Source organism: Hyphomonadaceae bacterium ML37 (assembly GCA_027627685.1).
GTDB lineage: Bacteria > Pseudomonadota > Alphaproteobacteria > Caulobacterales > Maricaulaceae > Oceanicaulis.
This window is the reverse complement of record CP091241.1, coordinates 222,320-333,134: the sequence shown is the minus strand read 5'-3', so window position 1 is coordinate 333,134 and position 110,815 is coordinate 222,320. Positions and strand designations below refer to the sequence as shown.

Annotated in this window: 112 protein-coding genes and 1 other RNA gene (2 of these 113 cut by a window edge); 59 read left to right on the top strand and 54 right to left on the bottom strand. The window is 67.3% G+C overall.

Going from position 1 to position 110,815, the window contains the following annotated elements; genetic code table 11:
- Positions 1-208 carry the end of a hypothetical protein gene (locus L2D01_01730; GenBank protein ID WBQ10506.1) on the top strand. It extends 824 nt beyond the left edge of the window, so only the last 208 of its 1,032 coding nucleotides appear in the window; its start codon lies beyond the left edge, outside the window; it ends in the stop codon at positions 206-208.
- Positions 209-223: 15 nt separating this feature from the next.
- Here L2D01_01730 and L2D01_01725 read toward each other — a convergent pair whose 3' ends face one another.
- Positions 224-751, bottom strand: coding sequence for a hypothetical protein (locus L2D01_01725; protein ID WBQ10505.1), 528 nt, complete (start codon positions 749-751; stop codon positions 224-226).
- Between the two features lie 162 nt (positions 752-913).
- Between L2D01_01725 and L2D01_01720 the strand changes: the two genes are divergently transcribed.
- Positions 914-1,495 (top strand): sigma-70 family RNA polymerase sigma factor, encoded by a 582-nt coding sequence (locus tag L2D01_01720; protein ID WBQ10504.1) that lies wholly within the window; start codon positions 914-916, stop codon positions 1,493-1,495.
- A 115-nt stretch (positions 1,496-1,610) separates the two neighbouring features.
- Positions 1,611-2,303, top strand: coding sequence for a ChrR family anti-sigma-E factor (locus L2D01_01715; protein WBQ10503.1), 693 nt, complete (start codon positions 1,611-1,613; stop codon positions 2,301-2,303).
- A 9-nt stretch (positions 2,304-2,312) separates the two neighbouring features.
- On the opposite strand, the gene L2D01_01710 is transcribed toward L2D01_01715, so the two are convergent.
- From L2D01_01710 to L2D01_01700, 3 genes are all read right to left on the bottom strand, one after another.
- The gene (locus L2D01_01710) at positions 2,313-3,065 is read right to left on the bottom strand and encodes a DUF1223 domain-containing protein (GenBank protein ID WBQ10502.1); all 753 of its coding nucleotides are present in this window, start codon (positions 3,063-3,065) and stop codon (positions 2,313-2,315) included.
- Positions 3,066-3,141: 76 nt separating this feature from the next.
- Entirely contained in the window at positions 3,142-3,975 is an 834-nt protein-coding gene (locus tag L2D01_01705) for a hypothetical protein (protein ID WBQ10501.1), read from the bottom strand.
- A gap of 39 nt (positions 3,976-4,014) precedes the next feature.
- Positions 4,015-4,731: a septation protein IspZ gene (locus L2D01_01700; protein WBQ10500.1), complete on the bottom strand. Its 717-nt coding sequence runs from the start codon at positions 4,729-4,731 to the stop codon at positions 4,015-4,017.
- A 147-nt stretch (positions 4,732-4,878) separates the two neighbouring features.
- On the opposite strand from L2D01_01700, the gene L2D01_01695 reads away from it, so the two are divergent.
- Positions 4,879-6,186, top strand: coding sequence for a DEAD/DEAH box helicase (locus L2D01_01695; GenBank protein WBQ10499.1), 1,308 nt, complete (start codon positions 4,879-4,881; stop codon positions 6,184-6,186).
- Positions 6,187-6,189: 3 nt separating this feature from the next.
- Here L2D01_01695 and L2D01_01690 read toward each other — a convergent pair whose 3' ends face one another.
- Entirely contained in the window at positions 6,190-6,984 is a 795-nt protein-coding gene (locus L2D01_01690; protein WBQ10498.1) for an SDR family NAD(P)-dependent oxidoreductase, read from the bottom strand.
- A 111-nt stretch (positions 6,985-7,095) separates the two neighbouring features.
- Positions 7,096-7,395, bottom strand: a complete 300-nt coding sequence (locus L2D01_01685) for a hypothetical protein (GenBank protein ID WBQ10497.1) — start codon at positions 7,393-7,395, stop codon at positions 7,096-7,098.
- A 270-nt stretch (positions 7,396-7,665) separates the two neighbouring features.
- Here L2D01_01685 and L2D01_01680 point away from each other — a divergent pair, with 270 nt between their 5' ends.
- Positions 7,666-7,878, top strand: a complete 213-nt coding sequence (locus L2D01_01680) for a cold-shock protein (protein ID WBQ10496.1) — start codon at positions 7,666-7,668, stop codon at positions 7,876-7,878.
- An 89-nt stretch (positions 7,879-7,967) separates the two neighbouring features.
- On the top strand, positions 7,968-8,399 hold the full coding sequence (locus L2D01_01675; protein WBQ10495.1) for a hypothetical protein: 432 nt from the start codon (positions 7,968-7,970) through the stop codon (positions 8,397-8,399).
- 153 nt (positions 8,400-8,552) lie between these two features.
- Here the strand turns inward: L2D01_01675 and acnA are convergent, their stop codons facing one another.
- Positions 8,553-11,231: an aconitate hydratase AcnA gene (acnA, locus tag L2D01_01670; GenBank protein ID WBQ10494.1), complete on the bottom strand. Its 2,679-nt coding sequence runs from the start codon at positions 11,229-11,231 to the stop codon at positions 8,553-8,555.
- Positions 11,232-11,513: 282 nt separating this feature from the next.
- Between acnA and L2D01_01665 the strand changes: the two genes are divergently transcribed.
- The 3 genes from L2D01_01665 to L2D01_01655 are packed head-to-tail and all read left to right on the top strand — an operon-like array spanning position 11,514 to position 14,018.
- Positions 11,514-12,689, top strand: coding sequence for a hypothetical protein (locus L2D01_01665; GenBank protein ID WBQ10493.1), 1,176 nt, complete (start codon positions 11,514-11,516; stop codon positions 12,687-12,689).
- 43 nt (positions 12,690-12,732) lie between these two features.
- Complete coding sequence (gene ccmA / locus L2D01_01660; GenBank protein ID WBQ10492.1) at positions 12,733-13,356, top strand: heme ABC exporter ATP-binding protein CcmA; 624 nt, start codon at positions 12,733-12,735, stop codon at positions 13,354-13,356.
- On the top strand, positions 13,353-14,018 hold the full coding sequence (locus L2D01_01655; protein WBQ10491.1) for a heme exporter protein CcmB: 666 nt from the start codon (positions 13,353-13,355) through the stop codon (positions 14,016-14,018). The genes ccmA and L2D01_01655 overlap by 4 nt, the downstream gene beginning before the upstream one ends.
- A 7-nt stretch (positions 14,019-14,025) precedes the next feature.
- Here L2D01_01655 and L2D01_01650 read toward each other — a convergent pair whose 3' ends face one another.
- Complete coding sequence (locus L2D01_01650; GenBank protein ID WBQ10490.1) at positions 14,026-14,457, bottom strand: hypothetical protein; 432 nt, start codon at positions 14,455-14,457, stop codon at positions 14,026-14,028.
- A 231-nt stretch (positions 14,458-14,688) separates the two neighbouring features.
- On the opposite strand from L2D01_01650, the gene L2D01_01645 reads away from it, so the two are divergent.
- Positions 14,689-15,006, top strand: a complete 318-nt coding sequence (locus L2D01_01645) for a hypothetical protein (GenBank protein ID WBQ10489.1) — start codon at positions 14,689-14,691, stop codon at positions 15,004-15,006.
- 250 nt (positions 15,007-15,256) lie between these two features.
- Here the strand turns inward: L2D01_01645 and hutH are convergent, their stop codons facing one another.
- From hutH to hutI, 4 genes are read right to left on the bottom strand one after another with little or no spacing between them, the layout of a single operon-like run.
- Positions 15,257-16,783 carry a histidine ammonia-lyase gene (hutH, locus tag L2D01_01640; protein ID WBQ10488.1) on the bottom strand — a complete coding sequence of 509 codons (1,527 nt, stop codon included), beginning with the start codon at positions 16,781-16,783 and terminating at the stop codon, positions 15,257-15,259.
- Positions 16,783-18,450, bottom strand: coding sequence for a urocanate hydratase (locus tag L2D01_01635; GenBank protein WBQ10487.1), 1,668 nt, complete (start codon positions 18,448-18,450; stop codon positions 16,783-16,785). The genes hutH and L2D01_01635 overlap by 1 nt, the downstream gene beginning before the upstream one ends.
- Positions 18,447-19,175: a UTRA domain-containing protein gene (locus tag L2D01_01630; GenBank protein ID WBQ10486.1), complete on the bottom strand. Its 729-nt coding sequence runs from the start codon at positions 19,173-19,175 to the stop codon at positions 18,447-18,449. The genes L2D01_01635 and L2D01_01630 overlap by 4 nt, the downstream gene beginning before the upstream one ends.
- Positions 19,172-20,395, bottom strand: a complete 1,224-nt coding sequence (gene hutI / locus L2D01_01625; GenBank protein WBQ10485.1) for an imidazolonepropionase — start codon at positions 20,393-20,395, stop codon at positions 19,172-19,174. Before hutI ends, L2D01_01630 begins: the two co-directional genes overlap by 4 nt.
- An 86-nt stretch (positions 20,396-20,481) precedes the next feature.
- Between hutI and L2D01_01620 the strand changes: the two genes are divergently transcribed.
- A complete protein-coding gene (locus L2D01_01620) occupies positions 20,482-21,399 on the top strand; it encodes an agmatinase family protein (protein WBQ10484.1) in 918 nt (305 codons plus the stop codon).
- Here L2D01_01620 and L2D01_01615 read toward each other — a convergent pair.
- A complete protein-coding gene (locus L2D01_01615) occupies positions 21,396-22,259 on the bottom strand; it encodes an SDR family oxidoreductase (protein WBQ10483.1) in 864 nt (287 codons plus the stop codon). The two genes, L2D01_01620 and L2D01_01615, sit on opposite strands and share 4 nt — an antisense overlap.
- A gap of 224 nt (positions 22,260-22,483) precedes the next feature.
- Here L2D01_01615 and sdhC point away from each other — a divergent pair, with 224 nt between their 5' ends.
- The 11 genes from sdhC to L2D01_01560 all read left to right on the top strand — a co-directional run bounded on the left by sdhC (position 22,484) and on the right by L2D01_01560 (position 34,249).
- Positions 22,484-22,888 carry a succinate dehydrogenase, cytochrome b556 subunit gene (gene sdhC, locus L2D01_01610; protein ID WBQ10482.1) on the top strand — a complete coding sequence of 135 codons (405 nt, stop codon included), beginning with the start codon at positions 22,484-22,486 and terminating at the stop codon, positions 22,886-22,888.
- Positions 22,888-23,265: a succinate dehydrogenase, hydrophobic membrane anchor protein gene (gene sdhD / locus L2D01_01605; GenBank protein ID WBQ10481.1), complete on the top strand. Its 378-nt coding sequence runs from the start codon at positions 22,888-22,890 to the stop codon at positions 23,263-23,265. Before sdhC ends, sdhD begins: the two co-directional genes overlap by 1 nt.
- 13 nt (positions 23,266-23,278) lie before the next feature.
- Positions 23,279-25,069, top strand: coding sequence for a succinate dehydrogenase flavoprotein subunit (sdhA, locus tag L2D01_01600; GenBank protein ID WBQ10480.1), 1,791 nt, complete (start codon positions 23,279-23,281; stop codon positions 25,067-25,069).
- A gap of 61 nt (positions 25,070-25,130) precedes the next feature.
- Positions 25,131-25,355, top strand: coding sequence for a hypothetical protein (locus L2D01_01595; GenBank protein ID WBQ10479.1), 225 nt, complete (start codon positions 25,131-25,133; stop codon positions 25,353-25,355).
- Positions 25,356-25,385: 30 nt separating this feature from the next.
- On the top strand, positions 25,386-26,171 hold the full coding sequence (locus L2D01_01590; protein ID WBQ10478.1) for a succinate dehydrogenase iron-sulfur subunit: 786 nt from the start codon (positions 25,386-25,388) through the stop codon (positions 26,169-26,171).
- A 71-nt stretch (positions 26,172-26,242) separates the two neighbouring features.
- Positions 26,243-27,625 carry a cell envelope integrity protein CreD gene (locus tag L2D01_01585; GenBank protein ID WBQ10477.1) on the top strand — a complete coding sequence of 461 codons (1,383 nt, stop codon included), beginning with the start codon at positions 26,243-26,245 and terminating at the stop codon, positions 27,623-27,625.
- Positions 27,626-27,685: 60 nt separating this feature from the next.
- Entirely contained in the window at positions 27,686-30,097 is a 2,412-nt protein-coding gene (locus tag L2D01_01580) for a DNA translocase FtsK (protein ID WBQ10476.1), read from the top strand.
- A 63-nt stretch (positions 30,098-30,160) separates the two neighbouring features.
- Positions 30,161-30,484, top strand: a complete 324-nt coding sequence (locus L2D01_01575) for a hypothetical protein (protein WBQ10475.1) — start codon at positions 30,161-30,163, stop codon at positions 30,482-30,484.
- An 84-nt stretch (positions 30,485-30,568) separates the two neighbouring features.
- A complete protein-coding gene (gene rarD / locus L2D01_01570) occupies positions 30,569-31,510 on the top strand; it encodes an EamA family transporter RarD (GenBank protein ID WBQ10474.1) in 942 nt (313 codons plus the stop codon).
- Positions 31,507-32,472, top strand: coding sequence for an alpha/beta hydrolase (locus L2D01_01565; GenBank protein WBQ10473.1), 966 nt, complete (start codon positions 31,507-31,509; stop codon positions 32,470-32,472). The genes rarD and L2D01_01565 overlap by 4 nt, the downstream gene beginning before the upstream one ends.
- Positions 32,473-32,575: 103 nt before the next feature.
- The gene (locus L2D01_01560) at positions 32,576-34,249 is read left to right on the top strand and encodes an AbgT family transporter (protein ID WBQ10472.1); all 1,674 of its coding nucleotides are present in this window, start codon (positions 32,576-32,578) and stop codon (positions 34,247-34,249) included.
- A 77-nt stretch (positions 34,250-34,326) separates the two neighbouring features.
- Here the strand turns inward: L2D01_01560 and metK are convergent, their stop codons facing one another.
- From metK to rimP, 14 genes are all read right to left on the bottom strand, one after another.
- Entirely contained in the window at positions 34,327-35,499 is a 1,173-nt protein-coding gene (gene metK, locus L2D01_01555; protein ID WBQ10471.1) for a methionine adenosyltransferase, read from the bottom strand.
- Positions 35,500-35,609: 110 nt separating this feature from the next.
- Positions 35,610-36,047 carry a helix-turn-helix domain-containing protein gene (locus L2D01_01550; GenBank protein WBQ10470.1) on the bottom strand — a complete coding sequence of 146 codons (438 nt, stop codon included), beginning with the start codon at positions 36,045-36,047 and terminating at the stop codon, positions 35,610-35,612.
- A 52-nt stretch (positions 36,048-36,099) separates the two neighbouring features.
- The gene (lnt, locus tag L2D01_01545) at positions 36,100-37,737 is read right to left on the bottom strand and encodes an apolipoprotein N-acyltransferase (protein WBQ10469.1); all 1,638 of its coding nucleotides are present in this window, start codon (positions 37,735-37,737) and stop codon (positions 36,100-36,102) included.
- Positions 37,734-38,663: a hemolysin family protein gene (locus L2D01_01540; GenBank protein WBQ10468.1), complete on the bottom strand. Its 930-nt coding sequence runs from the start codon at positions 38,661-38,663 to the stop codon at positions 37,734-37,736. Before L2D01_01540 ends, lnt begins: the two co-directional genes overlap by 4 nt.
- Entirely contained in the window at positions 38,660-39,118 is a 459-nt protein-coding gene (ybeY, locus tag L2D01_01535; GenBank protein WBQ10467.1) for an rRNA maturation RNase YbeY, read from the bottom strand. The genes L2D01_01540 and ybeY overlap by 4 nt, the downstream gene beginning before the upstream one ends.
- On the bottom strand, positions 39,115-40,107 hold the full coding sequence (locus L2D01_01530) for a PhoH family protein (protein WBQ10466.1): 993 nt from the start codon (positions 40,105-40,107) through the stop codon (positions 39,115-39,117). The genes ybeY and L2D01_01530 overlap by 4 nt, the downstream gene beginning before the upstream one ends.
- A gap of 41 nt (positions 40,108-40,148) precedes the next feature.
- The gene (miaB, locus tag L2D01_01525) at positions 40,149-41,549 is read right to left on the bottom strand and encodes a tRNA (N6-isopentenyl adenosine(37)-C2)-methylthiotransferase MiaB (protein ID WBQ10465.1); all 1,401 of its coding nucleotides are present in this window, start codon (positions 41,547-41,549) and stop codon (positions 40,149-40,151) included.
- Positions 41,550-41,683: 134 nt separating this feature from the next.
- The gene (locus tag L2D01_01520; protein ID WBQ10464.1) at positions 41,684-42,100 is read right to left on the bottom strand and encodes a transcriptional repressor; all 417 of its coding nucleotides are present in this window, start codon (positions 42,098-42,100) and stop codon (positions 41,684-41,686) included.
- 98 nt (positions 42,101-42,198) lie between these two features.
- Positions 42,199-42,636 carry a GNAT family N-acetyltransferase gene (locus L2D01_01515; GenBank protein ID WBQ10463.1) on the bottom strand — a complete coding sequence of 146 codons (438 nt, stop codon included), beginning with the start codon at positions 42,634-42,636 and terminating at the stop codon, positions 42,199-42,201.
- Positions 42,633-43,271 carry a tRNA (adenosine(37)-N6)-threonylcarbamoyltransferase complex dimerization subunit type 1 TsaB gene (gene tsaB, locus L2D01_01510; GenBank protein ID WBQ10462.1) on the bottom strand — a complete coding sequence of 213 codons (639 nt, stop codon included), beginning with the start codon at positions 43,269-43,271 and terminating at the stop codon, positions 42,633-42,635. The genes L2D01_01515 and tsaB overlap by 4 nt, the downstream gene beginning before the upstream one ends.
- A gap of 33 nt (positions 43,272-43,304) precedes the next feature.
- Positions 43,305-45,908 (bottom strand): translation initiation factor IF-2, encoded by a 2,604-nt coding sequence (gene infB / locus L2D01_01505; protein ID WBQ10461.1) that lies wholly within the window; start codon positions 45,906-45,908, stop codon positions 43,305-43,307.
- Between the two features lie 162 nt (positions 45,909-46,070).
- On the bottom strand, positions 46,071-46,700 hold the full coding sequence (locus L2D01_01500; GenBank protein WBQ10460.1) for an RNA-binding protein: 630 nt from the start codon (positions 46,698-46,700) through the stop codon (positions 46,071-46,073).
- Complete coding sequence (gene nusA / locus L2D01_01495) at positions 46,697-48,463, bottom strand: transcription termination factor NusA (protein WBQ10459.1); 1,767 nt, start codon at positions 48,461-48,463, stop codon at positions 46,697-46,699. Before nusA ends, L2D01_01500 begins: the two co-directional genes overlap by 4 nt.
- 20 nt (positions 48,464-48,483) lie before the next feature.
- On the bottom strand, positions 48,484-49,071 hold the full coding sequence (gene rimP, locus L2D01_01490) for a ribosome maturation factor RimP (protein WBQ10458.1): 588 nt from the start codon (positions 49,069-49,071) through the stop codon (positions 48,484-48,486).
- 190 nt (positions 49,072-49,261) lie between these two features.
- Between rimP and L2D01_01485 the strand changes: the two genes are divergently transcribed.
- Positions 49,262-49,909 carry a hypothetical protein gene (locus tag L2D01_01485; GenBank protein ID WBQ10457.1) on the top strand — a complete coding sequence of 216 codons (648 nt, stop codon included), beginning with the start codon at positions 49,262-49,264 and terminating at the stop codon, positions 49,907-49,909.
- On the opposite strand, the gene trmB is transcribed toward L2D01_01485, so the two are convergent.
- A complete protein-coding gene (gene trmB / locus L2D01_01480; protein ID WBQ10456.1) occupies positions 49,906-50,601 on the bottom strand; it encodes a tRNA (guanosine(46)-N7)-methyltransferase TrmB in 696 nt (231 codons plus the stop codon). The two genes, L2D01_01485 and trmB, sit on opposite strands and share 4 nt — an antisense overlap.
- Before the next feature lie 90 nt (positions 50,602-50,691).
- On the opposite strand from trmB, the gene L2D01_01475 reads away from it, so the two are divergent.
- Positions 50,692-51,561 carry a 1-acyl-sn-glycerol-3-phosphate acyltransferase gene (locus L2D01_01475; GenBank protein ID WBQ10455.1) on the top strand — a complete coding sequence of 290 codons (870 nt, stop codon included), beginning with the start codon at positions 50,692-50,694 and terminating at the stop codon, positions 51,559-51,561.
- On the opposite strand, the gene L2D01_01470 is transcribed toward L2D01_01475, so the two are convergent.
- Complete coding sequence (locus L2D01_01470) at positions 51,558-52,559, bottom strand: DUF481 domain-containing protein (protein ID WBQ10454.1); 1,002 nt, start codon at positions 52,557-52,559, stop codon at positions 51,558-51,560. The two genes, L2D01_01475 and L2D01_01470, sit on opposite strands and share 4 nt — an antisense overlap.
- Before the next feature lie 88 nt (positions 52,560-52,647).
- On the opposite strand from L2D01_01470, the gene L2D01_01465 reads away from it, so the two are divergent.
- Positions 52,648-53,352: a lysoplasmalogenase gene (locus tag L2D01_01465; protein WBQ10453.1), complete on the top strand. Its 705-nt coding sequence runs from the start codon at positions 52,648-52,650 to the stop codon at positions 53,350-53,352.
- 15 nt (positions 53,353-53,367) lie between these two features.
- On the opposite strand, the gene L2D01_01460 is transcribed toward L2D01_01465, so the two are convergent.
- From L2D01_01460 to rpoH, 3 genes are all read right to left on the bottom strand, one after another.
- Positions 53,368-53,682, bottom strand: a complete 315-nt coding sequence (locus L2D01_01460; GenBank protein ID WBQ10452.1) for a transcriptional regulator — start codon at positions 53,680-53,682, stop codon at positions 53,368-53,370.
- Positions 53,683-53,717: 35 nt separating this feature from the next.
- Positions 53,718-54,080 carry a type II toxin-antitoxin system RelE/ParE family toxin gene (locus L2D01_01455; protein ID WBQ10451.1) on the bottom strand — a complete coding sequence of 121 codons (363 nt, stop codon included), beginning with the start codon at positions 54,078-54,080 and terminating at the stop codon, positions 53,718-53,720.
- Between the two features lie 156 nt (positions 54,081-54,236).
- On the bottom strand, positions 54,237-55,124 hold the full coding sequence (gene rpoH, locus L2D01_01450; protein WBQ10450.1) for an RNA polymerase sigma factor RpoH: 888 nt from the start codon (positions 55,122-55,124) through the stop codon (positions 54,237-54,239).
- A gap of 220 nt (positions 55,125-55,344) precedes the next feature.
- Between rpoH and L2D01_01445 the strand changes: the two genes are divergently transcribed.
- Positions 55,345-55,863 carry a GNAT family N-acetyltransferase gene (locus L2D01_01445; protein ID WBQ10449.1) on the top strand — a complete coding sequence of 173 codons (519 nt, stop codon included), beginning with the start codon at positions 55,345-55,347 and terminating at the stop codon, positions 55,861-55,863.
- Here the strand turns inward: L2D01_01445 and dapF are convergent.
- The gene (dapF, locus tag L2D01_01440) at positions 55,860-56,699 is read right to left on the bottom strand and encodes a diaminopimelate epimerase (protein ID WBQ10448.1); all 840 of its coding nucleotides are present in this window, start codon (positions 56,697-56,699) and stop codon (positions 55,860-55,862) included. The two genes, L2D01_01445 and dapF, sit on opposite strands and share 4 nt — an antisense overlap.
- A gap of 135 nt (positions 56,700-56,834) precedes the next feature.
- Between dapF and L2D01_01435 the strand changes: the two genes are divergently transcribed.
- The 3 genes from L2D01_01435 to L2D01_01425 all read left to right on the top strand — a co-directional run bounded on the left by L2D01_01435 (position 56,835) and on the right by L2D01_01425 (position 60,790).
- On the top strand, positions 56,835-59,036 hold the full coding sequence (locus tag L2D01_01435) for a prolyl oligopeptidase family serine peptidase (protein ID WBQ10447.1): 2,202 nt from the start codon (positions 56,835-56,837) through the stop codon (positions 59,034-59,036).
- Between the two features lie 126 nt (positions 59,037-59,162).
- Positions 59,163-59,858 (top strand): DUF484 family protein, encoded by a 696-nt coding sequence (locus tag L2D01_01430; protein ID WBQ10446.1) that lies wholly within the window; start codon positions 59,163-59,165, stop codon positions 59,856-59,858.
- Complete coding sequence (locus L2D01_01425) at positions 59,843-60,790, top strand: tyrosine recombinase XerC (GenBank protein WBQ10445.1); 948 nt, start codon at positions 59,843-59,845, stop codon at positions 60,788-60,790. Before L2D01_01430 ends, L2D01_01425 begins: the two co-directional genes overlap by 16 nt.
- Before the next feature lie 59 nt (positions 60,791-60,849).
- Here L2D01_01425 and L2D01_01420 read toward each other — a convergent pair whose 3' ends face one another.
- Both L2D01_01420 and L2D01_01415 read right to left on the bottom strand, forming a co-directional pair.
- A complete protein-coding gene (locus tag L2D01_01420; GenBank protein WBQ10444.1) occupies positions 60,850-61,062 on the bottom strand; it encodes a hypothetical protein in 213 nt (70 codons plus the stop codon).
- 260 nt (positions 61,063-61,322) lie between these two features.
- On the bottom strand, positions 61,323-62,198 hold the full coding sequence (locus L2D01_01415; protein WBQ10443.1) for a glycerophosphodiester phosphodiesterase: 876 nt from the start codon (positions 62,196-62,198) through the stop codon (positions 61,323-61,325).
- A 129-nt stretch (positions 62,199-62,327) separates the two neighbouring features.
- Here L2D01_01415 and L2D01_01410 point away from each other — a divergent pair, with 129 nt between their 5' ends.
- The 4 genes from L2D01_01410 (at position 62,328) to L2D01_01395 (ending at position 65,867) form a co-directional block, all read left to right on the top strand.
- On the top strand, positions 62,328-63,173 hold the full coding sequence (locus L2D01_01410; GenBank protein ID WBQ10442.1) for a PIG-L family deacetylase: 846 nt from the start codon (positions 62,328-62,330) through the stop codon (positions 63,171-63,173).
- A gap of 20 nt (positions 63,174-63,193) precedes the next feature.
- The gene (locus L2D01_01405) at positions 63,194-63,640 is read left to right on the top strand and encodes a hypothetical protein (protein WBQ10441.1); all 447 of its coding nucleotides are present in this window, start codon (positions 63,194-63,196) and stop codon (positions 63,638-63,640) included.
- A gap of 4 nt (positions 63,641-63,644) precedes the next feature.
- On the top strand, positions 63,645-64,598 hold the full coding sequence (locus L2D01_01400) for a sterol desaturase family protein (GenBank protein ID WBQ10440.1): 954 nt from the start codon (positions 63,645-63,647) through the stop codon (positions 64,596-64,598).
- A 156-nt stretch (positions 64,599-64,754) separates the two neighbouring features.
- Positions 64,755-65,867 carry a ferritin-like domain-containing protein gene (locus L2D01_01395; GenBank protein WBQ10439.1) on the top strand — a complete coding sequence of 371 codons (1,113 nt, stop codon included), beginning with the start codon at positions 64,755-64,757 and terminating at the stop codon, positions 65,865-65,867.
- 154 nt (positions 65,868-66,021) lie between these two features.
- On the opposite strand, the gene rpmB is transcribed toward L2D01_01395, so the two are convergent.
- Positions 66,022-66,312, bottom strand: coding sequence for a 50S ribosomal protein L28 (gene rpmB, locus L2D01_01390; GenBank protein WBQ10438.1), 291 nt, complete (start codon positions 66,310-66,312; stop codon positions 66,022-66,024).
- A gap of 219 nt (positions 66,313-66,531) precedes the next feature.
- On the opposite strand from rpmB, the gene L2D01_01385 reads away from it, so the two are divergent.
- From L2D01_01385 to L2D01_01365, 5 genes are all read left to right on the top strand, one after another.
- Entirely contained in the window at positions 66,532-67,335 is an 804-nt protein-coding gene (locus tag L2D01_01385; protein WBQ10437.1) for a DUF3108 domain-containing protein, read from the top strand.
- 94 nt (positions 67,336-67,429) lie between these two features.
- Entirely contained in the window at positions 67,430-70,036 is a 2,607-nt protein-coding gene (locus tag L2D01_01380; GenBank protein ID WBQ10436.1) for a helicase, read from the top strand.
- Entirely contained in the window at positions 70,033-70,329 is a 297-nt protein-coding gene (locus L2D01_01375; GenBank protein ID WBQ10435.1) for an RNA-binding S4 domain-containing protein, read from the top strand. The genes L2D01_01380 and L2D01_01375 overlap by 4 nt, the downstream gene beginning before the upstream one ends.
- A 101-nt stretch (positions 70,330-70,430) precedes the next feature.
- Complete coding sequence (locus tag L2D01_01370) at positions 70,431-70,772, top strand: ferredoxin family protein (protein ID WBQ10434.1); 342 nt, start codon at positions 70,431-70,433, stop codon at positions 70,770-70,772.
- A 344-nt stretch (positions 70,773-71,116) separates the two neighbouring features.
- Entirely contained in the window at positions 71,117-71,635 is a 519-nt protein-coding gene (locus L2D01_01365; protein WBQ10433.1) for a CarD family transcriptional regulator, read from the top strand.
- Between the two features lie 93 nt (positions 71,636-71,728).
- Here L2D01_01365 and hemF read toward each other — a convergent pair whose 3' ends face one another.
- A complete protein-coding gene (hemF, locus tag L2D01_01360; GenBank protein ID WBQ10432.1) occupies positions 71,729-72,619 on the bottom strand; it encodes an oxygen-dependent coproporphyrinogen oxidase in 891 nt (296 codons plus the stop codon).
- A gap of 166 nt (positions 72,620-72,785) precedes the next feature.
- On the opposite strand from hemF, the gene L2D01_01355 reads away from it, so the two are divergent.
- Positions 72,786-74,219: a sulfotransferase gene (locus tag L2D01_01355; protein WBQ10431.1), complete on the top strand. Its 1,434-nt coding sequence runs from the start codon at positions 72,786-72,788 to the stop codon at positions 74,217-74,219.
- On the opposite strand, the gene L2D01_01350 is transcribed toward L2D01_01355, so the two are convergent.
- Together L2D01_01350 and L2D01_01345 are read right to left on the bottom strand one after the other, a co-directional pair.
- Positions 74,206-74,790 (bottom strand): GNAT family N-acetyltransferase, encoded by a 585-nt coding sequence (locus L2D01_01350; GenBank protein ID WBQ10430.1) that lies wholly within the window; start codon positions 74,788-74,790, stop codon positions 74,206-74,208. The genes L2D01_01355 and L2D01_01350 overlap by 14 nt on opposite strands.
- Positions 74,787-75,527 (bottom strand): sulfite exporter TauE/SafE family protein, encoded by a 741-nt coding sequence (locus tag L2D01_01345; GenBank protein ID WBQ10429.1) that lies wholly within the window; start codon positions 75,525-75,527, stop codon positions 74,787-74,789. Before L2D01_01345 ends, L2D01_01350 begins: the two co-directional genes overlap by 4 nt.
- An 84-nt stretch (positions 75,528-75,611) precedes the next feature.
- Here L2D01_01345 and L2D01_01340 point away from each other — a divergent pair, with 84 nt between their 5' ends.
- The gene (locus L2D01_01340; GenBank protein WBQ10428.1) at positions 75,612-76,829 is read left to right on the top strand and encodes an acyl-CoA dehydrogenase family protein; all 1,218 of its coding nucleotides are present in this window, start codon (positions 75,612-75,614) and stop codon (positions 76,827-76,829) included.
- 218 nt (positions 76,830-77,047) lie between these two features.
- Here the strand turns inward: L2D01_01340 and L2D01_01335 are convergent, their stop codons facing one another.
- The 3 genes from L2D01_01335 to L2D01_01325 are packed head-to-tail and all read right to left on the bottom strand — an operon-like array spanning position 77,048 to position 78,738.
- Positions 77,048-77,152 (bottom strand): hypothetical protein, encoded by a 105-nt coding sequence (locus L2D01_01335; protein WBQ11613.1) that lies wholly within the window; start codon positions 77,150-77,152, stop codon positions 77,048-77,050.
- Positions 77,153-77,202: 50 nt separating this feature from the next.
- Positions 77,203-77,643 (bottom strand): (deoxy)nucleoside triphosphate pyrophosphohydrolase, encoded by a 441-nt coding sequence (locus tag L2D01_01330; GenBank protein ID WBQ10427.1) that lies wholly within the window; start codon positions 77,641-77,643, stop codon positions 77,203-77,205.
- 48 nt (positions 77,644-77,691) lie between these two features.
- Positions 77,692-78,738: a peptidylprolyl isomerase gene (locus L2D01_01325; GenBank protein ID WBQ10426.1), complete on the bottom strand. Its 1,047-nt coding sequence runs from the start codon at positions 78,736-78,738 to the stop codon at positions 77,692-77,694.
- Between the two features lie 135 nt (positions 78,739-78,873).
- Between L2D01_01325 and secA the strand changes: the two genes are divergently transcribed.
- The 5 genes from secA (at position 78,874) to L2D01_01300 (ending at position 84,250) form a co-directional block, all read left to right on the top strand.
- Entirely contained in the window at positions 78,874-81,660 is a 2,787-nt protein-coding gene (gene secA / locus L2D01_01320; protein ID WBQ10425.1) for a preprotein translocase subunit SecA, read from the top strand.
- Between the two features lie 62 nt (positions 81,661-81,722).
- Positions 81,723-82,178 carry a competence protein ComJ gene (locus L2D01_01315; protein ID WBQ10424.1) on the top strand — a complete coding sequence of 152 codons (456 nt, stop codon included), beginning with the start codon at positions 81,723-81,725 and terminating at the stop codon, positions 82,176-82,178.
- 129 nt (positions 82,179-82,307) lie between these two features.
- A complete protein-coding gene (locus L2D01_01310) occupies positions 82,308-83,384 on the top strand; it encodes a DUF2235 domain-containing protein (protein ID WBQ10423.1) in 1,077 nt (358 codons plus the stop codon).
- 90 nt (positions 83,385-83,474) lie between these two features.
- Positions 83,475-83,891: an MAPEG family protein gene (locus L2D01_01305; protein WBQ10422.1), complete on the top strand. Its 417-nt coding sequence runs from the start codon at positions 83,475-83,477 to the stop codon at positions 83,889-83,891.
- A gap of 8 nt (positions 83,892-83,899) precedes the next feature.
- Positions 83,900-84,250, top strand: coding sequence for an ArsC family transcriptional regulator (locus tag L2D01_01300; GenBank protein WBQ10421.1), 351 nt, complete (start codon positions 83,900-83,902; stop codon positions 84,248-84,250).
- A 3-nt stretch (positions 84,251-84,253) separates the two neighbouring features.
- Here L2D01_01300 and L2D01_01295 read toward each other — a convergent pair whose 3' ends face one another.
- On the bottom strand, positions 84,254-84,652 hold the full coding sequence (locus L2D01_01295) for a hypothetical protein (GenBank protein WBQ10420.1): 399 nt from the start codon (positions 84,650-84,652) through the stop codon (positions 84,254-84,256).
- Between the two features lie 78 nt (positions 84,653-84,730).
- On the opposite strand from L2D01_01295, the gene ftrA reads away from it, so the two are divergent.
- The 4 genes from ftrA (at position 84,731) to ispG (ending at position 90,353) form a co-directional block, all read left to right on the top strand.
- A complete protein-coding gene (gene ftrA, locus L2D01_01290; protein WBQ10419.1) occupies positions 84,731-85,735 on the top strand; it encodes a transcriptional regulator FtrA in 1,005 nt (334 codons plus the stop codon).
- A 115-nt stretch (positions 85,736-85,850) separates the two neighbouring features.
- Positions 85,851-88,154, top strand: coding sequence for a phosphoenolpyruvate--protein phosphotransferase (gene ptsP / locus L2D01_01285; GenBank protein ID WBQ10418.1), 2,304 nt, complete (start codon positions 85,851-85,853; stop codon positions 88,152-88,154).
- Positions 88,155-88,220: 66 nt separating this feature from the next.
- Complete coding sequence (locus L2D01_01280) at positions 88,221-89,108, top strand: DUF4115 domain-containing protein (GenBank protein WBQ10417.1); 888 nt, start codon at positions 88,221-88,223, stop codon at positions 89,106-89,108.
- A 96-nt stretch (positions 89,109-89,204) separates the two neighbouring features.
- The gene (gene ispG, locus L2D01_01275; protein WBQ10416.1) at positions 89,205-90,353 is read left to right on the top strand and encodes a flavodoxin-dependent (E)-4-hydroxy-3-methylbut-2-enyl-diphosphate synthase; all 1,149 of its coding nucleotides are present in this window, start codon (positions 89,205-89,207) and stop codon (positions 90,351-90,353) included.
- A gap of 342 nt (positions 90,354-90,695) precedes the next feature.
- On the opposite strand, the gene L2D01_01270 is transcribed toward ispG, so the two are convergent.
- The gene (locus tag L2D01_01270) at positions 90,696-91,622 is read right to left on the bottom strand and encodes an alpha/beta hydrolase (protein ID WBQ10415.1); all 927 of its coding nucleotides are present in this window, start codon (positions 91,620-91,622) and stop codon (positions 90,696-90,698) included.
- A 63-nt stretch (positions 91,623-91,685) separates the two neighbouring features.
- On the opposite strand from L2D01_01270, the gene L2D01_01265 reads away from it, so the two are divergent.
- Complete coding sequence (locus tag L2D01_01265) at positions 91,686-92,351, top strand: TetR/AcrR family transcriptional regulator (GenBank protein ID WBQ10414.1); 666 nt, start codon at positions 91,686-91,688, stop codon at positions 92,349-92,351.
- Here the strand turns inward: L2D01_01265 and pseI are convergent.
- The 5 genes from pseI to L2D01_01240 are packed head-to-tail and all read right to left on the bottom strand — an operon-like array spanning position 92,300 to position 96,372.
- Entirely contained in the window at positions 92,300-93,364 is a 1,065-nt protein-coding gene (gene pseI / locus L2D01_01260; GenBank protein ID WBQ10413.1) for a pseudaminic acid synthase, read from the bottom strand. The two genes, L2D01_01265 and pseI, sit on opposite strands and share 52 nt — an antisense overlap.
- Entirely contained in the window at positions 93,361-93,930 is a 570-nt protein-coding gene (gene pseH / locus L2D01_01255) for a UDP-4-amino-4,6-dideoxy-N-acetyl-beta-L-altrosamine N-acetyltransferase (protein WBQ10412.1), read from the bottom strand. The genes pseI and pseH overlap by 4 nt, the downstream gene beginning before the upstream one ends.
- On the bottom strand, positions 93,920-94,930 hold the full coding sequence (gene pseG / locus L2D01_01250; GenBank protein ID WBQ10411.1) for a UDP-2,4-diacetamido-2,4,6-trideoxy-beta-L-altropyranose hydrolase: 1,011 nt from the start codon (positions 94,928-94,930) through the stop codon (positions 93,920-93,922). The genes pseH and pseG overlap by 11 nt, the downstream gene beginning before the upstream one ends.
- The gene (pseF, locus tag L2D01_01245) at positions 94,927-95,622 is read right to left on the bottom strand and encodes a pseudaminic acid cytidylyltransferase (GenBank protein WBQ10410.1); all 696 of its coding nucleotides are present in this window, start codon (positions 95,620-95,622) and stop codon (positions 94,927-94,929) included. Before pseF ends, pseG begins: the two co-directional genes overlap by 4 nt.
- A gap of 60 nt (positions 95,623-95,682) precedes the next feature.
- Positions 95,683-96,372: a DUF2459 domain-containing protein gene (locus L2D01_01240; protein WBQ10409.1), complete on the bottom strand. Its 690-nt coding sequence runs from the start codon at positions 96,370-96,372 to the stop codon at positions 95,683-95,685.
- 4 nt (positions 96,373-96,376) lie between these two features.
- On the opposite strand from L2D01_01240, the gene ssrA reads away from it, so the two are divergent.
- Together ssrA and L2D01_01230 are read left to right on the top strand one after the other, a co-directional pair.
- Positions 96,377-96,731, top strand: a transfer-messenger RNA (tmRNA) gene (gene ssrA, locus L2D01_01235).
- Between the two features lie 85 nt (positions 96,732-96,816).
- Positions 96,817-97,731 carry a hypothetical protein gene (locus L2D01_01230; GenBank protein ID WBQ10408.1) on the top strand — a complete coding sequence of 305 codons (915 nt, stop codon included), beginning with the start codon at positions 96,817-96,819 and terminating at the stop codon, positions 97,729-97,731.
- Here L2D01_01230 and L2D01_01225 read toward each other — a convergent pair.
- Positions 97,728-99,107, bottom strand: coding sequence for a cytochrome P450 (locus L2D01_01225; protein ID WBQ10407.1), 1,380 nt, complete (start codon positions 99,105-99,107; stop codon positions 97,728-97,730). The two genes, L2D01_01230 and L2D01_01225, sit on opposite strands and share 4 nt — an antisense overlap.
- A gap of 166 nt (positions 99,108-99,273) precedes the next feature.
- On the opposite strand from L2D01_01225, the gene L2D01_01220 reads away from it, so the two are divergent.
- Both L2D01_01220 and L2D01_01215 read left to right on the top strand, forming a co-directional pair.
- Complete coding sequence (locus tag L2D01_01220; GenBank protein ID WBQ10406.1) at positions 99,274-99,732, top strand: ClpXP protease specificity-enhancing factor SspB; 459 nt, start codon at positions 99,274-99,276, stop codon at positions 99,730-99,732.
- Positions 99,729-100,163 (top strand): PaaI family thioesterase, encoded by a 435-nt coding sequence (locus tag L2D01_01215; GenBank protein ID WBQ10405.1) that lies wholly within the window; start codon positions 99,729-99,731, stop codon positions 100,161-100,163. Before L2D01_01220 ends, L2D01_01215 begins: the two co-directional genes overlap by 4 nt.
- A 9-nt stretch (positions 100,164-100,172) precedes the next feature.
- On the opposite strand, the gene L2D01_01210 is transcribed toward L2D01_01215, so the two are convergent.
- Complete coding sequence (locus L2D01_01210; GenBank protein ID WBQ10404.1) at positions 100,173-100,424, bottom strand: hypothetical protein; 252 nt, start codon at positions 100,422-100,424, stop codon at positions 100,173-100,175.
- Between the two features lie 192 nt (positions 100,425-100,616).
- Between L2D01_01210 and L2D01_01205 the strand changes: the two genes are divergently transcribed.
- Genes L2D01_01205 through L2D01_01195 form a run of 3 tightly spaced genes read left to right on the top strand, consistent with a single transcriptional unit; the run spans position 100,617 to position 103,024 of the window.
- Positions 100,617-101,819 carry an EAL domain-containing protein gene (locus L2D01_01205; protein ID WBQ10403.1) on the top strand — a complete coding sequence of 401 codons (1,203 nt, stop codon included), beginning with the start codon at positions 100,617-100,619 and terminating at the stop codon, positions 101,817-101,819.
- Positions 101,820-101,861: 42 nt separating this feature from the next.
- On the top strand, positions 101,862-102,182 hold the full coding sequence (locus L2D01_01200; protein WBQ10402.1) for a hypothetical protein: 321 nt from the start codon (positions 101,862-101,864) through the stop codon (positions 102,180-102,182).
- Positions 102,179-103,024, top strand: coding sequence for a TIGR01459 family HAD-type hydrolase (locus tag L2D01_01195; protein ID WBQ10401.1), 846 nt, complete (start codon positions 102,179-102,181; stop codon positions 103,022-103,024). Before L2D01_01200 ends, L2D01_01195 begins: the two co-directional genes overlap by 4 nt.
- 66 nt (positions 103,025-103,090) lie before the next feature.
- Here L2D01_01195 and sppA read toward each other — a convergent pair whose 3' ends face one another.
- From sppA to L2D01_01180, 3 genes are all read right to left on the bottom strand, one after another.
- The gene (sppA, locus tag L2D01_01190; protein WBQ10400.1) at positions 103,091-104,968 is read right to left on the bottom strand and encodes a signal peptide peptidase SppA; all 1,878 of its coding nucleotides are present in this window, start codon (positions 104,966-104,968) and stop codon (positions 103,091-103,093) included.
- A 117-nt stretch (positions 104,969-105,085) separates the two neighbouring features.
- Entirely contained in the window at positions 105,086-106,813 is a 1,728-nt protein-coding gene (locus tag L2D01_01185) for an alkaline phosphatase D family protein (protein WBQ10399.1), read from the bottom strand.
- 139 nt (positions 106,814-106,952) lie between these two features.
- Positions 106,953-109,301 (bottom strand): TonB-dependent receptor, encoded by a 2,349-nt coding sequence (locus tag L2D01_01180; GenBank protein WBQ10398.1) that lies wholly within the window; start codon positions 109,299-109,301, stop codon positions 106,953-106,955.
- A 176-nt stretch (positions 109,302-109,477) separates the two neighbouring features.
- Between L2D01_01180 and L2D01_01175 the strand changes: the two genes are divergently transcribed.
- The gene (locus L2D01_01175; GenBank protein ID WBQ10397.1) at positions 109,478-110,482 is read left to right on the top strand and encodes an RluA family pseudouridine synthase; all 1,005 of its coding nucleotides are present in this window, start codon (positions 109,478-109,480) and stop codon (positions 110,480-110,482) included.
- Between the two features lie 86 nt (positions 110,483-110,568).
- Positions 110,569-110,815, top strand: the 5' portion of a protein-coding gene (locus tag L2D01_01170; protein WBQ10396.1) for a type II toxin-antitoxin system RelE/ParE family toxin. The gene runs 131 nt beyond the window's last position; the window shows 247 of its 378 coding nt (coding positions 1-247); its start codon is at positions 110,569-110,571; its stop codon lies off the right edge, out of view.

Here is a 110,815-nt window from a genome sequence, read left to right as displayed (position 1 = left end):
CGGATCCAGCACCGGCTATCTGGAACGCGCCCACGAGCTGGGTCTGGCCGTCCATACCTGGACCGTGCGCGATGACCGGGCGCCGCATACGGGCGCGAGCGTTACGGACGAGCTGAGAGCGCTCTACGCGCTGGGCGTGGATGGCGTGTTCACCGACCAGCCCGGTACCGCCGTGGCGGTGCGCGCCGCGATGGCAGCGGGCGATTGATCGCTCACCGCGCGATCAGCGGCACAGATCATTGACCTGACGCAGGGCGGCGGTGACGCCCGACAGCGAGAACTCGTACACGGTGGCCGTGCCGCGATCGCTGGTGGCTTCCACGCGCATGGCCGAGCCCTGGCGCATGGCGTTCACCAGCCGGGTGGAGTCGCGCTCCAGTTCAACAAAGCCTTCATTGCGCGAGACATACATCGCAAACCGGTCCGATCCGACGCGGGCGCGCGGCGGGCTGTCGGGACGCAGCGGATAGCCGGCCATGAAGCTGGGCTGTTCGCGCGCGGCGCCGGACGCCCAGCTGGCGACGAAGAAGAACACATCCCCGTGAGTGACATTGGACGGCAGGGACTCGCTGGGGCGGCTGACCGCGTAGCAATACCGGTCCGCGCCCTCGCCCCGGGTGAAGACGCGCCAGGCGTTGTGGGCGGCGCGAAACACCGGCTCGGCGCCCGCAGACGCCTGTGCTGGCGCGGGCGCCGCCGCGAACGCGGCGAGGCTGACAAGGCTGGCGCAAAGGGCGGCGGGCAAACGCATCGGGGCTCTCTTTGTCGATCAGGCTGCGGCGCCAGTGACGCTGGCGCGTGGTCATGTCCGGCTTTAGACCGGGGCTTGAGGGCGGATTCAAGGCCATGCGGGTTGATAAATCCTCTCCGACCCTGTGTGATGGCCTTACACTGAACAGTCAGGTGCTGCTGCTTGCCCGACGCGCCCGCCACTACGGAGCCGGCTCTCGACCGGGATGCGCTCGACCGTCTGGTCGAAGCGGTCGCAGCGCGTGACCGCAGTGCGTTTGCGTCTCTGTTCAATTTCTACGCGCCCCGGGTCAAAGCCTATCTCATCCGCCTGAACGCCAATGATTCCCTGGCCGAGGAGCTGACCCAGGAGGTGATGCTCACCGTCTGGCGCAAGGCCGGCCAGTTTGACCGCAGCCAGGCCTCGGCCTCCACCTGGATTTTCCGCATTGCGCGCAACCGGCGCATCGACGCGGCCCGGCGCGCGGCCAAGCCCGCGCTGGACGAGGCCGATCCGTCCCTGCACCCAACCGTCTTCGAGGCGCCCGACGAGGCCGCCCATGCCGGCGCGCGCGACGCGCGGGTGCGCGCGGCGCTGGCTGATCTGCCCGAGGAGCAGGTGGCGCTGTTGCGGCTCGCCTTCTTTGACGGCCTGTCCCACCGCGATATCGCCCAGCGCCTGGGCGCGCCGCTGGGCACCGTGAAATCACGCCTGCGCCTGGCGTTCGACAAGCTGCGCCGCGTGCTCGACGCAGATGCGTTGTGACGGCCATGGCGAAATTTGCGCCAACTGGCGCCCACCCCTTGAAGCTGCGGGCCTGCGGTCAATATGCACAGCCTGACCCGCGCCATGCGGGCATGGCTTTTGAGTGAACATGCCCATGACCAATCATCCTCTCGGCGACGAGCTTTATGCGGCGTATGCGTCCGGGGTCCTGTCCGGGCCCATGAGCCTGCTGCTGGATGCGCAGGCCTGCGTGAATGATGACGTGGGGCGCCAGCGCGCGGCGGCCGAAGCGGCCGCCGGGGTGATGCTGGAGACCGTGGCGCCGGCCCCAGTGCGCAAGGCCGCCCTGACCGAAGTGCTGGCGGCCATCGATGCGGAAGAAGCCGGCCTGGGCGAAGCCGCGCTGAAACCCGGCTTCAGCGATCTGGCGGCGCGGCGCGCGGCCGAAGCGGCCGGCAAGGGCCTCAACGAAATTCTGGGTCTGCCCGCCCCGGTGCGTGATCTGGCGCTGGAGCGCGGCGCGGCCTGGCAATTCGCCGGGCCGGGTGTGCGCACCCTGACGCTGATGGAAGAGGGCCGCGCCAAGGCTGAGCTGATCCGTCTGGAGCCGGGCCGCGGCGTGCCGCGCCACGGCCATGACGGGCGCGAGTTCACCCTGGTGCTGACCGGCGCCTTCCATGACGGAATTGACCGCTATGGCGCGGGCGAGCTGTGCGCCGCCGACCCCGACACCGAGCACAAGCCGGTGGCCGAACCCGGCGCGGTGTGCATTGCGCTGGCGGTCAGCGACGGCCCGCTGGCCTTCACCGGTCCGCTGGGCTGGGTGCAGCGCGCGTTTGGCGCCTAGCCAGCCCGCCTATTCCTGAGAATCCGACGCGCCGGCGCGCACCCGCGCCGCGCCGACAAGGCGTCCGCCCGGACCGGCCTGCACCAGCACGGCGCTGGCCTGACCGCTGTCCGGCGCCGGCGTGCTGAGCGTGGCGTTCCCGCCTTGCCACTGGCCGGCATGGGCGATCGCGCGCACCATGTTGTAATGGGTCATCTCCAGCCCGGCATTGCCGCCGCTGCCGATGAGGCGCGTTTGCGCGCCGGGCGTGTAGTGCATCACCCAGACATCGGCGGGCGCTTCCAGCGCGGGTCCGTCCAGACGGATGGTGATGACCTCGCCCTCAAGCACGGCCTCGGGCGCGGTCAGAACAGAGGCCGCCGCCAGCGCCGCTTCGGCGCGCTCGGGCGAGAAGCGCATGCGCTCCGGCCCGCCATTGATCACCAGATGAGGCGTGTAGACCCGGCGCGCCTCGCCCGCATCCACATAGGCTTTCTGGCGCTCGACGAATTCAGGCTGCGCAAATTCGTCGGGCCAGTCATACATGACGTCCCAGTAATCCACGCCATAGGCCAGCGCGAGTACATCGCCGCGCGCCTCGCCCACCTGCGCCAGCCAGTCATTGGCGGCGGGGCAGAAGCGGCAGGCCTGGCTGGTGAACAGCTCGGCCACCAGCAGTCCGCCGTCCTCAGACGCGCCGGTCGCATCCGGGCCGCCGGCCTGGCGCGCGCCTGTCTGGACCAGCGCCAAAGCGACCATGAAAGGGGTGAGCAGGTGGATCATGACCTCTGTGCTAGCTCAAAGCGCGCGCACATTGAAGTCACACCGCCGTGACGGGCTGCGTCAGGACGCGGGCGTCTCAGTACGGATACCGCACCGGCGCCAGCGCCGCCTCGCACCACGCAGGCGGCTCGGGCCTTGGGTCCAGCCTGGCGCGCCACGCCGCGAGCACAGCCGGGTGCCCGATGCCTTCAGCTTCGTGCCAGTCGATCCTGCGATGCTCTTCAGCAAGTTCATCACCATACGCATTGAAACAGGTGCAGCGCCCATTCCGGCCAGAGAGGGGATGCCAGGCGGGGCCAGCCGGGCCGAGCGCATAGTCCTCGCGCGCCCGGCGCTGATCAAATGTCAGACCGAGCCATAGCTCATATACGTCTCTGTGCTCCACGGTTATCAGAATCGACGCGGCGGGGTCCGCCCACTCCCTGTCTGCTTGTTCCCACCATCTGTCATCTCCGCTCCGCCATGTTTCAAGGAGGGTTTGCTGGCCGTAGCGGAACACCGAGCCCGGCCCTTCATGCACCGCCAGGATCATGCGGCCCTCCGGCGTCATGGGGCGAAGCAAGGCGTAGTGGACCAGCGAGGAATAGAGGCAGGCGGCGATGAGCAGCCCCTCCGCGAGCCGCCTGATCACGCCCGTCCGGCCGGTCTTGGGCCGCAGCACATCTATGAGCCATAGCGAAGCGAGCGCCACGAAGATCAGGATGAACAGCAGCGCCGCCCCCGGCAGGCCCGGCGCGCCCTGCAGCGACACCGCCACCAGCTGCGCGCAGCTCAGCGCAATCACGCCGAAATAGAAGAATACGGCCCAGATGAAGGCGGCCGCCACGATCACGACGCTCAGCATGGGGCTGAACGGCGGCGCGGCCGCGTCGCGCAACCGCAGGGCTGACCGGAATCGGAATCCCCTCATGACGCGAATTCTACCCCGGCGCGAAGCCGGGTGAAAGCGTTATGCGGGGGGTGTAGCGCCCTTGGCCTCCGGCTCCTTGGCGTATTTCAGCGTGATGGGCACGTTGAGCAGCACGAACACGAAGAAGATCGGATAAGTGCCCCAGAAACGGAAATTCACCCAGAAGCTCTCGGTGATCTCGAAGCCTTCAAACCAGCGCGCCGCCTCCATGAAGGCCGGGTCGGCCGCCGAGCCGGTGATGTGGCGCCACAGCACCTCGTTCAGCAAAGCCAGGCAGGCGAAGAACAGCGCCCAGCGGATCGCCAGGATCGTCCAGATGCGCTCGGGCATGGAATAGATCGAGCCGAACAGCGCCTGCCAGACATTGAAGCCGAAGGCGATGGAGAACAGGATCGACAGCGAGAATATGAGATTGATGATGGTCGGCTTGATAAAGACGAAGACCGGATCCTGCAGATACAGCGTCATCGCGCCGAAACCCGTGACGATCACGAAGGTGACCACCAGCATGGGCGGGAAACGCTTCTGGGTGATCAGGGCGTAGACCAGCGCAATGGCCGTGGCGGCCATGAACAGGCCGGTGGCCCAGTAGATCGCCCCGTCCTCCACAATACGCCCGGCGACGTTATAGCTGATCATGAACACCGCCGCCGGGCCGATATCCACCAGCAGTTTCGAGCCCTGACCCAGGGTTTTGCTGTTGGACTGAGCCGCTGGCTCCCCGGACGGGTCCGGGCTGGCCGGGGTGTTGGTCATGATTGATCGCTCCGCTGACTGGCCGCCCCGTCTTGCCTCAATACGCACGCCAAGGCCAGCCGGATTGCCGGGGGGCACATCCCGCGCTGGTCCTGCCCGGCGAAGCGGGGCAGGGTGGCCGCCCCATCCCCCTAGAGCCGAGCGGCCATGATCCCTGCAGCGCCCCAGCCAGATTTGTCGCCGGAACAGCAAGCCGCGTTTTCGCTGGCGGTGCGCGGCGGGGCGCATCTGTTCCTCACGGGCCGGGCGGGCACGGGCAAGACCACGGTGACGCGGGCAATCCTGCGCGCCATGGGCACGCGGGCGGCCGTGCTGGCGCCCACCGGCGTGGCGGCGATGTCGGCGGGCGGGCAGACGCTGCATTCCTTCTTTCAGCTGCCGCCGCGCCTGATCCTGCCCCATGATGTGCGCCGGGGGCGCAATGGCGCGGCCATGCGGGCCCTGACCACGCTGGTGATCGACGAGATTTCCATGGTGCGCGCCGACGTGATGCAGGCCGTCGATACCAACCTGCGGATGAATCGCGGGACGAACGCGCCCTTTGGCGGGGTGCGCATGGTGCTGGTGGGCGATCTCGCCCAGTTGCCCCCCGTCATTCAGGGCGAAGAGGCGGCGCATCTCGAAGACATGTATGGCGGGCCGTTCTTCTTTCACGCCCCCGCCTTCCGGGAAGCCGGCTTCTCGATCCTGGAGCTCAATCAGGTCCATCGCCAGGCCGACAGCGATTTCATCGATATCCTGAACGCCGTGCGCGAGGGCGCGCTGGACAATGATCAGGCCGCCCAGCTCAATGAGCGCGTCAGCGCGCGCTCGGGGCTGCAGGCGAGCGAGACCCATGTGGTGCTCACCGCCACCAATCAGGCGGCCTCGGCCATCAATCAGGCGCGCCTCGACGCGCTGGTGGGCGAGCCGCGCGGGTTCGCCGGCAAGGTGGAGGGCGAGTTCGATCCGCGCCTGTTTCCCACCGAAGACCCGCTGATCCTGAAAGCCAGCGCGCGCGTCATGCTGATCCGCAATGATCCGGGCGGGCGCTATGTCAACGGCTCCATCGGCGAGGTTATTGGGTTTGGCGACGGCGCGGTGATGGTGCGCGTCAATGGCGAGAGCGTGCGGGTGGAGCCGGTGAGCTGGGAGCGCACGCGCTACGCCGTGGCGCCGGGGGCCGAAGGCGGGCTGAAACGCGAGCGCGTGGGCTCCTATGCGCAATATCCGCTGCGGCTGGCCTGGGCGATGACCATTCACAAGGCGCAAGGGCTGACCCTGGAGCGGGTGTATCTGGATGTCTCGCGCCGGCTTTTCGCCCACGGCCAGGCCTATGTGGCGCTGTCGCGGGCGCGCTCGCTGGCGGGGCTGGAATTGTCAGCGCCGCTGCGCCCCAGCGACATCATCACCGATCCGCGCCTGTTCGATGTGCGCAGCTTCTGCGATCCGGTGTCGTTTCAGCTGAAGGGCTGAGCCCTACATGGGCCGCCCGTTATTGCTGGCCATCACCTGACGGCGCAGCTTGCGCATGCCGGCCACCCAGCGGTCGCGGTCGCCGCCCTTGTGGGCGGCGTATTGCGCGGTGTTGGGATGGGTGGTGACGAGGAAGCGCTTCTCGGCCATGGCATCGAGGACCTTTGCGGCCACGTCGTCGGCCTCGATATAGCCCGACAGGCCCTGCGCGCCGCCCTCCACGCCTTCCACCAGCGGCGTGCGCACGCCTTCCGGGCACAGGCAGTGGACGATTAGCCCGTCATCGCCATGGGTGATGGCCAGACTCTCGGCGAACGCCACCGCCGCCGCCTTGGTCGCCGAATAGGGCGCGTCGCCGATCTGGGAGAGAAGCCCGGCGGCGGACGCCGTGATCAGGAAATGCCCGCCCCTCGCGGCCATGGGTTTGGCCAGATGGCGCGCCGCATAGACGCTGGCCATGACATTGACGTCCCAGCACGCCTGCCAGGACGCGTTGGCCGCATCGCCCGCGCCCCAGCCCGGCCCGTCCGTGACGCCGATCCCGGCATTGGAGATGTAGATGTCCACCGGCCCCAGCGTGCGCTCCACCTTGTTGATGAAGCGCGTCAGCGCCGCCTCGTCGGTGACGTCCACGCGCGCGCCGAAGCCGCCGAGCGCTGCGCCGGTCGCCTCTGCGCCCGCGCCGTCCAGATCAATGGCCGCGATCTTCGCGCCCCTGGCGTGCAGGGCTGTGGCGATGGCTTGGCCGATGCCGCTGGCTGCGCCGGTGACGATGGCGGTCTTGCCGGTGAGGTCCATGGAGCATCCTTTCGTGTGCGCGCGCGGCCAGGTCCGGGCTGCGCGCCTGTGTGAGAGGCCAGACCCTCCCCTCAAGCGCGCAGAAAGACAAGCCTGTGAGCCCGCCCGGTTTCAGCGCCGGAAGGCGCGCCAGACCAGGACGCCGGCGATGATCAGGATGATCGCGGCGGCGGCGAGCTCCAGCAGACTGGCGCCCAGCAGAACCGGCCGGGTCAGCGGTTCCAGGCCCGAGAACACGCCCGCTGCGGCGCTGGCCAGCCGCTCGCCCTGAAAGCCCGCCGCCACGGCCAGCGCGATCAGCACCATCGCCACCATGACGGCCAGGCGCATGGCCGCGCCGGCGTCCGCGCCGCCTTCACGCACCCTTCGGGCCTCGCGGATCGCCTGCCGGCGCTGGCGGTGTCGGGACATGGAACTCCTGATCGGCAGGGGTTGGCGCAAGGGTTTGCAATCGCCCGGGCTTTTCACACGCTTGTGACGCGAACCGGTTTGAGGCATAGTTTGGATCGCACAAGCGGCCTGAACAAGGCCCGGTGAAGCCTAGCGAGATGACCGGACGCCTTTGCGCCAGAGACTTGTTCCTTCCCCGACCCCGAAAGGCCGCATGCCGCACGCGGGACGCCGCGCGCGTAGCCTTCTTGCGCGGGACGCCGCGCAGCGACGGGAAAAGGGCTCCTCCTCATGACGACTGGTACTGTAAAGTTCTTCAACGCTGACAAGGGCTTCGGCTTCATCACCCCGGACGATGGCGGCAAGGACGTGTTCGTCCACATCACCGCGGTCAAGGACGCCGGCATGGCCGACCTGCGCGACGGCCAGCGCGTGTCCTTCGACACCGAGCCGGACAATCGGGGCAAGGGGCCCAAGGCGGTCAATCTCAAAGACGCGGGCTGACTTCCATCCGCTGACCTGATCTAAACGGCGCCGCGCGGGGACGCATCCCGCGCGGCGTCTGATTCGTGTGCTCCAGCCTGGACAAACCTATGCGCCCCGCCCTGATCGCCGGCCTGATCTACGCCGCCTGCCTGCTGGCGCTGGGTATCGTGCTGGGCGCGTTCCGCACCTTTCTGTTCGAGCCGTGGCTGGGCGCCTGGCCCGCCCTCATGATCGAGCTGCCGGTGATCCTCTACGCCGCCTGGCACCTGACCGGCATGGCGATGGAGGGCCGCGAGCTGACCCGCGCCGGCGCCGGCGCCATGGGCGCCGTGGCGGTGGTCCTTTTGCTGATCGGCGAGGTGGTCCTGTCCCAGATTCTGGCCGGGCGCACGGTGCTGGCCCATCTGGCGCTCTACGCCGAGCCGCGCACGCTTCTGGGTCTGGCCGCACAAATCCTCGCCGGCCTCTTCCCCCTGATCCGCCACTGGCGCACCCCGCCCCCGCCGCCGGCGCGCGAGGGCGAGGTGCTGGGGGCGTGAGGGCGGCCATTAATGTCAAATGAAACGCGTTTCGTTTTACACAAACGGATTTGTGTAAAACCGGCGAGGCATTAACACGCCCAGCCGCCGGCGCATGAAAAACCCCGGCGGATCGCTCCGCCGGGGTTTTGCGTTGCAGGCGTCTGAAACGCCTTACGCTGCAGCGCGCTGGCGCAGGACGTAGTGCAGGATGCCGCCATTGCGGAAATAGTCGAGCTCGTTCTCGGTATCGATGGCGGCGCGCAGGGCCAGCGTCTCCACCGAGCCGTCGGCGCGGGTGATGGTGGCCTGCACATCGCCGCGCGGGGCCAGATCGGCCACGCCCTGGAGCGTGACGGTCTCGTCGCCCTGCAGGCCCAGCGCGGCCCAGCTTTGCCCGTCCTTGAACAGCAGCGGCAGCACGCCCATGCCGATCAAATTGGAGCGGTGGATGCGTTCAAAGCTCTCGGTGATCACCGCGCGCACGCCCAGCAGGCGCGTGCCCTTGGCCGCCCAGTCGCGCGAGGAGCCGGTGCCGTATTCCTTGCCGCCGAACACCACCAAGGGGCGGCTTTCCCCGGCGTATTTCATGGCCGCGTCATAGATCGGCATTTCCTCGCCGGAGGGATGATGGATCGTCACCCCGCCTTCGACGCCGGGGACCATCTGGTTCTTGATGCGGATATTGGCGAAGGTGCCGCGCATCATCACATCGTGATGGCCGCGCCGCGCGCCATAGGAGTTGAACTCCAGCGGCTCCACGCCATGGGTCTGCAGCCAGCGCCCGGCGGGGCTGGAGGCCTTGATGGAGCCGGCCGGCGAGATGTGGTCGGTGGTGATGGAATCGCCAAACAGGCCCAGAATACGCGCGTCCGTCACATCACCCGGCGCAGACGCGTCGCGCGACATGCCCTCGAAGAAGGGCGGGTTGGCGACATAGGTGCTGTCGGGCCAGTTATAGGTGAGGCCCGCGGCGGTCTCGATGGACTGCCACATGGCGTCGCCTTTGAACACATCGGCGTAGCGGCTGGCGAACATGTCCGGCGTCACGGCCTGGCGCACCACTTCGGCGATCTCCGCCGAGCTCGGCCAGATGTCCTTGAGATAAACCGGCTCGTTATTGTCGTCATAGCCGATCGGGTCTTCGGTCAAATTGATGTTCATCGTGCCGGCGATGGCGTAGGCGACCACCAGAGGCGGGCTCGCCAGATAATTGGCGCGCACGTCCGGGCTCACCCGGCCTTCGAAATTGCGATTGCCCGACAGCACCGAGGCCGCGACCAGATCGCCGTCCTTGATGGCGGCCGAGATCGGCTCGGGCAGGGGTCCGGAATTGCCGATGCAGGTGGTGCAGCCATAGCCCACCAGATTGAAGCCCATGGCGTCCAGATCGTCCTGCAGCCCGGCGCGGGCGAGATAATCGGTCACCACCTGAGAGCCCGGCGCCAGCGAGGTCTTCACCCACGGCCGCACGCTGAGGCCACGCTTCAGCGCATTGCGCGCCACCAGGCCTGCGCCCAGCATGACCGACGGGTTGGAGGTGTTGGTGCAGGAGGTGATCGCCGCGATCACCACATCGCCGTGGCCGATGGAGTAGTCGGCGCCCTCCACCTTGACGCGCCTTGCGCCGTCTTCGGCCTTGCCGAACTCGCCCGCCAGCGCCATGGCGAAGGCGTCCGCCGCATCGGTGAGCGCCACCCGGTCCTGGGGCCGCTTGGGACCGGCGAGCGACGGGACGACCGAGCCCAGATCCAGCTCCAGCGTGTCGGTATAGACCGGGTCATCCTGGCGGTCGGGACGGAACATGCCCTGGGCCTTGGAATAGGCTTCCACCAGCGCCACACGGGTCGCATCGCGTCCGGTGGACGTGAGATAGGCGAGCGTCTCGTTGTCCACCGGGAAGAAGCCGCAGGTCGCGCCGTACTCAGGGGCCATGTTGGCGATGGTGGCCGCGTCTTCCAGCGACAGGGTGTCGAGGCCGGGTCCGAAGAATTCCACAAACTTGCCCACCACGCCGCGCTTGCGCAGCATCTGGGTGACGGTGAGGACGAGGTCGGTGGCCGTCGCGCCCTCAGGCAGCTTGCCGGTCATTTTAAAGCCGACCACTTCGGGGATCAGCATGGAGACCGGCTGGCCCAGCATGGCCGCTTCGGCTTCAATGCCGCCCACGCCCCAGCCGAGCACGGCCAGGCCGTTGATCATGGTGGTGTGGCTGTCGGTGCCCACCAGGGTATCGGGGAAGGCGTAGGTGGCGCCGTCTTCATCCTTGGTCCAGACCGTCTGGGCGAGATATTCCAGATTGACCTGGTGGCAGATGCCCGTGCCCGGCGGCACGACGCGGAAATTGTCAAACGCGCCGGCGCCCCATTTGAGGAATTTATAGCGCTCGCCATTGCGCTCATACTCGCGCGCCACATTGCGCTCGAAGCTGTCGGCGTGGCCAAAATAATCCACCATCACCGAGTGGTCGATGACCAGATCGACGGGCACCAGCGGATTGACGCTTTTCGGGTCGCCGCCCAGCGCCGTGGTGGCGTCGCGCATGGCGGCCAGATCGACCACCGCCGGCACGCCGGTGAAGTCCTGCATCAGCACGCGCGCGGGGCGGTACTGGATCTCATGGCTGGATTTGCCCGTCTCCACCCAGGCTGCCAGCGCCTCGATATCGGCCTTGGTGACCGTGCGCCCGTCTTCAAAGCGCAACAGGTTTTCCAGAAGGACTTTCAGCGTGTAGGGCAGTTTCGACACGCCCGCGAGGCCATTGGCTTCAGCCTGTTTCAGGTCGAAATAGACGTAGGATTTGCCTGCGACATTCATCTCGCGGCGGCATTTGAAACTGTCCAGTGAAGCCATGATGTTCCTCGTGATCTGGGCCGGGCCCGGCCCGGTGCAAACAGGTGCGCTGTGCTTGGGGGGCGATGTGCCGCAGCGCAGCAAGACAGAAGGTTTGCGCGCCTTGTAAACCCGTCACGCGCGCGCCGCAATGGATCGCGCCGCCAAGGCGTTGGACAATCGCGGCTGCGGCGGGGGGAGGCGGGGCCTCAAAATATTAACAATTCTCTTGATGCACGCATAAACTGCATACACACTCTTCCGTATCTGCGGATGGCAGCATCCGGCGGGGGAGTATCTGACATGTTGAGAGTCTGCCTGATCCTTATATCCATCACATTAAGTGGCTGCGCGGCGCGCACGGCAACCCACAACTTTCCGGACACATCACCGCCCAATCAGCTTCTCACAGCGCGTCACTACGAAGTCTGGGTGGACGCTGACGCGACGTTCTTTCCAAATGGCTGGGAAGCCCTGTGCGGAAGCTACCGCTCAGGGGCCTACACGCTCCATAATCGGGCACTTTCATTGAACTACCTCGATTGCACGCCTGAACTCCTGAGTCAGATCCGTGAGCAGACCTTGTCAGAGATCGCGGAAGCCTTCAGCGGACTGGAGATGGTCACCATCCTGATCCACGGGTTCAATCATGGGGTCTCCAATCAAGCGACGAGCATCCGGAATGACTATTTGGCGCGACGCAATGCGATTGATGGGATTCTCGCTGATCCTTCGAACAGGCCTATTGAGCACGGCTATATCGAGTTCTTCTGGAACGGACTTGAGTCCACGCGCGGAAATCTTGGTATTCCTGCAGCATGGACCTATGCCAGCATCAACGGCGAGCGGGCAGGCCATCTGGCGCTTCAGCCCATCCTCGCCACACTTCAGGACGCCGGCGTGCAACGCGTGCACATTCTGGCGCACAGCCGCGGCGCCGCCGTCGCGCTCTCAGCGCTCGCAGGCGGGAAATATGTGGATGAAGCTGGCCGCGCACGGAACGCCGCGCTCGGCGCTCCCACCCCCCCCAGGCCGCTGGCCGATGGCGGCATGGAAATTCTGGTGACGTCCACAGCGCCGGCGATCAGTTGTTGGCATTTTGTCAGCAGGGAAGAACGCCGCATTCGTTGCGATGATCCTGTGCGAGAACTGCCTGCATCGGTGATAAGCCACTATTCAACAGTGAACCCTAGTGACTTTGCCTTGCGTAAGTTGATAGGCGGCATACTCGTCACCAGACTCAACAGCACCGAGTTCGGTCAAAACCTGCGGGCGGCGCAGGGCGTGGCGGACCGTATGAATGAGGCGCGAATGGGGGCTGGAGGGTCCGCGTTCATGGCGGTGGAGAACATCGACATGGTCAACGACCAGATTGAAGGCGGTCCGGCTGACGGCGTCTCCAGTCACAGCGCGACGGACTATTTAAACCTTCGGCAGGTCAGGGCCCGGTTGCAGGAGGTGTACGCACCCCCCGACTAACCCCACTTGGCCTGCCGCCGGGGGCGGGCTATGGCTGCGCGCCATGGACCAGACCTCCCGCCCCCCTGCCCTGCCTCCCGCCCGTCTGGAGACGCGACGCCTGCGCCTGGAGCGCGGCGGCAAGGTGCTGGTGCGCGACCTGTCCTTTTCCCTCGCTTCCGGTCAGGCCCTCGTGCTGACCGGACCCAATGGCGCGGGCAAGACAACACTGCTGCGGGCGCTGGCCGGATTGTTGCGCCCGGTGAGCGGCGAGGTCGTGCTGACGCCCGGCCCGGCGGGCTGGCTGGGTCATAGCGAGGGGCTGAAGCCCGGCGAGCGGGTGAGCGACATGCTGGCCTTCTGGGCGGCGTTGTCAGGCGCAGGTTCAAGCGAGATCGAGGCCGCATCGCGGGCCATGGCGCTGGGTCATCTGGCCCGGCGGCCCTGCGGCGCCCTGTCGGCGGGGCAGAAGCGGCGGGCGGGCCTGGCGCGCCTGGCCCTGTCGGGCCGGGCGGTGTGGCTGATGGATGAACCGGCTGCCCCTCTGGACGCCGCGGGCCGCGAGCGGCTGGCGCGTCTCGTCGCCGGTCACCGCGCGCGCGGCGGCATTGTCCTGGCCGCGACCCACGCTGATCTCGGCTGGCCGGACGTGGAGCGTCTGGATCTGGGTCTGGAGGCGGCGGCATGAGCGCGCGCGCCCTGTTCGTACGCGAATGGCGCCTGGCGTTTGCGGGCGGCGGCGGACCGGCCGGGCCGGCGGCGTTCAATCTGGCCGCGCTGGCGCTGGCGCCGCTGGCCATCGGGCCGGACACCGCCACGCTGGCCGCCGCCGGACCGGGCGTGATCACATTCGCAGCGCTGCTGGCGAGCCTGCAGGGCGCCGAGCGCATGTTCGGCGATGACGCCGGGGACGGCACGCTGGAGCTTTACGCCCTGTCGGGCCTCAGCCTGTCCATGGCCGCCCTGATCAAGGCGCTGGCCTTCACGCTCGCCGTGTTCTGGCCCGCGCCCCTGCTGGCGGCGCTGGGCGGGCTGGCCTACGGGCTGACGCTGGAAGCCGCGCTGGTGCTGGCGGCGGGCATTGCGCTGGCTGCGCCGGGGCTTGTGTTCATCGCCGCCTTCGCCGGCGCGCTGGCGGCGGGGCTGCGGCGGGCAGGCCTGCTGATCGCCCTCATCGCTGCGCCGCTGCAGGCGCCGCTTCTGGTGTTCGCTGCGGGGGCCGCGCGCGCGGCCATGGACGGCACGGGTCTCGCCGGACCCAATCTCATGCTGGCGCTCGCCGCCAGCCTGATCGCAGGCGTTCTGGCGCCGCTGGGGGCAGGCGCGGCGCTCAGGGCGCGGCTGGACTGAAGGCGGATCAGGCGTCCGGCGCCGCTTCCAGCGCCCGCTGGTGGCGGATGAAATCATCGCCGCAGGTCAAACGCCGCGCGATGGCGGAGCCCGGATCAATCACCCGCCAGAACGGCGTGATCGCAGCCGTCTCGGCCCCCTCCGCCAGATCGGTCAGCGCCGCTTCGGCCACCACGCGCAGATAGATGGCGGTGGTCACCGGACAGGTGGCCTGCGCCTTGTAGCGGCGGGCCAGCTCATTGCGCAGGCGTGGGACGGAGCGGGTCTCGCCCGGCGGGATCGCGGCGACATAACCGGCGATGATCTCCGGCGTGGCGATGAACATCACCGTACCCGCTTTCACCCCGCCAAAGTCGGCATGCAGGGTGACGGTCTTCGCCGGCTTGGCCGAGCGCAGGCGCTTGCGCCAGTCGGTGGGTTTGCGGGCTTTCGTGGTCATCGTGTGTTCCAGGGTGGCCGCGCAGCGCGGCAGGGTCAGGGCGCAAGCCTCGCCGAGCCTTTGACCGGACGCAATAAGCCCCTATGAAAATCTTGTTGCGGCAGGGGTTTACGGGAATCTCGCCGCGCGAGACCGGCTCGCCCATTCCAAGCAGTGCAAGAATTTGTTAACCATACGCTCACGCAGCGGCGCATGACGCGCCGCGCGGATACACAGTCAGGGGATACCGCCATGCTTTCCACCATGATCGCCGCCGTCATTCTCGCCACCGCCAATCCGGCCGTGGACGCGCTCACCGAAAACGCGCTGCAGGTCGATACCGGCAGCGTGACCTATATTGTCTTTTTCGAGGCTGACGGCAGCTACACCACCAGCGTGGGCTCGGGCGGCACGTGGGAAATCAATGAGGATGGCGAGTTCTGCGTCTCCAGCGCCGCGGGCAATGACAATTGCCAGCCGCTGATGGAGGGGCTTGAAGTGGGCGACAGCTGGGACGGCGAAAACGCCGCCGGCGAGCCGGTGACGTTTACGCTGATCGCGCGGGAGTAGGGTTCGCATTCCTTTTCGGGACGAGGAGCCCCGCCGGTTCAGCCGGCGGGGTTTTTTGTGTGGTGGGGGGTTCTTGTCCTCCCCCGCTTGCGGGGGAGGCGGCCCGTAGGGCCGGAGGGGGGATGGCGCCCCTTCGACGTCCGGGAAGATCGTTCCGCCGATCCCCCCCTCGCCGCTTCGCGGCACTCCCCCCGCAAGCGGGGGGAGATGAGGAGCGGCGGGGTTCGGCGTTCCTCTGATCCGTGGCGGGTCAGAGCCGCATCTCCGCCGCCTCCCCCAGCCCACCTTCCAGCACCGCCTGCGTCAACGCGGCCAGATCCGTCGCCATATAACGATCCACATCCAGATGCGCGGCGCGTGCGCGAATGGCGGCGTGGAGGGATTCCAGCGGGGCGCTGGCGGTCAGGGGGCGGCGGAAATCCAGCCCTTGCGCGGCGCACAGCAATTCCACGGCGACGATGGAGGCAGCGTTGCGCGCCACCTGCCCGGCCTTGCGCGCGGCGCCGGTCGCCATGGAGACATGGTCTTCCTGATTGGCGGAGGTGGGTACCGAATCAACGCTCGCCGGGAAGGCGAGCGAGCGGTTCTCCGCCACCAGCGCGGCGGCGGTGACCTGCGCAATCATGAAGCCGGAATTGAGCCCGCCATCCTTGACCAGAAACGCCGGCAGCCCGCTCATCTTGGGGTCCACCAGCACGGCCGTGCGCCGCTCGCTCAGCGAGCCGATCTCGCACAGGGCCATGGTGATCTGGTCAGCGGCGAAGGCGACGGGTTCGGCGTGGAAATTGCCGCCCGAGACCGCTTCGTCCGTATCGGGAAAGATCACCGGATTATCGTTGACGCCATTGGCCTCGATCTCAAGTGTGCGGGCGCTCTGGGTCAGGAGGTCCAGCGCCGCGCCCATGACCTGGGGCTGGCAGCGGAAGGAATACGGGTCCTGCACCCGGCCACAGGCGGCGTGGGCGCCCTTGATGCGGCCGCCCTCCAGCAGGCTGCGCAGGCGGTCGGCAATCGCGATCTGCCCCGGCTGGCCACGCACCGCATGCAGGCGCGCCTCGAACGGCGCGTGGGAGCCCATCAGCGCCTCCACCGACAGCGCGCCGGCGCTTAGGGCCGCGCCCATCACCCGCTCGGCGGCGAACAGCGCATCCAGCGCCAGGGCGGTGCTGACCTCGGTGCCGTTGATCAGGGCGAGGCCCTCCTTGGGGCCCAGCGTGAGCGCCTGCAGCCCCGCGCGCGCCAGCGCCTCGCCGCCGGGCAGGTTCTCTCCGTCACACACCGCTTCGCCCTCACCGATCAGCACACAAGCCAGATGGGCCAGCGGCGCCAGATCGCCCGAGGCGCCCACCGAGCCCTGCGCCGGGATCACCGGCAGGCAGTCTTTTGCGGCGAGGTCCAGCAGCTGATCGATGACGGCGCGGCGCACGCCGGAATAACCGCGCGCCAGGCTGACGGCTTTCAGCGCAATCATCAGGCGCACCACAGGGCGCTCCAGCGCCGGACCCACGCCGCAAGCATGGGACAGGATGAGATTGCGCTGGAGAATCTCCAGCTTGTCATCGCCGATGCGGGTCTGGGCCAGCAGGCCGAAGCCGGTATTCACGCCATAGACGGTGCGCCCGCTCTGCACGATGCGGCGCACGCTGGCGGCTGCGGCCTCCACGCCCGCCCAGGCGGCGGCGATGCTGAAGGGCGCGCCCGCATGGATGGCGCGCAGATCGGCCAGCGTGACCGCGCCGGGTGTGAGGGTGACGGGTTTGAGAGAGGCGGCCGCCATCAGCGCGGCTCCATCATGGGCAGATCAAGGCCCTGTTCGCGGGCGCAGGCTTTGGCGATCTCGTAGCCTGCATCGGCATGGCGCATCACGCCGGTGGCCGGATCATTCCACAACACCCGCTCCAGCCGGCGCGCGGCCTGCGGCGTGCCGTCGGCGACGATGACCATGCCGGCATGCTGGGAATAACCCATGCCCACCCCGCCGCCATGATGGATGGAGACCCAGCTGGCGCCGGACGCGGTGTTGACCAGCGCATTGAGCAGCGGCCAGTCGGACACGGCGTCCGACCCGTCCATCATCGCCTCGGTCTCCCGGTTGGGGCTCGCCACCGAGCCGGAATCGAGATGGTCGCGGCCGATGACGACGGGGGCTTTGAGCGCGCCTGAAGCCACCATCTCGTTGAAGGCGAGTCCCAGACGGTGGCGCTCTCCCAGCCCCACCCAGCAAATGCGCGCGGGCAGGCCCTGAAATGCGATTCGCTCGGCGGCCATGTCGAGCCATTGATGCAGGCGCCGGTCGTCCGGGATCAGCTCTTTCACCTTGGCGTCGGTGACCGCGATGTCCGCCGGATCGCCTGACAGCGCCGCCCAGCGGAACGGGCCGACGCCCCGGCAGAAAAGCGGGCGGATATAGGCGGGCACGAAGCCGGGAAAGCAGAACGCATCGGCAAAGCCCGCATCATGGGCCATCTGGCGGATATTATTGCCGTAATCGACGGTGGGGATGCCCGCCTTGGCAAACGCGGCCATCGCCTCCACCTGAATGCGCATGGAGGCGCGGGCGGCGTCCGCCACGGCGTCTGGATCACGCGCGGCGGTCTCGCGCCACCGGGCGAGGCTCCAGCCCGAGGGCAGATAGCCATTGACCGGATCATGGGCGGAGGTCTGGTCGGTGACGAGATCGGGCCGCACGCCGCGCTTGATCAGTTCAGGGAAGATGTCGGCGGCATTGCCCTCGACGGCGACTGATTTGGCCACGCCCTTCGACGTCCAGTCCGCGATGCGCGCCAGCGCGTCATCGAGATCAGCCGCCGCCTCGTCCACATACCGGGTGCGCAGGCGGAAGGCGATGCGCTCGGGATCGCATTCCACGGCGAGGCAGCAGGCGCCCGCCATCACGGCGGCCAGCGGCTGGGCGCCGCCCATGCCGCCCAGCCCCGCCGTCAGGATCCAGCGCCCGGTCAGATCGCCGCCATAATGCTGGCGCCCGGCCTCGGCGAAGGTTTCGTACGTACCCTGAACAATCCCCTGCGAGCCGATATAGATCCACGAGCCTGCGGTCATCTGGCCGTACATCATGAGCCCCTTGCGGTCGAGCTCGCGGAAATGCTCCCAATTCGCCCAGCGCGGCACCAGATTGGAGTTGGCGATCAGAACGCGCGGCGCATCTTCATGGGTGCGCACCACGCCCACCGGCTTGCCCGACTGCACCAGCAGAGTCTCGTCCGGCTCCAGGCGTTCCAGCGCGGCGACAATGGCGTCGTAGGAGGCCCAGTCGCGCGCCGCCTTGCCGATGCCGCCATAGACCACCAGGTCCTCGGGGCGTTCGGCCACGTCCGGGTGGAGATTATTCATCAGCATACGGATCGCGGCTTCGGCGGCCCAGGTCCTGGCCTTGCGTTCCGGGCCCGTGCGCGGGCGGATCTCGCGGATATTGGCGCGGGTCATGGCAAATCTCCCTCGGACGGGCGGGCGGGATGGCCGGTCAGCTCATAGCGTTCGCCGGCATAGGTCAGGCGGGCCGCCGACGCGACGCGCCCCGCCGACCAGGTGCGCCGGCGGATTTCCAGACAGGCCGCGCCCGGCGGCAAGGACAGCTGGCGCGCCAGGACCGGCCCGGCATTGATGGCGCGCACGGTGTGCTCAATGTCCTGCAGGGGCGCGGCGCGGGTCAGGAAGGCGTAGGTGGTGGTGCGCGCGAAATCGGCCTCGGCGGCGCCTTTGGCCAGCGCCGGATCAATCAGCCGGTCCTCGATCAGCAACGGCTCCTCGCCCCGCAAATGCCGGATCACCACCCGCACCAGAGCCATCCCCGGCTCGGCGGCGAACAGGGCGGCGGCGCGCACGCTGGCGGTGATGGACGTGTGTTGCAGCACCTCCATCCGATGGGGCGCATCCCCGCCCGCCAGCTCCTGGGCGATGTCGCGCAGGGCCAGCAGGGCGCCCGCGGCGCGCGGCGGGGCGACATAGCTGCCCGATCCGGCCCGGCGGGTGATGACGCCTTCGTCACGCAGCTCGTTCAGCGCCCGGTTGGCGGTCATGCGCGCCACGCCCAGCGCCCGCACCAGCTCGGGCTCCGACGGCGCACGTTCACCAGGCTTGAGCGCACCCGAGGCGATGAGGTCGAGCACGTGTTGCTTGACCTGCTGATACAATGGGGCCGAGGCTTTCATGGCTTTAACTCCTCGCCCGCCAGGATCAGCCGCTCCGGACCGGGAAGACCGATCCAGTAGGCGATGGCGGCGGGCTGCGGCACGTCCCAGACGGCAAAGTCAGCCGCGAGGCCCTCGCGCAGCATGCCGGTCTCGTGATCCACGCCCATGGCGGCCGCACCGTGCCGTGTCATGCCCGCCAGCGCTTCGGCCGGGGTCAGGCCGAACAGGGTGCAGCCCATATTCATGGCCAGCGGCGCAGACACCAGCGGCGAAGAGCCGGGATTGAGGTCGGTGGCGATGGCGATGGGGATATTGAGCTCGCGCAGGAGGTCCATGGGCGGCAGGCGGGTTTCTTTCAGCGCATAGAAGGCGCCGGGCAATAGAACCGCCACGGTACCCGCCTCGGCCATGGCGCGGGCGCCGTCTTCAGACAGGTATTCCAGATGGTCCGCCGACAGGGCCCGGTGGCGTGCGGCCAGCGCCGCGCCGCCCTGATCGGACAATTGCTCCGCATGCAGACGGACGGGCAAGCCCAGCGCGATGGCCGCCTCCAGCATCGCGTCGGTCTCTTGCGGCGTGAAGCCGATGGTCTCGCAGAATGCGTCCACGGCATCGACCAGGCCTTCGGCGTGGAGGGCCGGCAGCACCTCCCCAGCCATCAGCTGCACGTAGTCGGCGCGGCGGTCCTCATACTCCGGCGGGATGGCGTGCAGGCCCAGAAAGGTCCGGCGCAGCCGGACCCCGGCGCGCCGGGCCGCCTCGCCGGCCGCCAGCAGCATGGCGCGCTCGGTCTCCAGATCGAGGCCGTAGCCCGACTTGATCTCCACTGTGCCCACCCCGCTGCGCATGAGCAGGCGGATGCGCGCATGGGCCGTCTCCACCAGCATGTCGAGGCGCGCGCCGCGCGTGGCGGCGACGGTTGAGCGGATGCCGCCACCGGCCCGCGCAATGGCCTCATAGCTGACGCCGGACAGGCGCTGTTCAAACTCGCCCGAGCGGTCGCCGGCGAACACCAGATGGGTGTGGCAATCGACCAAAGCCGGCGTGATCCAGCACCCCTGCAAGTCCACGCGCGCCGCGCCCTCGGCCCGGTCGGCGGGTAGATCGCCCATCGGTCCGATCCAGGCGATGCGCCCCGATTGCGCCAGTACGCAGGCGTCTTCAATCGCGCCCCAGACGCCCGGGCGGGCCGGGTCCATGGTGGCGGCGTGACAGCCGTGAAACAGGGTGCGGGACATGGGGGCCAACTTGTCTATACAGCTTCATCCTGCTACAAACGGACGCGAGAATCCACCCCGTCACGCCCGCCTATCCGGAGGCCGTCATGAGCCCGCCAGACCCGGTTTCGGAATGCCGCTCCTGGCGGTCAGCGGCCGATTTGCTGGGTGATCACCCGCACGCCCGCGCCGCCCTTCTGGGCGCGCCGCTGGCCGAAGGCTCGCTGACCCCGGGGCGGTGCGATCTGGCGCCCGGGATCATCCGCGAAACGCTCAAGCGCTTTTCCACCTATGATCTGGAAACCGGGCTCGGTCTCGATGAGCTCAAAGTACACGATGCGGGCGACATCGCGCTCAAATGCGTCAGGCCCGCGGACGCGTTGGCGCCCGTGCGCGATGCGGCGGCGGCACTGACGGCGCGCCATGCGCTGGTGATCCTGCTAGGCGGCAATAATGCAGTCACCCGGCCCGGCGTGCATGCGCTGGGCGATCTTTCCCGCACCGGGCTGATCACGCTGGATGCGCATTTCGACCTGCGCGACACCGATTGCGGCCTGCTCAACGGCAATCCGGTGCGCGCGCTGCTCGAAGACGGTCTGCCGGGCGCAAACATCACCCAGATCGGGCTCGCCCCCTTCGCCAACACGCGGCGCATGCATGACACGGCGCGCGAAGCCGGGATCAGTGTTCGCACCCTGGCCGATGTGCGCACGCGCGGCATCGAGGCCATTGTGAGCCAAGCGCTGGAGCGGCTGGCGGCGCGCTGCGATGTCATCGCCGTGGATTTCGATATTGACGTGATTGACCGCGCCCAGTGCCCCGGCGCGCCCGGCGCCCGGCCCGGCGGCCTGCCCGTGCAGGACTTCTTCACCGCCGCCCGCCTGATCGCCGCCCACCCCAAGGTGAAGCTGGTGGACCTGACCGAGTTTGACCCGTCGCTGGATGTCTCCTCCATCACGGCGCTGACAGCCGGACGCTGGGCGTGCGAGATTCTGGCGGGCCTGTCCGGGCGCTCTGGCGCCTAGAGCTTGTCCGGCGTCAGGCCGAGCCGGCCGGAGATCATCTTGTCAGTCATGCGGCCGGGCAAAACGCCCAGCAGCCACTGGGTGAAGGGGTCGGGCGTCAGCACCGTGTTGAGCTTCGGTTTGGCGTCTGTCAGGGCACGGAAAATCGCCTCGGCCACCACCTGCGGCTCCAGCCCGTCGCGGCCACGCTTGAGCATGTAGGACAGGATACGCCCCACCGCCGGGGCGTAGTCGGTGTGTTCATACTGGGCCGGGTCCATCTGTTCAGCCTTGTCCCAGATCGGGGTTTTGATCGGGCCGGGATTGATGGCGACCACGTCCACGCCATAGAGCATCAGCTCGCGGCGCAGGCTCTGGGTGAAGGCCTCCATGGCGTGCTTGGAACAGGCATAGGGCGCCATGAGCGGAGCCGCGCTGAACCCCGCCACGGATGAAATATTGACGATGCGGCCCCTGGGCCCTGAATGACCGCGCACCGCGCCCAGCATGGGCGCGAACACCTGCGTGACGCGCAGCTGTCCCGTGACATTGATGTCGAGCTGGGTGGTCATCTCCTCCACCGGCAGGTGCAGCAGCGGACCGGCCACCGCCACCCCGGCATTATTCACCAGCCCCGACAGCGGCGCGCCGCCCAGCGCCGCGCGCACGGTCTCTCCGGCGGCGCGGCAGCTGTCCATATCGGTGACATCGATCATCACAGGCGTCACCGCCTCGCCCAGCGTCTCGCTCAGGCGCCGGGCGTCGGCGTCTTTGCGCACCCCGGCGAACACCCGCCAGCCCTTGCCCGCCAGATAATCGGCCGCCGCATACCCGATCCCGGTGGACGCCCCGGTAATGACAACGCTGTTCGGCCCGCTCATGAGCGATTCCCCCTGATGTGTATGCGCGAGACAGTGGCGCGGTGCGGGGCGGGTGGTCAATCGCGGGCGTCGTCAGCCTGGTATGGCTGCGCGCATACGGCGACCTTGTGCAGCGCCGATGCGTTGACCTGAAGGCCGCGCGGAGTAATGTCACGCGCGAGTTCCGACCCCGTGCGCGCCGCGCCGTCCGGCGCACCGCTGCACCAAGCTGATCGAGGGCCCGCATGGCCAAACCTTCCACCGCCAACCGGCCTCTCTCACCCCATGTTTCGATCTGGCGCTGGCATGCGACCATGGCGTCGTCGATCGCGCACCGCATGAGCGGGGTGGTCAACTATATCGGCGCGGTGCTGGTGACGGTCTGGCTGGCCGCGCTGGCCGCCGGGCCGGAGGCCTATCGCGCGGTCGAAGCGCTGATGGCCGGCCCGGTGGGCATACTGGTCACGCTGGCCCTGATCGGCTTCACCCTGTCGCTCGTCTATCACATGCTCAACGGCATCCGGCATCTGGCCTGGGACATGGGTTATGGCTTTGACCCCAAGGGCTCCAATCTACGCTCCATCCTGATTTTCGCCGGCGCGGCGGTGATCACCGCCGCGATCTGGGTTCTGGCCGGAGGGCTGATCTGATGGCTGATCTGCGCACGCCGCTCTCGCGCGCCAAGGGTCTGGGCGCGGCCAAGTCCGGCTCGGGCCATTTCATCGCCCAGCGTGTGTCGGCCGTGGCGTTGATCGTGCTGATCCCGGTCTTTGTGTGGATGATCGCGCGCCTGCCCGACATGAGCTATGAGGCCGCCCGCGCCGCCTTCGCCAGCCCGCTGGGCGCGCTTGTGGTGCTGCTCACCCTGACAGCGGCGTTTTATCACATGCGCCTGGGTCTCCAGGTCGTGATCGAGGACTATATCCCGGCCCCTGTCACCCGCGCGGGCCTGCTGATCCTCAATACGCTTTTCACCGCAGGCCTGTGGCTGGTCGCGCTTTATTCGATCCTTGTGATCGCGGCATAGGAGTCGCCTGTCCATGACTGGCTACAAGTGGATTGACCATACGTATGACGTCGTTGTTGTGGGCGCGGGCGGATCGGGCCTGCGCGCGGCGCTGGGCGCGGCCCAGGCCGGGCTGAAAACGGCGTGCATCTCCAAGGTCTTCCCCACGCGCTCGCACACCGTGGCCGCCCAGGGCGGCATCTCGGCGAGCCTTGGCAATATGGGCCAGGATGACTGGCGCTGGCACATGTACGACACCGTGAAGGGGTCGGACTGGCTGGGTGATCAGGACGCCATTGAATATCTGTGCCGCGAGGCGCCCGCCGCCGTGTACGAGCTGGAGCACTGGGGCGTGCCGTTTTCGCGCACCGAAGACGGCAAAATCTATCAGCGCGCCTTTGGCGGCATGACCCGCAATTATGGCGAAGGCCCGGTCCAGCGCACCTGCGCGGCCGCCGACCGCACAGGCCACGCCATTCTGCACACGCTCTATGGCCAGTCCCTGCGCCACTCGACCGAGTTCTTCATCGAGTATTTCGCGCTCGACCTCATTATGGATGAGGACGGCGCCTGCCGCGGCGTCACGGCCTGGAAGCTGGATGACGGCACGCTGCACCGCTTCCGCGCCCAAAAGACGATTCTCGCCACCGGCGGCTATGGCCGCGCCTATTTCTCCGCCACGTCGGCGCACACCTGCACGGGTGACGGCAACGCCATGGTGCTGCGCGCCGGCCTGCCGCTGCAGGACATGGAGTTCGTCCAGTTCCACCCCACCGGGATTTACGGCGCGGGCTGCCTGATCACCGAAGGCGCGCGCGGCGAGGGCGGCTATCTGACCAATTCAGAGGGCGAGCGCTTCATGGAGCGCTACGCCCCCAACGCCAAGGATCTGGCCAGCCGCGACGTGGTCAGCCGGTCCATGACCATGGAAATCCGTGAAGGGCGCGGCGTCGGTCCGAACAAGGACCATATCTTCCTGCATCTCGATCACCTGGACCCGAAAATTCTGCACGAGCGCCTGCCGGGCATTTCCGAAAGCGCCAAGGTGTTCGCCGGCGTGGACGTGACCCGCGCGCCCATCCCGGTGCTGCCGACGGTCCACTACAATATGGGCGGTATACCGACCAATTATCACGGCGAGGTGCTGACCAAGGCGGGCGGCGATCCCGACACGGTCGTGCCGGGCCTGATGGCGGTGGGCGAAGCGGCCTGCGTTTCGGTGCACGGCGCCAATCGTCTGGGCTCCAACTCGCTCATTGACCTGGTGGTGTTTGGCCGCGCGGCGGGCCTGCGCTGCGGCGCCACGGTGGAAGCCGGCGCCCGCCAGCCCGACCTGCTGGCGAAGGCGGGCGAGGACACGCTGGCGCGCTTTGACCGCCTGCGCCATGCCCATGGAGATACGCCGACCGCGTCGCTGCGCCTCGACATGCAGCGGGCCATGCAGGAAAACTGCGCGGTGTTCCGCACCCAGGACGTGCTGGACGAAGGCGTCGCGCGCATCGCCAAGGTGCACCAGGGCGCAGCCGATATCCGCATCTCTGACCGGTCGATGATCTGGAACACCGATCTGGTTGAAGCGCTGGAGTTCGACAATCTGATCGCCCAGGCCGCCGTCACCGTCGGCTCGGCGGCGGCGCGCAAAGAAAGCCGCGGCGCCCACGCGCGCGAGGATTATCCCGACCGCGACGACAAAGAATGGATGAAGCACACGCTCGCCTGGTTTGACGACGCCACCGGCAAGGTGTCACTGGGCGACCGGCCGGTGCATGAATACACCTTGTCCAACGACATCGCCTATATCGAGCCGAAGGCGCGGGTTTACTAACGGCGTAGCGAAACTGTGCTAGACTGGCGTCTGTCAGTGTAGCCTGAGGACCAGACGTCTCATGAGCAGCGAACCGGAAAACCTGGTGCTGGAGTATCTTAAGCGCATTCACGCCGATATCGGCGGATTGCGCGAAGACGTGCGAAACCTGCGTGAGCGGGTGAGTTCGCTTGAAGAGCAGATCGCCGGTTTACGCCGTGATTTCGTCCGCATGGAACACCGCTTTGACTCGCTGGAGCAACGCGTAGAACGCATCGAACGCCGGCTTGATCTGGCCGACGCCTGACATCATCACCGCCTCGGGAAATTCACTGACATGGTCCAGCTCACCCTGCCGAAAAACTCGAAAGTCAAAAAGGGCAAGACCTGGCCCAAGCCTGAAGGCTCGGACGCCAAGGCGCTGCGCGAGTTCAAGGTGTACCGCTATGACCCGGACCTGGGCGAGAATCCGCGCTGGGACACGTATTACGTGGACACCTCCAAGTGCGGGCCGATGATCCTGGACGCGCTGTTCTTCATCAAGAACGAGATCGATTCCACCCTCGCCTTCCGGCGTTCCTGCCGGGAGGGGATTTGCGGCTCGTGCTCGATGAATATCGCCGGGCGCAACACCATCGCCTGCACCAAGGGCATTGATGAGCATGACGGCGTGATCTCCATCGCGCCCCTGCCCCACCAGCCGGTGATCAAGGACCTGGTGCCGGACCTGACCCATTTCTTCGCCCAGCTGACCTCGATCCAGCCCTGGCTGAAGACCGAGACCCCCACGCCCCAGGGCGAATGGCGCCAGAGCCCGGAAGACCGCGAGCAGCTGGACGGGCTGTATGAGTGCATTCTGTGCGCCTGCTGCACCACGGGCTGTCCGTCCTACTGGTGGAATTCGGAGAAATATCTCGGCCCGGCCGCCCTGCTGCAGGCCTATCGCTGGATCGCCGACAGCCGCGACGAAGCCACGGGCGAGCGCCTGGACGATCTGGAAGACCCGTTCAAGCTCTATCGCTGCCACACCATCATGAACTGCGCCCAGGTCTGCCCCAAGGGCCTGAACCCGGCCAAGGCCATCGGCCACATCAAGGAATTGATGGTCGAACGCCAGACCTGACCGGAACCGCCTTCATTTTTCCCCATTCGGTGCGCCAGATGCGCGTCTCACCGCAGAGGGGATGATGACTGATGACTGCAACCACCACGCTGGGCCGTTCGCTGGGGCTGAAACTCTTGCTGGTCGGCGCGCTCGTGCTGGCGCTGGGCATTCCGCTGGGCCTGGTCAACATGCTGGCGTGGGAACGCGAGAACCGGGCCCAGCGCGTCGCGATTGACGTGGGCGCAGCGCTGGGCGGGGCGCAGACCGTGCGCGGCCCCTTCCTGGCCATCCCCGTCGACACGCCCCGGGTGACCGAGACCGGCAGCGGCGACACGCTGGTGCGGCGCGAGACCATCGAACGCCAGCTGATCATCATCTCGCCTGACCGGCTGGACGTCTCCGCGCGGCTGGAGACCAGCACGTTGCGACGGGCGATCTACACCGTGCCGGTCTATCGTGCGGTGATCTCCCTCAACGGCGACTTTGATCTCACGGGCGTGTCCGGTCTGGCGCCCGCCGGCGGGACGATCGCGTGGGACGAAGCGCGCCTGATGGCCACAGTGGGCGATCTGCGCGGTATCAGCGAAGATTTCCAGGCCGAGGTCAGCACACAGGGTGGTCTGTTGAGCTTCGAGCCGGGCCTTCCCTTGCGCAGCTCCAACTTCAATACCGGGTTTTCCGGCGAGGACATCGCCGCCAACGCGGTGAGCGCGGCGCTGACCGGGCTGGGCGAAGGCGCGCGGATGACGCTGGAGGGTCAGCTGGTGCTGACCGGCGCGCGGTCCTTCGGCGTACAGCCGTCAGGACGGGAGACACGGGCGCGTCTGACCGGCGACTGGCCGCATCCCGGCTTTGACGGGGCCTATCTGCCGACCGACCGGGAGATCAGTGATAGCGGGTTTGAAGCCGACTGGCTGGTTCCGTATCTGGCGCGCGGCTTTCCCGCCCGCTGGATCGAGGGCCAAGGCCACAGCCTCAACCAGGCGCGCGATGCGGTGATGACGGTCAATCTGGTCAACCCGGGAGACGGCTATGCGCGCGTCGGGCGTTCGCTGAAATACGCTTTCTTCTTTGTCGGCTTCACGCTGCTGATGTTCTTCCTCATCGAATCCAGCAGCGCGCAGCGCCTGCACGCCGCGCAATACATTCTGATCGGGCTGGCGCAGGTGGTGTTCTATCTCCTCCTTTTGGCTCTGAGCGAACATGCCGCCATCGGCGTGGCGTTCGCCAGCGCGTCGGCGGCGACTGTGGCCCTGACCGCGCTCTATGCCTGGACAGCGTTCAGAGACAATGCGCGCGGCCTGCTGACCTTCGCGGCGCTGACCGTCGGCTATATCATCCAGTTCCTGCTGGTGCTGGTGGAGGATTACGCCCTGCTCATCGGGTCGGGGCTGGCCTTCATCGCGGTGGCGGCGACCATGTATGTGACGCGCAGGGTGGACTGGTATGGCGGGGCGGACAGCCAAGCCTGAGCCGCATCCGGTTAGCCTTGCGTTTACCTTGCGGGAAGACTCCCCTGCGATCATGGGCGGATGACCGCACAGGGCCGTTTTCCATCGCCTGAAACGACGCCCGCCACCCCCGCACCGGGCTGGTGGGCGCAGGCGCGTGCGCGGGTCCTGGGCGGCGCTTTGACGGCCTTGGGCGCGGGCGCGCTGACCGCCATGCTGACCCACGACCCGCTGGACCCCAGCGTCAACGCCGCCACCGGGCGGGCGGCGAGCAATCTGCTCGGCGCGCCGGGGGCGTCGGCGGCGGATCTTCTATTGCAGGCTTTCGGCTGGGGCGGCGCTGCGGCGGCGCTGGGTTTGCTGGCCTGGGGCCTCATCCTGATGGTGCGCGGCGCGCGCGGGCGCCCGGCCATGCTGGGCTGGCTGCGCTTCATGGCGGGGCTTGCAGGCGTCACGGGCTTTGCACTGGCGGCGGCGGCTTTGCCCATGCCGGTGAGCTGGCCGTTTGCGGCGGGCCTTGGCGGACTGCTGGGCGATCACGCACTGGCGGGCTTGGCCGGTTTGATCGCCCTGTCCGGTATTCCCGGCGCGTCCCTCGCGGCAGCGGGCCTCGGCCTGGCGCTCGCGGTGGCGGGGCTGTTTTTCTGTTTCGGGCTGACCATGCGCGACATTGGCGCAGCGAGCGACCGCGCGGTGCTGGCCTGGGCGACCGTGCGCGTGTGGGGCGATCAGCTGATCGGGGCTGCGCCACGCCCATGGCGGCGGGACCGCGATACGGCCGAGCGACCGCAGCCCGATGGCCGCGCCGAGACCGCGCCCGGCTTCCTGCAGCCGGGCCGCGCGGCGCCTGCGGGCCTGCGCGCCAAGGCCAAAGTCGAACCACAAGCCGATGCCGGACCCGCCGTGAAGATCGCGCCGCGCAAACGCGCCAAGGCGTCCGACCGCGAGGTGCGCGAGGCCCAGGGCGCGCTCGCCTTTGACGAGACCAGCGGGTTCGATCTGCCGCGCCTTGATCTCCTCTCGCCCTCCAAGGTGCGCCAGGATGTGGCCGATCCGGCGGCGCTGGCGCAGAACGCGGAATTGCTGGCCACCGTGCTGGCCGATTTCTCGGTCAAGGGCGAGATCACCGCCGTGCGCCCCGGCCCGGTGGTGACGCTGTACGAGCTCGAGCCCGCGCCCGGCGTGAAGACCAGCCGGGTGATCAATGTGGCCGACGATATCGCGCGATCCATGGCGGCGCAGGCCTGCCGCATTGCGGTGGTGCCCGGGCGCAACGCCATCGGTATCGAGCTGCCCAACCAGCGCCGCGAGACCGTGTTCCTGCGCTCCCTGCTGGCGTCGAAGGGCTTTGAAGACGCCAAGGCCGAGCTGCCGCTGGCGCTGGGCGAAACCATTGGCGGGGAGCCCTATACGGCTGATCTGGCGCGCATGCCGCACCTCCTCATCGCGGGCACGACCGGCTCGGGCAAGTCGGTGGGCATCAACGCCATGATCCTGTCGCTGCTCTACCGGCTGACCCCGGACCAGTGCCGGATGATCATGATCGATCCCAAAATGCTGGAGCTGTCGGTCTATGACGGCATTCCGCACCTGCTCTCGCCCGTGGTCACCGACCCCAAGAAGGCGCTGGCGGCGCTCAAATGGACCGTGCGCGAGATGGAGTCGCGCTATCTGAAAATGTCCAAGGTCGGCGTGCGCAATATGAAGGGCTTCAATGACCGCGCCGCCGAGGCCCGCGCCGCCGGGGAGATGCTGTCTCGCACCGTGCAGACCGGGTTTGACCGCGAAAGCGGCGAGCCGGTCTACGAGACCGAGACCATCCCGGCCGATCCCATGCCCTATATCGTGGTGGTCATCGACGAGATGGCCGACCTGATGATGGTGGCGGGCAAGGAGATCGAGGGCGCGGTGCAGCGCCTGGCCCAGATGGCGCGCGCGGCGGGCATTCACCTGATCATGGCGACCCAGCGCCCGTCCGTGGACGTGATCACCGGCACGATCAAGGCCAATTTCCCGACCCGCATCTCCTATCAGGTCACCTCGCGCATCGATTCGCGCACCATCCTCAATGAGCAGGGCGCCGAGCAGCTCTTGGGCCAGGGCGATCTCCTGTACATGGCCGGCGGAGGGCGTATCCGCCGCCTGCACGGGCCGTTCGTGTCGGATCAGGAAGTCGAGCAGGTCGCTGCCTGGCTGAAAGCCCAGGGCGCGCCGGACTATCTCGACGCGGTCACCGAAGAGATCGACGAGGACGGCGGCGCCGGGGACATGTTCGGCGGCGGCGAGGGCTCGGGCGATGATCTGTTTGATCAGGCCGTGGCCGTGGTGGCGCGCGACCGCAAGGCGTCCACCAGCTATATCCAGCGCCGCCTGCAGATCGGCTATAACCGCGCCGCCTCGCTGGTGGAGCGCATGGAGGATGAGGGCATGATCGGCCCCGCCGACCACGCCGGCAAGCGCGAGATCTTCCTGCCCGAGCGCGAAGGCGTGTGAGGGCGTTGAACCGCTGCGGGCCGGCGCGCGTATACCGGTCAGGCAGACACGCGGAGCTTTCCCATGACCCTTGTTCGCATCCTCAGCCTTCTGGGCGGGCTCATCCTCTTGGCCGCCATTGTCTGGGCGGTGATGACCGCCGGGCAGTCACTGACCGAGGCCATCGCCTGGCTGATCTCCGGCCCGTGGGGCGTGGTGACCCTCGTTGATCTCTATCTCGGCTTCTTCTTCATCGGGGTGCTGATCTGGCTGCTGGAGCCGAGCAAGAAGATCGCCCTCCTCTTCATCCTGCCCCTGCCATTCCTCGGCAATGTGTGGGCGGCGGTGTGGATGGCCTGGCGTCTGGCCCATGTGATCCGCGCGCGCGCCGTGCAGCCGGCGCCATAGCGCCGCGCACAAATACCGGCTCTGTCACAGCCGCGCCGCAAAATCCGGAATGACAGGACGGGCGCACAGGTTTAACCGGGCGCCATGCGTACGCCCCGCCCCCCTGTTCCTCCCCCGGCCCCGCCCGAACCGTCCGGGCGGCTGGACCCGGCGCGCGCGGGCATGGCGGCCCTCGCCGGATATGCGGTCTGGGGCCTGTCGCCGATCTTCTACAAGCTGTTGTCATTCGCCAGCGCGGCGGAGATCGTGCTGCACCGCGCGGTCTGGTCGGTGCCGGCCTTGCTGGCGCTCTTGTGGATGGCGCGCCGGATGGGTCCGGCGCTCGCAGTGCTCAAGGACCGGCGCGCGCTTCTTCTCCTGACCTTTACCGCTGTGGTCATCGGGTCGAACTGGTGGCTGTTCATTTTCGCCGTCAATGACGGGCGCGTTCTGGAGGTCTCGCTGGGCTATTTCATCAACCCGTTGATGAATGTGGCCGTGGGCGTGTTCATCGCCCATGAGCGCTTCGGGCGGTGGCGGGCGGTGGCGGTGGGGCTGGCCGCTCTGGGCGTCATCAATCAGGTGGTGACGGTGGGCGAACTGCCCGTTATCGCGCTGGTGCTGGCCGGGACGTTCACCGTCTATGGCTATGTGCGCAAGACCATCGCCATAGACGGGCGCATCGGCCTGTTCTGGGAGACCGCGATCCTCGCCGTGCCGTCCCTGATCGCGCTGATCTTCCTGGAGACCGGCTCGGGCGGCCAGTTCTTCACCGGTCCGCAGGCGGCGATCCTGCTGATCCTGACCGGACCGATGACCGTGGCGCCGCTGCTGCTGTTCGTGTTGGGCGCGCGGGGGGTGAGCTTCGCCACGCTGGGGCTTCTCCAGTTTCTCGCGCCCACGCTGCAATTCATCGTTGGGCTGGCCTATGGGGAGGTTTTCACCATGGGCCATCTCATCACCTTCGTGCTGATCTGGTCGGGGCTGGCCGTGTTCGCCATCGATCTCCTACACTCCCACCGCAAAGCGGAGCGAGAGGCCGGATGACCCACGCCATGCCACCCGCCCGCCGCGTGCGCGCGGGCAAGATCACGCTCAGCGTCCATGAGGCGGGGCCGGAGGACGGCGTCCCGGTGCTGCTGCTCCATGGCTGGCCGGATCTGGCCCTGTCCTGGGCGCCCCAGATCGCGGCGCTGAGCGCGGCGGGCTACCGGGTGATCGCGCCGGATTTGCGCGGCTTCGGCGCCTCGGACGCGCCCCGTGAGATCGAGGCTTATGGCATCGACGCCCTGTGCGCCGATATCGAAAACCTGCTGGATGCGCTGGGGCTCGAGCGGGCTGTGATCGCTGGACATGACTGGGGCGGGATCATCATGTGGCAGGCCGCCTGCCTCATCCCCCACCGGTTTCTGGGCGCCATCGGGGTGAACACGCCCCATCTGCCGCGCAGCTCCACCCCGCCGCTGGACGTGTTCCGCAGCCAGGGCGGGCAGGAGCATTACATCGTGCGCTTCCAGGACGAGAGCGCTGATGCGCTGTTCGTGGGCCGCGAGGAGGATTTCTTCGCCTTCACCTTCGGCGCGCCGCCGCCCAGCGGTGATCTCGGCAAGCTGCCCGCCTCCATCACCCATCTGCCGCGCCGGTTTGACGCCTTCGTGGCGCGGGGCGGGCTGAAATCGGAGGAGGAGTGCGTGGTCGGGCCGGCGCTGCGCGCGCAGTACGCGCAGGCCTATCGCCGGTCAGGATTTCGCGGCGGGCTCAATCTCTACCGCAATTTCGACGCCAACTGGGAACGAATGGGCGGGGTGGATCATCGCCTGTCCATGCCCTGCCTGATGATCTCGGCCGAGTGCGATTTCATGCTGCCGCCCAAGCTCACCGCCTGGATGCCGGCGCTGTGCCAGGATCTCGAACGGCACGTGATTGAGGATATCGGCCACTGGACGATGGCCGAAGCCCCCGAAACGCTCAACGCGCTCATGCTCGACTGGCTGGAGCGCCGGTTCTGAAAGCCAACCGGACGCGCGGCCAAGCGTGGCTGGACCCCCCGCGCGCCCTGTGCAAGGCTGTCCGCTTACCCCCTTTCATCTCCCAGCGTGACGAGCGGCCATCGTGACAGACCAGCCCAGCCCGCCCAGCGAGCCGGCGCGCAAGCGCGGCGCTTTCACACGGTTCCTCGATTCGGTGGAGTGGCTGGGCAATCTCCTGCCCCATCCGGTCACCCTGTTTGCCATTCTGGCGGGCTTGATGATCCTGGCCTCGGGCCTGTTCGGCGGCCTGCTGGAGGTCGCGGTGGAGGATCCGCGTCCCGAGGGCGCGGGCGGACGCGCGGCGGACGGCATGATCCGCGCGGTCAGCCTGATGAATGAGGACGGGTTCCGGCGCATTTTCACGAGCCTGACCACCAATTTCACCAGCTTTGCGCCGCTGGGCGTGGTGCTGGTGGCCATGCTGGGCGTGGGCGTGGCGGAGAAATCGGGGCTGTTGTCCGCCGCCGTGCGCTCCATCGTGCTGGGCGCCAACCGCCACACGGTGACCGTGGCGGTGGTGTTCGCCGGCGTCCTGTCCAATACCGCGTCAGAGATGGGCTATGTGGTGCTGGTGCCGCTGGCGGGCGCGGTGTTCTATGCGCTGGGCCGCCATCCGCTGGCGGGCATGGCGGCGGCGTTTGCGGGCGTGTCCGGCGGATACAGCGCCAATCTCCTGATCGGCACGATTGATCCGCTGCTGGCGGGCATCACCACCGAGGCGGCCCAGCTGATCGACGCGGCCTATGTCGTGTCGGCGCCAGCCAATTGGTATTTCATGGCGGCCTCCACCTTCCTGATCACGACGATCGGCTCGCTGGTCACCATCTTCATCGTCGAGCCAAAGCTGGGCAAATATGATTCCAGCCGGGCCGATCCGTCCGTCTTCGACGAGAACATGATGCAGCCCGTCTCCAGGCCAGAGAAGCGCGGCCTGATGTGGGCGTGGATCGCCTCGCTGGGGGTGTTCGCGGCCATAGCCTGGACGCTGGGGCCCGAAGCCTTGTCCCTGTCCCTCCCCTTCATCGGCGGGCTGGGGTCTGTGAACGTGCCGGACTGGCTGCCCGGCTGGGGGAGCTTACGCAATCCCGAAACCGGGTCCATCTTCGAGCAGGCGCCCTTCTTCACCGGGTTCGTGACCTGGATCTTCCTGTTCTTCCTCGTCGTCGGTTTTACCTATGGACGCGTCGCCGGGACGATGAAAAACGACCGCGATGTGATTGACGGCATGGCGTCGGCCATCTCCACGCTCGGCCTCTATATCGTGCTGGTCTTCTTCGCAGCCCAGTTCGTGGCCTTCTTCAACTGGTCCAATCTGGGGGCCATCACGGCGGTGACCGGCGCAGACTTTCTCATCAATACCGGCCTGACAGGGCCGGCCATCTTCATCGGCTTCATCATATTGTGCGGGTTTGTGAACCTGATGCTCGGCTCGGCCAGCGCGCAATGGGCCGTGACAGCGCCGATTTTCGTGCCCATGCTGATGCTGGTGGGCTATTCGCCGGAAGTGATCCAGGCCGCCTACCGGATCGGGGATTCAGCGACCAATATCATCACGCCGATGATGAGCTATTTCGGGCTGATCCTGGCGTGGATGACGCGCTATGACAAAAAGCTCGGCATCGGCACCGTCATTGCGATGATGCTGCCCTACTCGATGATCTTCCTGGTCACCTGGATCGCGCTGTTTTTCCTCTGGACCTTCGCCCTGGGCCTGCCCGTGGGACCGGGTTCGCCGACCTATTACCCGGCGGGCTGAACGTGAAAACGCCGCCCGGCCCGAGGGCCGGACGGCGTTGATCATGTGAGGCTGACGCGCCGTGACGGGCGCTCAGATCAGGCGAGAGATTTCAGCTGCTCAGCCAGATCGGTCCGCTCCCAGGAGAAGCCGCCATCGGCGTCCGGCGTGCGGCCGAAATGGCCATAAGCGGACGTGCGGGCATAGATCGCCCGGTTCAGGCCGAGATGGGTGCGGATGCCGCGCGGGGACAGATTGACCATCTCCGGCAGGCGCTTTTCCAGCACCGCTTCATCAATCTCGCCCGTGCCGTGCAGGTCGACATAGACGGAGAGCGGCTTGGCCACGCCGATCGCGTAGGACAGCTGGATGGTGCATTTCTTCGCCAGGCCCGAGGCCACGACATTCTTGGCCAGATAGCGCGACACATAGGCCGCCGAGCGGTCCACCTTCGTGGGATCCTTGCCCGAGAACGCGCCGCCGCCATGGGGGGCCGCGCCGCCATAGGTGTCGACGATGATCTTGCGGCCGGTGAGGCCGGCGTCGCCATCGGGTCCGCCAATGACGAATTTGCCGGTGGGATTGACGTAGAACTCGTCCTCGTCCGGGAACCAGCCCTCAGGCAGGACCTGCTTGACGATCGGGCGCACCAGTTCGCGCACCTGCTCCAGGGACACGCCGTCCTTGTGCTGGGTGGAGACCACCACGCTGGTCACGGCCACCGGGCGGCCGTTCTCATAGCGCAGGGTGACCTGGGACTTGGCGTCGGGCTCGAACTCGGGCCGTTCGCCCGATTTGCGCACCCGCGCCATTTCTTTGAGGATTTTGTGCGAATAGCTGATCGGCGCCGGCATCAGCTCCGGCGTCTCGTCGCAGGCAAAGCCGAACATGATGCCCTGGTCGCCCGCGCCTTCTTCCTTGTAGGCGCCCGCGCCCTCGTCAACGCCTTGGGCGATGTCGGCAGACTGTTCATGCAGATAGTTGGCGAAGTTGGCGGTCTCCCAGTGGAAGCCGTCCTGTTCATAGCCGATATCGCGCACAGCGGCGCGCACAGCGGCTTCGATCTCCTCGCCGGGGACGTCAGAGGCGCAGCGGGTTTCGCCGGCCAGCACGATGCGGTTGGTGGTGGTCAGCGTCTCGCACGCCACCCGCGCGACGGGGTCACGCGCCAGGAACAGGTCGACGACCGTATCAGAGATGCGGTCGCACACCTTGTCCGGGTGACCTTCGGAAACGCTTTCGCTGGTGAAGAGATAGGAAGTTCGGGCCACGCGGGATGCTCCATATAAAGATTGCTTTATATGGAGGGCTTAAAGCCCATCCCCGCCGCAATTGCAAGCCGGTTGACGAAGCCGGGCCGTCGCCGGCCCGGCCAGGGGGCTCAGGCTTCGTCGACCTGGGCCGCGGCGGCTTCGGCTTCTTCGGCAGCCAGCGTCCGCACCAGTTCCAGAATCCGGCGGCGCACCTTGCCGTCCTTGATGCGCGCAAAGGCCTGGGCCAGCGCCACGCCATCGGCCGACTGGATGAAATCGTCCACGATCGGGGTCTGATCGCCTTCGGAAAATCCAGGCTGGGCAGCCGCTTCCGACACGCCGTCATAGAAAAAGGACACCGGCACATCGAGCACCCGCGCCATCAGCCACAACCGTCCGGCGCCCACGCGATTGGTCCCGCGCTCATACTTCTGGATTTGCTGGAAGGTCACGCCCAGCTCATCGCCCAGCTTTTCCTGGCTCATGTTCAGAAGCTGGCGGCGCAGACGCACACGAGAGCCGACGTGACGGTCTACGGCATTCGGGCCACGGGGATTTACGCTCATGATGGGCTTTTCCTGTCTTCGGCGGCGGACCGTGTGATCCTTCGGCCTTCAATCATACGCTGCATTGCGGCATTCGTGTGTCGAACCGTCGGCGAAACAGCATGCAAGCAACGCCGCTATTCAACACAAGGAGAATCAAAAAGGCGCCCCCCCATGGACCACCTCCGTAGAGGGCGTAGGGGGTGTCGTCCAGTCTCTCCAACAACACTACGTCAATAAAAGCTTCCGCATCAACTGGCAGAGCGTGTTCAATACGACCATAAGGGTCAATCTGTCCCGAAACGCCGTTTGAAGCAGCCCGCACGAGCGGCAAGCCCTCTTCCAAAGCCCGGTACTGCGCCTGATTGAGATGCTGTCGCGGCCCGGCGGACGAACCATACCACGAATCATTGGATATATTCACCAGCCATTCGGGCCGGTCATCCCCGCGCGGCGCGAAACGGGGGAAGATCACCTCGTAGCAGATCAGCGGCGCCACCGCGCCCAGCCCGTCCAGCTGCAAGGTTCGCGCGGCGTCGCCGGGCGAATAGAACGGCACGATATTGGACAGGGTGTCAAAGCCCACAAGACGGGTCAGCGGGGCCAGCGGATTGCCTTCGCCGAACGGCACCAGGCGCACCTTGTCATAGCTGTCCTCGACGTCCATCCAGTTTGCATTCATGCGCACGGCGGCCAGGGCGTTGTAATAACGGTCAGGCTCGCCCGGCGCGCCGCGTTCGGCGCGCGCCGTGCCCGCCAGCAGCAGCGCGCCCTGAGGCAGAGCCTGGCGGATATCGCCCATCAGATCGGGTTCATTGAGCAGGAAGGCCGGAACCGCGCCTTCGGGCCAGACGATGGCCGAAACATCCTCCACGCCGGGCGCCGCCGACAGGGTGAGATAGCGCTGAAGGATCTCGCGGCGCACGGCATAGGTCTTGGCGCGCGGGTCGAGATTGATCTGAACCACCCGCACGGTCTGGCCGGTCGCGACGATATGCGCATCGGACAGGCGCACGGCGCCCCAGCCCCAGGCGCCGGCCAGCAGGACAATGCCCAGCACAAGCGGCATGACGCGCGCCAGCGCCGGTCCTCGCCCCGCCAGAGCGGCGGGCGCGGCGAAGGCGAACAGCACCAGCGCCGACAGGCCTGCCGCGCCGATCACGCTGGCGATCTGGCTGACCGCGCCGCCGGCGGCGAAGACATGGCCTGGCAGGTTCCAGGGAAATCCGGTGAGCACCGTCGAACGCGCCAGCTCTACCAGCATGAAGGCGCCGGCGAACACGGTGATGCGGTGAGGCCCGCTTGGCGCGAGGCGGGCATAGACCGCGCCCGCCACGCCCCAGAACAGGGCGAGGCCGGCCGGCAGAAGGATGAGCGGCGCCCAGATCAGCCAGAGATAATCTTCCGCCTGCACCAGAAACGCATTGGCCACCCACCAGGTCCCGGCCAGAAACTGGCCGGCGGCGAATGACCAGGCGCGCGCAAAGCCCGCCTTGACCGGCCTGGCCGTTCGCCGCGCCCCGTCCAGCGCCCAGACCAGAGCGCAATAGGCGGCGATCAAAGCGGGCTGGATATGGAAGGGCGCGTGGGCCAGCACGCCGAACGCGCCCACGATGAACAGGGCGGCGTGCAGGCGAAGCCCGCGCAAGGCGCGCAGACGCGCGCGCAAACGCCTCAGGCGCGCGCTGGCTGGCGCACCCGGGGCTGTCACGAGCCGGAGCGCCGGTCGCCGTCCTCGCCGCTGTCAGCAGCGGACGGCGCTGCATCCGCCGGCGCCGCCGGCCGGATGCGCATGCGCTTGATGCGCCTGGGATCGGAATCGAGGATTTCGAATTCGAGGCCGGACGGGTGGGACAACACCTCGCCGCGCTCGGGCACGCGGCCGGCGAGGCGGAAGATCAGCCCGCCCAGAGTATCCACGTCCGCCTCTTCGGCTTCGGTGGCGATTTCCCGGCCCAGCTCCTGCTCGAGCTCTTCAATGGTCGCGCGGGCGTCCGCCTCCCAGACATCGGCGCCCTTGGCGCGGATGGTGGGCGCGTCGGTCTCGTCGTGCTCGTCCTCGATATCACCCACGATGGGCTCGATCAGATCCTCCAGCGTCACCAGACCGTCCGTGCCGCCGAACTCGTCGACCACCAGCGCCATATGCATGCGCCGCGATTGCATGCGCAGGAGCAAATCCAGCGCGCGCATGGAGGCGGGCACGTAGAGGAGCGGGCGGCGCACGGCAGGCAGGATGCGCGCATTGGCCCAGTCGCCTTCGGCGGCGTCAGCATAGCGCACAAGATAGCCGATAATGTCGCGGATATGGACCACGCCGATGGGGTCATCGAGGGTCTCGCGATAGACCGGAAAGCGCGAATGGCCCGCATCGGTCACCAGACGCGCCAATTCCTTGAGGGGCGTGTCGATCTCCACCGCGATGATGTCGGCGCGCGGCACCATCACGTCCTCGACGCGCTTGGCGTGAAACTCGCGCAGATTGAGGAACAGATCGCCGCCCGGCGCCGGCGCCTCGGCCTGGCCGGAGGGGCTGTCGGTCAGCACGGTTCCATAGTCCCCGTTGGTGTGGGGGGCGCGCCGGAAAACGGCCGTGAAACGCGATATCAGGCCGCTGCCTGTGTCAGTGTCCGTCATGGTCCTTCCAGCGCGGCGTAGGGGTCGGCGATGCCGAACCCGGCGAGCACGGCTGTCTCCAGCCGCTCCATCTCGCGCGCCGCTATCTCCTCTTCATGATCGAGCCCGTTGAGATGCAATACGCCGTGCAGGGCCAGATGCGCGGCGTGATGGATAAGCGGCTTGCCCGCCGCCTGAGCTTCGCGCGCGCAGACGCCGAAGGCCAGCGCCACATCGCCGGGATAGCCTTCGCGCTCGGGCGCGGGAAAGGACAGGACATTGGTCGGGCTGTCCTTGCCGCGGAAGCGGGCGTTCAGCGCCTGAACGCTGTCATCACCGGTGAGCAGGATCACCGCCTCGCCCGGGCGGGGCTCAGGCACTCTTGTAAGCCCGGCGCCGACCACGTCTGTGATCAGGGCCTCAAGCCCGGGCGCCGCCTCCCAGGCGGGGTCCTCGATGACGATCTCCACACTCATGACGTGCGGCCCGTCTCCCGGCGCTCGTCATCGCGCTCATAGGCGTGGACGATGCGCGCCACCAGGCCGTGGCGCACCACGTCGGACCGGGTGAAGCGATGAATGGCGATGCGCGGCTCCTCGGTGAGGATGCCCAGCGCATGGGCGAGGCCTGACGGCTCGCCGCGCCTCAGATCGGTCTGGGTGGGATCGCCGGTCACCGCCATGCGCGAGCCTTCGCCCAGGCGTGTCAGCACCATGCGCATCTGGGGGATGGTGGCGTTCTGCGCCTCGTCCACGATGACGAAGGCCCGGTTCAGCGTGCGCCCGCGCATGAAGGCCAGCGGCGCGACTTCGACACGGCCCTCTTCGCGGTATTTGTCCGACAGGCGCTGGCCCAGCGCATCGCGCAGGGCGTCCCAGATCGGCAGCAGGTAGGGATCAATCTTCTCGGTCAGGTCGCCCGGCAGGAAGCCCAGCCGTTCGCCCGCCTCCACGGCGGGGCGGGTGATCACCAGACGCTCTACCGTCCCCTCCGCCAGCTGACCGGCGCCATAGGCCACCGCCAGCAGAGTTTTGCCTGTGCCCGCCGGGCCGACGCCGAACACCATGTCATAGCCGAGCGCGTTTTTCAGCGCGCGCACATAGGCCGCCTGACCGTCCGTGCGGGCCGCGAAGCTGGCGCCGCGCGGTACGCGGATGATGGCGTCGATGGCTTCTGCCGCCGGGTCATCGGCCATCCGGCAGGCGGCGCGCACGGCGGCCGGATCGATGGCGAGGCCCTCGCTGAGACGTCCATAGAGGGCATGCAGCACGCGCGAGGCGTCGATGCGGGCGCGGGCCTCCTCGCCCATGATCTGGATCTGGCCGCCGCCGGGCGCCTCGACCCGCACGCCCAGCTCGGCTTCCAGCACGGCAAAATTCTCATGGCCCGGCCCGGCCAGGGCGCGCACCAGGGCGGCGTCATCAAAATGTACGGTTTCTGCGGGCAGCCTGCGGCCTTCCCTCACGGGCGGACGGCTGGCCGGGGGGCGCGATCTGGGACTTCGGCTCACGCGGCGCGCGTCTCCCCCGGGACCAGTCGGGCGGACAGGGCGTTCTGGCTGGCGCCAGTGATCTCCACCTCGGCGATCTGGCCGATCAGGTTGACCGGACCGTCGCAATGCACGGCCTGCAGATACGGGCTGCGCCCGCCGATCTGGCCGGAATTGCGGCCCACGCGGTCGAACAGAACCGGCAGCCGCCGGCCCGTCATGGACAGGTTGAAGGCGGTCTGCTGTTCGCTGAGCAAGGCCTGCAGCCGGGCCATGCGCTCCGATTTCACGGCCTCGTCCACCTGGCCGGCCAGGGCCGCGCCCGGCGTGCCGGGACGGCGCGAATACTTGAAGGAGAAGCAGGCGGCATACTCCACCGCGCGCGCCAGCTCCAGGGTGGCTTGAAAGTCTTCTTCGGTCTCGCCGGGGAAGCCGACAATCATGTCGCCGGAGATCGCGATATCGGGCCGCGCGGCGCGCAGCCGCTCGATGATGGCGAGGTATTCTTCCGCCGTGTGCTTGCGGTTCATGGCCTTGAGGATCCGGTCGGATCCCGACTGCACCGGCAGATGGAAATAGGGCATCACCGCGGGCGTGTCGGCGAAGGCGGCGATGAGATCCTCATCCATGTCGCGCGGATGGGAGGTGGTGAAGCGGATGCGCGCGAGCCCGTCAATGCGCGCCAGATGGCGCACCAGCGCGCCCAGACCCCAGACCCCGTCCGCCTCGCGGCCCGCAGGCGGCGCGCCGTGATAGGCGTTGACGTTCTGGCCCAGCAGCGTCACTTCGCGCACGCCCTGAGCGACCAGGGCGCGCACTTCGGCCGTCACCTGATCGACCGGGCGGGACCATTCGGCGCCGCGCGTATAGGGGACCACGCAGAAGGTGCAGAACTTGTCGCAGCCTTCCTGCACGGTGACGAAGGCCGTGTAGCCGTCGACCTGACGGGCCGGGACGGCCAGAGCGTCGAACTTGTCTTCAACCTCGAACTCGGTCTCCAGCGCGTCGCCGCGCCCGCGATGCACGCCGGCGATAAACTCGGGAAGCTTGTGATAGGCCTGCGGCCCGACCACCAGGTCGACCATGGGCGCGCGGCGGCGGATTTCCGCGCCTTCGGCCTGGGCCACGCAGCCGGCGACCGCAATGGTCATCGCGCCGCCCGAGGCAGCCCGTTCGTCCTTGAGGATCTTCAGCCGGCCAAGCTCGGAATACACCTTTTCGGCCGCCTTTTCGCGGATATGGCAGGTGTTGAGAATGACCAGGTCCGCGCCCTCGGGCGCCTCGGCCGGCTCATAGCCCAGCGGCGTCAGGAGATCACGCATACGCTCGGAGTCGTACACGTTCATCTGACAGCCATAGGTCTTGATGAACAGGCGTTTGCGCGGCTTTCCACCGGCGGCGTTCGCAGTCTCGGTCATGGGCGCGGCCGGCCTCCTCGCCGGCGTGACATGTCACCTATACCCTCACGCGCTCTCAGACCATCAGCCCGGCGCCAGCCTTGCGTTATGGGCATTGTGAGCGCGGGATGCAAGGGCGCGAAGGGGTGGAGCCCCTACCCCCCGTCCTTCAGCTTCACACCATACAGCTCCAGGCGGTGATCGATGAGCTTGTAGCCGAGCCTGCGGGCGATGGCTTCCTGGAGCTTTTCGATCTCCTCGTCATAGAACTCCACCACCTCGCCGGAATTCATGTCGATGAGATGGTCATGGTGGTCTTCGGGCGATTCCTCATAGCGTGAGCGGCCGTCGCGAAAGTCGTGGCGCTCGATGATCCCGGCGTCCTCGAACAGGCGCACGGTGCGGTAGACCGTGGCCAGCGAGATGCCGCGATCCACCTCATTGGCGCGCCGGTGCAGTTCTTCGGCGTCAGGATGATCGTCGGCGCGCGAGAGCACGCGCGCGATCACCCGGCGCTGCTCGGTCATGCGCAGGCCCTTGTCCACGCAGAGCTGTTCGATCCGGTCAGTCATGGCCATCCTCGCTGCGGCATGGCGCGCAGGCGCGCCGGGCGTAACCCTTGATACGCTTCGCCCTTGCAGCCTGTCCATACGCAAAGGGACTGGGGTTATTACAGCTCCCGCGTCAGAACGCGCGCGTCTGTTCCGTCCCGGTAATAGCGCGTGCGCCGGCCGACCTGGCGGTACCCGGCGCGCGTGTACAGCCCGGCGGCGGGCGCGTTCACGTGTGACACCTCCAGAAACAGGCGCGCGGCGCCGGCCTGGCGGGCGGCGGCTTCGGCGGCGTTCAGCAAGGTCAATCCATGGCCGCGGGCGCGCCGGCCGGGCAGCACGCCCAGGGTGAGCAATTCCGCCTCGTCCAGCACCACCCGGATGACGGCGAGGCCCGCCGGTTCGCCGTCCTCTTCAAGGACCAAAGCACTGACGCCGGGACTGGTCAGGAGGCCGGTCATCTCCGCCTCGTTCCAGCAATCGTCAAAGCAGCGTTCGTGCAAGGCCGCCAGCAGCGCCTCGGCGCCGGGTCCGCAGGTGCTGATCTGGATGCTCATGCGGGGTCCACCCCGCCTGCCAGCTTGGCATCGGGCGCGCGCGCATAGACCGGGGCGGGCGAAGGGGTATCATCAGGCGCGGCACGGGTGAGGGTCAGGAGGGCGGAAAGCGGGGGTTCGGGGTCGAAGTCAGGGCCGCCGAGCAGCCCGGCGCCGGAGCCGGCCAGACGGGCGCCGGGCACAGCAGCGAGTGCAGCGCGCGCGGCGTCGACATCGCCGCGCTCGAGGTCACCCGACGGCGCGCCCCTGCGGAACCAGCGCCAGATCAGCTCGCCGCGCCGGGCGTCATGGACGCTGAGCACTTCGGCGATGCGGTCCGGATCGGCATGCAAAGCCCACGCGTCCAGAGCGCCGATCCCCACAGCCTGCGCGCCGCAGGCCAGCGAGAGACCGCGCGCGAAGGCCACGCCCACGCGCACGCCGGCGAAACCGCCCGGTCCCACATTCACGCCAATGCGTTGCAGATCACGCGGGCGGCAGCCCGCCTCGTCCAGCAGCGCCGAGACCCAGGGCGCCAGCACTTCGGCATGGCCGCGGCCAATGTCCTGCGCGCGGACCAGAACGATACCGTCCATTTCCAGTGCGCAGGCGCACCAGGGGCCCGCCGTGTCGATGACCAGAACCGGCGCGGTCATCGCGGCCTCCGTATGCGGGAGACAGCGTCCGCCCTAGAGCGAACGCTTGAACTCCTCGACCTGGAAGCATTCGATGAGGTCGCCCACCTGGATGTCCTCATATTTCTCGAACGCCATGCCGCATTCCACGCCCGCGCGCACTTCGGCCACTTCGTCCTTGAAGCGCTTGAGCGTGGACAGCTTGCCCTCGTGCAGCACGGTGTCGTCGCGCAGAAGGCGCACGCCGCAGCCGCGCTTGACCACGCCTTCGGTGACGCGGCAACCGGCGACCTTGCCGACCCGGGTGATGGAGAAGACTTCCTTGATCTCGGCATAACCGATGAAGGTCTCGCGCTGTCCGGGCGTCAGCAGGCCCTCGAGCGCCGCTTTCACATCGTCGAGCAGGTTGTAGATCACCGAGTAATAGCGGATCTCCACGCCTTCGCGCTCGGCCAACTCGCGCGCCTGTTTGTTGGCGCGCACGTTGAAGGCCAGGATCGGCGCGTTCGAGGCCGCTGCGAGCAGCACATCGCTTTCCGACACCCCGCCGGGGGCGGAGTGGATGACGCGTGCGCGCACCTCCTCATTACCCAGCTTCTCCATGGCGCCGCTGACCGCTTCGGCCGAGCCCTGCACGTCGGCTTTGACCAGAACCGCCAGCTCGGCGACTTCGGACTGCTGCAGGCGCGCCATCATCTGCTCGAGCGAGGCGCCCTTGCTGGTGCGCGAGGCCGCCGAACGGTCGCGCATCATGCGCTGGCGATAGTCCACCAGCTCACGAGCACGCGCTTCGTTTTCGACCACGGCGAACACTTCACCAGGCTCCGGCGCGCCGTCCAGACCGAGGATCTCGGCCGGCAGGGACGGGCCGGCTTCAGCCATTTGCTGGCCGCGCTCATTGTTCAGCGCGCGCACCTTGCCCCACTGGGCGCCCGCCACGACGATCTCGCCGCGCTTGAGCGTGCCACGCTTGACCAGAACCGTGGCGACGGGGCCGCGGCCCTTGTCGATCTGGGACTCGATCACCACGCCTTCGGCGGAGCGGTCCGGATTGGCTTTCAGCTCCAGCAACTCGGCCTGCAGGTTGATCGCCTCGGTCAGCTCGTCCAGGCCCATTTTCTTGAGCGCCGAAACGCTGACGGCCTGCACATCGCCGCCCATGGATTCCACGAAGACTTCGTGCTGCAGCAATTCCTGCAGGACCTTGTCCGCATTGGCGTCGGGCTTGTCGATCTTGTTGACCGCCACGATGATCGGGACATTGGCCGCCTTGGCGTGCTTGATGGCCTCGATGGTCTGCGGCATGACGCCGTCATCGGCGGCCACCACCAGGATCACAATATCGGTGGCCTGGGCGCCGCGCGCGCGCATCGAGGAGAACGCCGCGTGACCGGGCGTGTCGAGGAAGGTGATGCGCTCGCCGCCTTTGAGCTGAACCTGATAGGCGCCGATATGCTGGGTGATGCCCCCGGCCTCGCCCGCAGCGACGTCGGTCTGGCGCAGCGCGTCCAGCAGCGAGGTCTTGCCATGGTCCACATGGCCCATGACCGTGACCACAGGCGGGCGCGATTTCTTGGCGCCGTCATCATCATCCTTGGAAATGAAGCCCACCTCCACGTCGGATTCCGACACGCGCTTCACCGTGTGGCCGAATTCCTCGACGATCAGTTCAGCGGTGTCGGCGTCAATCACGTCATTGGCCCGGAGCATCTGGCCCTGGGTCATGAGATATTTCACCACATCGGCGGCGCGCTCGGCCATACGCTGGGCGAGGTCCTGAATGGTGATCGCCTCGGGCACCACCACTTCGCGCGCGACCTTGTCGCGGCCCTGTCCCAGCTGCGACCGGCGCATCTTTTCGCGTTCGCGGGCCCGGCGCATGGAGGCAAGCGAGCGCTGACGGCCCTCATCGTCCTCCACCAGATTCTGGATGGTCAGCTTGCCGGTGTGACGCCGGGAATCGCGCCCTGCGCGGCCCGAACTGGTCTTGTCGGCAGGCTCGACCTTCTTCTCTTTGACCCGGCCGCCCAGCTTGCGCAGCATGTCGCCGTCGTCTTCGGGTTCGCCGCGCTCACGCGCCTTGTCGGTCTTGTCCGCCTTGCGCTGCGGCTTGCCCGAAGGCTCGACCGGCATGTCCGCCGGATCGACCACGGCGCCGGATGTGTCTTCGACGGGGGCCGCTTCAGGCGCGGCGTCGCGCCGCTTGGCGGCGTTTTCGCGCGCCACGCGCTCGGCTTCCTCGCGCTCGCGGGATTCTTCCAGCGCGCGCATCTCGCTGTCCTGGCGCTGGGTGCGTTCAGCTTCCTCGGTGCGTTTCTGGGCGTCGCGCTGTTCGGCTTCGGCCCGGGCGCGCTGGATGGCGGCCTGGCGCTTGAGCAGCTCTTCTTCGGACAGGCCCATCTGCTTGGCCTTGGCCGCGATCAGGGCGCGGGTGCGGTCCTTGTCGGACATGCCCGGTTTGCCATGCGCAGCCGGGGCGGGCGCATCCTTGGCGCCGGGGGCGCCAGGCGTGCCTGTGCGTTTGCGCTTCTTCTCGACCACCACGGCCTTCTGGCGCCCGCGCGGAAAGCTCTGTCGCACCGTCCCGGACGGTGTTGAGCCTCCACCGAGGGAGAGGGGTTTACGGCCCGAGGTGTTGCGTTCGTCAGCGTCGCTCATAAGCGTCCTTGCCGCGGCAGTCCGTGTGGGGCGGCGCCAGCCGCCGCGTGCTGTCCGCCGTCATATGCAAAATGGGCCGCCCGTAGGAGCGCGCCCTGCGCCCCGCCCGAAGGCCCGCTAAACTAGCCGCCTCGCCCGGCGGATCAACCGTCCTGTGCGCCTCTAGGCGCGCGCGGCCGGATCGAGGTCGCGAAAGCCGGCCAGCTTGCTGACCAGGCCTTTGAAACTTTGCGCTTCGGGCCCCTGGGCCAGAAGCAGATGCACCACGCCGGATCGTCCCAGCGCCGCGCCCAGCGCCTCGGCGCTGAAGCATGACACGGTCGCCAGCTCCGGCCTCGCGGCGCGCGCCAGCGCATCCAGCTTGCCGCGCCCGTCCGCCGCGCCGTCGCTCGCCTCGATGCGCAGCGCCGGATCGGGACCCTTCTGCAGGCCCAGACGGACCGCATCATACCCCATTGCGAGCCGTCCCGCACGCCGCGCGAGACCGAGCGCTGACAGGGCGCGCGCTTCCAGCTGCGCCTCGAACTGGGCCGCCAGGTCCGCCGGGACCTCCACCGGCTCGCCGAAGGCGCGATGAAACGCCTTGCGTTTGGCCGCCTGCTCCAGCGTGGCGCGGTCGGCCTTCACCCAGGCGCCCCGACCGGGCAGGCGGGCGGAGACATCCGGCACCACCTGCCCATCGGGCGAGAGCGCGACGCGCAAGAGGACCGCGTCGCCGAGCACCTCGCCAGTGACGGCGCAGCGGCGCTCGCGCACCGCCTTGACCCGGCTTGTGCGCGCTCCGCGGCTCACGATTTGGCGTCGTCCTCCTCGCCGTCTGCTTCGTCTTCATCGCTGGCCTCTGCGCCGGCGTCTTCGCCGAGCAGCTCGTTCAGATCGACGCCCAGGCGCGCAGCCTCGGCTTCGAGATCGGACAGATCCAGATCGTCAAGCTCTGCATTGGTCACCTCGGCGTCCTCGTCAGCGCCGTCTTCAACCTCTTCGGCTTCCGGCTCGAGCGCATCGGCCTCGATCCAGCCCGCCGCGACCCGGGCGCGCATGATCAGCGCCTCGGCCTCGGCCGCGTCGACCTCCATGCCGTCCAGGAAGCCCGGCTCGCGCACGCGCTCGCCATCACGGGTCTCGTACCAGCCGCGAAGATCGTCCGGCGTCAGGCCGGCGAGGTCTTCGACGTTTTTCACGTCATTCTCGCCCAGACGCACGGCCAGCGGCAGGGTGATGCCTTCGATCTCCAAAAGCTCGTCTTCCACGCCCAGCTCGACGCGGCGGGCGTCCTGCTCGGCGGCCTGGCGGTCGAGCCATTCGCGCGCGCGCGTCTGGATTTCCGACGCGGTGGCGTCGTCGAAGCCCTCGATCACGGCGATCTCGTCGAGATCGACATAGGCGATGTCTTCCATATCGCCGAAGCCTTCGGTGGCCAGCAGCTGGGCGATCACCTCGTCCACATCCAGCCCTTCGATGAACAGGGCGGTGCGGGTGGCGAATTCTTTCTGACGGCGCTCGGATTCCTCGACCTCGGTGAGGATGTCGATGGACCAGCCGGTCAGCTGGCTGGCCAGACGCACGTTCTGGCCGCGCCGGCCGATGGCCAGCGAGAGCTGATCGTCGGGCACCACCACTTCAATGCGCTGGTTTTCCTCATCGAGCACGACCTTGGAGACCTCGGCAGGCTGCAGCGCGTTGACGATGAAAGTCGCCGGATCCGGGTTGAACGGGATGATGTCGATCTTTTCGCCCGCCAGTTCGTTGACCACAGCCTGGACCCGGCTGCCGCGCATGCCGACGCAAGCGCCCACCGGATCGATGGAGCTGTCATTGGAGATCACCGCGATCTTGGCCCGGCTGCCCGGATCGCGCGCCACGCGCGGAATCTCGATGACGCCTTCATAGACTTCCGGCACTTCCTGGGCGAACAGGGCGGCCATGAAGTCGTTGTGGGCGCGCGACAGGAAGATCTGGGGTCCGCGCACTTCGGGGCGCACATCATAGATATAGGCGCGCACACGGTCATTGTTCTGGAGCGCTTCGCGCGGAATGCCGTCGGCGCGGCGGATAATGCCTTCGGCCTTGCCCAGATCCACGATGACATTGCCGTATTCGACGCGCTTGACGATGCCGTTGATGACCTCGCCCACGCGGTCCTTGTACTCTTCGTACTGGCGCTCGCGCTCGGCTTCGCGGACCTTCTGGGTGATCACCTGCTTGGCGGTCTGGGAGGCGACGCGGCCGAACTCGATCGGGGGCAGCTCTTCTTCGAACACGGTCCCGATCTCGGCCTTGGGATCGCGCTTGCGGGCGTCCTCCAGCGTGATCTCGTGGGATTCGTTCTCGACTTCCTCCACCACCGTGGTGCGGCTGGTCAGTCGCATCTCGCCGGTCTTGGAGTTGATCTTGCAATGGATATCCAGCTCGGCGCCATAGCGCGAGCGCGCCGCCTTCTGGATCGCCTCTTCAATGGCGCCCAGGACGATCTTCTCGTCGATCATCTTTTCCTGGGCGACCGCGCGGGCGATCTGCAGGATTTCCAGCTTGTTGGCGCTGACCCCGATGGCCATGTGTGTCTTCCTTCTGTCGGTTAATCGTCCGAGGCCGGCCTGGCGCCGTCCTGCTCGCCAATATCGTCGTCACCGGCGCCGTCGCCGGTAAAGTCTTGAGGGGGCGATGCCCGCCCTTTGAGGCTTTCAGCCAGCAGCGCGTCGGTCAGCACCAGCTTGGCGTCGCTGATCCAGTTGAACGGGATGACGGCCGTCTCTTCTTCGCCGGCCAGATCGATCAGCACGGCTTCGTCCTCGACCCCGGCCAGAAGGCCGCGATAGCGCTTGCGGCCCTCGACCAGGCGGTCCAGCTCCAGCTTGGCTTCAAAGCCTTCCCAGCGCGCAAAATGCGCCAGCGTGGTCAGCGGCCGGTCAATGCCAGGCGAGGAGACTTCCAGATCATATTCATCCGCGATGGGATCGACTTCCTCCAGCACCGCCGACAAAGCCCGCGACAGGCGCGCGCAATCGCCGACGCTGACATCGCCGTCATGGCGCTCGGTCATGATCTGGCAGGTGGTCTTCTTGCCGCCCATCACGCGCACGCGCACGATCTCGAGCCCCAGCGCCTCGGCGAGGGGTTCGGCAAGCTCTAGAATGCGCACATCCTGGGGCGAGCGGGTTCTCAAGCAAGGCTCCCTGAAGTCGGCCGGGCTAACGAAAAGGGCGGCCCGGTTACCCGAGCCGCCCGAACACGCCATCCGGCGTATCGAACTTGTTGGAGGCCTTATACGCGCTTGAAGCGGCGCGCGCAACGGGGCGGCGCTTGCGGCGTCCACGCGAACCGGCGATAAGGTTGAAGACATTCATGAGGTCATAATGCTCACAGCCTTGCTCGCCGCAGCCAGCCTCACCGCAAGCCAGACCGCCACCGTGCAAGCGTCCCCTGCAGAGGCCGCCTGCATGTTTATGGGTGAGAGGGTTGAGACCTTTGTCAGCAACACAAGCGCCGACGACACGCGCGCCGCCGTCAGCGCATCCTGGCTCAGCCTGCCCATGGACCGGGCGGCCCTGGCGGAAACGCTGACCCAGGAGGGCAGGCAGAGCGGGTCTGACGCCACCTTCGCCATGGGCTACACGCCGGATTTCGCGACGGCGATCGAAAGCCTGACGGAAGCCCAGCTCGACCTGTTTCACGACGGGTTGACGACCGGGGGGCCCATCCAATGCCCCGGCATTGAGACGCAAGCGGACCCGTTCAATGCCGATATCCGCGGCTTCCAGCGCTGGGCCGAAGAGCAGATGATGAACCCTGATCCCGGCGCGCCTCCCGGGGCGGCGACGCTGGCGATCTCCCGCCCCGTCCATTTCGACGATGGCGCGCGCGTGCTGGTGGCCGAGGCCTACACCTTCACGCCGATCCCGATCTCGCGCCCGCCGTCCGCCTCGCTGGTGTTCGCGGTCTATCAGCGCGACGGCGCGCAATGGCGCCGCGAAGCCTCGATCATCGCCGCCCGAGCCGGTTAGGCCCGCTCAAAATCCATAAACACCGGGTCGATATCGCCCAGATGCTTGGACTGGTAGCGGGTGATGATGTGGTCGGACGGGTTGTTGCGCCAGCTGTCCGGGCCGTCGCCGAGCCAGTGGAGTCCCGGCGTCTCCAGCAGAATCGGCAGGGCGTGGTCGGCATAGGCGCGCACATCGGTGGCGACGCGCAATGTTCCGCCGGGCTTCATGAGGCGGGCGAGGGCACGGGCGGTGTCGGCCTGTACGAAACGCCGCTTGGCGTGGCGCGATTTGGGCCAGGGATCGGGAAAGAGGAGATAGATGCGGTCGAACGCGCCGTCGGGCATGCGCTCGATCTCGCTGCGGGCGTCGGCGCGCTTCACGCGCACATTCTTGAGGGCGTGATCCTCGATCCCCGCCAGCGCCTTGGCCACGCCATTGAGGAAGGGCTCGATGCCAAGATACCCGGCCTCCGGGTCGCGCTGCGCCTGGCCGATCAGATGCTCGGCGGCGCCAAAGCCGATCTCCAGCACATGGCGCTCGAAGCCGGGCAATAGCGCCGCCGGGTCCAGTGGGCCGTCATCAGGCCAGGTCAGCGTCTCGCCGAGGCCCTCCACCAGCGCCTGCTGGCGGGCGGACAGAGGATGGCCCTTGGCGCGGCCATAGAGGCGGCGCGGGGCGGCGTCGGAGGAGGCAGAGGGCGTCGGGCTCATGGCGCGCGGGTTTAGCGCGGCGCGGACGGAGAGGCCAGCGCGTCACGCGGCTCTTCCCGCGCCGCCCCGGCGCGGCTACGTGATAGGCCCATGGACATGTCATTAGATCCGGCGCGCGCGGTGGTGGACGCGCTGATCGCAGAGCGCGCGCCGCGGCTGCGCACGAAACCGCGTCTGTGGGCGCTCACCCGCACTTTGGGCTTTCCGCTGCTGGGCTATGAAACCGCCGTGGAGATGACGCGCGCGCTGCAGGCGCGAGACGCGGATGACGTGTTCGCCTGGGCGCAGGATTATCTGCGGCTGAAAGTCCAGGTGCACGGTCTCGATCAGGTGCCCGCCACCGGCCCGGTGATGATCGCTGCCAACCATCCCGGCGGCGTGCCTGACGGGGTGGCGGTGTGGCAGGCGCTGATCGCGCGCCGCCCAGACATGATCTTCTTCGCCAATCGCGATGCGCTGCGCGTAGCGCCGGGCCTGGCCCCGCGCCTGATCCCGGTGGAATGGCGCACGAAGGAGCGCGACCGGTCGAGCGCGCGCGACACGCTGCGCACCGCCATGGAGGCGCTCAATGCCGGGCGCTGCGTAGTGGTGTTTCCGGCGGGACGCATGGCGAGCTGGAACTGGCGGGCGTGGACCCTGACCGAACCGGACTGGGCGCCGGCCTTCGTGTCGCTGGCGCGCCGGTTTGACGCGCCGGTCGTGCCGCTGGGCGTGCGCCAGCGCATGCCGCTTCTGTATTATGCCCTGTCACAGATCAGCACCGAGCTGCGCGACATGACGGTGTTTCACGCTTTCCTGGCCCAGCGCGGCAAGACCTATCGATTGCGCTTTGGCGATCCGCTGGCGTCGCGCGTTTTGCCCGGAACCGACGGCGCGGCGGCGGCCCATGTGCGCATGGTTACCGAGGCGCTGGCCTGGGGGCGTGCGCTTGACGTCAAATCATTGGAAGGCCCGGACTAGAATTCCCGCACGAGGCTGAAATCGGCCCGGCTTTCGGACGGGCTGAAGCCCGGCTCGGGATCGAACAGATGGCGGTAGCGATAGCGCAGCTCCAGCGACCACACCGCCCCCAGCGCCGTGGCCAGTGACAAAGTCTGGTCGGCCTGCGCGCCATCGGTCAGCAGGAGATTGGTGTTGGCGGTGAGGCGCAGGCTGTCGGTCGGGCTGGCTTCAAAATCCGAGGCGAGGTCCAGCGCGCCGAACATGTTGGTCTCGCCCGTGACCAGACGGCTGCGGCGCACGCCCGGCGCCGCGCGCAGCGTCCAGGACAGCTCATCGCGCGCATAGACGCGATAGCCGGCCCCGCCGCCCATGAAGGCCTTCCACTCAAAGCCGGACAGGCGGTCGCGCTCATAGCGGGCGTCCAGGAAGTTCGTCCAGCGCTCCCCGCGTTCGCGCTCGCCGCGCGCCCGGGTGATCAGCTCGTCGCGCCCGGTGCGGCCATCGACCTGCGAAAAATTATAGTCGATCGCGCCTTCAAAACCCCAGCCGGCAAGAGCGCGCGTGACCTCCAGACCCAGCGCGTAGTCACTGCGGTCTACATTCCCGGAATCATGGCGCAGGCCCGCGCGCACCCGGCCGCTCCAGTTTTCCAGCCGTCCATTGGCCAGAAATGCCAGCGCGCGGGCCCGCCGGGAGGCCGGTTCAGCCGGTTCAGCGATCACCGGATCGGCCTGCACGCCGTCAGCCGGCGCCGCCGGCGCCATCACTTCCAGCCCCAGCACGGCGCGCGCCCGGGCCCCACTCTCGTCCGACAGGTCCCGCGCGGCGGCGGCGACACTTTCGGCGGCGTGGGTCAGGGAGATCAGGCGCACCGCCTGCTCGAACACCTCCGGATCACCGGTCTCGTAGGCGGCGGCGAGCAAGGCCGACAGGCTGTCGGGCAGGCGGGTCTCGTCCGCCAGCACTGCTGCAGAGAGGGCGGACGCGAGCGCGAGGGCTGCAAGTGAGGCAGGCATAGCAGTCACCGTGGGTGGTTTTCAGATTCTCAAGGGCGTTAAAACCTCCTAGCCTTTAAGAGCCGTGAACGTAACCGGGAGCCTGACCTTGACCGACCGCTACGCCGATACCGAACCGCTGATCCCGGACTGGGCGGGACCGGTCTATCTCGCCGTCTCGGTGATCACCTCGGTGATCTATTTCGGGTTGGACACGTTCACAGCGTCCACTTCCGGCCTTTTAGTGATCACCAAGGCCCTCAGCGTCGTGCTGCTGGCGGCCTATGCCGGGTTTTCGCGCGCGCCGCTGCTGACGCTGGCGCTGCTGGCTTCAGCGGGCGGCGATTTCGCGCTGGGGCTGAACCCGCCGGAACGCGAAGCCGGAATCGCCTTCTTCGCCGCCGCCCATCTCGTCTACGCCGCGATCTTCGCCCTGGCGATCTGGCGCGGCGGATGGCGGCGCGCAGGGCTGGCGATCGCCGCCGCACTGGCGGTGTTCGGCGTGGCGATGCTGCTCTGGCTGCGCCCGGGCATGGGCGAGCTCGCCGGCCCCGCCAGCGCCTATCTCGGCATCATCCTGGCCATGGCCATGCTGGCGGGCTTCGTGAAGGGTCCGCGCCTGATCGTCATCGGCGCGCTGGTCTTCATCGCCTCGGACGCCATCATCGCGGCGCGGTGGTTTGGCGGAACGCTGCAGCCGGACGGCTTTGACTGGCCCGCCGCGCTGATCTGGATCCTGTATTACGGCGCGCAGGTGGCGCTGGCGGTGGGGATTGTGCGGATGAAGCGGGCGAAACGCTCTGAGAGCGCATAGCGCCTGGTTTCAACATCAAGCGACGCGAACCTGCGGCTTCACATCGGCCTCGCCATTCAGCGCCCTGAGAATCGGACCGAGACTTTCAAGCCTGGGATTGCCCTGGACGCTGAGCATGCGCATCAGGCTTTTGCGCGGCGTGCCAGTCACGGCTTCCAGGCGCTCGAAACCGATTGTCGCGTTCACATAATCGCGCAGCATGGATTTGGCGGTGTCGATATCGCCTTCCAGCAATGCATCGAGCGCCTCGGCATAAAGCGCAGCGCGAAACTCCGGGTCACGCGCAGCGCGCGCCTGGATGGTCGCTTTGAAATCACGGGTCAGGGGCATGTCCGCCTCCCTAGAAATGTCCAGTATCCGGTCTGCTATCGCCGCCGATCGTCCTGCGCGCCTGCAGCCTTGCGGGTCTTGTATTCGGCCCAGAGATCGTGCGCGCGCCGGATGTCCTTTTGCTGACGCTGCTTGGTCCCTGCGCACAGGAGGATGACCAACCTTGCGCCGTCCTGCCCCAGATAGACCCGGTAGCCCGGACGGTAATCAATGCGAAGCTCGCTGACGCCCGCACCGACCGGTTCAAGATCGCCAACACCCCTCTCCAGTCGGCTGAGCGCACGTGTCACCCGCGCCGCCGCACGCGCCTCCAATTCCTCAAACCACGCCGCGAATGGTGCGGCTCCGGTCGGATCCTCGTAGACCGAGATGGAACGGGGCTGCACCTCACGCATCATTTAGTACCCCATGCGTTACCAATTTGCAAGCAGATTTCGGGGTCGCTCCATGTAAATCAGGTCGCGCACGTGACCGTCACACACGATCACGCCACGCCGGACTGGAAAAATCAATAATGGATGGAATATTGCGCCATTTAAAATGGCTTCACCAGCCTAAGCCGGCATCAGCCCGCGTTCAGTGGCCAGGCGCTTCATCTCGGTCTGGAGTTTTTCGAACGCGCGCACCTCGATCTGGCGGATGCGTTCGCGGCTGACCTTGTAGACATCGGCCAGCTCTTCCAGCGTCCGGGGCTCCTCGGTCAGGCGGCGCTCCTGTATGATATGGCGCTCGCGCTCATTGAGCCCGCCCATGGCTTCCTGAAGAAGCGTCATGCGGGTGTCGAACTCGTCGCTCTCGACCAGATCGTCCTCGGCGTTGTCGGCATTGTCGTCGGCCAGCCAGTCCTGCCACTGGCTCTCGCCATCGGCGCGCATGGGCGCGTTCAGCGAGGCGTCGGGACCGGACAGGCGCCGGTTCATGGAGATGACCTCGGCGTCGGTGACGCCCAGCTTGGTGGCGATATGCTCGACCTGTTCGGGTTTCAGATCGCCCTCTTCCAGCGCCTGCATCTGGCTTTTCATGCGGCGCAGATTGAAGAACAGCTTCTTCTGGGCGGCGGTGGTGCCCATTTTCACCAGCGACCAGGAGCGCAGGATGTACTCTTGGATCGCCGCGCGCACCCACCACATGGCGTAGGTGGACAGGCGGAAGCCCTTGTCGGGATCGAATTTCTTGACCGCCTGCATCAGGCCCACATTGCCTTCGGAGATCACTTCGGCGATGGGCAGGCCATAGCCGCGATAGCCCATGGCGATCTTGGCCACCAGGCGCAGGTGCGAGGTGACCATGCGGTGAGCCGCTTCGGTGTCCTGATGCTCCTGCCAGCGCTTGGCCAGCATGAACTCCTCGTCCTTCTCCAGCATGGGAAACTTGCGGATTTCGGCGAGATAGCGTGACAGCCCGCCTTCGGGCGTGATGGCGATCATGGAAGCATTGGCCACGGCGATTCTCCCCGGTCTCAATTGGCGCGGCAGGCTGGCTGGACCGGCGCGCGACCCTGCATGTAGGAAGCCGATGCGCGCGATGCGAGAGCTTCACAGTGCGTCTTAACCGTGTGCGGTCATCTGCGTTCCCAATGCAACACACAATCGCGCCGGAATTAAGAGCGGGGATGGACATTCCCTCTTGCCTGTCCGGCATACCCGGACTATCGCGGCGCGCATGAGCATTTCAATCCGCAAATCTGTCCCCGGGGACGAGGCCGCGCTGGCGCTTGTGGGCGCGGCCACCTTTCTGGAAAGCTATGCCGGCGTGGTGGACGGCGCGGCCATTGTGCGCCATTGCGCGCAGCGCCAGACCCAAGACATCTACGCCGCCGCGCTGGCCGATCCTGAGCACGCGCTGTGGCTGGCTGAAGCCGCGCCCGGCGCGGCGCCGGTCGGCTATCTCCACCTCGCCCCGCCCGATCTGCCGGTGGAGACTCGCCCCGGCGATATCGAGATGAAGCGCATCTATGTCCTGTCGAAACTGCACCGCTCAGGGCTCGGGCTGATGCTGCTGCAGGCCGGCCTGGCCCATGCCCGCGCCACACACTGCAAACGTATGCTGCTGGGCGTGTACAAGAATAATGCGCGCGCCATCGGCTTCTACAAGGCGCACGGCTTCCACAGTGTCGGCGAGCGCCAGTTCGATGTGGGCGGCGCGGTCTATTGCGACTGGGTGATGGCGCGCGATCTCTAGCGCAGCGGAGCGCCAAAACCGTCCGGCAGGGCGATCTCCCGCTCCAGCTCCACCGGGCCGGCCAGATGTACATGGCCGTCCTCAGTCCAGCGCACAGGCAGATCGCCGCCATCGGCCCGGATCACAGCCTCGCGCCCGGATCGCCGCTGCCGGGAGGCCGCCACCAGGGCGGCCGCCGCGCCCGTGCCACAGGCCTTGGTCAGTCCCGCCCCGCGCTCCCAGACCCGCAGGCGGATCAGGCCCGGTTCCAGCACCCGGGCGAAGCCGGCATTGACGCGCTCGGGAAACAGCGGATCGTGCTCCACGCCCGGCCCGATTGCGTCCAGCGGCAAGGCGTCGGGGTCGTCCACGAAGAACACCACATGAGGATTGCCCATGGACACCGCGCCGGGCCCGTCGAGGCGCTCGCCGCCCGGCAGATCCACCGCGTAGTCCATCCGCGCCGTATCCATGGCGCGGGCCAGCGGGATCTCCCGCCAGTCCAGACGCGCCGGACCCAGATCCACCTCCGCCCCGCCATCGCCGAGGCGGCGCGCGTTCAGGCGGCCGCCCAGCGAATTCATCTCCAGCCCATCGCCGGGCAAATCCTGAAACATCAACCAGGCGGCGGCGCGGGCCCCGTTGCCGCAGGCGCCGACCTCGCCGCCATCACGGTTCCAGACGCGCAGGCGCGCGTCGGCTTCCCCGTCCGCCTCCAGCGCCAGCAACTGGTCGAAGGGATGGGCCTGCGCCAGCGCCAGGATTGCATCCCGCGCCAAGGCCAGCGGCGCGGCGCCGTTGCGCGCGTCGATCAGGATGAAGGCGTTGCCCGCCCCGTTCATTGCCCAGGCTTTCATGGGGCGAGGCTTTACGCCCTTGCCCCTGTACACGCAATCGGGCGGACGCCTTGTGAGAATTTAATGCGGACGGCTTTGACGCCGCGCGCCGGGCGCTGTTGAATGCGCGCGCCTTTCAACCAAGGAGACTGCCCGATGCGCCGCTGGGGATTTAGCCTGACTGCCGCTGCACTGATCTCACTGGCGGCGTGTTCGCCCAATTCAGAGGATGCCGATGTGATGGACCCCGCCGCGCCCGCCGAGGAGGCCGATCACAGCGTCTCCGCCCTCAACCAGGCGATCCAGGCCGGCGAAGAGAATCTGGAATGGCTCGAAGAGGTCGAGGGCGAGGACGCGCTGGGCTTTGCGCGCCTGCAGAACGAGCGCTCGCTGGGCCTGTTGCAGTCCGATCCGCGCTACCAGACGCTTTATGATCAGGCGATTGAAGTGCTCGAAAGCACCGACCGCATTCCCTATGTCGCCGTGCGCAATGGCGAGCTGTGGAATTTCTGGCGCGACGCGCAGAACATTCATGGCCTGTGGCGCAAGACCAGCGTCGAGAGCTACGCCACCGGCGCGCCGGAATGGGATGTGGTGCTGGATCTGGACGCGCTGGCTGACGCCGAGGAGACCAACTGGGTGTGGGGCGGGTCGTCCTGCCTGAGCCCGGACTATCAACGGTGCATCCTGACCCTGTCGGACGGCGGCTCCGACGCTGCGGTGCGCCGCGAGTTTGACGCGCAGACGCGAACCTTCGTCGAGGACGGGTTCGTCATCCCCCAGACCAAGGGCACGGTGTCGTGGATCGACGAAGACACGCTGCTGATCGCCACCGCCCTTGAGGCGGACGAGACCACCAGCTCGGGCTATCCCTTTGTGGTCAAGCGCTGGACGCGCGGCACGCCCATCGAGGATGCGCAGGTCGTGTTCACGGGCGACAGCAGCGATGTGGGCGTGTGGCCCGCGCGCTTCGAGCAGGCGGACGGCACGGCCTATTTCGTCGCCATCCAGCGCGAAAGCTTCTTTGAAGGCGTCTACTGGCTGCTGCCCGAGGGCGCGACAGGCGAGCCCATCGCCCTGCCGCTGCCGCGCAAATCCACGCCCCAGGCCCTGTTCGGCGGCCAGCTGATCTTCACCACCGAGGAAGACTGGACGCCCGCTGAAGGCGGGCCGACCTTCCCGGCGGGCGCCGCCCTGTCCATCGACATGGCCGCGCTGGCGCAGTCAGGTGAGCTGCCCGAGGTGAGAACCGTTTTCGTGCCCGATTCCCGCCAGTCTGTCGGGTCGGTGGCGGCCACCGCCAATAACCTTCTGATGGTCATCAGCGACAATGTCGTCAGCCGCCTGGAAGCCTTCACCTATGAAGGCGGCGCCTGGACCAGCCAGCCCATCGAGGCGCCGGAGAACGCCACCATCTCCATCGTCACCGCCGATGACCAGAGCGATCTGGCCTATGTGAACGTGTCGGGCTTCCTCGATCCCGAGGCGCTCTATCGCGTCACGCCGGAACGGACGCTGGAGCCGGCCATGTCGGCGCCGGCCTGGTTCGATACCGAGGGCATGATCGTCGAGCAACGCCAGGCGCGCAGCTCCGACGGCACCATGATCCCGTACTTCATCGTCCGGCGCGAGGACGTCACCGGGCCCCAGCCTACCTTGCTCTACGCCTATGGCGGGTTCCAGGTGTCGCTGTCGCCGTCCTATTCGGGCGTGCGCGGCCGGCTCTGGCTGGAAAATGGCGGCACGTATGTTCTGGCCAATATCCGTGGCGGCGGCGAGTTCGGCCCGGCCTGGCACCAGGCGGGCCTTCGCACCAACCGGCAGCGCATTTTTGACGATCTGATCGCCGTGGCGGAGGATCTGATCGCCACAGGCGAAACTACCGCGCCGCAGCTGGGCGTGATGGGCGGGTCCAATGGCGGGCTGCTGACCGGGGTGATGTACACCCAGCGTCCCGACCTGTGGGGCGCAGTGATCAGCCAGGTGCCTCTGCTGGACATGATGCGCTTCCACCTGCTGCTGGCCGGCGCCAGCTGGCAGGACGAGTATGGCTTCCCCGACGAGAACGAGGAGGAGCGCGCCTTCCTGCGGGGGATTTCGCCGGTGCACAATGTGGACGAGGACGGCGATTATCCGCCCATCTTCATCCTCACCTCCACCAAGGATGACCGGGTGCATCCCGGCCATGCGCGCAAGCTGGCCTTCCTGCTCGATCAGCTGGGCCATGACATGCTGTACTACGAGAACATTGAAGGCGGCCATTCGGCGGCGGCCAATCTGCGCGAGGCGGCCAACCGCCAGGCGCTGGAATATGTGTTCCTGATGCAGACCCTGATGGATGGCGCGCCCGCGCCGTAAATCGTCCGGGCCCTGCCCGTCCCATGTGCGCCTCCCGCGTGCGACGGACGGGCAGGGTTATTAACCCTGTTGCAAGCTGGCCCCCTGATAGTCCGCGACTGACCGCCGCCACCGAGGGCCGCCCGCATGTTTGACTCCACCCCTCCGCCCGTTCCGGCCCCCGGCGCCAGCTTCGCAGACGCCACGGCGCTGCGCGATTATCTGCGCGCCCATCCCGAACTGATCACCCGCGATCCCGAATTGCTCGCCCGGGTCAACGAGGCCATCACCCAGTCCGGCGTCATCGACATCGCCGCCCACGCAAGGCGCAAGCTGGAAGCCGAGCTTGCCCGCGTGCGCGCCACCAATGCGGCGCTGATCGCGCTGGCCAAGGCCAATCTCGCCGCCCAGGCCCAGACCCATGCGGCGATACTGGCGGTGGTGGAGGCTGAGAGCATCGAAGCGCTGGACCACAAGCTGGCCGGCCGCGCCGCCGGGGCGCTGAGCGTCGACGTGATCCGGATTTTCATCGAAGGCTGCACGCCGCTGCCCGGCGCCAAGGCCATCCGGCCATGCTCGCCGGAACTCGTTGAAGCGCTGCTCGGCTCGCAGTCGGAAAAGCTCGGGCCGGTGGACGCCCGCTTTGCCGATGCGCTGTATGACGGTCAGGCAAGGGGCCTGCGCTCGGAAGCGTTGGTGCGGCTGGAGCTGGCGCGCAAACCGGCCGTGCTGTGCCTGGCCGCCCGCGACGGGCGCGCCTTCACGCCCGATCAGGGCGCGGACCTGCTGCATGTGTTTGCGCGTGTGCTGGAGCGGCGGATATCGCCATGGCTGGCGGGCTGACCCATCCCGAACTGCCTGCGCCGGCGGCGATCACCGCCTGGCTCGATCATCTGTCCGGCGAGCGCCGGCTGGCGGCGCGCACGCTCGAAGCCTATGCCCGCGATGTCAGCGGCCTGTTCGAGTTTTTAAGCGGGCATCTGGGCGGTCCGGTCACGCTGGACGCCCTGTCCCGGCTGGAGGCCGCCGACTGGCGCGCCTGGCTGGCGGGGCGGCGGCGCGAGGGCTGCGGATCGCGCACGCTGCAGCGCGGCCTGTCGGCGGCGCGCAGCTTTTTCCAATACGCACGCCGGCGCTGGGGGCTGGACAATCCGGCCCTCACCCTGGTCGAAGCGCCCAAGGCGCCCCGGCGCATGCCGCGCCCGGTGAGCGAGACAGCGGCGCGCGCCCTCATTGATGCGCCGGGTGAAACCGGCGCGCCAGCCTGGATCGCGGCGCGCGACACCGCCATCCTGTCCATCCTCTACGGCTGCGGTTTGCGGATATCCGAGGCGCTTGCTTTGACCGGCGCCGATCACCCCTTACCGCAAACCTTGCGCGTCACCGGCAAGGGCGGGCGCACGCGCATTGTGCCGGTCCTGCCCCAGGTGCGCGAGGCAGTCACGGCCTATGTGGCGCTGTGCCCCCACGCCATCGAACGCAAGGCGGCGCTGTTCCGGGCCGTGCGCGGCGGGCCGCTGGGGCCGCGCGCGGTGCAGGCGGCCATGGAGATGCTGCGCGCGCGCCTGGGCCTGCCGTCCAGCGCGACGCCCCACGCCCTGCGCCACGCGTTCGCCACGCACTTATTGGCCCATGGCGGCGATTTGCGGGCGATCCAGGACCTGCTGGGCCATGCCTCGCTGTCCACGACACAGATTTATGCCGATGTGGATTCAGGCGCGCTGGCGCGCCTGCACGCCGCCACCCATCCGCGGGCGCGCAAGCGCTCCGCCTGACATGAAAACGCCCGGAGCGATGCGCTCCGGGCGTTTTCATTGATCAGATCGGGCTGGATTCAGCGCATTTCCCAATACGGGCGGCGGCCCGTGAGGCTGAGCGAGAGCGGGTCGGGACGCGAGACATGGCCCGACAGGGCCAGAACCGCGACCGTGGCCGCCATGCCCGCCAGCGCCAGCACGCCCGTGACCTCAGGGGTCAGGAAGCGGGTGGCGAGCGCCGCGAATGCGAGCCAGGCGCCGATCAGAAGGATTGCAGTCAGTCGTGGCATATCACCCTCCATGGGCTGGCTTTTGATGTCACCAAAGTGTCACCTGAGCCCGCCGCTGTCAAGTTTTTTAGCAGTATACGGAGTTATGACGCGGTGCATATACTGCACGAATAATTTATTTTTCAATATCTTATGTTCGTACACAGGGCGCTGATTGCGGCGAATCAAGGCAAAACTCAGGCGCCGAACCGACGCTACAAGATCCGGTAATTCCGCTGTATACTGTACAATATATTGGGCCTTCTGGGCCAGTTTCGAGCTCAGTCCGCGCCCTGCACCCCCGCCATCACATCGATCCGGTCGGTGATGATTCCGTCCACGCCCAGCTCTATGAGCGCGGCCATGTCATCGGGGTCATTGATCGTCCACACCTGCACCGCCAGGCCGCGCGCATGGGCCGCCTCGATCAGGCGCGGATGGGCGACATCCAGGCCCGAGGCGCGCGGTGGAATCTGCATGGCGTGGGCGCGGGTCGGGTGAAATTTGGCAAGCCCCAGCCGGGCGGCGATGTAGAAGCTCAGCGCCTCGTTCGACGCCATGCCGGCGGCGACCTCAGGGCAGGCTTCGCGAAAATGGCTCATGGCGCTGTCATGGAAGGAGCCGACCATGACGCGCTCGCCCATGCCGGCGTCGCGGATCGTTTCGCACATGGCCAGCGCGGCGGCCTCTGTGTCCGGTTTGATCTCCACGATCCAGCGCATGTCCGGGTGGGCGGCCAGCGCCTCGGCAAGGGTGGGGACGCGCACGCCCTGTCCCGCGAACCGGTCCGGCGCGTCGCCGTCATAGCCGAAGGCCGCGTCGAGGCCCGTAATACCCTCGAGGGTCATCCCATCCACCCGGCCCGAGCCGTTAGTCGTGCGGTCCACCGTATCGTCATGGATCAGCACCAGCACGCCGTCAGCGGTCATCTGGGCATCGACCTCCAGCACATCGGCGCCATCGGCGACCGCCTGGGCCAGGGCTTCGAGGGTGTTGGCCGGCGCGCGCCCGAGCCCGGCGCCATGGGCGACGCGCTCGGCGCGGGTCTCCACGCGCGCCTCCAGCCAGGCATGGCTCACCGGCGCAGGGGCCGGCCACAGCGCGGCGCCCGTCCAGGCCAGTGCGATCAAGGCGATCACGATCAGAAAAAAGCGCATGGCAAGCTCCCCTCGGCTGCGTTTCGGGGACGCGTCCCCGCATGATAGCCGGAAGACTGGACCGGCTTGTTGACGCGGTCATGACAGGGCAGTCTGGCGGCGCTGACAAGGGGGCCAGGGGATCCGGCGATGCGCGCAAGGTTATTGATGCTGGCGGGCGCCGCCTTGGCCGTGCTGGTCGCTCTGGCCTTCGGCGCGCTGATGCTGGGCCGGACATTGTTCAATGAGCCCGGCGTGGCGCGCCTTGGCTCGGTGACGGATCAATTTGGCGAGGCGGGCGTATTGTTCGTGTTCGCTCATCCCGATGACGAGATCACCGCCAACGCCCTGATGGCGCGCATCGTGGCCGAGGGCGCGCCCGTCCATTTGTTCACCGCCACGCGCGGCGAGGCGGGGACCCAGTATCCGCCCGTGGTCGATCAGGCGCATCTGGGCGTGGTGCGCGAGGCGGAGGCGCGCAAGCACGGCTTTGCGCTGGGCGTGGCCAGTCATGCTGTGCTTGATCTGGGTGATGGCCAGCTGGAATACCGCCCGCTGGTGGACCTGACGGCGCTGGTGACCGACACCATCGCGCGCACACGCCCTTCAGCGGTGGTCAGCTTCCATCCAGACAGCGGCGTGTCGCTGCATCCCGATCACATGGTGATCGGCGCAGCGGCGCAGGCGGCCGTGGCCGCGCAGGGCGACGACGCGCCGGTGTTGGTGCAGGTGCTCGCCCCGCGCCCGGCCCTGCGCCGGTTTGGCGGCGCGCGCGGCCAGCATGTGGCGGCGCTGCAGCCGGAACCGGATTTCGCCGTGCCCGCCCCGGCGGGGCCGAAAATCCGCGCCTGGCGCACCCATCACAGCCAGTCGCGCTATCTGCAGGCAGCCTATGGCCTACCGCCCGGCGTACTGCACCGGCTCTGGACGCAGGAATACTACGCCATCGCGCCGGCGCCGGCGGGCGGGCAAACGGGACTTGCGCAGCATGAGTGAACACCGTTCAATCACGCGCCATGAGTGATCTGGTGACCCTTGCCGGCGTGCTGGTAGGCTCGGCCCTCGCCGTCGGGCTGATTATCGGGCTCAACGCCGTGCTGGGCGGCTGGGCCCCGTCTACAATTGACAGCGTGCAAACCGGGGCCGAGGCGCTGGAGCGCGACGTGCTGGGCTTTCGCGCCGGAACCGAAGGCGTTGTCGCCACTGACAAGCGCGCAGCCCTGGTGATGGAAGCGGACGGGGCGCGTTTGGGGCTGGCGCTGAGCCGGGGCGATGTCATCGTGTCGCGGGCGCTAAGGCCCGGCGAGGTGCGCGGCGCGCAGGCGCAAGGCGCGCGCCTTGTGATAATCATGGATGACTTTACGCTGCCGCACGCCCATCTGACGCTGGCGGACGAGGATGCGGCCCGGCTCTGGGCCGGGCGGATAACCCGGTTCGCCCATGGCGAGCCGCAAGAGATCTGATGCGATGGATGCACCTGAGCTGCCTGATCCGATCCTGTTTGCGATCCCGGCCTTCGTGGCGCTGATCGTGGCCGAGATGATCTATGCACGCGTGACGGGGCGGGCGAAGTTCGAGCCGCGCGACAGCGCCGCCAGCCTGGTCATGGGCCTGGGCAATACCGTGTCCGGGATCATTCTGGGCGGCGTGGCGCTGACCTGGTTTGTGTTTATCGAGCAATACGCGCTTTTCGACATCGGCTGGGCGTGGTGGGCGTTCGCCGTGTGCTTCGTGCTGGACGATTTCGTCTATTACTGGGCCCATCGCTTCGCGCATACCGTGCGCTGGTGGTGGGCCGACCATGTGGTTCACCATTCCAGCCAGCACTACAATCTGACCACGGCGCTGCGTCAGCCCTGGCTGAGCCCGCTGACGCTGAAATTCATCCTGTTCGGGTCCTGGCTGGTGCTGATCGGCTTTCCGGTGGCCATGGTGGCCTTCGTGGGCGCGCTCAATCTGGTCTACCAGTTCTGGATCCACACCGAGACGGTGCGCCGCCTGCCCGCGCCCATCGAGGCGGTGTTCAACACGCCGTCCCACCACCGCGTCCATCACGCAATCAATCCGCGCTATCTCGACCGCAATTTCGCCGGCGTGTTCATCATCTGGGACAAGATGTTCGGCTCGTTCGAGCCTGAACGCGACGACGAGCCCTGCCGCTATGGCATTGTGCGCCAGCTGGGCACGCACAACCCGCTGAAAATCTGTCTGCATGAATGGGTCGGCATCGTGAAGGATGTGCGCTCGGCGCGCTCCATCCGCGAAGTGCTGGGCTATTGGCTCGGACCGCCTGGCTGGTCGCCCGACGGCAGCCGCGACTGCTCCAAGACGCTCAAGAAGCGCTGGATGGAGCAAAGACGCGCGGCGGACGAGGCCCAGACCGGGATCGAGCCGCCCGTGCAGATCCGGGCGGCGGAGTAACTCTGCGCTGGACAGGCGCGGCCTCCTGCCTCATGGTGTCCATAAAGTGAACGCTGTTCACACCTGCGTCAGACAGGGAGCGTTCGCCAATTGGGCCGGACCGCCTGGCCATTCCCGGCGCGGCGGACGGCCCGGCTGATCCTCGGGAGGACGCCCATGACTGCGCTGCGAGACCTCTACCCCATGCCTGGCATTGATGCGCACTGGCATGTGCCCAACGAATTCGAAGCCGTGTTCGACTGGCGCTTCGATGAGGGGCGCACCACGCTCATGCACCTGTACCAGAAGGGCAAGGACATGCAGTGGGATGCGGTCAACCGCATCGACTGGACGCTCGAGCTCGATCCTGAAAACCCCATGCAGATGCCCGATGAGGCCGTCGCCATTTACGGCTCGGATGTCTGGAACCGCATGACGGCGAAGGAAAAGATCGAGCTGCGCCGCCACACCCAGTCCTGGAACGTGTCGCAATTCCTGCAGGGCGAGCAGGCCGCGCTGCTGGCCGCCGCCAAAATCGTGCAGGCGGTGCCCGATCTCGACGCCAAATTCTACGCCGCCACCCAGGTAATGGACGAGGCGCGCCATGTGGAGGCCTACCGCAAGCTCGTGGGCAAGTTCGGCGTCGCCTATCCCATGACCGATCCTTTGATGGTGCTGGTCAACCAGGCGCTGTCAGACAGCCGCTGGGACGTGACGTATCTGGCCATGCAGGTGGTGATCGAGGGGCTGGCGCTGGCCGCCTTCGGCACGATCCGGGATCTGGCGCAGAACCCGCTGGCGCGCATGGTCAACGCCTATGTCATGGAAGACGAGGCACGCCATGTGGCGTTCGGGCGGATTTCCTTGCGCGATTATTATCCCCAGCTCACCCAGGCCGAGCGCGACGAGCGCGAGGAGTTTCTGGTGGAGGCCTGCTATCTGATGCGCGACCGCATGACCCAGAGCCGCGAGCTCTATGCCGTGCTCGGCCTGCCCGAGGACGAATGCAAGGCGTTCGTGGAAAACTCCGAGATCGTGAAGCTCTACCGAACCATGCTGTTCCAGCGCATCGTGCCGATTGTGAAGGATATCGGCCTGTGGGGGCCGCGCATCCAGAAGGCCTATACCGATATGGGCGTGATGCACTACGCCGATCTCGACCCGCAGGCGTTGCAGGACGATGACGAGCGCGTGGCGCGCGAGCTGGAAGAGAGCCTCGATCCAGGCAAGGCGCGCCGCGAGTATATCGAGGCGGTGGCTGCCCACGGCGCGGCCGGTCACGCCGAATAGGAGAGCTTTTCCCGCGCCGCCTTCCCTCGCGGCCGGCGGGAAACACCCTGCCGCCCTGCACCCCTCGCAGGGCGGCATTTTCTTTGGGCATGCGTCAACGCGAAAACGCCCGCCGGAGACCGGCGGGCGTTTCAGATTTCAGACGCTGAAAAAATCAGGCCGCGGCGGTCTGGGTCTTTTTCAGTTCGCGCTTGATCTTCTGCGCGCCGGCCGACAGGTCCGCATCGCGGGCCTTCAGCAGGAAAGCGTCAAACCCGCCGGCATGATCCACGCTGCGCAGGGCCTTGGCGGCGACGCGCAGACGGAAGGAACGGCCGAGGGATTCCGAGGCCAGCGTCACCTGCACCAGATTGGGCAGAAAGCGGCGCCGGGTCTTGTTGTTCGCGTGGGACACGTTATTGCCCGACATCGGGCCCGTGCCCGTAAGTTCGCAGCGGCGCGACATGGCTTCCACCTTGAGCTGACAGATTAATCCGGACGCGCCGCCGCAGGCCCCGTTTGAAAAGAGGCGTCTTGCGGCGCAAGAGCGGGCGATCTAACCGACGCCAGCCGCGGCGTCAAGGCGCAGGCGTGCTCCGGCGGCATTCATCTTGCAGCCATATTGGCGCCGGTTTCATATATCACAGGCGGTCTGACCGCCCTCGTCCAGACAAGGCTGACTGTCATGACCCTGCGCCCGATGCTCGCCGCCCTCGCCTCCGCTGCCGCGGTGTTCAGCGCGTCCGCAGGGGCTGCAGCCCTGCCCGAGCAAATCCATGTGGAGTATTCCGGATCGGTGCTTGTGGCGGTGCCGGTGGCCAACATCACGATCTCGGCCTGGCTGCATGACGAGACCTATGCCGGCGCGGCCAATTTCCGCGCCGGCGGACTGTTGCGCTGGTTTGACGACACCGACATCGTCGCCAGCACGACCGGCTACCGCACGGGCGATGACGGCCGCGCGCTGAGCCCGTGGCGCTACGAACACATCAACCACGCCAGCGGCACCAATCGCACGGTGGGGATCAATTTCGCCGACGGCATGGCCGTGCCGGACGTGAACCCGCCGTTTGGCTCCATGGGCGAGCCGCCCGCCAGTGATGCCGAACGCCAGGGCGCGTATGACCCGGTGACGGTGATGCTGAACCTGATGCTGTCCCAGCCCCAGGGCGAGCGCCCGTGCGAAGGCCGCCTGCCGGTGTTTGACGGCAAGGCGCGCTATGATCTGCGCCTGGAGGCCGGGGCGATGGAGCGGGTCGCCTCGAGCGGGTATCGCGGCCAGGCGCTGCGCTGCCGCGCCTATCTGGAACCCGTCAGCGGCTATGACGAGGGCAAGCGCCCGACGCCTGAAGACATTGCCCGGCCAATCAATATCTGGCTGGCGCAGATGGAGGGCGCGTGGGTGCCCGTGCGCTTCCGCGCCCGCACCCGCATCGGCGATATCAATATCGTGGCGACCCGCGTCTATGCCGGGCCGATGGTGCAATAGGGGCCTTCAGCGCGCCGCGCTGCGCCCGCCCCCTTATTCAAGGCCGCGCATCACCCTAGATTAGGCGTCAGGGACGGCAGCCCCGGAGCGCGCCATGACCGCCCGTCACGCACGGCCCGCCCCCGTCACTGCGGTGCTGGGGCCGACCAATACCGGCAAGACCCATCTGGCGCTGGAGCGCATGATGGCGCGTGCGTCAGGCGTGATGGGCCTGCCCCTGCGCCTGCTCGCCCGCGAGCTCTATGACCGTGTGGTCAAGGTGAAGGGCGCCCACGCCGCTGCGCTGATCACCGGCGAGGAAAAAATCGTCCCGCCCCATGCGCGCTATTTCCTGTGCACGGTGGAGGCCATGCCGCTGGACATGCGCCCCGCCTTTCTGGCGGTGGACGAGATCCAGCTGGCCGCCGACCCTGAGCGCGGCCATATCTTCACCGACCGGCTGCTGCATGCGCGCGGGACCGAAGAGACCATGCTGCTGGGCGCGGCCTCCATGCGCCCGATCCTGCGCCGGCTGATCCCCGAGGCCGTGATCGAAACCCGCGAGCGCTTCTCCACGCTGAGCTATGCCGGGACGAAAAAGCTGACCAAGCTGCCACGCCGCTCGGCTGTCGTCGCCTTCAGCGCCGAGGATGTCTACGCCATGGCCGAACTGGTGCGCCGCCAGCGCGGCGGGGCGGCGGTGGTCATGGGCGCCCTGTCGCCGCGCACCCGCAACGCGCAAGTGGCGCTGTATCAGTCGGGCGAGGTGGATTTCCTGATCGCCACGGACGCCATCGGCATGGGCCTGAACATGGATGTCGGCCATGTCGCTTTCGCCAGCTACACCAAGTTTGACGGCCGCAAGCGGCGGCGCCTGCACGCCCATGAGATCGGCCAGATCGCCGGCCGCGCCGGGCGTTTCCGCACTGACGGCACGTTTGGCGAGACCGGCGAGGCGCGGGCGCTGGACCCCGAACTGATCGAGCAGGTGGAGAACCACGAGTTCGAGCCGGTGACGCGCCTGGTCTGGCGCAATAGCGATCTGGACCTCACCGATCTGCAGAGCCTTCGGGTATCGCTGGGCGCCCCGGCGCCCCACCCGGCGCTGGAACGGGTGCGCTCGGCTGTGGATGAGGCGGTGCTGGACATCCTCACCCGCGACCCGGAGGTGCGCGAGCGGGCGGCAAGACGCGGCGGCGCGGCGCGGCTGTGGGATGTGTGCGGCACGCCGCAGTTCCGCAAAGGCACGCTGGACGAGCACGCGCGCCTGGTCCGCTCGCTGTTTTTCTATCTGTCAGATGGCGATGCCCGTCTGCCCGACGCCTGGCTCGACGCCCAGATCGCGCGCCTGGCCAAGACGGCGGGCGATGTGGACGCGCTGGCCCAGCGCCTGACCCAGGTGCGCACCTGGTCCTATGCCGCCCACCGGCCATCCTGGACGGGCAATCCGTCCTACTGGCAGGCGCGCACCCGAGAGGTGGAGGATGCGCTGTCCGACGCCCTGCACGAACAGCTGACCGCGCGCTTCATCGACCGGCGCACCAGCGCTTTGATGAAGGGCCTGCGCGAAAATATTGATCTGCAGGCCGGGCTCGACGGCTCTGGAGAAGTCACTGTGGAGGGCCATTTCGTCGGGCGCCTGGACGGGTTGGCGTTCCGCGCAGACGCGGCTGGCGGGCCGCTGGCGCGCCGGGCCGTGGCCAATGCCGCGCTCAAGGCCGTACGCCCCGAAATCAACCGGCGCCTGGGCCAGCTGGCGCGCGCGGAAGACGATGCGCTGGCGCTGGACGAGGAAGGCCGCGTGCTGTGGCAGGACGAGCCGGTGGCGCGCCTGACCCCTGGTCCCGACCCGTTCACGCCCGGCGCCGCGCTGATTGGCGGCGAGCTGGGCGCAGCTGAAGCGGGCGCCCGCGCCGAGCGCCGGCTGGAGGCCTTCGCGGCGGATCAGGCGCGCGCCGTTCTGGGACCGCTTTTGAGCCTGCGTGAGGCTGTGGGGGCGCGGACGGGCGGTCTGGACGGTCTGGCGCGTGGGATTGCCTACCGGCTGGTGGAAGGTCATGGCGCGGCGCCGCGCCAGGCGCTGGCCGCTGACATCGCTGCGCTGTCGACCCAGGAACGCCGCCAGCTGCGCTCGGCCGGCGTGCGGCTGGGCGAGCATGGCGTGTTCATGCCGGCGCTCCTGAAACCCCGCGCCGCGCGCCTGAACGCTTTGCTGCATGCGGTTCATACGGGCGACGCGGCGCGCGCCTTCCGTCCGCCGCCCGGACGCACGAGTGTGGCGCCGGACCCGTCGCTGGATGCCGCGGCTCACGCCTGCGCCGGGTATCAGGTGTGCGGGCCGCTGGCGGTGCGTCTGGACATGCTCGAACGCCTCGCCGACCTGATCCGGGATGCCCGCCAGGCTGACAAGTCGCGCCGTTTCACGCCTGCGCCCGAGATGATGAATTTGCTGGGATGCGACGAGGAGGCGCTGTGCGGGGTGCTGCGCGCGCTGGGCTATCGCCGCGTACGCAAAGCCGAAGGCGGCAGCCCGGAACTGTGGGCCAGCCGGGCGCGCCGCGAACCCGATCGCGAGGCGCCCGGGACGCCGCCGCCCGCCGACACGCCCTTCGCCGCCCTGGCGGCGCTCAGCCTCACGCCCGCCGCCAACCCTGCCGCAGCCCGGCCCGCCAAAGCGCGCCGTCCCCGGCCGCGCCGCGCCGCCCGGGACAAGCGCGCGTGACGCCGGAGTCAGAAGCGGCGAGCCAGCGCTGCGATATCTGGCTGTTTCGCGCCCGCCTTTTCAAATCACGCGCGCTGGCGGCGGAGGCGATTTCGGCAGGCCGGGTGCGCATTGAGCGATTCGGTCAGGTGCAGCGCCTGACGCGCGCGGCGGCGCTGGTGCGCGCCGGGGACCGGCTAGTGTTTACGCGCGGCGGAGACGTGGTGCGCATCGCCGTCCTGGCGCTGGCTGAGCGGCGCGGTCCGCCGGCCGAGGCGCGCGGGTTGTACGAGGCCGAAAGCGGGGCTGGCTGAGCGCTGGACAAGCGGCGCGATTGACAAACCGGCGCGCGGACGCCAAATCCCGCTCCACGTCCCGCCCCAGGTTTGATCATCAAAGGTATTGCGCTTCCTCGATGACCTACATCGTCACTGACGCCTGCATCCGCTGCAAATTCACCGACTGTGTCGAGGTCTGCCCCGTAGACTGTTTCTACGAGGGCGAGAACATGCTCGTCATCCATCCCGACGAGTGCATTGATTGCGGCGTCTGCGAACCTGAATGCCCGGTCGAAGCGATCAAGCCGGACACTGAAGATGATTCGGACGGCAAATGGCTGGCGATCAATTCCAAATATGCGGCGAGCTGGCCCAACATCACCGTCAAGAAAGATGCGCCCCCTGACGCGGCGGATTTTGAAACAGAGACGGGAAAGCTGGAGAAATACTTCTCCGAGAAGCCTGGCTCAGGCGAATAGCCGCGCCGGCCATCCAGTTAAGCTTTGGTTAACTCATGTCCGTATGCGGCGCGTCTTCGCGCGCGCAGCACGTTGAGTTTTGGCCGTTTTTGTGTTATATCCCTGACATATCGGATAGACCGCCATCTGGCGGCCTGAGGATGTCTGTCTTGAACTGATCATCTTTCAAGAATCCCGCCTGCCGGACCGATGCCAGGTCCGCACGCGGTTTTTCTTTATGTTCAGTTCGGCCCGGCCGGGCGCGCACGTCCGCCGGCAAGCGCATGTGAAGTCGGGACTGTCATCATGGCTGGCGCAGTCCCGCACTCCGGGGACGCCAGCCCAAAAAGGACACGGGAGCCTCCATGACAAAGAAAACCGCCAACGATAACAAGTCGTTCAAAAAAGGTGATTACATCGTCTATCCCGCCCACGGGGTGGGCCGGGTCACTGGCGTCGAGAAGGAAACCGTCGCCGGGTTCGATATCGAGGTGTATGTGGTCTCGTTTGAGCAGGACAAGATGACCCTGCGCGTGCCGACCTCCAAGGCGACCACGTCGGGCATGCGTCCGCTGGCCAGCGAACAGGTGCTGAAAGACGCGATCGGCACGCTGAAGGGCAAGCCGCGCATCAAGCGCACCATGTGGAGCCGCCGCGCCCAGGAATACGAAGCGAAGATCAATTCGGGCGATCTCATCTCCATCGCCGAAGTGGTCCGCGACCTGCACCGTCAGGAAGACCAGCCCGAGCCATCCTATTCCGAACGCCAGCTCTATGAATCGGCCCTCGACCGCATGGTGCGCGAGGTTGCCGCCGTGGAGAAGGTCGACCGGGACAAGGCGCTGGAACTGCTGACCCAGACCCTGACCAAGAAAGCCGCTTAAGCCTCACCGGCTTGCAGCGCATACAAAAACGCCCCGCTGGCGACAGCGGGGCGTTTTCTGTTTGGGTGCAGCCTACAGGCCTGAACCAGCCCTCTAGGGCCAGATGGCTTCCGGCGGCATAGACGACAGAATGCTCTCGATATTGCCGCCGGTTTCCAGACCGAACTTGGTGCCGCGGTCATAGAGCAGGTTGAACTCGGCATAGCGTCCGCGCCTGATCAGCTGCTCGCGCCGGTCGGCTTCAGTCCAGGGCGTGCCCATGCGCGCGCGCACAATGGCCGGATAAGCCTCCAGGAAGGCCTTGCCCACATCCTGGGTGAAGGTGAAATCGGCGTCATGATCGCCGGTGTCGAGATGGTCATAAAATATTCCGCCCGTGCCGCGCGGCTCGGCGCGGTGCTTGAGCCAGAAATACTCCTCGCACCAGGCCTTGTAGCGGGGATGGTATTCCGGATCAGCACGGTCGCAGGCTGCCTTGGCGGCTGCGTGAAACAGCACCGTGTCCTCGAAATCGTCCTGGCGCTGATAGTCCTGGGTCGGGTTGAGGTCCATCCCGCCGCCAAACCAGCTCAGCTGGGTGGAGATGAAGCGGGTATTCATGTGCACCGCCGGCACATGGGGATTGCGCATATGGGCGATCAGCGAAATGCCCGTGGCGGCGAAGCGCGGGTCTTCCGCGGCGCCGCGCACCTGACCGGCAAATTGCGGCGAGAACCGCCCGTAAACGGTAGAGACGTGCACGCCGACCTTTTCAAACAGGCGCCCGCGCATCAGGCCCATCACGCCGCCGCCCAGATCCTCCGCCCCGTCGCCGCGCTTCCAGGGCGTCAGCTCGAAGCGGGCCGGCTCGCCCGGGTAGAGCGCAGGATCGGCGGCGTCTTCCAGCGCCTCGAACGCGGCGCAGATCTGGTCGCGCAGGGATTCAAACCAGGCGCGCGCGGCCACGGCGCGCGGTTGGCGGGCAAGATCGGCAGGTTCAGTCATCGAGATGCTCCCCATGTGTCATCCGGGTCATGGCCCAAACGGCCTGCCCCTTGCAAGTGCTTGTGGCGACGCAGGGTGGCGCATGCGGCGGCGCGCGGCTAGTTTGCCCGCCCGTTCCGCCTGCCATCCCGCCTTCATTTCAACCCTCATCCTGGTTGCATCCGCCATGTCCGATCCTGTCGCCCGCCTTCAGGCCGCCATTCAGGCCGAAAATCTGCTGGAAATGTCGCGTGCTGCGCGCGCCATGCTGGCCGCTGAAATGCCGCTGGGCGCCGACTGGGCGAGCGTGGCGGGCGCCTGCCTGCAGGCCGGCGATGATTTTGCAGCGCTTCAGGCCGCCGGCCGGGTGGCCGAAGCCTCGCCCGATCATCTGGAATCCTGGCTGTGGGTGGCGGCGGTCTATACGGCGATGGGCGACCACGCCAACGCGCTGAAAGTCTTCGAAACCCAGATCAAGCGCTTCCCCGAGGATGTGGTCCTGCGCCGGCGCGCCGGACGGGCGCTGCTGGAGCTGGGCCGGGCGGCGGAGGCCGAAACCCATTTCCGCCTGGCCGTGGCCCTGAGCGGCGGCGACGCGATTTCCTATGAGGGCCTGGCCCAGGCCCACACCTTCACCGCCGGCGATGACGTGCTGGCGCATATGGAGCAGACACGGCTCAACCTGCCCGAAGCCGCCTCGGCCGAGCAGCGCGGCGTTCTCGCCTACGCTATCGCCAAGGCCTACGAGGATGTGGGCGAATATGACGTGTCCGCCCGGCGGGTCACCGAAGGCGCCGCCTTCTACCGCGAATCCGCGCCCTTTGATGTGGAGCGCCACGAACAGTCCATCACCCATTTGCTGAGCGTGTACGATCCGCGCTTTGCGGGCAGTCAGCAGGACGCGGGCCTGCTGGACGCGCGTCCGGTCTTCATCGTCGCGCCCCCCGCCGCCGGCGCCAGCTGGCTCGCCCGGGCGCTGGGCGCCGGCGAGGGCGTGGGGCGGCTGGAGCGATATAACAGTATTTTCTGGATGGCGGCCTCGCCGCTGGGCGATCAGCGTCCCGAAGACATCGAGCACGCGCTGAGCCAGGCGGGTGACCGGTCTGCGCTGGCCGAGGTGGGCCGCGCCTATCTGCGCTACGCCGAGGAACGCACAGGCAAGGCCGAACGGATTATCGATCCGTCCAGCCTGAACGAGATGTCAGTCGGGGCCGCCGGGCTGGCCTTGCCGGCCGCCCGTTTCATCATCGTGACGCGCGAGCCCAGGGATCTGGCTTGGGCGATCTTCAAGCGCCGCTTCCGCAAGGGCCGCCACTGGTCCTATCACCTGGACGATATCGCCCGGGTGACCACCCAGACCGCAAGGCTGGGCGAGCGGTGGCGCACCCTGTTCGGCGACCGGGTGATGACCGTGTCCTATGAAGCGCTGGCCGCCGATCCGGGCGGCGAAGTTTCGCGCATCGCCCAGTTCGCCGGCGTCGACGCGGAGGCTGCCGCGGCGGAAGCCTGGCTGCGCGCCGATCTGTTCAAGACCGATCCGGTGGGCGTGCATGAACGCGCCGCCTCCCGGCTTCCCGCCCTGGTCGCGGCGCTGGGGCGCGCGGGCGTCAACGAGGCGTAAGGCGGGCGTCGAGCGCGGCCCGAACCGCAGGCCATTCCGCGCGCAGGATGGAAAACATCACCGTATCGCGCCGCTGCCCGGTCCAGGTGGCGTAGTGGCTGCGCAGGACGCCTTCACGCACCGCGCCGAGGCGGGCGATGGCGCGCTGGCTGCGCAGGTTCAGATGATGGGTCTTGAGCTCCACCCGCTGCGCCCCGCAATCGAAGGCATGAGCCAGCAAAAGCCGCTTGCAGGCGGGATTGACCGCACCGCCGCGCGCAGAGGCCGCGTACCAGGTCCAGCCGATCTCCACCCGGGCATGGCCCGCGCTGATCTCCAGAAATGCGGTATGGCCGACACACGCGCCCGAGACCGCGTCGATCACGGCATGGCTGATCTGCACCGGCCCGGCGCTGGCGGTGAGCATCTTGTCAAACCACGCGTCGAAATGGGGGCCATCGCCACGCTGGGTCATGAACGCCCAGATGTCGCGATCATCGGCCGGCGCGCGCAAAGCCTCCCGGTGAGCCTCGATCAGGGGCTCAAGACGCACATGGGCGTCCTGGAGGATCGCAGGCTCCAGATCCATCATCCCGCCCCCGCCAGCTCCACTACGCCCATGACCAGATAGACCAGCCCGATGACCGTGACCACGCGCTTCGTCCACCGGCGGAATACCGCCTCGCTCATGCCCGCCAGAATCCGCGCGCCCAGCGTCGTGCCGGCGATGGATAGCGGCGCGGCCAGGGCGATCAGCCAGAGCAATCCGCTATCGCTCACCGCTATGGCCGGTCCCACATAATAGGCGATCTTCACGCCATGAGCGGCCACCTGGCTGGCCGCCTTGGTGGCCACGATGGCGCGCCGGTCCATGTCCGAATTCTGGAAGAACACGTCCAGCAAGGGCCCCGAAACCCCTGCGATCACATTCAGCCCCGTGATCAGGAAGCCTGCCGCCACGCCGTGAACTGGCCGCGCCGCATCCAGCGACCAGCGCCCGGCCGGCAGCCAGACCAGCATCGGCACGCAGCCCAGCGCGATCAGCAGCCAGGCGCGCTCCAGCGAGAGCTGCACCGCCAGCAATCCCGCCGCCGCCAGCGCCGACCCGATGAGATAAAAGCCCAGCGCCTTCCACAGGATGAACCGGCGCAGCAGCACGGCGCGCCAGCCATTGGACACGCTCTGCACCGCGCCATGGGTCACCATCGCCGCTGACACCGGCAGGAGCAGCGCCAGCACCCCCATCAGCACCAGCCCGCCGGCCATGCCGAGCATGGCCGACAGAATGGCGGTGAGGAAAACTGTGATCAGGATGACAAGCGGGGTCATGTCGCGGGTGGAATTCTGCGCCAGATGGTTATGATCATCTCCAGATACAGGCCGCCGGGCAGACCGGCGCGGGAGGAGCATGAGATGAACTTCGAATATTCAGACGTGTGCAAGGATTACCTCAAGCGCGTGCGCGCCTTCATGGACAGCCACGTCTACCCCAATGAGCACACTTATCACGCACAGCTCAAAGGCTTTGGCGAGAATCGCTGGCAGGTGCTGCCGATCATCGAAGAGCTCAAGACCAAGGCCAAGGAGGCCGGGCTGTGGAATCTCTTCCTGCCCGATTCCGATCAGGGCGCGGGCCTGTCCAACGCCGACTACGCCCCGCTGGCCGAAGAAATGGGCCGGGTGCCGTGGTCTTCGGAAGTGTTCAACTGCGCCGCGCCCGACACCGGCAATATGGAAGTGCTGGTGCGCTACGGCACGAAAGCCCAGCAGGATCAGTGGCTGACGCCGCTGCTGAAGGGCGAGATCCGGTCGGCCTTTCTGATGACCGAACCGGCGGTGGCGTCTTCGGACGCCACCAATATCGAATGCTCGATCCGGCGCGAGGGCGACGAATACGTCATCAACGGCGTCAAATGGTGGAGTTCGGGCGCCGGCGATCCGCGCTGCAAGGTCTTCATCCTGATGGGCAAAACCGATCCGGACGCCGAGACCTACCGCCAGCAATCCATGATCCTGGTGCCCGCCGACGCGCCGGGCGTCACCATCCTGCGCCATCTGCCGGTGTTCGGCTATGACGACGCCCCCCACGGCCATATGGAAGTAAAGCTGGAGAATGTCCGCGTGCCCGCCTCCAACATGCTGCTGGGCGAGGGTCGGGGGTTTGAAATCGCACAAGGCCGGCTGGGGCCGGGGCGCATTCACCACTGCATGCGCACGATCGGCGCGGCGGAACGGGCGCTCGAATTGATGGTGCGCCGCGCCATGAGCCGTGAAGCCTTCGGCAAGCGGGTGATCCAGCACTCGATCTGGGAGCACCGCATCGCCAAGGCGCGCATCGATATCGAATGCACGCGCCTGCTGACGCTCAAAGCCGCGTGGATGATGGACACGGTGGGCAACAAGGCCGCCCGCGGCGAGATCGCCATGATCAAGGTCGCCGCGCCGCGCGTCGCCCTGCAGGTCATCGACGACGCCATCCAGGTCCATGGCGGCGGCGGGGTCAGCGATGACTTCCCGCTGGCGGCGGCCTATGCCGGCATCCGCACCCTGCGTATCGCCGACGGTCCGGACGAGGTGCACGAGCGCACCATCGCGCGCCTGGAAGCCAAGCGCTGGCTCAACGAGGCCTGATTGAACTGATCGTACACACGGCGCCGCCTCGCCAGGCCAGTGGGGCGGTGTCTTTTTTGGCCTGTGGAAAATTTACTTTTCGTTCACACTTTGGTAGTGTGGGGATAAGGCAGCCTTGCAGCTGAACACTCCAGAGCAAGTCCGTCTTCACGCGGGCAGTGTGTGTCTTTCGGCGCTCGCGGGCTGCCTCACCTTTGACAAATTTGAGCGGGTCGTTTCTAGCCCCCGGTCAGCGCCGCGCTCACCTCGGACTCGATATTCGTCCACATCCCGCCATTGCCCGTGCCCAGCGCAGAAACGCCAACGACAATGGCGATCGCGATCAGGCCGGCGATGAGGGCGTATTCTATGGCGGTGGTTCCGCGCTGGGCGCTCAGGAAACCTTCACGCCCTCCAGCCGGTCGCGCAATTCGGCCGCCAGCGGCCGGTCCGCCCGCAAGAGCGGATAGTCGCTGAGGCGCTCGGGGCGCACCCAGGCGATCTCCTGGCCTTCCTTGGGATCCACAAACCCGTCCCAGCGCCGGCACACAAACAGCGGCATCACCAGCCAGCGTTGCCCGCCCTCCAGGGGGCAGGACGCGAAGGCGAAGGGTTGCAGGCATTGTTCGCACGGCTCGACTCCCAGCTCTTCACGCAGCTCCCGGACCACTGCCAGTTCCGGACTTTCTCCCGGCTCGAGCTTGCCGCCTGGAAATTCCCAGAACCCGGCCTGCGGCTTGCCTTCGGGCCGCCGCGTGATCAGCACGCGCCCGCCTGAATCGACCAGCGCACAGGCTGCAACCAGCAAGATGGACGCCGGACTGATGATCATCATGGCCTCTTTGGCGTTAAGGGCGCGTGTGCCGATACGGTTAGGCAGGGCTTAACGCGGACCGGGCGCGTCGTCATCCGCCCCGTCCTGTGTATCCCCCTGCGCATCGTCCGGCGCGGCCTCCGGCGTCGCCTCGCCGCCAGCCTCCTCCTGCGGCGCCTCGGGGGCCGGCTGACGCAGTTCCGAGGGCGCACGCGCCGCGGTGATGGTGACGGGGTAGCGCTCTCGGATCGTCTCCAGCAGGGAATCGATGCGCTGCATGGTCAGAAAGCGCACGATGCTGGGCCGCATGGCGTCCAGCGAGGGGCGCGGCTGGCTGCGCCGGTCGATCACGGTGAGCACATGCCAGCCCGCTTCGGTCTGGAACGGTTCGCTGATGGCGCCGCGCGGGGTGGCGAACGCCACGCGGGCGAATTCCGGCAGAATGCCCGCCGCGGTGAAATAGCCGATATCGCCGCCTTCCATCCGCGTGGCCGGATCGAGACTGACCTGGCGGGCCAACGCGGCAAAATCCGCGCCGTCCTCCAGCTGGCGCAGCACCTCGCGCGCGTCATCACGCGACGCCGCCAGAATATGGCGTGCGCGCACCTCGTCCTGGGGCGGGACCAGGCGGCTCTGCTCCTCATAAACCCGGCGCACCGCGTCATCCGACACTGCATCGGCGACTTCGGTCTCCATGAGCACATTGCCCAGAATGCGCTCTTCGGCCTCGGCCAGGCGCCGCCGAGCCTCGGGGGTTTCGTGCAGGCGCAGCCGTACGGCTTCGAGCGCCAGCAGGCGCTGATCAATCAACGCCTCCAGCGCCTCGCGGAAGACCGGATTGCCCGGCTCCAGCGCATCGGGATCATCGCTGAGATCGCGCGCGCGCGCCTCGCGGCGCACATCCTCCACCGTGATCACAGCGGCGCCCACCCGGGCGGCCGGCGTCCCGGGGCTGGCGCGCTCTTCCATGAAGCGAAGCTGACCGGCGCGAGAGCGGTCGCCGGCGCCGTTTTCTCCATCGTCAGAGCCGTTGCAAGCGGTCAGACAGGCTGCCGCGAGGGCGCTGGATGACAGGGCGCGGATGAGGCTGAGCGGGCGGGCTTGATTGACAGTCAAACAGGGCCTCCTTAAGTCACCGTGCACCTGGGTCAGGCAACATCGCCCGTCCGCTGGCGCGCTTTCAGGCGCTGCGGCGAGGCGGATGCGGTCATAAAGACCCGTTGTCCGCGCCCGCGCAAAGGCTGATACGTCATGCTCAACTTCACCCGCAAGCTTTTCGGATCGTCCAATGACCGCGTGGTCAAGCGGATGCGCCCGCAGGTGGAGAAGATCAACGCGCTCGAGCCCGACTTTGTGGCGCTGGATGATGACCAGCTCAAGGCCAAAACTGCCGAGTTCCGCCAGCGCCATGAAGCCGGCGAGAGCCTGGACAAGCTGTTGCCCGAAGCCTTCGCCGCCGTGCGCGAGGCCGCGCGCCGGGCCCTGGGCGAGCGTCATTACGATGTCCAGCTGATGGGCGGCATCACCCTGCACGAGGGCTCGATCGCGGAAATGAAGACCGGCGAGGGCAAGACGCTGGTGTCCACGCTGGCCGCCTATCTCAACGCCCTGCCGGGCAAGGGCGTGCACATCGTCACGGTGAACGATTATCTGGCCAAGCGCGACTCCGAATGGATGGGTCAGGTCTACGCCCGGCTCGGCATGACCACGGGCGTGATCGTCCACGGCATTTATGACGAGGAACGCCGCGCGGCCTATGCCTGCGACATCACCTACGGCACCAATAACGAGCTGGGCTTCGACTATCTGCGCGACAATATGAAATACTCGCTGGCCGACATGGTGCAGTTCGGCGGCCGGCCGCTGGAGAAGGCGACCCACCACTACGCCATCGTGGACGAGGTGGACTCCATCCTGATCGACGAGGCGCGCACGCCGCTCATCATCTCCGGGCGCACCGACGACCGCACGGATTTCTACAAGACCATCGACACGATCATCCCGCTGCTGGATGACGAGGACTTTGCGGTCGACGAAAAGTCCCGCTCGTGCACCTTCACCGAAGAGGGCAATGAGCATATCGAGGACTTGCTGCGCGAGCGTGGCCTTCTGGAGACCGGCGACCTGTATGACATCGAGAATGTCACCACGGTTCACCACGTCAACCAGGCGCTGAAAGCCCACAAGCTGTTCCGCAAGGACAAGGACTACATCGTGCGCGACGGCGATGTGATCCTGATCGACGAGTTCACCGGCCGCATGATGCCGGGCCGGCGCCTGTCCGAAGGCCTGCACCAGGCCATCGAGGCCAAGGAGCAGGTCGAGATCCAGCCGGAAAACCAGACGCTGGCCTCTATCACCTTCCAGAATTACTTCCGCCTCTATGACAAGCTGGCGGGGATGACCGGCACCGCGGCCACCGAGGCCGACGAGTTCGCCGCCATCTACAGCCTGGGCGTGATGGAAATCCCGACCAACCGCCCGATCCAGCGGATCGACGAAGAGGACGAGCTCTACCGCACCGCGCGCGAAAAGAACGAAGCGATCCTCACCGCCATCGAAGCCGCGCACAAGAAGGACCAGCCGGTTCTGGTGGGCACGGTCTCCATCGAGAAATCGGAATCGCTGTCGGCTTTCCTGACGGAAAAGAAGATCACCCACAAAGTGCTCAATGCGCGCTATCACGAGCAGGAGGCGAGCATCATAGCCCAGGCCGGTGTGCCGGGGGCTGTGACCATCGCCACCAACATGGCCGGGCGCGGCACCGACATCAAGCTGGGTGGCAATGTGGACGCCCGCATCGAAGACTGGCTCGCCGCGGAAGAAGAAGCCGGCCGCACGCCGTCCGAGGAGGAGATCGCCGCCCAGAAGGCCGAGATCGCCGCAGACGTCGAGGCCAAGAAGCAAAAGGCGCTGGAGGCCGGCGGCCTGTTCGTGATCGGCACCGAGCGCCATGAAAGCCGCCGGATCGACAATCAGCTGCGCGGCCGGTCGGGCCGTCAGGGCGACCCGGGCCGCACGGCCTTCTATCTGTCGGTGGAAGACGATCTGTTGCGCATTTTCGCGCCCGAGCGCCTGGACACCATCATGCGCACGCTGGGGCTGAAGGATGGCGAGGCGATCCAGCACCCGTGGATGACCAAGGCGGTGGAGACCTCGCAGAAAAAGGTCGAGCAACGCAATTTCGACATCCGCAAGAACATACTGAAATACGACGACGTCATGAACGACCAGCGCAAGGCGATCTTCGAGCAGCGTATCGAGTTCATGACCGCCGCCAACGTGTCCGACGTGATCAAGGACATGCGCGCCCAGTGCGCCGAGGATCTGGTCAACCGCCACATTCCGCCTAAGGCCTATGCTGACCAGTGGGACGTAGCGGGCCTGAAAGAGGCCGTGACCAAGTATTTCAACCTCGAACTGCCGGTCACCGAATGGGCCGCCGAGGAAGGCATCGCGGACGAGGAAATCCTCGACCGCCTGTCCAGAGCGGTGGACGAAGCCTATGCCGAGCGCGCCGCCGATATCGGCCCGGAGCTGATGCGCCGCATCGAAAAGCAGATCCTGCTTCAGACCATTGACCAGAACTGGCGCGAGCACCTGCAGCAGCTTGACGCCCTGCGCTCGGTCATCGGCCTGCGCGGCTACGCCCAGCGTGATCCGCTCAACGAGTACAAGACCGAGGCCTTCTCGCTGTTCGAAGGGCTGCTGGACGAGCTGCGCTTTGAGACAACGCGCATGCTGTTCAATCTGCGCCTGGCGCCGTCGGCCCCCATCCCGGCGCCGCGCCCGCCTGAAAATCTGGAAGTACGCCACGCCGACCCGGCCACGGGCCGCAACACGATCGGCGCCGAGGGTGCTGCGGGCGGAACCCGCGCCGCCGCAGGCGCGCGCGCCCCGCTATCCTCGCGCGTCGCCGCCGCGGCGGTCGATCCCGCCGATCCCTCGACCTGGGGCCGCGTGTCGCGCAATGAGCTTTGCCCGTGCGGGTCGGGCAAGAAATACAAGCACTGCCACGGCAAGGTGGACGCGTCCTGATCGGGATCTGGGCTGGGCGGCCCGAATGATGCAGCTATCTCTTTGGTTTTATTATGGAATGCTTGCTCCCGATCCTTTATGCGCAACTGGCGGTGTTCTCCTCGGATGAGGAACATCCCTACAATGACTGGGCAGAAGGCCACATTGCCCAAGGTTTCGCTTGGCGTCCGGCCAGCGTGTCATTCGCCATTTCCCCAAACATCCATCAGCTGTGGGTGAATATCAGACAGCTCAAAACATATGCGCCAAGTCCAAGCGCGAACCGGGTCATTCTTGTGCCTATCCATGTGAAGGGGGGGCGGGGCCTGGAGTGCGGCAATGTGGTTGACACGGTCCAGATCGCGATCCCTGACGGTCAATACGCGCTGTTTTTTGAGTTGTTTGAATCGAATGACGCCGGACAGGCTCGCGCGGAAATTACGCTGACCCTCGAGAAAGCCATCCACTGCATTCTCAAGCCGGGACCGGATATGACGGTTCCTGACAAGTTACTGCTGGAAGCCAGCCCCGCCGCTTGATGGATCGGTAAGCAACCTACGCTCAGGCCCCAATATGTTTATTGCGACTTAGGCGAATTCGCCTTGTCCCCACACACCCCTTAAGGGAATACTCTTCCGCGCCGGATTGATGCGCTGGAAGGATGTTTCATGAAGCGACTGGTCGTGTGTTGCGATGGCACCTGGCAGCGTGTGGGTCAGCCCTGTCCCACCAATGTGGTCAAGATCGCCCGCGCCATATTGCCTGAGGCGCCCGGACCGGAGAGCGCACCGGTCCAGCAGATCGTCTATTACGATACCGGGGTTGGCGTGCCCTTCGATTTCGCCAACGCCAACTGGTTCGAGCGCCAGGGCGCCAATATCCAGCGCGCGCTGGGCGGTCTGTTCGGGTCCGGGCTGGAGCAGAAGATCAGCGCGGCCTATCAATTCCTGGCCTTCAATTACGAGCCTGGCGACGAGATTTATCTGTTCGGCTTTTCGCGCGGCGCCTTCACCGTCCGCTCGCTGGCCGGGATGATCTACTGTTCCGGGCTGTTGAGCCGGATGTCGATCCACAAGCTGGATGAGGCCTTCGAGCTGTACCGCACGCCGGATGTGAAGCCCTCTTCGCCCGAGGCTGTGGCCTTCCGCACGGACCATGGCGCCGTGGCGCCCATCCGGTTTCTGGGATGCTGGGACACGGTGGGCATGCGCGGCATTCCCGAAACCCGCATCCCCGGACTGGGCGCCTTCGCCCGGCGGAGCAATAAGGATTACAGATTTCACGACTGTTTCCTCAACCGCTCCATCGCCCATGCGCGTCATGCCTGCGCCATTGACGAGGACCGCAAGGCGTTCGCGCCCACCGACATGTTCGCTTCGCCCAATGCCAGTCCGGATCAGGTCAAACAGGTCTGGTTCGCCGGCGGCCATGGCGGGGTTGGCGGCGGGGAGGAGGCGAGCGAGCCCCTGGCGGACGTCGCCCTCGACTGGATGGCGCAGGAGGCCGCGGCGCTGGGGCTCGGCGTGGATCTGACCCGCCACCCCGATAAATGGTTCCGTCCCGATCCGCTGCATCCGCTGCCGGAGCGCAGCCGCGGTCTTCTGGACAAGCTGGGTCACGAACCGCGCAAGATCCCGTCTCCGGCGCGCGATGGCCTGCATGCGTCGGTGCTGCACCGGTACGCAGCCGGAGCGCCGCCATACCGTCCCGCCGCGCTGAAACCGCACGAAGCCGAGCTCAGATGAGATCCCGCTTCCTCGCAAGCCGGACTCAGGCTTGACTGCGCACCAGCGGCTGCGCGGCTGGGCGCGCGCCGGTTTGTGCGGAGGCCTGTCATGTACGATACCATTCTCACCCCCGTTCTGGTCCTGATCGCCTGGACGCTGGTGATGTGGCTGTGGATGTACGCCACGCGCATCCCCGCCATGCAGAAGGCCGGCATCAACGCCGCCAAGCTGCGCGAAAAGTCGGAAATGGACGTGCTGCCGCGCTCGGTGCGCCAGGTGGCCGACAACCATAATCACCTGCACGAGCAGCCCATGCTGTTCTACGCGCTGATCTTCTACATCCAGCTGATGGGGATGACGGACGCCGTGTTTATCGGCCTGGCCTGGAGCTATGTCTTCGTGCGCATTGCTCACAGCCTTTATCAGGCGCTGGTCAATTTCATCCCGGTGCGTTTCGCCCTCTATGTGCTGGCGACGACAGTCCTGATCGTCATGACCGTGCGCTGCGTGCTGGCGCTGGTGTGAGCCGGGCCGTGACGGACATCACCCTTTATGGCCTGAAAACCTGCGATACCTGCCGCAAGGCGCTCAAGGCGCTCGAGGCGGCGGGGCGCAGCGTCGCGTTTGTCGATGTGCGCAATGATCCAGGCTTGGCGGCGCGCCTGCCCGGCTGGATCGCGGCTGTGGGCGTTGAGCAGCTGGCCAATACCCGCTCCACCACATGGCGCGGCCTTGACGCGGGTCAGCGCGCGCGTCTGGCCGATGATCCGGCCGGCCTGCTCGCCGCCCACCCAACCCTCATCAAACGGCCCGTGATCGAGGCGGGCGGCGCACCGCATGTGGGCTGGACGCCGCCCGTGCGCGCGGCGCTGGGGCTCGGATAAGCCTCAGGGCGCGCTGCGGGCCAGGTCAAACCCTTCATCGAGCCAGCCCGTGACGCCGCCCGCCATGATCTTCACCTTCCGCCCCAGCCGGGCGATGCGCAGGGCGCCGCGCGCGGCGCCATTGCAATGCGGCCCGGCGCAATAGGTCACGAACAGGGTTTCCTGCGTCCAGCGCGCCAGTTTTGACGCGGTGATGCGGCCATGGGGCAGATGGATCGCGCCGGGCACATGGCCGGCCTCGAACTGGGCCAGGCTGCGCATATCGAGCAGGACGAAGTCGGCTTCAGCGCCCAGCGCCTCATGCACGTCCCAGCAATCGGTTTCATAGGTGAACAGGGCGGCGAAATGCGCCTCGGCTGCGTGCGGCGGGGCGGCAGGGACAGTTGTGACGGCGCTGGCCATGGGGACCTCCTCAGGCAGATCGAACGCCGCCAATCTGCCGCTTGCCGCGCGGGGCGGCGAGTGGCAGAAAAGACAATGATGAGTAATATTCCGCCAAACGACGACGCGCCCTCCGGACCGCTTGTGGCGGTCCTGATTTATGACGGGCTGTGCACGTTCGAATTTGCCATTGCGGCGGAAATCTTCGCCCTGCCGCGCCCGGAAATGGGCCCGGACTGGTACCGTTTCGCCCTTTGCCCGGCAAGCGATGGCCCGATGCGGGCGCTGGGCGGCCTGACAATGATCGCCCCGGATGCATCTCCAGACGTTCTGGAGCACGCTGACCTGATCATCATTCCCGGCTGGCCAAAGCGGGACGCGCCGGAGGGCCTGATCACCGCCCTGCGCAAGGCGCATGCGCGCGGCGCCCGGATAGCCTCCATCTGCTCAGGCGCTTTCCTGCTGGCGGCGGCGGGCTTGCTGGATGGCAAGCGCGCGGCCACCCACTGGCGCTATGCGAAGGCGCTGCAGGACACCTATCCGGCCCTCGAGGTGGACGCCCGCGTGCTCTATGCCGAGGCGGACGGGATTTATACCTCGGCGGGTTCAGCGGCGGGCATCGACCTCATGCTGCATATCATCCGTCAGGATTTCGGCCCCGAAGCCGCCAACAGCGTGGCGCGCCGCCTCGTCATCCCCGCGCATCGCAATGGCGGGCAGGCGCAATTCATCGAGCGGCCTGTGCCGCCACGCCCCGGCGGACGCCTGGCGCCCTTGATGGACGCAGTGCGTCAGGCGCCGCACCGGCCCTGGACGCAAGGCGACATGGCCCGCGCGGCGGCGATGAGCTTGCGCACCTTCGCGCGCCGTTTCCTTGAGATCACCGGCGAAACTCCGGGCCGGTGGCTGACCGGCGTGCGGGTGGAGGCGGCGTGCGCCCTGCTGGAAACCACCGCCTTGCCCATGGAGGAGATTGCGCGGCGATCAGGGTTCGGCTCGGCGGCGCTGATGCGCCTGCACCTGCGCGCGCGCACCGGGCTGAGCCCGCGCGAACACCGCCAGCGCTTCGCCCGCCGGGAACCGGACAGAGCCCCCGCCCCTTGACGCACCGGGGGCCGGCGCTGTCTCTGATCTGCAGACAGGGTTGCGCGCGGCGCGCTTGTCTGCCCAATAGCGGGCGGGCCCGAGCGCCGCCCCACACGCCAACGGAACGGTGATCATGACGCCAGACGCCCTGCAGCCCGCCGCGCGCGGACCGCGCCGCCTGCTCGGGCGGATCCGCGACCTGATGGCGGTGCAGGAGGATGCGCAAAAGCGCCTCGACCGGCTCACCGACATTATTTCTGAAGAAACCGCCTCGGAAGTGTGCTCGATCTATCTGGTGCGCCCGTCCGGCGCGCTGGAGCTGTCGGCCACTCACGGCCTGAAGCCCGACGCGGTGCACCGCACGCGGCTCAAAGCCGGTGAAGGCCTGGTGGGTCTGGTGGCGCGGCGCGCGCGGCCCTTCTCGGTGGAAGACGCCCCGAACCATCCCAGCTTCTCCTTCCGGCCTGAAACCGGCGAGGAGCCGTTCAAGAGTTTTGTCGGCGTGCCGATCCTGCGCGGCGGGCGCCTGGTGGGCGTGCTCACCGCCCAGACCCGGGCCGTGCGTCCGATCACCGAAGAAGAGATCGAGACGCTGCAGACCGTCGCCATGCTGCTGGCCGAGATTGTTGTATCCGGCGATCTGGTGGGCGCCGAGGCGTTTTCCGGTCTGGAGCTGCGCCTGTCGCGGCCCGAACGCTTTCAGGGTCTGGCCCTGTCGGGCGGGCTGGCGCGCGGCGTGGCGGTCAAGCACGAGCCCCATGTGCGCCCCGCCCGCATGGTGGCCGAGGACGCCGAGGCCGAGGAGAGCCGGCTGGAGGACGCCATCAAGCGCCTGCGCCGCTCTGTGGACCTGTTGCTGGATTCCGGGCGCGCGCCCATGGGCACGCCGTCGCGCGAAGTGCTCGAGGCCTATCGCATGTTCGCCCATGACCGCGGCTGGCTGGACCAGCTGCGCGAGGCGGTGCGCGCGGGCCTGACCGCCGAAGCCGCCGTGGAGCGCGTGCGCAACGAGCATCGCGCCCGGCTGATGCAGGCGCGCGATCCGTACTTCCGCGAACGCCTGCATGATCTGGAAGACCTCGCCAACCGGCTTTTGCGTCACTTGGAGCGCAATGGCGCGGAAGCGGCGGCCCAGCTGCCCGAAGGCGCGGTCCTGATCGCGCGCAGCATCGGACCGGCCGAGCTTCTGGAGCTGGACCGGCGCAATCTGGTCGGCGTGGCGGTGGAGGAAGGCTCCCAGACCAGCCATGCCGCCATTGTCGCCAAGGCGCTGGGCATTCCCATGGTGGGCCAGATCGAAGGCGCGCTGGACCGGGTGGAGGACGGCGACGCCGTGATCGTCGATGGCGAGTTCGGCCTGTTGCACGCCCGCCCGTCCGATGAGGTGCGCGAGGCCTATGACGAGCGGATCGCGGGCCTTGCCGAACGCCGCCGGGTCTATGCGGGCCTGCGCGGCGCGCCGGCCATGACCAAAGACGGCGCGCGCATCGTCTTGTCAGCCAATGCCGGTCTGCTAGTGGAGCTGATGCGGCTGGAGGAGAGCGGGGCGGAAGGCATCGGCCTGTTCCGCACCGAATTCCAGTTCATGGTCTCCGACACATTGCCGCGCCTGCAGGCCCAGATCGATCTGTACGCCGCCGCGCTGGACGCGGCCGGCGACCGCCCGGTGGTGTTCCGCACGCTGGATCTGGGCGGTGACAAGGTCGCGCCCTACACGCGGGCGACGCGCGAAGCCAACCCGGCGCTGGGCTGGCGGGGCCTTCGCATGGGCCTCGACCGGCCGGGCCTCACCCGCTACCAGCTGCGCGCCCTGGTCCACGCCGCCTCGGGCCGGGCGCTGAACGTGCTGTTCCCGCTGATCACCGATCCGCGCGAATTCACTGACGCCAGCGCCATGCTCCAGCAGGAGCTGCATCACGCCGAGCGCCATGGCCACGTCCCGCCATCCAGCGTGCGCATCGGCTTCATGCTGGAGACCCCGGCCATCGCGTTTGCGCCGCAAGCGTGCCTGGCCATGGCGGACTTCGTATCGGTCGGGGCCAATGATCTGATGCAGTATTTCTTCGCCGCCGACCGCCAGAACCCGCGCGTGGCAGGGCGCTATGACCCCATCAGCACCCCGGCCCTGGCTCTGTTCAAGTCGGTGCGCGAGGCGTGCGACGGCGCGGGCAAGCCGGTCAATGTCTGCGGCGAGCTGGCCGGACGTCCGCTAGAGGCCTGCGTGCTGACGGGGCTGGGCTACCGGTCGCTATCCATGGCCGGCGGCATGATCGGGCCGGTCAAGCGTGCGCTGGCGGGCGTGGACGCGGCGCGCCTGGGCGCCTGGCTGGACGAGGCGATCGCGCAAGGACGGCCGGATTTGCGCCGCGCGCTGCTGTCAGCGGGAGAAAATGCGGGTCTGCCGCGAGAACTTGTTGATGAAATGACAAGCATTTGATTGAATGGTGTTGCAGTGAGGCCGCCGGGCCACACTCGGGGAGGGGGCGCCGCCTAGGCGCATGACATGATCAAGGCCTCAATGGGCAAGCTCGACACCACCGTGCCGGATAGCGCCTACATTCCTGTGGATGCTGTGTTTTCTCAGCCCGGCAGGCGCGTTGACGATACCGGCACGACGCTGGGCGAACGCCTTCGCTCGGCGCGAATCGATGCCGAACTGACCCTGGATTCGGCCTCCGACCGCACCCGCATCAAACGCGATTATCTCGAAGCGCTGGAATCCATGGACCCGCGCGGCCTGCCCTCGCGCGCCTACGCCGTGGGCTATCTGCGCACGTACGCGAATTTTCTCGGCCTCGACGCAGCCGGATGCGTGGAGCAGTTCAAGTCCGAGGTGGAATGCGACACCGGGCGGTCCCAGCCCACCGCCCCACAGGAAAAGCGCGAGATCAAGCTGCCGCGCGGCATGCTGGGCACGCTGGCTCTGCTTTGCGCCGTGGTCGCCATGGCCGGCTGGTACGGGCACTACGTGTCCCAGCGCGACACCGCCAGCGCGGCGGGTCAGCCCATCCTCGCCATGATGAGCGCCGAAACAGCCACCCCAACGCCTGCCGCCGCCGCGCGGACCGCCAGCCAGCCAGAGGACATCTGGGCCGGCCTGCCCGGGCCGCGCAGCACCGGCGCCGTGGTGCTGGAAGCGGGCGGCCTGGTGCATCTGGAAGTGCGTGACGCGTCGGGCCGCATTCTGGTCTCACGCCAGATGGAAGCCGGCGACATCTATCGCGCCCCCGACGAGCCGGGGCTGACGGTTTCGGCCAGTGATGCAGGCTTGGTGCTGTTGCGCGCCGCCGGACGCCCGATCGGCGCCCTGGGCGAGCGCGGCGAGGCGCTGGACAACACCCCGGTGTCGGAATTCCTGCTCAGCGCCATGACCGCCGCCGGCGGGCGGTGATCGCCCTTTGAGCGGCGCCGCGCGGACACATGCGGCGGCGCCCCCTCGCACACGGGCGCAGGGCGGGCTATATCCGGGGTGCAAGCATGAAGCGGGATGGCCATGGCCGTTGAAGCCCACACCAAAGTGCGCCCCTGGCGCATGATTGACCGGCGCGAGAGCCGGCGGATCATGGTCGGCCCCGTGCCTGTGGGCGGCGGCGCGCCGATCAGCGTGCAGTCTATGACCAACACGCCCACTACGGACGCCCGCGCCACGCTCAACCAGATTGCCCAGCTGGAAGAGGCCGGCGCCGATATCGTGCGCGTGTCCTGCCCCGACCCGGAAAGCACCGCCGCTTTCCGCACCATTGCGCGCGAGTCGCGCGTGCCGCTGGTGGCGGATATCCATTTTCACTACAAGCGCGGCATCGAGGCGGCGGAGGCGGGCGCGGCCTGCCTTCGCATCAATCCGGGCAATATCGGGTCCATGGACCGGGTGCGCGATGTGGTGTCGGCGGCGCGCAATAATGGCTGCTCCATCCGCATCGGGGTGAATGCCGGCTCGCTGGAGCGCCACCTGCTGGAAAAATACGGCGAGCCCTGCCCCGAGGCCATGGTGGAAAGCGCGCTGGACCATGCGCGCATTCTCGAAGATCTCGATTTCCGCGACTACAAGATCTCGGTGAAAGCCTCTGACGTCTTCCTGACCGTGGCGGCCTATCAGATGCTGTCAGAAGCCACCGACGCGCCGCTGCATCTGGGCGTGACGGAAGCGGGCGGGCTACGCACCGGCGGCATCAAAAGCGCCATCGGGCTTGGCAATCTCCTCTGGGCCGGGATTGGCGACACGATCCGCGTCTCGCTCAGCGCCGATCCGGTGCAGGAGATCAAGGTCGGCTTTGATATCCTCAAATCCCTGGGCCTGCGCACGCGCGGGGTGAACATCATCTCCTGCCCGTCCTGCGCGCGGCAGGGCTTTGACGTGATCAAGACCGTTGAGGCGCTGGAAGAGCGCCTGGAACACATTTCCGAGCCGATCTCGCTGTCCATCATCGGCTGCGTGGTCAATGGCCCGGGCGAGGCGGCCTACACCGATCTGGGGTTCACCGGCGGCGGCAAGGGCGCCGGCATGCTTTATTTCGCCGGCCAGCAAACCGAAAAAGTCTCCAATGAAGACATGATCGAGCGCATCGTCGCCGCGGTCGAGGACCAGGCCGAAAAACTCCGCGCCAGCCGCGAGGCGGCGGAAGCGGCGGCGGAGTGAGCGGCCAGGATCCGCCTTCGGTGTGGGCGAGGCTGGTCAACGAGCTGGCCTATATCCATGACAGAGCCATGCATGTCATGCGCGGCCTTCCCACCTGACCGGGGCCGGATTTCGCGCTCACTGCTTCATTTGCGACCCCATCTCGCCGTCGCTCCTTGCTGAGCCATTTTCGCAAGCGTCGCAGTCTGTCAAGGACGGCCCTGCGGGCCGCCGCCGCGCGGCGACCGAGCGAAGGCTCGGTCGTCCTTGACAGGCTGCGATCGCCTTGCGTGATCTTCCAGCTTGGAACGATGGGGAGAATTGACCCCCGGAACCGGCCACGGGCATCGCCCCGCTCAACCCTCAACCGCCCCCACCGGCCACGCCCTCCAGAAACCGGCTGATGCTGGCTTGAAGCTCGTCAAAGGCCGGGCGCTCCAGCGGCAGGTGCGACCCGTTGCTCAGCTCGACGAAGGTCTTCTGGCCCTCGATCCGCTCGAACACCCGCAGGCTCAACTCAGTGGGCGTCCAAGCATCGGCGCCGGGATGCACCAGCAAGAGCGGACAGCCGGGCGAAAGGCGCTTTGCCTTGCGGGCGTGCAGGGTGCGGAAGAAGCCCAGCCGCACCCAAAGACGGCCGAGCAGGGGGTCGCGCGCAAAATAGTCATTCATCTGCACGTCGCTCGACATGGCCCGCATCGGCGTCGCCAGCCACAGAGGCAGCCAGAGCCGGTCGATCAGCCACGGCATGAGCGCGAAGCCCAGCAGCGACAGGGCGCCCAGCCACCGCCAGCGCGCGGCGCGCATCAGCATGGCCGGATCGCCCGCATCGAGCAGCGTGGTCACGATAACCCCGTCCACCGTCCGGGCCGCCTCGGCGGCGAAGACCGCCGTCATTCCGCCCGCCGACAGGCCCATCAGCACCACCGGGCCGTCGGTCTCATCGGCCAGCTGCGCAACGATGGCCGGCCACTCATCATAATCGCCGCGATAGCCCGGCGCGGGCCGGGTCAGGCCATAGCCTGGCAGGTCGGGCGCCAGCACCCGCCAGCCAAGGCTGGCGGCGGCGTCCGCCAGGGGGGCGAGCACGCGGCCATTCCCACCCCCGCCATGGACCAGGATCATCGTGCCTTTGGCCGCCCCCTCGGGCGCCCACACATCGATGTGAACCTCATGGCCACGCACCGTGCGCCAGGTTTCCTCGGGCGTGCGCGCGATCACGATCCCGAAGCGGGTCTTGAGAATGTCGCGATACTGCGTCCACGACGTCGAGTTTTCGTAGGCGTCCATTGGGGGCTTCCATTCTTGAGTTCCCAAGGTTATTGAATATTTGCTCAGGTTTTGAAACTCGGGTTGGGAGCGCGCGCCCTGTCCACCGCCAAACCCCGCCAGACCCTTGTCCGCAAACCCAAACAGAGCCGTTCAAGGGCGACTGTCGCCGCCATTATGGAGGCCGGGGCTCGGATTCTGGCCGAGCAGGGATGGGCCGGTTTCAACACCAACGCCGTCGCCGCACGGGCGGGCGTGTCCATCGGCTCGCTCTATGAGTACTTCCCCGACAAGCAGGCGCTGGCCGACGAGATCGCCAACGCCCATATCGCTGAAGGCGAGGCGCTGCTGGCCGCAGCGGCGGGCGAAGCCGCCATGACCGGCGGCGCCGGGGCGATTGTCGATGCGCTGGTGCAGGGCCTGGTCGACCTGCACAAGGATGATCCGCGCCTTCACCGCGCTCTGTCGTCAGACGTCCCGCTCTCGCCGTCCGTGCGCGCGCGGGTCGAGGCGCTGCGGCGCGGCGCGATCAGTTTTCTGGAGGAGGCGCTGGCGCCGCACGTGTCCGATCCGCGTGTGGCGGCCCAGCTACTGGCGGACACGGCCGACGCCGTCATCCACCGCTGGTTTGTCGAAGATGACGGGACGCTGGCCTCGCCGGAACGATTGACGCATGAGCTGCGCCGGATGCTGCGCGCCTACTTGGCGGCGCCGCCCTCCAGCGCGTCCCAGGCCACCGGTTCGGCATGACGCACGGGTCGCGCGAGGCGTCGGCCCATGACCGCATCAAGATGTTTCGGGGCCAGGCCGTGGCCCGGGCGGACGGACCTGACATCCCCCTCGCTCACCACATGGCCCGCCGGCAGGTCGCGGGTGAAGTAGAGCGAGCGGCGGAACTGCAGATTGCCGGCCTCGCTCGCCTTGGCGCCATAGACGGGCTGGCCCAGCGCGGCGTGGGCATCGCGCACGGATTGGGCGAGGCGCGCAAACTCGTGAGGTTCAAGCGAGAACGCCGCGTCCGGCCCGCCATCGGCGCGCGCCAGGGTGAAATGCTTCTCGATCACCACCGCGCCCAGCGCCGTCGCTGCAATGGTGGTGACGTCGTCCAGCGTGTGATCCGACAGCCCCGCCGGGACGCCGAAGCGGGCGGTCATGTCGGCCAGCGCCGCCAGATTGTAATCATGGGCCGGCGCCGGATAGCCGCTGACGCATCTCAGCAGCACGATCCCGCCGGCGCCCGCTGACCGGGCGGCCTCCACCGCCTCGGCGATCTCGCTCTCGCTGGCCATGCCGGTGGAGATGATCACCGGCTTGCCGGTTTTCGCCGCATATCGGATCAGCGGCAGGTCGGTGATTTCAAACGAGGCGATCTTGTAGGCCGGGGCGTTGAGGCGTTCGAGCAGGTCCACGGCGGTCGAGTCAAACGGCGAAGAGAAGATGGTGATCCCGCGCTGGCGCGCATGCTCGAACAGGGCAGGATGCCAGTCCCAGGGGGTGGACGCCTCCTGATAGAGATCATGCAGGGTGCGCCCGTCCCACAGGCCGCCGCGAATCGTAAATTCCGGCGCGTCGCTTTTGAGCGTGATGGTGTCGGCGGTATAGGTCTGCAGCTTGACCGCATCGGCGCCGGAATCGGCCGCCGCGTCGATCATCGCCAGCGCCCGGCCAAGCTCACCCTTGTGATTGCCCGACAGCTCCGCAATCAAGTACGGCGGTTCTCCCGGCCCGATCGCGCGCCCGTCAATGGTGAAGCCTGCGCTCATGACGCCTCTCCGCTATGGCCCAGCTCCGCCAGCACCCCCGCCCGCCGCGCCGCCCAGCTCTGTGATGTGAGGACAAGCTGCACCGCTTTCACCGGCCCTTCGGGCGTCTCGCGCGTGATCTCGCCGGCGGGCGCGAAGCCGAACATTTGGTGCAGGGCGATCACCCGGACATTCTCCACCCGGACCTCGCAGTCGAGGGTCTCGACCCCCATCGCTCCGAAAGCCAGTTCCAAAGCCAGAGCCTCCATCCGCCGGCCGGCGCCGCGCGGGGCATCCGGCGCCGCATAGAACGCCCAGCTCGCATGTTTCGCCCCCGGAGGCCAGGAGACACTCACCACGCCGAGCATGACCCCATCAATCGCCGCGATGAACATATGACGGGCCGGATCTGACACATGACGGTCCCACCACGACTCATGTTCGTCCGCGCTGATCTCGTGCCGGGTATACATGGCGGCGCGCACGTCCGGCGCGTTGCGCCAGGCGCGCACCGTTTCACGGTCGGCGCTGTCCACGCGAAAGAGCGCGCCTATCCCCTCAATCGCGATCTCCGGTTCAGGCCGCATCGAGCGCCCCCGCCACGCGGCTTGCCCCGCGCCCGTCCACCAGGGCCAATCCGGCCTGCGCCATGGCGATGCGGACATCCGGCGGCGCCAGCGTCTCCAGCGCCGGGATGATCGCCGACGTCCAGCCCGGGGCGCGCACATCGCCGATCAGGCGCGCTGCGCCCGAGGCATGCAGGGCGCTGGCAGCCAGCAACTGATTGTCGGCCAGCGTCACGATCAGGGCGGGAAGGCCGATGGCGGCGCGCTCCAGCCCCGTCATGCCGCCTGCGCCGATGGCCAGATCCTGACGGGCCATCAGCCCGGCCATGTCGGCGTGCTGGACCAGCAGCCGCCCGGCCTCGCCCCGCGCCTCCACCTGGCCCGCCACCATGACGAGATGCGGCGCGCCGGACCCCAGCACTACGGTGACCTTGAGATCGCCGCGCGCCGCCAGGGCGTCCAGCACTGCGCCGGTGGCGTTCGCCGGATCGGCGGCCCCCATGGCGATCAGCACCCGGCGCAGCGGCCCGGCCTCAGGCGTGACAGGCCGCCCAACGGCGAAATCCGGGCGCAGCAGGGCGTAGTCAGGGCCGATCAGGCGCGTGCCGCCGTCCGGAATCCGGCCGTCATAATCGCCCGCTGCCCGCCCCGGCGTCTGGTCCAGCAGCAGCGCGCAGTCGTGAACGCGGTCCGCCAGATCATCAATGACCATCACCCGCCAGCCCGGCGGGCAGACGGCGCGCTCGAACGCGGCGTCCAGCCCGTAATGGTCCAAGATCAGCCAGCCGGGCGGGTCGGCTTCCAGACAGACGCGCGCGGTTTGCGGGCGGTCGTCTTCGAGGCGGTGCAAGGCAAAACCCGCTGCGGTCACCCGGTCCAGCCCGGCGCCCGGCAGCTCCCGGCACAGAAACTCTATCCGCCAGCCGCGCGCGCCAAGCGCCTGCGCCAGTGTCAGGCAGCGCATCAGATGTCCGCCGCCCAGCGCCGCGCCGGCATCGCACCGGAAGGCGGCGCGGCTCATGACTTGTCCAGCCCCTGCGCGCGGAACATCAGCTCGGCGCGCGCCCAGTCCTGCGGCGTGTCAATATCCCAGACCCGGCTGGGCGGCAGCACCACGGCGCGGGCGCGCGGCGTAAACACGGGCCGCCCCTCCAGCCAGGCGGCGCGGGCGCCGAAATAGAACTGGGCCGCGTCGTGATAGGCCTCTTCCAGATCCTGGCTGCGGGTGTTGAACAATTCGGGATGAAACATCTCGCAGCCACCCCCGTCCGCCATGCGGAAGGCGCGCTGGATCGGAAACGCGTAGCGCGCCGCGGAGAAGACATAGTCCACATCCGCCTCGTTCATCCGCTCCGACGCAGCCTGCAGATCGCCCGCCTGCAGGAAGGGCGCGGTGGCGAACAGGCAGCAGACCGGCTCGTGATGTGCGCCGTCCAGCTCCAACGTTTCAATGGCATGGCGGATCACATCGATGACGCCGGTGCGGTCGTCCGACAGGGCTGCCGGGCGCAAAAAGGGGGTCTGCGCGCCACATTCACGGGCCAGTGCGGCGACATCAGGGTCGTCTGTGGAGACAATGATGCGCTCGAAACAGCCCGACTCCAGCGCCGCCCGGATCGGCCAGGCGATCATCGGCCGGCCGCAGAAATCGGCGGCGTTCTTGCGCGGAATGCGCTTGCTGCCGCCTCGAGCGGGGATGACCGCCAACGCCATGGGCCTCAACCTGTCCAGATCACTATCCCCCTTCTCACCGTGAGTCCGGCCACCAAAGGGTTAACGCACTGCCTCCTCCGGCGGACAAGCGCCCGGGGCCCGCGATTCCAGCCTGGACACTAGCGTAGCCGGGAAAACATGACCGCCCGGCCAGCCCGTATCGATCCCGGCAAAGCGCAGATGGCGCGCCAGCCAGACATTGCAGGTATTGAACACATGATACGACGAGCGCGCCTTGAAAAAGGCGCTGCCGCGCGGGTCAAGGCCCGGCGCGCCGGCGACCATCGCGCCGCCATCGGCGTCGCGCTGAAGCTCGGCTTCTATGGCCTCCACAAGGCTGGCGAGGCCGGCTTGCGACACGGCCACATCCACATGGCCCTGCCGATAGGCCTCGCGCGGGTCCCGCGTCAGCCCGGCGGCATGAACCAGAGAGCCCGTCGGCCAGGCGATGGCGCTGATTGCGCTGCCCGGCCCCAGCGGGCGGGGATAGGCGCGCACATCTCCCCAGCCAATGGCGAACCAGCGCGCCTCGGGAAAGGCGGTGCGCAGCGCGCTGTCCGGCGCAAAGGCGCTGGCAGGCAGGTACAGCCCGGCATGCCAGCCATTGGAGCTGACCCCGATGAGGGCGCAATCACGGGGCTGAGGCGGCGGAGCTGCAGTGCGCGGCTGTCCGGCGCAGGCAGCCAGGATCACAAGAGCCAGAAGCCCTGCGAGGCGGGCGATGTGGACGATCTCAAAGCGTCTGATCATCAGGCGCCTTTCATCTGCGGCGTCTAACCCTTATATTGGGGGTGTCCGCTTCGGCGGTCTATGGCGATAAACGCGCGTGTAATAACCAGACCGGACCCGGGTGCGAATCCCGGCGGCTCCACCAATCTCCCGCTCATTGGCGCGGCGCATGGGGCCGACTAGCATCGACGGATGGCTAAAGGCGTAGCTTTCGCCCGAATGGGCTTCGTTACCAGCCCACTCAAAGTAGTTGCCAATGACAACTATGCTGAAGAGGTGGCTCTCGCTGCATAGCAGCGCGGGTATCTCGCACTTAAGTCCTGATCTCTAGCAAGGTCAGGCGGGGTTCGGGGGGCGCCTGGCAACAGAAGCCCCCCACTTGATTTCCCGTCTTGAATGTTTTGCTTTCCGCCCCGAGCATGTGCGCATAATCTCCATGCCGTGCCTGAAGGGGGGGCTCAGGTCATGGCCTTGTTATCGCCGGGGGATGTGTTCCATCGCCTTGTGCAGCGCCTGCCGGCTGGTCCGGCCGGTGTGCTTTGGAATGTGACCTATGTTTTTGCCTGGGTGACGCTGCCTTATTCGGTATATGGCGCGATCCGGGACCTGGCCTTCGTCCTTCATTACGCCACCATACTCGGTTCTCGCCTTCCGGAGATGCTGCTTGGCGCGGCGCGGTGGATTTTGACCCAGGTCGATGCCACCTTGGCGTTGTGGCGCTCAATAACCGGGCCCATCCGGGAATGGCTGGCGACCCAGCCCATACCGTTCGCCGAGCAATTGGCCGACATAGCCGTAGTCCCGCTTCTGCTCCTTCCCAGCTTGGTGCGGTATGTGTTGCATCGCGGCATTTATCTTGCCGAGGATGTTGCAGCGCGTGTGACCCGCAGCGAGGCCGAACTGGCCGCCAGGCGGGCCGCCGAGGCAGCTGCCGCCCGCGCGGATGCGCAGAGCGACAATGTGTCAGGCGGGATTGCCAGCGGCGTTGCCGTTGGCGCCGTTGTCGGCGGTCCGGTCGGCGCGGTGATCGGGGGTATTATCGGCGCCATCGCGGGTGCGATGGCTTCTGACGATGCTGACAGCGATCAGCCGGGTTCGGCGGCCGCCGCCGAGGCCGAGGAGCGCGCCCGGCGCGCGGCTCTGGCGCGCCGGCGGTACGGCCAATCGCGCACAATCCTGATTGCATCCCTCATTGGCGCTGCCTTGGTGACAGCTCTCATCACCGTGAATTGGCACGTCGCGCCGCGCATCGGCGCGGATGCGCCATGCCGCACGGTCCGTGCGGCCGGCGAAACATGCTGGTGCTTCCCCGGAGCGCCGGACGGCTTGTCAGCCCCGGCCCCGGATGGCGGGCGCAATTACTGCCTCGCACGGCGCTAGCGCGCCTTGATCTTCAGCCGCATGCCGCCTTTCGGGCGCAGCGTGACCTGCATCACAGGCTCCACCGCGCCGTGGGCGGGGGTGATGCGGGCGCGCGAGACGATGAGGGAGAGGATGATGGCCGCTTCCTGAAGCGCGAACTGCGCCCCGATACAGGCGCGCGGACCGCCCCCGAAGGCCAGGAACTGATACCGGTCGCGCGGGCGGCGCTGCGGGTTCCATCGATCGGGATCGAAATGGTCCGGGTGCTCCCACAGCGTCTTGTGGCGGTGCAGACAGTAGAAGGCGAGCAGCGCCACATCGCCTTTGCGCACCGGGTGGCCGCAAATCTCGGTATCGGCCACAGCGCGGCGGCCCAGGATGGGCGCAGGCGGAAACAGCCGCATGGATTCCTCGATCACCTGACGCGCCAGGACGAGCCGGGGCACGGCCTCTGCGTCCGGCGCGCCGGCGCCGAACACGGCGTCAGCCTCGGCGCGAAGGGCGTCCTGACAGGCCTCGTCGTGGGAAATCAGATAGAGCGCCCAGGTCATGGCGATGGCGGTGGTCTCGTGACCGGCGGCGATGAAGGTCATCAGCGTGTCGCGGATATCGCGGTCGGACAGCGCCGCGCCGGTTTCCTCATCCCGGGCCGACAAAAGCAGGCCCAGCAAATCCTCGCCCGGATCGTCCAGCGCGCGTCGGCGCTTGATCTGGCTATCCGCGGCGGCGCGAAACACGCTGCGGGCCTTGAGCGCGCCCAGGCCCATCAGGCGCGGCGCCCATTCGGGCGACGGGACCAGATCGGAATAGCGCATGCGCCCGATCTCCTCGAGCAGCACCTCGATGGCGGCGCGCACCTCACCGCGATCAAAGCCCTCCACGTCGGAAAACAGCGCACGCTCGATCACCGAAAACGTCGTGTCATTCATAACGCCGTGCACATCCACCGGCCCATCCGCGCCCAGCAGCGTCTCCACGGCGTCCATGCCGGCGCTCGCCATAATGGGCACGAAACGGTCGATCCGGCGCTTCAGGAAGGCCGGCTGCAGCGTCATGCGCTGGCGCCGCCAGCTTTCACCGTGGGCGGTGAGGATGGAATCACCCAGAATTGGCGTCAGCATGCGCAGGATGAGAGGCGATTTGCGCCAGGCTTGGAAATTGTCCTGCAGGATCGATTTCATCTCCGCCGCGCCGGACACTTCATGCACCTTGCGCCCCAGATAGGGGCCGGTCAGGCGCGTGGTCTCGAACAGGGCTTCAGGCAGGATCGCCATGGGGTTGCGGCGCATCAGCCGGGCCGTCTCCATCAGGCTGGTCGGCGCGGTCAGGCCCGGCGAGCGTACCGGTTCGAAAAGGCCTTCAGGCGGGCGGGCCAAGTTTGCGGACGGCGTCATCGGCAACTCCCTCTGGCCAGCGTACAATCGGACTAGCATGCGCTGCGCCCTGCAACCAAGGCGGGCTCGGGTGCTTTGAGGCGCCCGCGCGCAATTGACGCGCGCGGGGACTGAGCTAGGCTCGACCGGTGAGAGGCCAGCGGGGCTGGAGAAGGGCGGCAGGGGCGTGAGCAAGGATCTGATGCATTACGACCAGCTGGCGCAGGATGCGCTGCGCGGGGTCGTGCGCAAGGCGCTCGAGCGCGCTGCCGGACCCGGCGGCCTGCCGGGCGCGCATCATTTCTACATCACCTTCCGCACCGATGATCCGGCCTGCGATATCGATGAAAGCCTGGTCAAAGCCTATCCCGAAGAAATGACCGTGGTGCTGGAGCACCAGTTCTGGGACCTGTCCAGCGATGACGAAGGCTGGGAAGTGACGCTACGTTTTTCCGGCGTGCCCAAATACATGCGCGTGCCCTGGCGGGCGGTGACCCGCTTCCATGATCCCAGCGTCGGCTTCCGCCTGCATTTCGACTATGTGGCGCCGGGACCGGGCGAGATTGCCCGCGCGGCCAGCGACACGGCGCCGCCGGGCGGTGAAAGCACGGTGGTCAGCCTGGACACTTTCCGGAAAAAAGAGTGAGCGCCGCGCCTGACCGGGCCGCGCGCTTCATCGCGCTGTTCTCCGACCCCGCCCACATCCCCGCCGTTTCGAAGCATTTCGGCTTTGAACTGATCGGGCTCGATCCTGATGCGGGCACAGTGGAGGCCTGGTTCTCCGCCCGTCCCGAATTTCTCAATCCCAACGGTTCGGTCCAGGGCGGCATCGTCACCGGCTTTCTCGACGAGGCCATGAGCGCCGCCGCCTTCATGGGCGCCGACCTGAAAGCCGCCGTGCCGACGCTGGAGATGAAGACCAGTTTCCTGCGCCCGCTCACCACGCCGCGCGCCCGCGCCCTGGGGCAGGTGGCGCGTATGGGCTCGTCGGTGGCGTTTCTGGAAGGCCGGCTGTGGAATGAGGACGGTGTGCTGTGCGCCACGGCGACCGCGACCGCAGCGATCCGCCCGCTCTGATCTCAGCTGTCAGACCGTGACGTCGAGGATTGTCCCCACCATGTCGCTGGCCGCCCTGATGGTGGAGGCTGCCGCCGCCGCCTGATGGTGGGCCCGGATCATGTCGACGCGCGCCGAGACAATATCATCGCTCCAGCCATTCTGGCGCGGCTTGCCGTCGGTGGGGGTCAGGCCGGACCGCACAGTGCGGTCCGCCGCCGCGCTCATGCGCGCGGTGGCCTGATTGAAGGCCTGAAGGCCGGTGGCGAGGACAGGTGTCATGACCATGACCATGACGGGCCCGGCGCAGTCATGCATCCTCCGGCCTTGGCTCAAGGTTACCCGCTGGTGACCGGCCCGCCGGAGTGCGCCGGGTTTAACGATGTGACAACGATGTTTAACGCAGCCTAGTCTGGTACTTGGTGCGTGCGCTGATTCGCGCAGCGGCGGCGCAACGGAGGAAGACGCCCGGCAATGAAGGCTCGCGTCAGCGATATTCTGGTCGTGCTCACCTACGCCATGGTGGCGGTGGTGGCCGCGCTTGCGTTCCAGCGCTTCGAGCTGATGAGCGCGCAACTGGCGTGGCTGATGGGCGCGGTGGTGTTCCTCATCGCCGGTCAGGTGCACGCCGCGGCCGCCCGCGCCGAGGAGCGCGCCCGTTTCGAGGCGGAGCTGAAATCCCTGCAGCGCGCCAATGCCAGCATGATCGATACGCTCAACGAGGCGCAGGCGCGCCTCGACGCTTTGGCGGGCGGCGCGCCGTCGGCTTCAGCGCCTGCCGAAACGGGCGCGCCGCGTGACGAGACCCTGGTCGCGCAGATCCTGGCGCGGCTGGATGCGGCCCGCATCCAGCCCACTGCCGAAACCGCAGACGCCAACGCTGATGCCGTGGCTATGGTGCGCGAGGCGCTCGATGCGAACCGGGTCGATCTCTACATGCAGCCCGTGGTCGGCCTTCCCCAGCGGCGCACCTGCTTTTATGAGGGTTTCACCCGTCTGAGAACCAGCACCGGCGAGGTGGTGGCGCCAGGCGCGTTCCTGGCCGCTGCTGAAGGCGCGGGCATGATCGCCGAGGTGGACAATCTCCTCCTGCTGCGCTGCGTTCAGATTGTGCGCCGCCTGACCAAGTCGGACCGCCGCGTGGGCGTGTTCTGCAATGTGTCGATCCGCTCGCTGGCCGATGAGGATTTCTTCCCCGGCTTTCTCGATTTCCTGCGCCGCAACGGCGATCTGGCCGGGGCGCTGATCTTCGAGATGCCCCGCGCCGCCTTTGAAAGCCGCTCGGCCATTGCGGCGCGCAACATGGCCCGTCTGGCCGATTACGGCTTCCGCTTCTCGCTCGATCAGGTCAGTGATCTCAATATCGATCTCAACGAGCTGCAGCGCGCCGGCGTGCGCTTTGTGAAAATCCCCGGCGAACGCCTGGTGGCCGCGCTGCATGGCGGCGAGCCGGTCGCCGGACGCGAGCCGGGCGCCCTGCCGCCCGAAGACATCGCTGGCCTGTTCGCCCGCTATGGCGTGGATCTGGTGGCCGAAAAGATCGAGACAGAAGCCACAGTGGTGGAAGTGCTCGACCTCGATATCGCCTACGCGCAGGGCCATCTGTTCGGCGCCCCGCGACCGGTGCGCGACGACGTGCTGAGCCAGACTGACCAGGATGTGCGCCGGGCTGGCTGAGCCTGCTGGCCCGCAGCGCCTGCAGGCGCCATATTCGCCCTCATGTCAGCGCGTCCTCCCTCCGCCAGCCCCGCCCTCGTGCGCAGGCTCACCTACGCCCATGCGGCGCTGGGCGTGTGCGCCATCGCCGGCTTTCAGGCCGCCCATGGACCCGAACGCCTGATCTTTGCAGGCAGTCTCGTGGCCGGGATCATCGCCCTGATGGTGGCCGGGTATCTGGTGCGCGAGGTCGGAGGACAGGCGCCCTTCTCTGTCGTCCCCGGCTGGCCGGATCGCGCATTGAGGCTGGCCGCGTTCCTCTGCGTGATTGCGTTCGGCGTGGTGAGCTGGCTCGGGCTGGAATACCGCCCGCCCGCCCCGTGAGCGGCCCGGCCCGCCTGTCGGCGCTGACGCGCGATTATGACGTGATCCTGTGCGATGTCTGGGGCGTGATCCGCGACGGACGCGCCCTCATTGCGCAGGCGCTCGACGCCCTGAAGCAGTTCCGCGCCGCTGGCGGGACCGTGATCCTCCTGTCCAACTCGCCACAGCGCCAGGACTGGCTGCTCAGCCATCTGGCCCAGCTGGGCGCGCACGGCGACAGCTGGGACGGGGCCGTCACCTCGGGCGATGCGATCTTTGAAGAGCTGTCCCGGCGCGCGCCGGGCCCGGCCTATAAGCTGGGGCCGGACTATGACGACGGGCTCTATGAGGGCACGGGGCTCACCTTCGCGCCGCTGAGAGACGCCGCCTTCATTTCCTGTACGGGCCTCATCGATTTCGAGACCGAGACGCCCGATCAGTACCGCGATCTCCTCTCCGAGGCGGCGCTGCGCCGCCTCACCCTGGTGTGCGCCAATCCCGACATCGTCGTGCAGGTGGGCGGGGCGCTGCGCTATTGCGCCGGGGCTCTGGCAGCGCTGTACGAGACGCTCGGGGGAGCAGTGGTGATGGCCGGCAAGCCGCACCCTCCCATTTATGAACTGGCCTACCGGCGGCTCGAGGCGCTGGGCGTGGAGGCGGACCGCAGCCGCATGCTCGCCATCGGCGATGGCCCGAAGACCGATATCGCCGGCGCCCAGGGCGAGGGGATCGACGCGCTCTTCATCACCGGCGGCATTACAGGCGAGCGCCTGTCCGGCGCGTTTGATGCGCGCGCCGCTGCGGACATGTTGGCCGAAGACGGGTTGTCAGCGCGCTATGCAGCCCCGGCGCTGATCTGGTAGGCGCGCCAAGAAAAAGCCCGGACGCTGGCGCATCCGGGCTCCCTCTACGGTCGATAATTCAGCCGCTTACTGCACGCGGCGGAACGCCTCGCATTCCAGGCAGCTGGCGTAGACGCCGCGGCGGTCGGTCATCATGTTGATGCGCTGCAGCTCGGCGCCGGCCTCCGCAGCCGCCTGACCGAACAGGCCGCCCGGCAGCAGGCCCGGCCCCTCGAACGCGGTCGCCACAAAGGACAGGCCGATCATTTTCAGGAATTCTTCGAACGGGTCTTCCTCGTCCACGAATTCTGTGACGCGGTAATCGCCCTCTTCCAGCCCGGCGCGCGCGGCGGCGGCGGCGATGGCCTGGTCATAGCCGCCTAGATGGTCCACCAGCCCGCGGTCGAGCGCCTGGGCGCCCGTCCAGATGCGGCCCTGAGCCACGGCGTCCACCTGGTCGCGGGTCATGTTGCGGCCTTCGGCGACAATGGTCAGGAACTGCTCATAACCCGCTTCAATGCTCTGCTGGAGGATATCGCTCCACACATCGGTGACCCCGCCGGTGACGGACGGGAAGCGCGCGGACTCGGTCAGCGACACCCCGTCTTCGTACACGCCGATTTCGGCCAGCGTGTTCTCAAGCGTCGGAATGAAGCCGAAAATGCCGATGGAACCGGTGATGGTCGTGGGCTCGGCCCAAATCTCGTGCGCGGGCGCCGCGATCCAGTACCCGCCCGAGGCCGCCACGCCGCCCATGGAGGCGATCACGATCTTGCCCTGCTCGCGCGCGAGCAGCAGCTCTTCGCGGATCAGTTCCGAGGCGAAGGCCGAGCCGCCGCCTGAATCGATGCGCAGGACGATGGCCTTGACGTCATCGTCGAGACGGGCCCGGCGGATGAGGTTGGCGTGGCGGTCGCCGCCGATCACGCCGCCATCGCCGTCACCGTCCAGAATCGTCCCCACCGCATTGATCACGGCGATGACATCGCCGCGGGTCGCGGCTTCGGGACGGCGCGCTTCGACATATTCAAGGAAATTGCTGGACCGGATGCGGTCCTCGTCTTCATCACGGCCGAAACGCTCTTCCATCATGTCGCGCCAGGCGCCGCGTCCGGTCAGACTGTCGACCAGACCGGCCTCCTGCGCCACGCGCGCGGTGTCGCCATTCACGCGCGTCAGAAGGTCCGGAAAGGTGTCGGCATAGGTCTGCAGCGCGCCCGCATCGAGGCTGCGCGCCGCTTCCACACGGGCCTGATAGGCGTTCCAGATATCACCAAACACGTAGCGGGTGGCCTCGGCGGCCTCCGGCGACATGCTGTCGCCCAGGAAAGGCTCCAGCGCCGACTTGAACGTGCCCACGCGGTAGACGTTCACGGTGACATCCAGCCGGTCCAGCAGCGAGCGGAAGAAGGTGCGGTAGATGGCATAGCCATTGACCACGGCGCCGCCCATCTCGTGCATGTGCACTTCGCTGGCATGGGAGGCGAGCATGTAGCCGCCCATGGAGTAGTTGTCGCCATACGCGATGATCTCCTTGCCCGCCTCGCGGAACGCTGTCATCTCCGCCGCGATGGCGTGCATCGCCGCAGGCGTGGCGCCGACCAGACCGTCGAAGTTCACCAGCAGCGCCGTGACATCGTCATCTTCCGCCGCCAGGCGCAGGCCTTCGATCACGTCGCGCAGGAGGATTTGGTTGGGGGTCCCGCCTCCAAGAAGCGCCGCCGTGAACGCGTCGCCGGGAGAGACCTGGCTCGTTTCCTCAACAATCGCCCCGGTGGGCGAGAAGTTCAGCAGGCCGCCCTCGGCCATCTCGAACTCGTCATCCCCGCCGAACAGGCCCCCGATCAGGGACAGCAGGACGATCAGGATCAGTATCAGACCGAAGACGCGCAGGATTCCGTGCTGGATCAAGCCGATCCAGCGCCAGATCCTGGCGAAGATATTCTCATTGGCGTGTTCAGACATGTCACCCGCTCCCAGCGATCAATAAGCGTGAACCGTGAACGCTGTTCGCCTGCCTGTCCAGCGCTGCAGGCGTTAATTATCGGACAGGCAAAGCGTGTCCGGGCGGTGGTCGCGGGTCTAGCTGATCCGCTCCACCGGCGGCACGGCGCCGCCCAGAGACGGGCTGACCCGCCACGCGCTCGCCACCTCGCCGGTGAAGTCCCGGCTCAATATGGTGGACACGCGCACATGCTCGGCCACCGCTTCGCCGCGGCGCAGGGTCAGGCGCAGATAGCCCTTGTCGCGCACATTGTTGAGCAGGATTTCCGCATTGCGGTCCTCCATCATGCGCCCGAAATCCACATCCGGCGCATTCACCGCCTCATAGGGCGAGGGGCTGGTCACCGACGTGACGCCGAACTCGGTCCCGCGCCGCTCTCCCGAAGCGTCAAACAGATCATTGGTCCACATATTATGGGTGTCGCCGGTGAGCACGATCATGTCGGCCCCGGCGGCGCGCACACGGTCATAGAAGCGCTCGCGGTCCACCGGGAAGCCGTCCCAGCTGTCGAGATTCATCGGCACGCCATGGGCCGTGCGCTGGGCGAACTCCCACTGGAAGCGCGAGGTCAGGCGCATGCCCAGGCGCAGCCAGAATGGCGTCTCCGTCATGAAGTTCGGCGCCTCAAGACGGCCCATGAGCACCTGGTTGGCGATGACGCGCCAGGGCTTGCCCTCGGTGACAGACGCCGCCAGCGTCTGCGCGATGAAATCGCCCTGTTCATCGCCGATCAGCCGGCGCTCAGGGTTGCCGATGACATTATCGCGCCAGTTGCGCACGGCCGCCTGGCTGGCCGGATCATCCGGATCCGCCTCGACAGGGATCGGGAAGCTTGAAAAATCGAGCTCTGACGAGCGCGCGGTGAGGCGCGTCTCGACGAACAGCAAGGTGGCCAGATCACCGATCTCGGCCTTGCCGTAGCGATTGATCAGGGTCTCGCCTTCGCGCACGGGCAGCCAGTCATGATAGGCGCGGATCGCCGCATCGCGGCGCGCGCGCCAGTCGCCCTCGGTCTCGGGGTCGTGGTTCTGCGCCCCGCCCGCCCAGCTGTCATTGGCGGTCTCATGGTCATCCCAGATGGGCAGCCAGGCCGCAGCCGCCTTGGCGGCCTGCAGGTCGGGGTCCAGGCTGTATTGCGAGTGGCGCCGGGCATAGTCGTCTTCGGAAACAATCTCGGTGACCGGATCGACCACGCGCGCCAGGCGCTCGGCGTCTTCGGTGCCGTATCCGCCCATGCCGTACTCATACAGATAGTCACCCAGATGGATCATCAGATCCGCCTGCGCGTTCTCCGCCGCGTGTCGGTAGGCGTTGAAGAAACCGCGCGGATAGTTGGAGCAGGAGAAGGCGGCGATGCGGTATTCATCGACCCTCCCTACTGGCAGGGTGCGCGTGCGCCCGACTGGGGAGGTCTGCCCGCCATAACGGAAGCGGTAGTGATGCCATCGGCCCGGCTCCAGGCCCCCGGCGATGATCTTGACCGGTGTGGCGCCATGCGCGGCGAGCGCGCCCTCGCGCGGCGCCGCTTCGCCGCTCCAGACAATCTGCGAAAAGTCCGCGTCCAGCGCCATCTCGGCCATGACCGGCCCCGGCGCCGCGCCGTCATCGGTGGTGATGGCGGTCCACAGCACCACGCTGTCCGATTTGGGATCGCCGGAGGCGACGCCATGCTTGAATACGCCTTCGCGGCGGGGCAGCGGATCAAACTGCGGCAGGTCTTCGCCACAGGCGCTGACCGCCACGCCCAGGCCCGCGGCCCCCAGAAGCGCGCTGCGGCGCGTCAGTCTGAACTTGGTGTCGGCCATGTCACATCCCTCCCCGGATTTCGCGCCGCCAGATTTGCAGGACCGCGCGCAAAAGCAAGCTTTAAGGCCCTGAAACGCAAACGGCCGGCGGCGGGCCCCTCACCCGCGCCGGCCGTCCGCCCCCCCTTGAGCCGTTCGCCTAGAAATACGCCCCGATGCGCACGCCGAAGGTGCGCGGCGCGCCGGCGATGAAGGTCGGCAGACCGAACGCCCCGCCGGTATTGCCCGAATCGATCAGGTATTCCTCGTCGGTCAGGTTGGACCCGAACACTTCGGCGAACCGGTTGCGGTCAGCGGTCTCGTAGCGCAGGCGGGCGCGCACAATGCCGTATGCGTCCTGACGCACGCCGACGAATTCGTCATTATTGTTGTCGGTGAAGAAGTGCGACTGCCATGTATAGCTCGGCAGGACGCTAACCTCGCCCCACGAGCCTTCAGCCACCACCACGCGCGCGCCCAGCGCAAGAGCGTGCTCGGGCGAGTAGCGGAAACGGTTGCCGGCGAGCGCCTGGGGCTGGCCGTTCGCCGTGTCGTCAAACTTGGCCAGGTTATAGGCGTAGGTGAAGAACAGATCAGCGCGGTCGTTCAGGCTGAAATCGCCCTGCAGCTCCAGCCCGTACTGGGTGGCGTTGCCAGCATTGGTCGGGGCGAACGTGCCCGAGGTCGGGTCGAACACCGAGGACTGGAAGTCCTCGTACTGCGAACGGAAAATCGAGCCCGACAGCGTGCCGCGGTCAAGGCTGACGAAAGCGCCCGCTTCAACCGAGTCGACAATCTCCGCCGGCGCGATGGAGAAGAAGGTCGGCGATCCGGTGTCGAGCGCGATGACGTCGGGGCGCCGGCCGCGCGCAAAGCTCGCCCAAGTGTTGATGCGGTCCGTGAGCTCATAGGCCGCCACAATACGCCAGGTCCAGGCGTCGAAGCTCGCGGTCTCACGCACCGCAGCGCCGTTCGGCGTGGCGGGCAGGATGAGCGTCGGGCCGAAGGTCACGCGGTTCGGACCCATGCTGGTCCCGCCATAACCCGAGGCGACCTTGTCCTCGTCGGTGTAGCGCAGGCCCGCCGTCAGGGTCAGCCGGTCGGTGAGCGCGTAGGACGCATCGGCGAACACGTCCATCGCCTCGGTGCTGCCGGCATTGGCCGATTCTTCGGTGTAGTTCGGACGCAGCGGCACAAAGCCCATGCCGCTCGACAGCGCGGCGATGGAGAAGGGGAAGGGATTGCGCAGATCGGTGATCGCCGACACCGGCACGCCCAGCGCGCCCGCCACCGCCGCCGGATCGCCGAACGCGCCGGTGGAGACGAAGAAGGCCTGCGCCGTCGCTTCGTTATAAATGCCCGGCACCCGCTGGGTGTTGGCTTCGTAGAAATAGGTGAAGCCGCCGAACGCCGTCAGCGGCCCGCCATTGTCAAAAGTCAGGCGCATTTCATGGCTGGTCTGACGGCCCGTGGCGTCCTCGGCGAAGTTCACGAAATTGAGCCCTGCGCCGATCGGATCGAAAATTTCCACCGATTCATAATCGCGATAGCCCGTGATGGTCGACAGGCTGAACGCGTCGGTGAGATCCCACTCGGTCAGGACGGTGACGCCGCGCACGGTGCGATCCAGGCCCAGCGGCTGGTTGCCTTCAAAGCCGGGGATCAGGCGCAGGTCAGCGGCGGTATAGGGCGAGGTGTCGAGGCCGGGCGCGGCCAGCACGCCGGATTTGAACGAGGTGCCCGGCCCGTTGTCTTCCTGCCAGTTGGCGATCACGTGGAAACGGAAATTATCGGTCGGCTCGCCGCTGAACACGGCGCGCAATGCGGTCGTGTCACGGCCCTGCAGGTCCTCGCCATCGCCACGGTTCTCGATATAGCCGTCGCGCGTGCGCAGGACGCCCGCCAGGCGGAAGGCGTAGCCGGCGCCGAGATCGCGGTTCACGTGGCCGCCAAGTTCGCGTTGCTCGAAATTGCCATAGCCCGCAAACACGCTCGCCGTGTTTTCCTGCGCCGCCTTGTTCTGGATGATGTTGATGCCGCCGATCAGCGCGCCGCGTCCGAACAGGGTCGGCTGCGGGCCCTTGGCCACTTCGAGGCGCTCGATATCGAACAGCTCGACATAGGAGCCGCGCGAGCGGGTGATGGACAGGCCGTCCTGGAACATGGCCACGCGCGCTTCGGCGTTGGCCGCGCCGCTGTCAGTGGTGATGCCGCGCAGCGAGTAGCCGGGATTGTTCGGGCTCTGCTCCTGGACCACCAGGCCCGGGGTGAACAGGCCAAGGTCTTCCAGCGTGCGGATGTCCAGCCGGTCAATGAGCTCGGAGTCAAATGCGGTGACGTTCACCGGCACGTCGGCCAGCGACTGCGCGCGGAACTGGGTCGTCACGGTGATGACGTCGCGGGTCTCGGCGCGCGGCGCGGCTTCGGCATCGCTCTGGGCGAACGCGGGCGCAGCATAAACCAGCGCGGCGAGCGCAACGCAGGCGGACAGGCGGGATTTGATGGACATGGAGATACCCCTCGGACTCGCTTTGAGCGCCACGGAATAGTGGCGCACGTTGCGAGTCTCACTAGGCGCGGCGCATGACAGGGGCTCGACAATGCGATGACAGGTATTTGACGCGGTGCAGCAAAGTGTGGGGTGTGGCCTGTTCGCCACGCTCTGCGCCTTGTACAAGGCGGCTCATGAGCGACGCACGCCCCGACATCCGCACCCTGACGCCCGAGCCGGAAGCGCTCGGCGAACGCCTGGACCGATGGCTGGCGGACCAGTGCCCGGACCTGTCGCGCTCGCGCTGCAAGGCGCTCATCGAGGCGGGCGCGCTGCTGGTGGACGGCGCCCCTCTGACCGAGGCGTCGGCCAAGGTGCGTGACGGCGCCTACATGCTCAGCGTGCCCGAGCCCGAGCGCGCCGAGCCGGAGCCCGAGGCGATAAAGCTCGACATTCTTTATGAGGATGCGCACCTCATCGTGATCAACAAGGCCGCCGGCATGACGGTGCACCCGGCTGCGGGCGCCTGGAGCGGGACTTTAGTCCACGCCCTCCTGCACCATTGCGCGGGATCATTGTCAGGCATTGGCGGGGTGATGCGCCCGGGCATCGTGCACCGGCTGGACAAGGACACATCCGGCGTCATGGTCGCCGCCAAGAGCGACGAGGCCCATCAGGGCCTGTCCGAACAATTCGCCGCCCACGATGTGGAGCGCGCCTATATCGCCTTCACCCGCGGCGCGCCCAAGCCCCGCGCCGGGCGCGTCGAGACCCGGCTGGGCCGGTCGGACCATGACCGCAAGAAGATCGCCGTGCTGCCCGAGTACAGCAAGGCCGGCAAGCACGCGATCACCAATTACGAGACGCTGACCGTCTATGGTCAGGTCCCCGGCGCCTCGGTCGGCACGCCGGTGGCCGCGCGGGTGGAATGCCGGCTGGAGACGGGGCGCACCCACCAGATCCGCGTGCACATGGCCCATATTGCCTGCCCGCTGCTGGGCGATCCGCTCTACGGCAAGGGCCGGGGCGGCGTGCTGGCCAAGCTGGATGACGGCAAGGTGTTCCGCGGCTTCGGGCGCCAGGCCCTGCATGCGGCGGTGCTGGGCTTTATTCACCCGGTGACCGGCGAACCCCACCGTTTCGAAACCCCGCTCCCGCCCGACATGGCGCAGCTGGAAGGGTTTTTGAAGTCGCTTTGAGGCGAGGAACGCCAAAGCCTTCTTACTTTAATTCATTTACCAGCGCGCCCCGATGTGATACGTAAGTTACGCAGGTGGGGGTTGTCGTGCATACCGTCATCGAGACTAGGCATTTTCAAAGGGCGGCGAAGCAGGCGGGCCTGACAGACGCGGACCGCGAGGCGGTCATCACGCTTCTGGCAGATGCCCCTGATGCGGGCGACTTGATTCAGGGAACCGGAGGCGCACGCAAATTGCGCTTTGGGCCCGGTGGCAGGGGCAAAAGCGGCGGCGTAAGGGTCATCACATTTTATTGCGCCGAGGATGTGCCGGTCTTTCTGCTGGACGTCTTTT

What these genes read in the sequence shown, in the direction of transcription:
- L2D01_01725 (WBQ10505.1), bottom strand. Translation starts at nt 751, where the DNA reads ATGCGTTTGCCCGCCGCCCTTTGCGCCAGCCTTGTCAGCCTCGCCGCG.
- L2D01_01715 (WBQ10503.1), top strand. Translation starts at nt 1,611, where the DNA reads ATGACCAATCATCCTCTCGGCGACGAGCTTTATGCGGCGTATGCGTCC.
- L2D01_01710 (WBQ10502.1), bottom strand. Translation starts at nt 3,065, where the DNA reads ATGATCCACCTGCTCACCCCTTTCATGGTCGCTTTGGCGCTGGTCCAG.
- L2D01_01705 (WBQ10501.1), bottom strand. Translation starts at nt 3,975, where the DNA reads ATGAGGGGATTCCGATTCCGGTCAGCCCTGCGGTTGCGCGACGCGGCC.
- L2D01_01700 (WBQ10500.1), bottom strand. Translation starts at nt 4,731, where the DNA reads ATGACCAACACCCCGGCCAGCCCGGACCCGTCCGGGGAGCCAGCGGCT.
- L2D01_01695 (WBQ10499.1), top strand. Translation starts at nt 4,879, where the DNA reads ATGATCCCTGCAGCGCCCCAGCCAGATTTGTCGCCGGAACAGCAAGCC.
- L2D01_01690 (WBQ10498.1), bottom strand. Translation starts at nt 6,984, where the DNA reads ATGGACCTCACCGGCAAGACCGCCATCGTCACCGGCGCAGCCAGCGGC.
- L2D01_01685 (WBQ10497.1), bottom strand. Translation starts at nt 7,395, where the DNA reads ATGTCCCGACACCGCCAGCGCCGGCAGGCGATCCGCGAGGCCCGAAGG.
- L2D01_01680 (WBQ10496.1), top strand. Translation starts at nt 7,666, where the DNA reads ATGACGACTGGTACTGTAAAGTTCTTCAACGCTGACAAGGGCTTCGGC.
- L2D01_01675 (WBQ10495.1), top strand. Translation starts at nt 7,968, where the DNA reads ATGCGCCCCGCCCTGATCGCCGGCCTGATCTACGCCGCCTGCCTGCTG.
- acnA (WBQ10494.1), bottom strand. Translation starts at nt 11,231, where the DNA reads ATGGCTTCACTGGACAGTTTCAAATGCCGCCGCGAGATGAATGTCGCA.
- L2D01_01665 (WBQ10493.1), top strand. Translation starts at nt 11,514, where the DNA reads ATGTTGAGAGTCTGCCTGATCCTTATATCCATCACATTAAGTGGCTGC.
- ccmA (WBQ10492.1), top strand. Translation starts at nt 12,733, where the DNA reads ATGGACCAGACCTCCCGCCCCCCTGCCCTGCCTCCCGCCCGTCTGGAG.
- L2D01_01655 (WBQ10491.1), top strand. Translation starts at nt 13,353, where the DNA reads ATGAGCGCGCGCGCCCTGTTCGTACGCGAATGGCGCCTGGCGTTTGCG.
- L2D01_01650 (WBQ10490.1), bottom strand. Translation starts at nt 14,457, where the DNA reads ATGACCACGAAAGCCCGCAAACCCACCGACTGGCGCAAGCGCCTGCGC.
- L2D01_01645 (WBQ10489.1), top strand. Translation starts at nt 14,689, where the DNA reads ATGCTTTCCACCATGATCGCCGCCGTCATTCTCGCCACCGCCAATCCG.
- hutH (WBQ10488.1), bottom strand. Translation starts at nt 16,783, where the DNA reads ATGGCGGCCGCCTCTCTCAAACCCGTCACCCTCACACCCGGCGCGGTC.
- L2D01_01635 (WBQ10487.1), bottom strand. Translation starts at nt 18,450, where the DNA reads ATGACCCGCGCCAATATCCGCGAGATCCGCCCGCGCACGGGCCCGGAA.
- L2D01_01630 (WBQ10486.1), bottom strand. Translation starts at nt 19,175, where the DNA reads ATGAAAGCCTCGGCCCCATTGTATCAGCAGGTCAAGCAACACGTGCTC.
- hutI (WBQ10485.1), bottom strand. Translation starts at nt 20,395, where the DNA reads ATGTCCCGCACCCTGTTTCACGGCTGTCACGCCGCCACCATGGACCCG.
- L2D01_01620 (WBQ10484.1), top strand. Translation starts at nt 20,482, where the DNA reads ATGAGCCCGCCAGACCCGGTTTCGGAATGCCGCTCCTGGCGGTCAGCG.
- L2D01_01615 (WBQ10483.1), bottom strand. Translation starts at nt 22,259, where the DNA reads ATGAGCGGGCCGAACAGCGTTGTCATTACCGGGGCGTCCACCGGGATC.
- sdhC (WBQ10482.1), top strand. Translation starts at nt 22,484, where the DNA reads ATGGCCAAACCTTCCACCGCCAACCGGCCTCTCTCACCCCATGTTTCG.
- sdhD (WBQ10481.1), top strand. Translation starts at nt 22,888, where the DNA reads ATGGCTGATCTGCGCACGCCGCTCTCGCGCGCCAAGGGTCTGGGCGCG.
- sdhA (WBQ10480.1), top strand. Translation starts at nt 23,279, where the DNA reads ATGACTGGCTACAAGTGGATTGACCATACGTATGACGTCGTTGTTGTG.
- L2D01_01595 (WBQ10479.1), top strand. Translation starts at nt 25,131, where the DNA reads ATGAGCAGCGAACCGGAAAACCTGGTGCTGGAGTATCTTAAGCGCATT.
- L2D01_01590 (WBQ10478.1), top strand. Translation starts at nt 25,386, where the DNA reads ATGGTCCAGCTCACCCTGCCGAAAAACTCGAAAGTCAAAAAGGGCAAG.
- L2D01_01585 (WBQ10477.1), top strand. Translation starts at nt 26,243, where the DNA reads ATGACTGCAACCACCACGCTGGGCCGTTCGCTGGGGCTGAAACTCTTG.
- L2D01_01580 (WBQ10476.1), top strand. Translation starts at nt 27,686, where the DNA reads ATGACCGCACAGGGCCGTTTTCCATCGCCTGAAACGACGCCCGCCACC.
- L2D01_01575 (WBQ10475.1), top strand. Translation starts at nt 30,161, where the DNA reads ATGACCCTTGTTCGCATCCTCAGCCTTCTGGGCGGGCTCATCCTCTTG.
- rarD (WBQ10474.1), top strand. Translation starts at nt 30,569, where the DNA reads ATGCGTACGCCCCGCCCCCCTGTTCCTCCCCCGGCCCCGCCCGAACCG.
- L2D01_01565 (WBQ10473.1), top strand. Translation starts at nt 31,507, where the DNA reads ATGACCCACGCCATGCCACCCGCCCGCCGCGTGCGCGCGGGCAAGATC.
- L2D01_01550 (WBQ10470.1), bottom strand. Translation starts at nt 36,047, where the DNA reads ATGAGCGTAAATCCCCGTGGCCCGAATGCCGTAGACCGTCACGTCGGC.
- L2D01_01540 (WBQ10468.1), bottom strand. Translation starts at nt 38,663, where the DNA reads ATGACGGACACTGACACAGGCAGCGGCCTGATATCGCGTTTCACGGCC.
- ybeY (WBQ10467.1), bottom strand. Translation starts at nt 39,118, where the DNA reads ATGAGTGTGGAGATCGTCATCGAGGACCCCGCCTGGGAGGCGGCGCCC.
- miaB (WBQ10465.1), bottom strand. Translation starts at nt 41,549, where the DNA reads ATGACCGAGACTGCGAACGCCGCCGGTGGAAAGCCGCGCAAACGCCTG.
- L2D01_01520 (WBQ10464.1), bottom strand. Translation starts at nt 42,100, where the DNA reads ATGACTGACCGGATCGAACAGCTCTGCGTGGACAAGGGCCTGCGCATG.
- L2D01_01515 (WBQ10463.1), bottom strand. Translation starts at nt 42,636, where the DNA reads ATGAGCATCCAGATCAGCACCTGCGGACCCGGCGCCGAGGCGCTGCTG.
- tsaB (WBQ10462.1), bottom strand. Translation starts at nt 43,271, where the DNA reads ATGACCGCGCCGGTTCTGGTCATCGACACGGCGGGCCCCTGGTGCGCC.
- infB (WBQ10461.1), bottom strand. Translation starts at nt 45,908, where the DNA reads ATGAGCGACGCTGACGAACGCAACACCTCGGGCCGTAAACCCCTCTCC.
- nusA (WBQ10459.1), bottom strand. Translation starts at nt 48,463, where the DNA reads ATGGCCATCGGGGTCAGCGCCAACAAGCTGGAAATCCTGCAGATCGCC.
- L2D01_01485 (WBQ10457.1), top strand. Translation starts at nt 49,262, where the DNA reads ATGCTCACAGCCTTGCTCGCCGCAGCCAGCCTCACCGCAAGCCAGACC.
- trmB (WBQ10456.1), bottom strand. Translation starts at nt 50,601, where the DNA reads ATGAGCCCGACGCCCTCTGCCTCCTCCGACGCCGCCCCGCGCCGCCTC.
- L2D01_01475 (WBQ10455.1), top strand. Translation starts at nt 50,692, where the DNA reads ATGGACATGTCATTAGATCCGGCGCGCGCGGTGGTGGACGCGCTGATC.
- L2D01_01470 (WBQ10454.1), bottom strand. Translation starts at nt 52,559, where the DNA reads ATGCCTGCCTCACTTGCAGCCCTCGCGCTCGCGTCCGCCCTCTCTGCA.
- L2D01_01460 (WBQ10452.1), bottom strand. Translation starts at nt 53,682, where the DNA reads ATGCCCCTGACCCGTGATTTCAAAGCGACCATCCAGGCGCGCGCTGCG.
- L2D01_01455 (WBQ10451.1), bottom strand. Translation starts at nt 54,080, where the DNA reads ATGATGCGTGAGGTGCAGCCCCGTTCCATCTCGGTCTACGAGGATCCG.
- L2D01_01445 (WBQ10449.1), top strand. Translation starts at nt 55,345, where the DNA reads ATGAGCATTTCAATCCGCAAATCTGTCCCCGGGGACGAGGCCGCGCTG.
- dapF (WBQ10448.1), bottom strand. Translation starts at nt 56,699, where the DNA reads ATGAAAGCCTGGGCAATGAACGGGGCGGGCAACGCCTTCATCCTGATC.
- L2D01_01435 (WBQ10447.1), top strand. Translation starts at nt 56,835, where the DNA reads ATGCGCCGCTGGGGATTTAGCCTGACTGCCGCTGCACTGATCTCACTG.
- L2D01_01430 (WBQ10446.1), top strand. Translation starts at nt 59,163, where the DNA reads ATGTTTGACTCCACCCCTCCGCCCGTTCCGGCCCCCGGCGCCAGCTTC.
- L2D01_01425 (WBQ10445.1), top strand. Translation starts at nt 59,843, where the DNA reads ATGGCTGGCGGGCTGACCCATCCCGAACTGCCTGCGCCGGCGGCGATC.
- L2D01_01420 (WBQ10444.1), bottom strand. Translation starts at nt 61,062, where the DNA reads ATGCCACGACTGACTGCAATCCTTCTGATCGGCGCCTGGCTCGCATTC.
- L2D01_01415 (WBQ10443.1), bottom strand. Translation starts at nt 62,198, where the DNA reads ATGCGCTTTTTTCTGATCGTGATCGCCTTGATCGCACTGGCCTGGACG.
- L2D01_01410 (WBQ10442.1), top strand. Translation starts at nt 62,328, where the DNA reads ATGCGCGCAAGGTTATTGATGCTGGCGGGCGCCGCCTTGGCCGTGCTG.
- L2D01_01405 (WBQ10441.1), top strand. Translation starts at nt 63,194, where the DNA reads ATGAGTGATCTGGTGACCCTTGCCGGCGTGCTGGTAGGCTCGGCCCTC.
- L2D01_01400 (WBQ10440.1), top strand. Translation starts at nt 63,645, where the DNA reads ATGGATGCACCTGAGCTGCCTGATCCGATCCTGTTTGCGATCCCGGCC.
- L2D01_01395 (WBQ10439.1), top strand. Translation starts at nt 64,755, where the DNA reads ATGACTGCGCTGCGAGACCTCTACCCCATGCCTGGCATTGATGCGCAC.
- rpmB (WBQ10438.1), bottom strand. Translation starts at nt 66,312, where the DNA reads ATGTCGCGCCGCTGCGAACTTACGGGCACGGGCCCGATGTCGGGCAAT.
- L2D01_01385 (WBQ10437.1), top strand. Translation starts at nt 66,532, where the DNA reads ATGACCCTGCGCCCGATGCTCGCCGCCCTCGCCTCCGCTGCCGCGGTG.
- L2D01_01380 (WBQ10436.1), top strand. Translation starts at nt 67,430, where the DNA reads ATGACCGCCCGTCACGCACGGCCCGCCCCCGTCACTGCGGTGCTGGGG.
- L2D01_01370 (WBQ10434.1), top strand. Translation starts at nt 70,431, where the DNA reads ATGACCTACATCGTCACTGACGCCTGCATCCGCTGCAAATTCACCGAC.
- L2D01_01365 (WBQ10433.1), top strand. Translation starts at nt 71,117, where the DNA reads ATGACAAAGAAAACCGCCAACGATAACAAGTCGTTCAAAAAAGGTGAT.
- hemF (WBQ10432.1), bottom strand. Translation starts at nt 72,619, where the DNA reads ATGACTGAACCTGCCGATCTTGCCCGCCAACCGCGCGCCGTGGCCGCG.
- L2D01_01355 (WBQ10431.1), top strand. Translation starts at nt 72,786, where the DNA reads ATGTCCGATCCTGTCGCCCGCCTTCAGGCCGCCATTCAGGCCGAAAAT.
- L2D01_01350 (WBQ10430.1), bottom strand. Translation starts at nt 74,790, where the DNA reads ATGATGGATCTGGAGCCTGCGATCCTCCAGGACGCCCATGTGCGTCTT.
- L2D01_01345 (WBQ10429.1), bottom strand. Translation starts at nt 75,527, where the DNA reads ATGACCCCGCTTGTCATCCTGATCACAGTTTTCCTCACCGCCATTCTG.
- L2D01_01340 (WBQ10428.1), top strand. Translation starts at nt 75,612, where the DNA reads ATGAACTTCGAATATTCAGACGTGTGCAAGGATTACCTCAAGCGCGTG.
- L2D01_01330 (WBQ10427.1), bottom strand. Translation starts at nt 77,643, where the DNA reads ATGATGATCATCAGTCCGGCGTCCATCTTGCTGGTTGCAGCCTGTGCG.
- secA (WBQ10425.1), top strand. Translation starts at nt 78,874, where the DNA reads ATGCTCAACTTCACCCGCAAGCTTTTCGGATCGTCCAATGACCGCGTG.
- L2D01_01310 (WBQ10423.1), top strand. Translation starts at nt 82,308, where the DNA reads ATGAAGCGACTGGTCGTGTGTTGCGATGGCACCTGGCAGCGTGTGGGT.
- L2D01_01305 (WBQ10422.1), top strand. Translation starts at nt 83,475, where the DNA reads ATGTACGATACCATTCTCACCCCCGTTCTGGTCCTGATCGCCTGGACG.
- L2D01_01295 (WBQ10420.1), bottom strand. Translation starts at nt 84,652, where the DNA reads ATGGCCAGCGCCGTCACAACTGTCCCTGCCGCCCCGCCGCACGCAGCC.
- ftrA (WBQ10419.1), top strand. Translation starts at nt 84,731, where the DNA reads ATGAGTAATATTCCGCCAAACGACGACGCGCCCTCCGGACCGCTTGTG.
- ptsP (WBQ10418.1), top strand. Translation starts at nt 85,851, where the DNA reads ATGACGCCAGACGCCCTGCAGCCCGCCGCGCGCGGACCGCGCCGCCTG.
- L2D01_01280 (WBQ10417.1), top strand. Translation starts at nt 88,221, where the DNA reads ATGATCAAGGCCTCAATGGGCAAGCTCGACACCACCGTGCCGGATAGC.
- ispG (WBQ10416.1), top strand. Translation starts at nt 89,205, where the DNA reads ATGGCCATGGCCGTTGAAGCCCACACCAAAGTGCGCCCCTGGCGCATG.
- L2D01_01270 (WBQ10415.1), bottom strand. Translation starts at nt 91,622, where the DNA reads ATGGACGCCTACGAAAACTCGACGTCGTGGACGCAGTATCGCGACATT.
- pseI (WBQ10413.1), bottom strand. Translation starts at nt 93,364, where the DNA reads ATGAGCGCAGGCTTCACCATTGACGGGCGCGCGATCGGGCCGGGAGAA.
- pseH (WBQ10412.1), bottom strand. Translation starts at nt 93,930, where the DNA reads ATGCGGCCTGAACCGGAGATCGCGATTGAGGGGATAGGCGCGCTCTTT.
- pseG (WBQ10411.1), bottom strand. Translation starts at nt 94,930, where the DNA reads ATGAGCCGCGCCGCCTTCCGGTGCGATGCCGGCGCGGCGCTGGGCGGC.
- pseF (WBQ10410.1), bottom strand. Translation starts at nt 95,622, where the DNA reads ATGGCGTTGGCGGTCATCCCCGCTCGAGGCGGCAGCAAGCGCATTCCG.
- L2D01_01240 (WBQ10409.1), bottom strand. Translation starts at nt 96,372, where the DNA reads ATGATCAGACGCTTTGAGATCGTCCACATCGCCCGCCTCGCAGGGCTT.
- L2D01_01230 (WBQ10408.1), top strand. Translation starts at nt 96,817, where the DNA reads ATGGCCTTGTTATCGCCGGGGGATGTGTTCCATCGCCTTGTGCAGCGC.
- L2D01_01225 (WBQ10407.1), bottom strand. Translation starts at nt 99,107, where the DNA reads ATGACGCCGTCCGCAAACTTGGCCCGCCCGCCTGAAGGCCTTTTCGAA.
- L2D01_01210 (WBQ10404.1), bottom strand. Translation starts at nt 100,424, where the DNA reads ATGACACCTGTCCTCGCCACCGGCCTTCAGGCCTTCAATCAGGCCACC.
- L2D01_01205 (WBQ10403.1), top strand. Translation starts at nt 100,617, where the DNA reads ATGAAGGCTCGCGTCAGCGATATTCTGGTCGTGCTCACCTACGCCATG.
- L2D01_01200 (WBQ10402.1), top strand. Translation starts at nt 101,862, where the DNA reads ATGTCAGCGCGTCCTCCCTCCGCCAGCCCCGCCCTCGTGCGCAGGCTC.
- sppA (WBQ10400.1), bottom strand. Translation starts at nt 104,968, where the DNA reads ATGTCTGAACACGCCAATGAGAATATCTTCGCCAGGATCTGGCGCTGG.
- L2D01_01185 (WBQ10399.1), bottom strand. Translation starts at nt 106,813, where the DNA reads ATGGCCGACACCAAGTTCAGACTGACGCGCCGCAGCGCGCTTCTGGGG.
- L2D01_01180 (WBQ10398.1), bottom strand. Translation starts at nt 109,301, where the DNA reads ATGTCCATCAAATCCCGCCTGTCCGCCTGCGTTGCGCTCGCCGCGCTG.
- L2D01_01175 (WBQ10397.1), top strand. Translation starts at nt 109,478, where the DNA reads ATGAGCGACGCACGCCCCGACATCCGCACCCTGACGCCCGAGCCGGAA.